The 102,709-nt window shown below is 41.2% G+C and carries 84 protein-coding genes; 38 read left to right on the forward strand and 46 right to left on the reverse strand.

The annotated features are described in order from the left end of the window. The first annotated feature begins 214 nt into the window (after positions 1–214). Positions 215–2,035 (forward strand): DUF885 domain-containing protein, encoded by a 1,821-nt coding sequence (locus tag ABWV72_RS16405; protein ID WP_353371784.1) that lies wholly within the window; start codon positions 215–217, stop codon positions 2,033–2,035. Positions 2,036–2,229: 194 nt separating this feature from the next. Next, the gene (locus ABWV72_RS16410; RefSeq protein WP_342806760.1) at positions 2,230–3,633 is read left to right on the forward strand and encodes a GntP family permease; all 1,404 of its coding nucleotides are present in this window, start codon (positions 2,230–2,232) and stop codon (positions 3,631–3,633) included. Positions 3,634–3,652: 19 nt separating this feature from the next. Here ABWV72_RS16410 and ABWV72_RS16415 read toward each other — a convergent pair whose 3' ends face one another. Beyond that, positions 3,653–4,216, reverse strand: a complete 564-nt coding sequence (locus tag ABWV72_RS16415) for a GNAT family N-acetyltransferase (protein WP_353371786.1) — start codon at positions 4,214–4,216, stop codon at positions 3,653–3,655. A 201-nt stretch (positions 4,217–4,417) separates the two neighbouring features. Here ABWV72_RS16415 and ABWV72_RS16420 point away from each other — a divergent pair, with 201 nt between their 5' ends. Beyond that, on the forward strand, positions 4,418–6,172 hold the full coding sequence (locus ABWV72_RS16420) for a hypothetical protein (protein WP_353371788.1): 1,755 nt from the start codon (positions 4,418–4,420) through the stop codon (positions 6,170–6,172). Position 6,173: 1 nt separating this feature from the next. Here the strand turns inward: ABWV72_RS16420 and ABWV72_RS16425 are convergent, their stop codons facing one another. The 3 genes from ABWV72_RS16425 to typA all read right to left on the reverse strand — a co-directional run bounded on the left by ABWV72_RS16425 (position 6,174) and on the right by typA (position 9,018). Next, positions 6,174–6,785, reverse strand: coding sequence for a DUF2441 domain-containing protein (locus tag ABWV72_RS16425; RefSeq protein ID WP_353371790.1), 612 nt, complete (start codon positions 6,783–6,785; stop codon positions 6,174–6,176). Positions 6,786–6,787: 2 nt separating this feature from the next. Further along, positions 6,788–7,039 (reverse strand): hypothetical protein, encoded by a 252-nt coding sequence (locus tag ABWV72_RS16430; protein ID WP_353371792.1) that lies wholly within the window; start codon positions 7,037–7,039, stop codon positions 6,788–6,790. Between the two features lie 152 nt (positions 7,040–7,191). Next, positions 7,192–9,018, reverse strand: coding sequence for a translational GTPase TypA (gene typA / locus ABWV72_RS16435; RefSeq protein WP_216049672.1), 1,827 nt, complete (start codon positions 9,016–9,018; stop codon positions 7,192–7,194). Positions 9,019–9,561: 543 nt separating this feature from the next. Here typA and ABWV72_RS16440 point away from each other — a divergent pair. From ABWV72_RS16440 to glnG, 16 genes are all read left to right on the forward strand, one after another. Continuing rightward, complete coding sequence (locus ABWV72_RS16440) at positions 9,562–11,028, forward strand: NarK family nitrate/nitrite MFS transporter (RefSeq protein WP_353371794.1); 1,467 nt, start codon at positions 9,562–9,564, stop codon at positions 11,026–11,028. 34 nt (positions 11,029–11,062) lie between these two features. After that, the gene (locus ABWV72_RS16445) at positions 11,063–12,790 is read left to right on the forward strand and encodes a bifunctional protein-serine/threonine kinase/phosphatase (RefSeq protein WP_342806764.1); all 1,728 of its coding nucleotides are present in this window, start codon (positions 11,063–11,065) and stop codon (positions 12,788–12,790) included. Positions 12,791–13,104: 314 nt separating this feature from the next. Continuing rightward, complete coding sequence (gene nirB, locus ABWV72_RS16450; protein ID WP_353371796.1) at positions 13,105–15,705, forward strand: nitrite reductase large subunit NirB; 2,601 nt, start codon at positions 13,105–13,107, stop codon at positions 15,703–15,705. 6 nt (positions 15,706–15,711) lie between these two features. Then, positions 15,712–16,059, forward strand: a complete 348-nt coding sequence (gene nirD / locus ABWV72_RS16455; protein WP_353371798.1) for a nitrite reductase small subunit NirD — start codon at positions 15,712–15,714, stop codon at positions 16,057–16,059. Then, complete coding sequence (locus tag ABWV72_RS16460; protein WP_353371800.1) at positions 16,060–18,882, forward strand: nitrate reductase; 2,823 nt, start codon at positions 16,060–16,062, stop codon at positions 18,880–18,882. Positions 18,883–18,962: 80 nt separating this feature from the next. After that, entirely contained in the window at positions 18,963–20,012 is a 1,050-nt protein-coding gene (locus ABWV72_RS16465; RefSeq protein WP_353371802.1) for a glycosyl transferase family protein, read from the forward strand. A 172-nt stretch (positions 20,013–20,184) separates the two neighbouring features. Continuing rightward, positions 20,185–20,799 carry an ANTAR domain-containing response regulator gene (locus ABWV72_RS16470; RefSeq protein WP_303501211.1) on the forward strand — a complete coding sequence of 205 codons (615 nt, stop codon included), beginning with the start codon at positions 20,185–20,187 and terminating at the stop codon, positions 20,797–20,799. An 8-nt stretch (positions 20,800–20,807) separates the two neighbouring features. Next, complete coding sequence (locus tag ABWV72_RS16475) at positions 20,808–21,896, forward strand: CmpA/NrtA family ABC transporter substrate-binding protein (protein WP_353371805.1); 1,089 nt, start codon at positions 20,808–20,810, stop codon at positions 21,894–21,896. Between the two features lie 390 nt (positions 21,897–22,286). Then, positions 22,287–23,630 (forward strand): CmpA/NrtA family ABC transporter substrate-binding protein, encoded by a 1,344-nt coding sequence (locus ABWV72_RS16480; RefSeq protein ID WP_353371871.1) that lies wholly within the window; start codon positions 22,287–22,289, stop codon positions 23,628–23,630. A 120-nt stretch (positions 23,631–23,750) separates the two neighbouring features. Continuing rightward, positions 23,751–24,653, forward strand: a complete 903-nt coding sequence (locus ABWV72_RS16485; protein WP_436792308.1) for an ABC transporter permease — start codon at positions 23,751–23,753, stop codon at positions 24,651–24,653. Between the two features lie 13 nt (positions 24,654–24,666). Continuing rightward, positions 24,667–25,533: an ABC transporter ATP-binding protein gene (locus tag ABWV72_RS16490; protein WP_216049682.1), complete on the forward strand. Its 867-nt coding sequence runs from the start codon at positions 24,667–24,669 to the stop codon at positions 25,531–25,533. Positions 25,534–25,619: 86 nt separating this feature from the next. Continuing rightward, complete coding sequence (locus ABWV72_RS16495) at positions 25,620–26,858, forward strand: alginate export family protein (protein WP_252729344.1); 1,239 nt, start codon at positions 25,620–25,622, stop codon at positions 26,856–26,858. 306 nt (positions 26,859–27,164) lie between these two features. Continuing rightward, positions 27,165–28,574, forward strand: a complete 1,410-nt coding sequence (glnA, locus tag ABWV72_RS16500) for a glutamate--ammonia ligase (RefSeq protein WP_342806774.1) — start codon at positions 27,165–27,167, stop codon at positions 28,572–28,574. A gap of 80 nt (positions 28,575–28,654) precedes the next feature. Next, positions 28,655–29,170, forward strand: coding sequence for a DUF4124 domain-containing protein (locus ABWV72_RS16505; RefSeq protein ID WP_216049684.1), 516 nt, complete (start codon positions 28,655–28,657; stop codon positions 29,168–29,170). 100 nt (positions 29,171–29,270) lie between these two features. Then, positions 29,271–30,341 carry a nitrogen regulation protein NR(II) gene (gene glnL, locus ABWV72_RS16510; protein WP_216049685.1) on the forward strand — a complete coding sequence of 357 codons (1,071 nt, stop codon included), beginning with the start codon at positions 29,271–29,273 and terminating at the stop codon, positions 30,339–30,341. After that, on the forward strand, positions 30,338–31,744 hold the full coding sequence (gene glnG, locus ABWV72_RS16515) for a nitrogen regulation protein NR(I) (RefSeq protein WP_216049686.1): 1,407 nt from the start codon (positions 30,338–30,340) through the stop codon (positions 31,742–31,744). Before glnL ends, glnG begins: the two co-directional genes overlap by 4 nt. Positions 31,745–31,822: 78 nt before the next feature. Here the strand turns inward: glnG and folE are convergent, their stop codons facing one another. From folE to ABWV72_RS16540, 5 genes are all read right to left on the reverse strand, one after another. Next, on the reverse strand, positions 31,823–32,377 hold the full coding sequence (gene folE, locus ABWV72_RS16520; RefSeq protein WP_216049687.1) for a GTP cyclohydrolase I FolE: 555 nt from the start codon (positions 32,375–32,377) through the stop codon (positions 31,823–31,825). Positions 32,378–32,556: 179 nt separating this feature from the next. Then, positions 32,557–34,590 carry an alpha/beta hydrolase family protein gene (locus ABWV72_RS16525; protein ID WP_353371811.1) on the reverse strand — a complete coding sequence of 678 codons (2,034 nt, stop codon included), beginning with the start codon at positions 34,588–34,590 and terminating at the stop codon, positions 32,557–32,559. A 221-nt stretch (positions 34,591–34,811) separates the two neighbouring features. Next, positions 34,812–34,994, reverse strand: a complete 183-nt coding sequence (locus tag ABWV72_RS16530; RefSeq protein ID WP_216049689.1) for a hypothetical protein — start codon at positions 34,992–34,994, stop codon at positions 34,812–34,814. 97 nt (positions 34,995–35,091) lie between these two features. Continuing rightward, complete coding sequence (locus ABWV72_RS16535) at positions 35,092–35,520, reverse strand: CopD family protein (protein ID WP_216049690.1); 429 nt, start codon at positions 35,518–35,520, stop codon at positions 35,092–35,094. A 20-nt stretch (positions 35,521–35,540) separates the two neighbouring features. Continuing rightward, positions 35,541–37,217, reverse strand: coding sequence for a chloride channel protein (locus ABWV72_RS16540; RefSeq protein ID WP_353371814.1), 1,677 nt, complete (start codon positions 37,215–37,217; stop codon positions 35,541–35,543). Positions 37,218–37,350: 133 nt separating this feature from the next. On the opposite strand from ABWV72_RS16540, the gene ABWV72_RS16545 reads away from it, so the two are divergent. The 4 genes from ABWV72_RS16545 (at position 37,351) to ABWV72_RS16560 (ending at position 42,924) form a co-directional block, all read left to right on the forward strand. Further along, positions 37,351–38,067, forward strand: a complete 717-nt coding sequence (locus ABWV72_RS16545; protein WP_353371816.1) for a DUF6776 family protein — start codon at positions 37,351–37,353, stop codon at positions 38,065–38,067. 78 nt (positions 38,068–38,145) lie between these two features. After that, positions 38,146–38,490, forward strand: a complete 345-nt coding sequence (gene erpA, locus ABWV72_RS16550) for an iron-sulfur cluster insertion protein ErpA (protein ID WP_216049693.1) — start codon at positions 38,146–38,148, stop codon at positions 38,488–38,490. Between the two features lie 220 nt (positions 38,491–38,710). Next, positions 38,711–39,796 (forward strand): efflux RND transporter periplasmic adaptor subunit, encoded by a 1,086-nt coding sequence (locus ABWV72_RS16555; RefSeq protein WP_353371818.1) that lies wholly within the window; start codon positions 38,711–38,713, stop codon positions 39,794–39,796. A gap of 14 nt (positions 39,797–39,810) precedes the next feature. Then, complete coding sequence (locus tag ABWV72_RS16560; protein ID WP_353371820.1) at positions 39,811–42,924, forward strand: efflux RND transporter permease subunit; 3,114 nt, start codon at positions 39,811–39,813, stop codon at positions 42,922–42,924. A gap of 92 nt (positions 42,925–43,016) precedes the next feature. Here ABWV72_RS16560 and ABWV72_RS16565 read toward each other — a convergent pair whose 3' ends face one another. The 4 genes from ABWV72_RS16565 to ABWV72_RS16580 all read right to left on the reverse strand — a co-directional run bounded on the left by ABWV72_RS16565 (position 43,017) and on the right by ABWV72_RS16580 (position 46,180). Next, entirely contained in the window at positions 43,017–43,397 is a 381-nt protein-coding gene (locus tag ABWV72_RS16565) for a DUF2750 domain-containing protein (RefSeq protein ID WP_216049696.1), read from the reverse strand. A gap of 324 nt (positions 43,398–43,721) precedes the next feature. Further along, positions 43,722–43,934: a hypothetical protein gene (locus tag ABWV72_RS16570; protein WP_353371822.1), complete on the reverse strand. Its 213-nt coding sequence runs from the start codon at positions 43,932–43,934 to the stop codon at positions 43,722–43,724. Positions 43,935–44,087: 153 nt separating this feature from the next. Continuing rightward, positions 44,088–45,074, reverse strand: coding sequence for a GGDEF domain-containing protein (locus ABWV72_RS16575; protein ID WP_353371824.1), 987 nt, complete (start codon positions 45,072–45,074; stop codon positions 44,088–44,090). A 170-nt stretch (positions 45,075–45,244) separates the two neighbouring features. Further along, complete coding sequence (locus tag ABWV72_RS16580) at positions 45,245–46,180, reverse strand: D-2-hydroxyacid dehydrogenase (protein WP_353371826.1); 936 nt, start codon at positions 46,178–46,180, stop codon at positions 45,245–45,247. Between the two features lie 153 nt (positions 46,181–46,333). Here ABWV72_RS16580 and ABWV72_RS16585 point away from each other — a divergent pair, with 153 nt between their 5' ends. Beyond that, a complete protein-coding gene (locus ABWV72_RS16585; protein ID WP_353371828.1) occupies positions 46,334–48,124 on the forward strand; it encodes a trans-sulfuration enzyme family protein in 1,791 nt (596 codons plus the stop codon). A 73-nt stretch (positions 48,125–48,197) separates the two neighbouring features. Here the strand turns inward: ABWV72_RS16585 and ABWV72_RS16590 are convergent, their stop codons facing one another. Genes ABWV72_RS16590 through ABWV72_RS16600 form a run of 3 tightly spaced genes read right to left on the reverse strand, consistent with a single transcriptional unit; the run spans position 48,198 to position 51,143 of the window. Beyond that, the gene (locus tag ABWV72_RS16590; protein ID WP_353371830.1) at positions 48,198–48,674 is read right to left on the reverse strand and encodes an Lrp/AsnC family transcriptional regulator; all 477 of its coding nucleotides are present in this window, start codon (positions 48,672–48,674) and stop codon (positions 48,198–48,200) included. Positions 48,675–48,721: 47 nt separating this feature from the next. Then, a complete protein-coding gene (locus ABWV72_RS16595; RefSeq protein WP_353371832.1) occupies positions 48,722–49,834 on the reverse strand; it encodes an anhydro-N-acetylmuramic acid kinase in 1,113 nt (370 codons plus the stop codon). Between the two features lie 13 nt (positions 49,835–49,847). Then, positions 49,848–51,143, reverse strand: a complete 1,296-nt coding sequence (locus ABWV72_RS16600) for a peptidoglycan DD-metalloendopeptidase family protein (RefSeq protein WP_353371834.1) — start codon at positions 51,141–51,143, stop codon at positions 49,848–49,850. Positions 51,144–51,355: 212 nt separating this feature from the next. Between ABWV72_RS16600 and tyrS the strand changes: the two genes are divergently transcribed. Beyond that, on the forward strand, positions 51,356–52,555 hold the full coding sequence (gene tyrS / locus ABWV72_RS16605) for a tyrosine--tRNA ligase (protein WP_353371836.1): 1,200 nt from the start codon (positions 51,356–51,358) through the stop codon (positions 52,553–52,555). 155 nt (positions 52,556–52,710) lie between these two features. Here the strand turns inward: tyrS and ABWV72_RS16610 are convergent, their stop codons facing one another. From ABWV72_RS16610 to ABWV72_RS16645, 8 genes are all read right to left on the reverse strand, one after another. Then, a complete protein-coding gene (locus ABWV72_RS16610) occupies positions 52,711–54,042 on the reverse strand; it encodes an NAD(P)/FAD-dependent oxidoreductase (protein ID WP_353371838.1) in 1,332 nt (443 codons plus the stop codon). A gap of 128 nt (positions 54,043–54,170) precedes the next feature. Beyond that, positions 54,171–54,740 carry a GNAT family N-acetyltransferase gene (locus tag ABWV72_RS16615; RefSeq protein WP_216049705.1) on the reverse strand — a complete coding sequence of 190 codons (570 nt, stop codon included), beginning with the start codon at positions 54,738–54,740 and terminating at the stop codon, positions 54,171–54,173. Beyond that, complete coding sequence (locus ABWV72_RS16620) at positions 54,733–55,173, reverse strand: hypothetical protein (protein WP_216049706.1); 441 nt, start codon at positions 55,171–55,173, stop codon at positions 54,733–54,735. The genes ABWV72_RS16615 and ABWV72_RS16620 overlap by 8 nt, the downstream gene beginning before the upstream one ends. 174 nt (positions 55,174–55,347) lie before the next feature. Then, on the reverse strand, positions 55,348–56,739 hold the full coding sequence (ahcY, locus tag ABWV72_RS16625) for an adenosylhomocysteinase (protein WP_353371841.1): 1,392 nt from the start codon (positions 56,737–56,739) through the stop codon (positions 55,348–55,350). Between the two features lie 151 nt (positions 56,740–56,890). Further along, positions 56,891–57,850 (reverse strand): cobalamin biosynthesis protein CobD/CbiB, encoded by a 960-nt coding sequence (locus ABWV72_RS16630; RefSeq protein WP_303501228.1) that lies wholly within the window; start codon positions 57,848–57,850, stop codon positions 56,891–56,893. A 6-nt stretch (positions 57,851–57,856) separates the two neighbouring features. Next, a complete protein-coding gene (locus ABWV72_RS16635; protein ID WP_216049709.1) occupies positions 57,857–58,564 on the reverse strand; it encodes a 5'-methylthioadenosine/adenosylhomocysteine nucleosidase in 708 nt (235 codons plus the stop codon). 171 nt (positions 58,565–58,735) lie between these two features. After that, a complete protein-coding gene (locus ABWV72_RS16640) occupies positions 58,736–59,329 on the reverse strand; it encodes a DUF2726 domain-containing protein (RefSeq protein WP_216049710.1) in 594 nt (197 codons plus the stop codon). A gap of 186 nt (positions 59,330–59,515) precedes the next feature. Next, positions 59,516–59,869 (reverse strand): hypothetical protein, encoded by a 354-nt coding sequence (locus ABWV72_RS16645; RefSeq protein WP_353371844.1) that lies wholly within the window; start codon positions 59,867–59,869, stop codon positions 59,516–59,518. 139 nt (positions 59,870–60,008) lie between these two features. Between ABWV72_RS16645 and ABWV72_RS16650 the strand changes: the two genes are divergently transcribed. From ABWV72_RS16650 to ABWV72_RS16660, 3 genes are all read left to right on the forward strand, one after another. Continuing rightward, positions 60,009–60,545 carry a DUF2937 family protein gene (locus ABWV72_RS16650; RefSeq protein WP_353371846.1) on the forward strand — a complete coding sequence of 179 codons (537 nt, stop codon included), beginning with the start codon at positions 60,009–60,011 and terminating at the stop codon, positions 60,543–60,545. A 47-nt stretch (positions 60,546–60,592) separates the two neighbouring features. Then, on the forward strand, positions 60,593–61,228 hold the full coding sequence (locus tag ABWV72_RS16655; protein ID WP_353371873.1) for a DsbA family oxidoreductase: 636 nt from the start codon (positions 60,593–60,595) through the stop codon (positions 61,226–61,228). 136 nt (positions 61,229–61,364) lie between these two features. Next, a complete protein-coding gene (locus tag ABWV72_RS16660) occupies positions 61,365–65,006 on the forward strand; it encodes an FG-GAP repeat domain-containing protein (RefSeq protein ID WP_353371848.1) in 3,642 nt (1,213 codons plus the stop codon). A gap of 79 nt (positions 65,007–65,085) precedes the next feature. Here ABWV72_RS16660 and ABWV72_RS16665 read toward each other — a convergent pair whose 3' ends face one another. Then, positions 65,086–66,501: a glutamate synthase small subunit GltD family protein gene (locus tag ABWV72_RS16665; RefSeq protein ID WP_216049714.1), complete on the reverse strand. Its 1,416-nt coding sequence runs from the start codon at positions 66,499–66,501 to the stop codon at positions 65,086–65,088. Positions 66,502–66,516: 15 nt separating this feature from the next. Next, positions 66,517–70,983, reverse strand: coding sequence for a glutamate synthase large subunit (gene gltB / locus ABWV72_RS16670; protein ID WP_353371850.1), 4,467 nt, complete (start codon positions 70,981–70,983; stop codon positions 66,517–66,519). 775 nt (positions 70,984–71,758) lie between these two features. Here gltB and arcB point away from each other — a divergent pair. Beyond that, entirely contained in the window at positions 71,759–74,104 is a 2,346-nt protein-coding gene (arcB, locus tag ABWV72_RS16675; protein ID WP_216049716.1) for an aerobic respiration two-component sensor histidine kinase ArcB, read from the forward strand. 133 nt (positions 74,105–74,237) lie between these two features. On the opposite strand, the gene ABWV72_RS16680 is transcribed toward arcB, so the two are convergent. The 13 genes from ABWV72_RS16680 to ABWV72_RS16740 form a co-directional block, all read right to left on the reverse strand. Beyond that, positions 74,238–75,056 (reverse strand): DMT family transporter, encoded by an 819-nt coding sequence (locus ABWV72_RS16680; RefSeq protein WP_252729345.1) that lies wholly within the window; start codon positions 75,054–75,056, stop codon positions 74,238–74,240. A 59-nt stretch (positions 75,057–75,115) separates the two neighbouring features. Beyond that, positions 75,116–76,474: a magnesium transporter gene (gene mgtE, locus ABWV72_RS16685; protein ID WP_353371853.1), complete on the reverse strand. Its 1,359-nt coding sequence runs from the start codon at positions 76,472–76,474 to the stop codon at positions 75,116–75,118. An 88-nt stretch (positions 76,475–76,562) separates the two neighbouring features. Further along, positions 76,563–76,838 (reverse strand): HPr family phosphocarrier protein, encoded by a 276-nt coding sequence (locus ABWV72_RS16690; RefSeq protein ID WP_216049718.1) that lies wholly within the window; start codon positions 76,836–76,838, stop codon positions 76,563–76,565. Further along, positions 76,835–77,680 carry an RNase adapter RapZ gene (gene rapZ / locus ABWV72_RS16695; RefSeq protein WP_216049719.1) on the reverse strand — a complete coding sequence of 282 codons (846 nt, stop codon included), beginning with the start codon at positions 77,678–77,680 and terminating at the stop codon, positions 76,835–76,837. Before rapZ ends, ABWV72_RS16690 begins: the two co-directional genes overlap by 4 nt. Further along, the gene (gene ptsN, locus ABWV72_RS16700; protein ID WP_216049720.1) at positions 77,677–78,123 is read right to left on the reverse strand and encodes a PTS IIA-like nitrogen regulatory protein PtsN; all 447 of its coding nucleotides are present in this window, start codon (positions 78,121–78,123) and stop codon (positions 77,677–77,679) included. The genes rapZ and ptsN overlap by 4 nt, the downstream gene beginning before the upstream one ends. An 18-nt stretch (positions 78,124–78,141) precedes the next feature. Continuing rightward, positions 78,142–78,429, reverse strand: coding sequence for a ribosome hibernation promoting factor (gene hpf / locus ABWV72_RS16705; protein WP_216049721.1), 288 nt, complete (start codon positions 78,427–78,429; stop codon positions 78,142–78,144). Positions 78,430–78,456: 27 nt separating this feature from the next. Next, positions 78,457–79,935 carry an RNA polymerase factor sigma-54 gene (locus ABWV72_RS16710; RefSeq protein WP_216049722.1) on the reverse strand — a complete coding sequence of 493 codons (1,479 nt, stop codon included), beginning with the start codon at positions 79,933–79,935 and terminating at the stop codon, positions 78,457–78,459. A 61-nt stretch (positions 79,936–79,996) separates the two neighbouring features. After that, the gene (lptB, locus tag ABWV72_RS16715; protein ID WP_216049723.1) at positions 79,997–80,722 is read right to left on the reverse strand and encodes an LPS export ABC transporter ATP-binding protein; all 726 of its coding nucleotides are present in this window, start codon (positions 80,720–80,722) and stop codon (positions 79,997–79,999) included. Beyond that, on the reverse strand, positions 80,722–81,279 hold the full coding sequence (gene lptA, locus ABWV72_RS16720; RefSeq protein ID WP_216049748.1) for a lipopolysaccharide transport periplasmic protein LptA: 558 nt from the start codon (positions 81,277–81,279) through the stop codon (positions 80,722–80,724). The genes lptB and lptA overlap by 1 nt, the downstream gene beginning before the upstream one ends. Continuing rightward, the gene (lptC, locus tag ABWV72_RS16725; RefSeq protein WP_216049724.1) at positions 81,266–81,826 is read right to left on the reverse strand and encodes an LPS export ABC transporter periplasmic protein LptC; all 561 of its coding nucleotides are present in this window, start codon (positions 81,824–81,826) and stop codon (positions 81,266–81,268) included. The genes lptA and lptC overlap by 14 nt, the downstream gene beginning before the upstream one ends. Continuing rightward, positions 81,823–82,377, reverse strand: coding sequence for a 3-deoxy-manno-octulosonate-8-phosphatase KdsC (gene kdsC / locus ABWV72_RS16730; RefSeq protein WP_216049725.1), 555 nt, complete (start codon positions 82,375–82,377; stop codon positions 81,823–81,825). Before kdsC ends, lptC begins: the two co-directional genes overlap by 4 nt. Continuing rightward, positions 82,377–83,345, reverse strand: a complete 969-nt coding sequence (locus ABWV72_RS16735; protein WP_342806802.1) for a KpsF/GutQ family sugar-phosphate isomerase — start codon at positions 83,343–83,345, stop codon at positions 82,377–82,379. The genes kdsC and ABWV72_RS16735 overlap by 1 nt, the downstream gene beginning before the upstream one ends. Before the next feature lie 16 nt (positions 83,346–83,361). Continuing rightward, positions 83,362–84,318 carry a calcium/sodium antiporter gene (locus ABWV72_RS16740; protein ID WP_353371858.1) on the reverse strand — a complete coding sequence of 319 codons (957 nt, stop codon included), beginning with the start codon at positions 84,316–84,318 and terminating at the stop codon, positions 83,362–83,364. A gap of 453 nt (positions 84,319–84,771) precedes the next feature. Here ABWV72_RS16740 and ABWV72_RS16745 point away from each other — a divergent pair, with 453 nt between their 5' ends. From ABWV72_RS16745 to murA, 7 genes are read left to right on the forward strand one after another with little or no spacing between them, the layout of a single operon-like run. After that, the gene (locus tag ABWV72_RS16745; protein ID WP_216049728.1) at positions 84,772–85,569 is read left to right on the forward strand and encodes an ATP-binding cassette domain-containing protein; all 798 of its coding nucleotides are present in this window, start codon (positions 84,772–84,774) and stop codon (positions 85,567–85,569) included. After that, positions 85,569–86,345 (forward strand): lipid asymmetry maintenance ABC transporter permease subunit MlaE, encoded by a 777-nt coding sequence (gene mlaE / locus ABWV72_RS16750; RefSeq protein WP_216049729.1) that lies wholly within the window; start codon positions 85,569–85,571, stop codon positions 86,343–86,345. The genes ABWV72_RS16745 and mlaE overlap by 1 nt, the downstream gene beginning before the upstream one ends. Positions 86,346–86,355: 10 nt before the next feature. After that, positions 86,356–86,823 (forward strand): outer membrane lipid asymmetry maintenance protein MlaD, encoded by a 468-nt coding sequence (mlaD, locus tag ABWV72_RS16755; protein WP_216049730.1) that lies wholly within the window; start codon positions 86,356–86,358, stop codon positions 86,821–86,823. A gap of 25 nt (positions 86,824–86,848) precedes the next feature. Next, the gene (locus ABWV72_RS16760; RefSeq protein WP_216049731.1) at positions 86,849–87,496 is read left to right on the forward strand and encodes an ABC transporter substrate-binding protein; all 648 of its coding nucleotides are present in this window, start codon (positions 86,849–86,851) and stop codon (positions 87,494–87,496) included. Then, entirely contained in the window at positions 87,497–87,820 is a 324-nt protein-coding gene (locus ABWV72_RS16765; RefSeq protein WP_303501243.1) for an STAS domain-containing protein, read from the forward strand. It begins immediately after the preceding gene. A gap of 28 nt (positions 87,821–87,848) precedes the next feature. Next, the gene (locus tag ABWV72_RS16770) at positions 87,849–88,106 is read left to right on the forward strand and encodes a BolA family protein (protein WP_216049733.1); all 258 of its coding nucleotides are present in this window, start codon (positions 87,849–87,851) and stop codon (positions 88,104–88,106) included. A gap of 11 nt (positions 88,107–88,117) precedes the next feature. Further along, entirely contained in the window at positions 88,118–89,377 is a 1,260-nt protein-coding gene (gene murA, locus ABWV72_RS16775; protein ID WP_216049734.1) for a UDP-N-acetylglucosamine 1-carboxyvinyltransferase, read from the forward strand. Positions 89,378–89,382: 5 nt separating this feature from the next. On the opposite strand, the gene ABWV72_RS16780 is transcribed toward murA, so the two are convergent. The 4 genes from ABWV72_RS16780 to ABWV72_RS16795 form a co-directional block, all read right to left on the reverse strand. Then, positions 89,383–89,838, reverse strand: a complete 456-nt coding sequence (locus tag ABWV72_RS16780; RefSeq protein ID WP_353371862.1) for a hypothetical protein — start codon at positions 89,836–89,838, stop codon at positions 89,383–89,385. Between the two features lie 41 nt (positions 89,839–89,879). After that, positions 89,880–90,926: a trypsin-like peptidase domain-containing protein gene (locus tag ABWV72_RS16785; RefSeq protein ID WP_303501252.1), complete on the reverse strand. Its 1,047-nt coding sequence runs from the start codon at positions 90,924–90,926 to the stop codon at positions 89,880–89,882. A gap of 136 nt (positions 90,927–91,062) precedes the next feature. Continuing rightward, the gene (locus ABWV72_RS16790) at positions 91,063–92,427 is read right to left on the reverse strand and encodes a DegQ family serine endoprotease (protein WP_216049736.1); all 1,365 of its coding nucleotides are present in this window, start codon (positions 92,425–92,427) and stop codon (positions 91,063–91,065) included. A gap of 316 nt (positions 92,428–92,743) precedes the next feature. After that, positions 92,744–93,178 (reverse strand): ZapG family protein, encoded by a 435-nt coding sequence (locus ABWV72_RS16795; protein WP_353371864.1) that lies wholly within the window; start codon positions 93,176–93,178, stop codon positions 92,744–92,746. 110 nt (positions 93,179–93,288) lie between these two features. On the opposite strand from ABWV72_RS16795, the gene zapE reads away from it, so the two are divergent. Both zapE and ABWV72_RS16805 read left to right on the forward strand, forming a co-directional pair. Further along, entirely contained in the window at positions 93,289–94,395 is a 1,107-nt protein-coding gene (zapE, locus tag ABWV72_RS16800; protein ID WP_353371866.1) for a cell division protein ZapE, read from the forward strand. Between the two features lie 66 nt (positions 94,396–94,461). Then, positions 94,462–95,187 carry a YebC/PmpR family DNA-binding transcriptional regulator gene (locus ABWV72_RS16805; protein WP_216049739.1) on the forward strand — a complete coding sequence of 242 codons (726 nt, stop codon included), beginning with the start codon at positions 94,462–94,464 and terminating at the stop codon, positions 95,185–95,187. A gap of 372 nt (positions 95,188–95,559) precedes the next feature. Here ABWV72_RS16805 and ABWV72_RS16810 read toward each other — a convergent pair whose 3' ends face one another. From ABWV72_RS16810 to ABWV72_RS21230, 3 genes are all read right to left on the reverse strand, one after another. Beyond that, the gene (locus ABWV72_RS16810; protein ID WP_353371869.1) at positions 95,560–99,342 is read right to left on the reverse strand and encodes a VCBS domain-containing protein; all 3,783 of its coding nucleotides are present in this window, start codon (positions 99,340–99,342) and stop codon (positions 95,560–95,562) included. Positions 99,343–99,437: 95 nt separating this feature from the next. After that, positions 99,438–102,290 carry a TonB-dependent receptor gene (locus ABWV72_RS16815; protein ID WP_502902149.1) on the reverse strand — a complete coding sequence of 951 codons (2,853 nt, stop codon included), beginning with the start codon at positions 102,288–102,290 and terminating at the stop codon, positions 99,438–99,440. A gap of 24 nt (positions 102,291–102,314) precedes the next feature. After that, positions 102,315–102,473, reverse strand: coding sequence for a hypothetical protein (locus ABWV72_RS21230; protein WP_502902148.1), 159 nt, complete (start codon positions 102,471–102,473; stop codon positions 102,315–102,317). Positions 102,474–102,709 lie beyond the last annotated feature (236 nt).

The raw sequence follows: 102,709 nt of genomic DNA on the forward strand, positions 1-102,709 counted from the left end.
TCCCGTAGCACGGGCTTCAGCCCGTGGCATCTTGATATGAAATCTGGGTTCTTTTAAACCCAAATAACTGCTTCTATCTTGCTCAAAACTTATGACAATGGTTGTTACACTTTTCATGGGGGCATTTGTCACCTGAAGTGAAATTTTGTTTCCATAAAAATAATTACTTTGTCATAGTTGGAGTGGGAAATAAAAAATAACAAATGGAAAAATAATGAAAAAGTTTTTTAAATGGACTGGTCTGCTGCTTCTGACTGTTACTTTGTTTGGAGGTGCGTTAGGAGCCCATGAGTGGTATGCGAAAAAGCCTTTGTTCTTTCGCGTTTTTTTAGATCGTACTTTAATTAAGTTTGCCTTAGATAACCCAGAAATATTAACCAGTATTGGTGTTCTAGATGGTATGGGCTTTAAAGGTCACAATGCTGAATTAAATGATGACAGCTTGGAAAAGGCTGATGAAATGTTCGTACTTATGAAAGAGGTACGTGAAGGTTTGTTAGCTTATTCAGATAATTCTTTGGATGAATCACAACGATTATCAAAAGAAATTGCTCTTTACCTGATAGATGGGCAGATAGAGTCTGAACCATATCGTTTTCACAATTATCCTGTAAACCAATTGTTTGGGCTACAAAGTCAGTTTCCAAGCTTCATGGATTCAACACATCAAGTAAACGAGCTTGAAGATGCTCAAAATTATATATCTAGACTAAAAAAGGCAGACGTTAAATTTGCGCAAAATATGGAGGGTTTAATTGTTCGAGAGCAAAATAATATTATACCGCCTAGTTTTGTGATCGACCGAGTGCTCTCTGAAATGCAAGCTTTTGTGGATTCACCCGCTGAAGAAAACATATTATATACTTCCTTACAGGGCAAAATTGATAAAGCTGCAAATTTTTCCGATGCAGATAAATCACAAGTACTAAAAGATGCGGCAGAAGCTATTAACCAACATGTCTATCCCGCCTATCAATCATATATCGATTATTTTGAAAAGCTAAAAAACAAAGCTGGTACAGACGATGGTTTATGGCGTTTAGAAGGCGGTGATATTGCATACAAACAAGCTTTAGAGTTTTTTACCACTACTAACTATAGTGCTGACTACATACATGAGACCGGTTTGTCTGAGGTGGAACGCATTCAGCAACAAATACTAACGATCTTAGGATCAGAAGGGTTTGACGTTACCGATGGTTTCACTACTGCAATTGAATCATTAAAAAATGATGAACGTTTCTACTATCCTGATACTGATGAAGGTCGTGCTCAGATACTAGCCGACTACCAGACTATCCTTGATGAAATTAACCAGTCAATGGGAGAAGTATTCAATGTTCTGCCTAAAGCTGGCATGGAAGTTAAGCGCATACCAGAATTTAAAGAAAAAACCGCACCAGGTGCATATTACCAACGGCCATCTATGGATGGGTCTAGACCGGGCGTCTTCTACGCTAATTTGTATGATATTAAAGCTACGCCTAAATACGGTATGCGCACTTTAGCTTATCATGAAGGTATTCCAGGCCATCACTTTCAGGTAAGTATTTCTATGGAGCTAGAGGGGTTACCTATTTTCAGAACCTTATCGCCATTTACCGCTTATGCTGAAGGTTGGGCATTATATGCCGAGCGTCTAGCTTGGGAATTAGGATTTGAAGATGACCCGTACGATAATATTGGTCGTTTACAAGCTGAGTTATTTAGAGCTGTTCGTTTAGTGGTAGATACCGGAATTCATGCTAAAAGATGGACGCGAGAAGAAGCGATAGAGTATATGGCGAACAATACTGGGATCGCACAAAGTGATGTTGTCTCAGAAATAGAAAGATATATAGTCATGCCAGGTCAGGCAACCTCTTATAAAGTGGGCATGATGAAAATCCTAGAGTTACGAGAAAAGGCTAAATTGGAGTTAGGTGATAAGTTTAATTTAGCGGATTATCATGACGTCGTACTTAAAAATGGCGCAGTTCCATTGGATATATTAGAACGTCTAGTTAACGACTATATCCAAAGTAAAGAGAACTAATTTACATCGAACTACATAGCTAGATAGAAAATACTTTGTGAAGAAGTAAAGCAGCACCTAAACAAAGTGTTTTCTAATTCAAAGTCAGTGTCGGACTTAATGTTTTTATTATTCTGAGATCTTTTTGCAGTCTAATAAATTGAAAATCGAAAGCGAAACTTGAAATAAACCTGTTTATTGTGACAAGGTAGCGCATGACACAATGGTTGGTTTTTTGGTATATGGATATATTAGCGCCCGCTCAATCCTCAGTTTATTTGCTAACAGTCGCAGTCCTTTCAGTTCTAACGCTATTAATTCTCATTGTTAAATTTCGAATTCACGCTTTCATAGCGTTGATTCTAGTAAGCATAGTTACCGCAATCGCCGCCGGTATACCATCTGAAAAACTACTTTCAACACTAACCCAAGGTTTTGGTGGGACATTAGCGTCTATCGCGTTATTGGTTGGTTTGGGGGCCATGATTGGGAAAATCCTTGAGCATAGTGGTGGTGCAACGATTTTGGCGGACACATTAATAACTCGGTTCGGCGAGAAAAGAGCGCCTTTAGCTTTAGGTATTGCATCTCTTTTGTTTGGTTTTCCGATCTTTTTTGATGCCGGTCTAATAGTGTTAATGCCGATTATCTTTAGTGTGGCAAAACGTTTCTCTGGATCTCTATTAGTCTACGCGCTGCCCTGCGCTGGCGCATTTGCAGTAATGCATGCTTTTGTACCGCCTCATCCAGGACCTGTAGCTGCATCCGGATTTTTAGGAGCTGATATTGGGCTTCTTCTCATTGTAGGTTTAGCAATTGCGATACCAACCTGGTATTTAGGCGCATATCTGTTTGCTTTGTATTGTGGAAAAAAGTTTCATATTCCTATTGATAACGACTTATTTGGACAAAACACGCCAGCAGACAATAGTTCATACCCTAGATTTAGCACAGTACTGTTCATATTATTGTTGCCGGTTGTTTTAATTTCGTTTAATACCGTTTTAAGTACTTTAATAGTCGCAGGCTTAATAAATAGTGAGCACCAACTTTCTCATGTGTTTATCATTATAGGGCAGACACCTATTGCTTTACTTATCACCCTGCTTAGTTGCTTAATTATATTTTCAAAGCAGTACGGTGCAGAAAAATTAGAGCAATTATGCGCAGAGTCATTAGCACCTATATGCGCAATAATCTTAGTAACAGGTGCAGGAGGAATGTTTGGTGGTGTGCTAAGAGCCAGTGGGATTGGAGATTCACTCGCCTCCATATTAGCTGATACGGGTATGCCATTAATAGTCGCTGCTTTTTTAATTGCAGCCAGTTTGAGAGTGGCCCAAGGATCGGCAACTGTCGCCCTAACTACCACCGCTGCATTAGTTGCGCCTATTGTCACTGTAGCCCCTGATTTAAGCTCCTTAGATTTATGCTTTATTGTTATTTCAATCGCCGGTGGTTCAACAGTGCTTTCGCATTTTAATGACTCAGGTTTTTGGCTAGTGAGTCGTCTTTTAAACATGGATGTGAAAACAACACTTAAAACCTGGACCGTGATGGAAACGCTGCTAGGGACTATCGCATTTCTTTTCGCTTGGATATTGAGTTTGATTTTTTAGCCCAAGAATTATCATGGCTTTAATTATCAGGGCGATCTTCACGCAATAGACCGTACATATTCATATCGTGGAAATCGTCGTTCCAATAACATTTTCCGCGCAATGTACCCTCTAATTTAAACCCTAGTTTGGTTAGCAATGAGCCTGAAGGAATGTTTGAGGGCAAAGCCAAAGCTTCAATTCGATGCACGTAGAAATGGAAATCAGGGGAAAATACAAAGTCAACAACTCGTTTTACGGCTTCACTAGCAAACCCTTTTCCCCAATTTCTCTGACTAATTTCGTATCCGATAACGGCACTATGGTCATACTTATTCCAATGGGTAAAACCACATGAACCTATGTAGCTACCCGTTTGCTTGTCGCGAATAGCCCAGCGAATGCCATTATCACTAGTAAATCTAGAATCAAAATACTCTACTAACCTATCAGCTTCGTGAATGTTTTTAAACAATTCAACGTCATAATGTTCCACAACTTTTGGGTCTGAGAAGACCTCAAAAATAGATTGTCTGTCCAATTTAGATAATCGATCTAATCTAAGTCGTTGTGTTTCAAATACTGGGAATGTTCTATTTTGCATTCATTATGTCTAAGTGGTTAGAAAATCTGCTAGTTATTATTAACTATATACAGGAATATGCAACGTAGTCGGCCTTGTACTTAAAACGATGATACAAAAAAGCCGGCATAATCAGCAAGGCAGTTACTTAATTTGTGCTTTAGGTAAAAAATAGTCTATCATAAGCCCTACACTGTATGGATTTACAGGTGGGGCTTTAAATTGGAACAACAAAAAAAATTTTACGCAAGAGTATCTGAGACTGTACCGCAGGAATTCAAAGGGCTTCAGGCCAATGGCTGCAAAAATCCCAACTGCGCAAACTTCTGCCAAGACCCACACGACTACGATCTATCCACTCTCGATATTCGAAAAGGTTCTAATCCTTATTACAAAATATCTGGAACAGGAAGAAATGCGCCCCACCTTCAGTGTAGAGTCTGCAATGAGATAACACCCATCAAGTCAAACGAAGGTATTGTTGAAGAAGAAATACACCTTTCTTCATATCTGCAAATGCCGGAATTTTCATGCACAAATCCAAATTGCAGCAATAACCTTATCTCTGTTGCACAAGACCCTAAGCTATATAAAAGGCATGGTCAAACCAATGGCAACAGTAGATACCAGTGTAAATTATGCAAAAAAACATTTTCGACTAGCTCTAAGCGAAGAAAGCACCGTCGCTCTGAAATTAATAAATCTTTTTTTAAATTATTGGTAAACAAGACTGTTATGCGGAGGACTTGTGAAATTCTAGAAATTTCATCAAAAACCTACTTTGATAAACTTGATTGGCTATACGGACAAGCAAGAAGTTTTCTAAGAAATCGAGAAAGTCGATTAATAAGAGGTGTTGGCCTTAGTAAAGTTGGCATCTGCACCGACAGGCAAGTTCACATTAGTAATTGGAGTGATCGCACCGATAAACGAAATGTTGAAATATGGGCGACAGGAAGTGCAGATAATATTACTGGGTATGTTTTTGGAGTTCACTTTAACTATGACCCTCACATAGATAGACGTAGCGCTGAGATAGCTGCTAGTCAAGTAAATCCAGCTGTAACACCGGCGCATTTACTTCCTCACGCGAGATTATGGCTTAAGAGAGACTTTGATCATGAACTCACAGTAGAAAACCACATCCCCGTACAAGGCTTGAGCAACTTAGAAAACACTACCTTTGAACAATCAGAAATACTGGATGGAACAACACAGTTGCCAAAATCCGGTGCGTTGGTCCACAGTGAATATTCCATGTACGCTCATTTTCTATTGCTATCTAAACTACTCGGCAAAGTAGATACAGTTCATTACTCTCTTGATCGTGAAGCAGGCATCAGAAACGCCTTTATGACAGCAAATCAAGCTCGCATAAAAAGCGGTGAAGTTCACGGCTTCTATGTTAAAAATACAACAGGCATGACGGTAGATGAGAAGGAAGATTTAGTAAAAGTTTTTTATAAGGAATTCAGAATTGTTGCAGGTAAAACGTACAGAAAATCTACCGCGAAGGAACGTCATGACACGGTAATAAGAATGATACTTGGAAGGATGTCTAACTTACAGGAGATCCCAAACAGTAAAGAGTCTTGGTTACTACATCCTCACTCATCCATGCCTGAACCTCAAAAACTTGTCGCGGCTCTTACTCCTATTTCACATTTAGCATTAAACTCCCAAGCTGAACTATACAAAACCGCTTCGCTAGCTGCGATTGATAGGTTTTTTATGTTCGCTAGACGAAGAATAAGCCTCTTGGAAAGAAGTAAGTCAGTAGCGGCTAATGATAGACGAAAATGGCATGGGTACAGCGCATATAATCCATATTCTTATATCAAGGTAATGGAAATCGCTCGGCTTTATTTTAACTATTGTTTAAAAGCTAAAGACGGCACTACCGCTGCGATGAGGTTAGGTCTAGCGAAAAGCCCGATAAAGCCCGAAGGAGTCGTATATCACGAAAGAGAAGATTAATTTACTCTATCAAAGCAAGAGTTCCTTCGACTAGATATTCCCAAATTACACCTGAGTCACCCTTCCCTACAAGAGGACTCTCGATAGACATAGGGCCACGACTATTCCAATAGTGCTCCCAAACCTTATTCTCTTCTTCAGGGGACAGACAGCTTAAGTAGCTTTGCCCTCGTAATAATGAAATCACTTCCATATTTACTTTATGAACCTTATTCAGAGGATTTGGCTCTAATTTAAAGTGCTTGACTGTGGCTAAGTCCCAACCATATTTTTTAGAGACCTTGATACAATCCTGATAATCTTTGAAGGCATAAATACAAGAAAACCTCGAAGGCATATGAGGCAAAAACTGTTTTCGGTAAACTTCAGCGTTATATTCTATTTTGTACAAATCTATCGCTGAAAGCTGGAACAATGACGGTTGCGCCACATCACACTGTGTATTAATCTCAAAGGGAATATAGTCTAGAGTTCCATTTATATACTTTTGAAGGTAACTTTGCTCTGTGAGAGCATTGAGTACTCCTGCTGAAATTATTTTATTTCCGCGAGTTTCGTAGTTTGTTCTAGCGATAGGATTGTTAAGGTTTAAAAAAACAAAAAATTGATCCATTCTCAACTAACCCCCGAAAATATCTTATAAAGCTCTACGGACAAGGAAATTGCCGCAATGATAACAGCAGCAAGAGTTAATCGATTCAAGCTTTTTGCCAAACTAGAAGATGATTGATTTGCCTTTTCAAGCTCATCGGCCAGTTTTTTCAACGAGGACGCTGTTTTGTTATGTGCTGAGAAAAAGGTATTCTTCGATAAAACATCGTAAAGCCTTTTTTCCCATTCGCTGTAGTTTTTACTGTTTTCGCTCATTGTTAGTTACCTTTGAAACAATCTATGCTCAATAGCCTACATCTGGTAACTAAATACGTAAAATAAAAAAGCGAGGCTTATGCCTCGCTTTTAGCACAAATTAAGTAACCGCCTTGCATAATCAGCCGGCTTTTTTAAGTATTAACTAACTACTATGATTCTTTACTGCGACCAGCGCGTTTTCTTTCATTTTCAGTTAGTAATTTTTTACGGATACGGATGCTAACAGGAGTCACTTCTACCAATTCATCGTTATCGATAAACTCAAGAGCTTGCTCTAGAGACATTTTAATTGGCGGAACTAGTGTTTGTGCTTCATCAGTACCAGATGCACGAACGTTAGTTAATTGCTTACCTTTAAGTGCGTTTACCGTAAGGTCGTTATCACGACTGTGAATACCGATAACCATACCTTCATAAACTTCTACACCGTGACCGATAAATAAACGACCACGTTCTTGAAGGTTAAATAAAGCATTGGTTAATGCTTTACCTGTTGCATTGGCAATCAATACGCCATTCTTACGTTGACCAATTGAGCCACCTTTATGCGGTCCGTAATGATCGAATGTGTGATAAATCAAACCTGAGCCTGAAGTCATCGTCATAAAGTCAGTTTGGAATCCAATTAATCCGCGGCTAGGGATCATAAAGTCCATACGAATACGTCCTTTTCCATCAGGAGACATATTAGTAAGTTCACCTTTACGAAGTCCAATTTGTTCCATCACTGAACCTTGATGCTCTTCTTCAGCATCAATAGTTAATGTTTCAAATGGTTCGTGAATTTCGCCATCAATTTCTCTCAAAATTACTTCAGGGCGAGAAACCGCTAATTCGTAACCTTCACGACGCATATTTTCAATCAATATACCCAAATGTAGCTCACCACGTCCTGAAACACGGAATTTATCCGGATCTTCAGTTTCTTCTACTTTTAACGCTACGTTATGAATTAATTCATTTTGTAAACGCTCAAGAATATTACGAGAAGTAACGTACTTACCTTCTTTACCCGCAAATGGAGAAGTATTCACTTGGAAAGTCATGGTTACTGTAGGTTCATCTACAGATAACTGCGGTAAAGCTTCTACAGCATTTGGATCACAAATGGTGTCAGAGATTTTTAACTCGCCTAAACCGGTAATTGCAATGATGTCACCAGCTTGTGCTGAATCAACTTCATGTCTTTGTAAACCAAGGTAACCTTGTACCTGACCTACTTTACCGTTGCGCTTAGTGCCATCAGCCATAACAATAGTGACTTGCTGATTTGGTTTAACTGCACCGCGAGTTACGCGACCAACCCCGATAACACCTACATATGAGTTGTAATCAAGTTGAGAAATCTGCATTTGGAACGGGCCTTCAGGATCTGCATCAGGCGCTTCTACTACATCAACGATTGTTTGGAACAAATCCGTCATGTCTTCAGCTTGCTTGTCTGCTTCTCTTGTTGCCCAACCATTAAGTGCTGATGCATAAACTACTTGGAAGTCTAACTGATCATCAGTTGCGCCAAGGTTATCGAACAAGTCAAATACTTGATCCATTACCCAATCAGGACGAGCACCTGGTTTGTCAATTTTATTGATTACTACGATTGGCTTCAAACCTTGAGCGAAAGCTTTTTGTGTCACAAAACGAGTTTGCGGCATTGGACCTTCTTGGGCATCTACTAATAGAAGTACAGAATCAGCCATCGACATAACACGCTCTACTTCACCACCGAAGTCGGCGTGTCCAGGAGTGTCAACGATATTAATACGGTAATCATTCCAGTTAATTGCTGTGTTTTTTGCAAGTATGGTAATTCCACGTTCTTTTTCAATATCGTTAGAATCCATAACGCGCTCTTCAGCTTCGCCTCGGCTTTCCAAGGTGCCTGACTGTTGCAACAACTTGTCAACCAAGGTTGTTTTTCCGTGGTCAACGTGTGCAATAATTGCAATGTTTCTTAATTTACTAATATCTTTCATTTTGTTCGGTAAGCCTGTACTTTTAAATATGCTCTCGGATTGCCATTAATACCCAATTCTATTCACTGGGATTGCCGAGGGTTACGTTTGGGCGCGGATTATACAGGTAAATAATGAGCAGCGCCCTATTTATTTGTGATATTGAGCAAGTAACTGCCCCTTCCCCCTACTTATCTTAGGTATTTGTAAATTCGCTGTGGCTTAATCTTAGAAATCCACCTGTCGATACAAGCATTTAAAATCACCTAAACCGTGCGCTGTTGCACCAAAACGAATAGTAACCTCTCTTTTGATATTACTTGTTTTACTATTAAGTATTTGAATTTATGGGATTAAATTTGTTTTTCATTGTTGGATTGATTATTGCTTGGTTAACTAAAACGCAAAAATACAGATCTATTGCGAAACCAACAAATTAACGTCATCTACAAAGTTGTCTGATGAACGTTAGGCAATGAAGCCCGCACAATTTTCCGATAATTGGAAAATTGAGTGGGTTTTTTTTTGTTCAATGAAAGGTTAAACCTGTTAGGCGAAATAAAAATGAATGCGGAAAAATTTAATCTAGTGTCTTTTACCGGCAAAATGAAAACCTTGCATCTATCTTGGATGGCTTTTTTTATCACCTTTGTAGTTTGGTTTAACATGGCGCCACTCAAAGAAGCTATCGTCGACGGCGTAGGATTAACATTAAGTGAATGGAAAACACTGTTAATCATCAACGTTGCCTTAACCATACCTGCTAGAGTGTTAATTGGTTCATTAACCGACAAGTTTGGCCCAAGGCTGGTGTATTCTGCATTGCTGGCTATTTGTGCTATCCCCTGTTTTGCGTTTGCCCTAGCCAATAGCTTCGAACAATTGTTAATTGCCCGGTTTGCCATGGGATGTATTGGTGCTGGTTTCGTTGTTGGTATTCGCATGGTAAGTGAGTGGTTTCCTCCGAAAGAGTTGGGTACCGCAGAAGGCGTATATGGTGGTTGGGGGAACTTCGGTTCAGCCGCAGCGGCTTTTTCATTACCCACCATTGCATTGCTGTTCGGAGGCGAGGATGGATGGCGTTATGCCATTGGTATTACCGGTGTTTTGAGTTTGATTTTTAGTGTTATTTATTACAAAAACACCACAGACACACCCAAAGGTTCAACTTATTTTCGTCCCAAAAACCTTGGCGGATTAGAAGTCACTAGTGTCAAAGATTTCTATTTTTTATTAGTTATGAAAACGCCAATGTATTTGGCCTTAGCTTTACTTAACTGGAAGCTTTCACCAAGTGGCGTTTCTTTATTAAGCCACGACGTGGTAACCCTGTTGTATTTGAGTCTTGTCGCACTCTATATATTTGACGTATATAAAACCTATCAAGTAAATAAAGATATTTTTGTTACTCCTGTACCTGATATTCACAAGTATGAATTTAAACAAGTTGCGGTGCTGAATATATTGTACTTTGCCACTTTTGGTTCTGAATTAGCTGTGGTTTCGATGTTACCGGCATTTTTTGCCGATACATTCACATTAAATATGGCGACTGCCGGACTATTAGCAGGTATGTATGCATTTATGAATTTAATGTCTCGGCCTGGTGGTGGGTTAATTTCTGACAAATTTGGTCGTAAACCAACATTGTTGATTCTTACCGCAGGCTTAGCTCTGGGATATTTTGCAATGAGTTTTATTGATGCTACTTGGCCAATCTGGTTAGCTGTTGCGGTCGTCATGGCATGTTCCTTCTTTGTGCAATCTGGTGAAGGCGCGGTTTTTGCTGTGGTTCCTCTGATTAAACGTCGCCTAACTGGACAAATTGCGGGTATGACAGGGGCCTATGGTAACGTTGGTGCCGTTGTATATTTAACGGTTTACTCTCTTGTCGACACGTCAACCTTCTTCATTGTGATTGCTTCTACGGCTGTGTTGGGCTTCGTAGCATTACTGTTTATGAAAGAGCCTAGCGGTACAATTACTGAAGTCAGAGAAGATGGTAGTGTCGAACTGATAAACGTCACATAATATGAATCGTTCTATTTAATTCAGGTATTTTAGCTTGGAAAAACTTCACCTTGAATTTGGTGGTTATTCAACGGCTGGTGTGAAAACGGAAAATCAGGATGCGTTTGCAGCCTGGTTGCCAGTGGGTGCTGAATTAACGAGCAAAGGAGCTGTCGCAACCATCGCTGACGGTGTTAGCTCGTGCAGCAGGGCAAAAGAAGCCGCTATAACCTGCGCTACTAATTTCATACAGGATTACCGTCAAACCCCAGAAACGTGGACGGTAAAAAGGGCCGCTACGCAAGTTTTACAAGGTTTGAATCGTTGGTGCGCAGGCCAACATGAGTATGCTTTAGGTGACCATAGTCAAATGGTCACTACTTTTAGCGCATTAATCTTCAAGTCTACCACTGGTTTCCTATTTCATGCTGGCGATAGTCGAATTTGTCGACTGCAGCAGGGGGATTTTGAGCGACTTTCTACCGATCATCATGCTCGGTTTGGCAACAAAAAAGTATTAAGTCGTGCCATTGGTATTGAAGCTAATCTCGATGTGGATTTTCGTACCTTTGAGCTCAACAAAGATGACCTTTTTATCTTGTCAACCGACGGTGTGCATGAGTTTATTAGTTCAAAACAAATACAGCTGCTACTCAATCAATGGTTGGCAGAACCAAAAATTGATTTAGAAGACCTCGCCAGAAGCATCGTTGAATTAGCGATTGAAGCCGGTAGTGACGACAATCTAAGTTGTTTGTTGGTTAAAGTTGCTGAACTGCCTCATGCCGACATCAACGAATATCATCGTCAACTTACTCGATTAGCGATGCCGCCTGCGCTAAAAGAGGGGATGAAGCTTGAGGGATATCGGGTACTGGAACAGGTTTTCAATGGCACACGAAGTAGCTTGTATAAAGTTATTAAGGAAGACACGCAAGAACTGTTTTGTTTAAAAACCCCTTCTCAATATTTTGTTGATGATCCCAACTATTTAAGCGGTTTTTTACGAGAAGAGTGGATAGGTCAAAAACTCCAACACGTAAATATTATGCGCATAAACCCGCGTCCAGATAACGCTAAATTTATGTATCACATTTGTGAGTTTATTGAAGGGCAAACTTTGCGCCAATGGCTGCTAGATAATCCGTCTGCATCCATTGTTGAAGTCAGAAGTATAATGAAGCAGCTAATAGCAGCACTTCGCATTTTTCAACGACAAGATATGGTTCATCGTGATATTAAACCGGAAAATGTGATGATTACCAAAACGGGCGAGGTTAAGTTAATCGATTTCGGTACGGTTTATGTTGGTGCAATGGCGGAAACTCAAGCTTTGCAAGAAGAGAGTGTACCTGTGGGGTCGGTGAACTATATCGCTCCAGAATATCTACTCAATAATCAATTCGATTTTCGCTCTGACTTATTTTCTGTGGCTGTCGTGTGTTTCGAAATGTTGACCGGACATTTGCCCTTTAAAGCATTTACCCCTCAATCAACAACAAAGTTAAGTGTTGATAATTGGCAGTATATTTCATTAAGGAAGTTTAGACCTGACTTGCCACAATGGTTAGATATCGCATTGGCAAAAGGTTTGGCAATTAATCCAGAGCAGCGTTATCAGGCGTTTTCGGAATTTTTTACGGATTTGTCCAAACCAAATACCACTATGCTGAGTCAAATTCAGCATCAGCCGCTAATTCAACGAAACCCACTGCGTTTATTTAAATTTATTGCCTTGGTTGAGTTCATTATCATTCTGCTCTTACTAAGTTATTTTACCTAAAAATAATATAAATTCCTTTGATGGTTATGCCCTATTTTAGTTAAAAGTTGCACCAAGAAACGGCACTAGCTGACATTAATCTGGGCTTTAAATAAACTATATTATTGATAATTATAGAATTAATTTTTTGGCCTAATAAATGCTTATCTATGTTCAGAGGTAGATTGCTGCATTTTGATTCGCTCAATCTATTACACAAAATTCAATAGCTAGCCATGGCGGTTAGTTATACCCGGCAACGAAGCCCGCAGTATCTGTTTAGCAGATACTGCGGGCTTTTTTCGTTTCTGGGGTTAATAAATTAGAGGCATATTATGACCACAAATGAACATTTAACTCGCATTGTCGTAGTCGGAAACGGAATGGTAGGACACCATTTTGTTGAGCAGCTTATTCAACAAAGTGAAGAGGTATACGGCAAAAATCGTTTTCATATTACGGTGTTATCTGCTGAACCTCGATTGGCATACGACCGTGTTCATTTATCAGAGTATTTTTCTGGCAAAACAGCGGATGAACTCTCTTTAACGAGTGCAGAACATTATCAGCAACTTGGAGTTAATTTTCAGGTTAACGCACGAGTTAATAACATCGACAAACAAGCCAAAACAGTGACTACTGAAAACGCTGAAGTCTTAACTTATGACAAGTTGATTTTAGCCACTGGCTCTTTTCCATTTGTGCCGCCAATTCCTGGCAATGATCAACCTCATTGCCTTGTTTACAGAACCATTGAAGACTTGGAAGCCATTAGTGCTTCTGCTCAAGTAAGCAAAGTTGGTGTAGTTGTTGGTGGCGGTTTGTTGGGGTTAGAAGCGGCTAATGCCCTTAAACAAGCTGGATTGAAAACCCATGTTGTGGAGTTTGCCCCACAATTAATGGCTGTCCAAGTAGACACTGGCGGTGGCCGTGTACTGAAGGACAAAATTGAAGATCTAGGGGTTGAAGTACATACTCAAAAAGCTACGCAAAGTATTGAAGCTGGCGATAGCTGTCGCTACAAAATGGTATTCGCAGACGGTGAAATCCTCGAAACCGATATGATCCTATTTTCTGCCGGAATTCGTCCCCAAGACAAGTTAGCTCGAGAATTTGGCATCGAGATCGGTGAGCGCGGCGGAATTGTAGTTAACGATCACTGTTTGACCAGCGACCCGGATATTTATGCCATTGGCGAATGTGCCCTTTGGAACAATTTTATTTTTGGTTTAGTCGCACCCGGTTACACCATGGCCAGAGCCGCAGCCAGTAATATTGTTGGTGGGGATGTGTTATTTGAAGGTGCTGACATGAGCACTAAATTAAAACTGATGGGGGTCGAAGTTGGCTCTATCGGTGATGCTCACGCCAGAGAGCATGGCGCATTAACCTACACTTATGAAGATCAAGTTACAGGCGTTTACAAAAAAATCGTTGTCAATGCTGACACCAACAAGTTAACTGGTTCTGTATTAGTAGGTGATACCAGTGATTACGATACTTTATTGCAATATGCGTTAAATGAAATTGATTTACCTGAATTCCCAGAAAGCTTAATTTTACCCTCATTCGGTGAAGGCGCTCCCACTTTAGGAGCTGATGCGCTTCCTGATACGGCAACAATTTGTTCATGTCACAACGTTACTAAAGGTGACATTGTCGCCAGCCTTGATGCTGGGGCTTGCGATTTAGCCGCTGTTAAAAGCTGCACTAAAGCCAGTACCGGATGCGGCGGTTGTGCAGCATTGCTTAAGTCGGTTACAGACAATGAGCTTGAAAAACGAGGCGTGGAAGTTAAGAAGGATATTTGTGAGCATTTTGCTTATTCACGTCAAGAGTTGTTCCATATGGTTCAAGTGGGCCAAATCAAAACCTTCGATGAATTATTGGAAAAACACGGTACCGGCTTAGGTTGTGAAATTTGTAAACCAGCAGCCGCTTCTATTTTGGCGTCTATCTGGAATGACTTTATTCTGGAAACGCCCCATGTCACTTTGCAAGATACCAACGACACTTATTTGGCCAACATGCAAAAGAACGGCACTTATTCGGTGGTTCCGCGTATCGCTGGTGGAGAAATAACCCCTGATAAACTCATTGTGCTTGGCCAAGTAGCGAAAAAATATAATTTGTACACTAAGGTGACCGGCGGACAACGAATTGACTTATTCGGTGCCAGAGTTGAACAACTTCCTCTTATTTGGGAAGAACTAATTGATGCAGGTTTTGAAACCGGTCACGCTTACGCCAAATCTCTTCGAACCGTTAAGTCATGTGTTGGCAGCACTTGGTGTCGCTACGGAGTACAAGATTCAGTTGGTCAGGCTATTGATATCGAAAACCGCTACAAAGGCCTACGCTCACCCCATAAATTGAAAATCGGCGTATCTGGCTGTACCCGCGAATGTGCCGAAGCGCAAAGTAAAGATATCGGTATTATCGCCACAGAAAACGGTTGGAATCTATATGTTTGCGGTAATGGTGGAATGAAACCACGACACGCCGACCTATTCGCTACTGATTTGGATACCGAAACGTTAATTAAATACATCGACAGGGTCTTGATGTTTTATGTGCGCACTGCAGACAGATTGCAGCGAACCTCTGTATGGATGGAAAATATGGAAGGTGGGCTTGATTATCTTAAAGAGGTAGTGATTAACGACTCACTGGGACTCGGTGCTGAACTCGAACAGCAAATGCAACACGTCGTCGATAGTTATCAATGTGAATGGAAGACGGCCATAACAGCAGAAAACTCTCGCAAACGCTTCCGTCAATTTGTGAATAGCGAAAAAACTGATAGCAACATTATCTTTGTGGAAGAGCGTGAGCAGATTCGTCCAGCAACAGAAACTGAAGTTGATAAAATTTTAGGCACAGTGAAGCCGGTTGTTGAAACTGCTTCATCTATCAATATCGTAGAAGTGGAGTAAGGAATTATGAGCATGAGTGATAATTGGATTAACGTGTGTGAACCTAACGACTTGGTTGATAATTCCGGTGTATGTGCCCTAGTCAACGACGTACAAGTGGCAATATTCAAAATTTGTCAGGGCGATAAACTAAGTCTTTATGCCGTGAGTAATTGGGATCCTATCGGTAAAGCTAATGTCATGTACCGAGGTTTAGTGGGCTCTGTATCCAATGAACCTTTTGTCGCGTCACCATTGTATAAGCAGCGTTTTAAACTTATCTCTGGAGAGTGTGTAGATGACGAAAGCGTAAAAATTGCGGTTTATCCAGCACGTATTGTTGATCAACAAGTCCAGCTTCAATTAGTGAATTAAATGAGTGCTCATATTCCGCGTAGTTCAATAGTTGCGACCGAAAACGATCGAGCTTTTGATTGTCAACCATCGCCAACACTGGCAAAAACCACATGTCCTTATTGTGGTGTCGGTTGTGGTGTCGACGTTCAGGTCGAGAAACCTGCCGACGGCGGGGAGTATCGATTAAACCAAGTGAATGGCTCCTCTGATCATCCGGCTAATTTTGGACGGTTATGTGTTAAAGGCAGTAAACTTCTAGAAACTAATGGCCTTGAAGGACGTTTATTGAGTCCTAAAATCCAAGGTCAAGATGTCGATTGGCAACAAGCTACACAGCATGTCGCTAACAAATTTAGTCAAATTATTGCTGAGCACGGACCCGGTGCTGTTGCCTTCTACGTCTCAGGTCAATTATTGACAGAAGATTACTATGTCGCCAACAAATTAATGAAAGGCTACATTGGTACCGCAAATATCGATACCAATTCACGTTTGTGCATGTCATCAGCCGTATCTGCATATAAGCGTGCGTTTGGCGCAGATGCAGTACCGTGCAATTATGAAGATTTAGAGCTTGCTGATCTTATTGTTTTTATTGGCTCTAATGCTGCTTGGACGCACCCCGTTCTATTTCAACGAATAGAACGTGCCAAAAAGCTAAATCCAGCAATGAAGATTGTCACTATTGATCCTCGCCAAACTGGCACTGGCGAGATTGCAGATCTCCACTTGGCAATAAAATCAGGTACAGACACCGCGTTATTTAATGGTTTATTACATTACTTAAAGCAGCATAACAAGCTAGATCAAAATTATATCGATGCTAATACAGAAGGTTTTGATGCAGCTTTAGACTGTGCAAAACAATGGACATTAGAAAAGGTCGCGCAAGTTTGTGATATCCCTTTAATCGACGTTGCCAAGTTTTATGCTTTATTCGCAGATTCAGATAAAGCTGTATCGGCCTATACTATGGGAGTAAATCAGTCCAGCTCTGGCACCGATAAAGCTAACAGCATCATTAATTGTCATCTAGCCAGTGGCAAGTTGGGACGAGAAGGTTGTGGTCCGTTTTCCCTCACAGGACAGCCAAACGCAATGGGCGGCAGGGAAGTGGGCGGCTTGGCCAATATGCTCGCCGCGCATATGGACATCGATAATCCGCAGCATCAACAAATCGTACAATCTTATTGGCAATCGCCAGCTATTCCAAAAACTATTGGCATGAAAGCTGTAGATATGTTCGACGAGGTGCATAAAGGCAATATTAAGGCGATTTGGATCATGGCAACAAATCCCATGGTGAGCATGCCAAATCGAGGAAAAATAGCTAGCGCTTTGCAAAAATGTGAGTTTGTAGTGGTGTCTGATTGTGTGGCAAAAAATGACACACTAGCGATGGCCGATGTCGTGCTACCTGCTACAGGTTGGTCAGAAAAAAATGGCACAGTCACCAATTCAGAGCGGCGTATTTCTCGACAGCGGGGCATTTTATCTGCGCCAGGACTTGCCAAGCATGATTGGCAGATTATTTGTGACGTTGCTAAAGCTATGGGATTCGAACAAGGTTTTAACTATCTCAACCCATCCGAAATATTTCGTGAACACGCAGGTTTAACCGCTTATAAAAATCATGGACTCAGGGCCCTCGACTTGTCGGCTTTGCAGCACATAAGTGAAAAAGAATATGACAGATTAAAGCCGGTTCAATGGCCGATTAATGCAAACAATCGCTCTGGCACTCAACGACTATTTACCGATGGGCAGTTCTATACTGCGTCTAAAAAGGCACAATTTATTGCACTGCAACCTAAAGCCCCCGAAGTAGCTACCAGTGCGGACTTTCCATTTGTTTTAAATAGTGGTCGTATTAGAGATCAATGGCATACCATGACTCGTACTGGAAAAACAGCCGAATTGACTGGCCACATTGACCGCGCTTTTGTGCATATGCACCCCCTTGATGCCAAACAAAATGGAATATGTGATGGAGATTTCCTAGAAATAACCTCTGCCATTTCGCAAAAGCACGCACAAACTGAGCAACATAAAAAAGTCATAATGCCGGTTAAACTGCAGCCACAACAACGAACAGGGGAGTTGTTTGCGCCTATTCATTGGAGTGGCACTAATTCATCCTCTTCCGCTATCGCAGCTCTCTACTCTGATGCTTCAGATGCGGTTTCTGGCCAGCCCGAATTAAAACATTCTGCGGTGAATGTGAAGTTGTGTAACTATCCACTGCATGGTCAACTATTTACTCGAAAAAAGCTAGACCATAGGTTGTTGAATCAAGTCGCCGAATATTGGAGCGAAATTGCTATCGATCAGGGGTATTTAGTTTATTTTGCTTCAGATAATGCTGAAATGGTCTCTGAATTGCAGGTTAACTTACCATTATGCACAGAGTGGTTTTCTTCCCGGCAAAAAACGGAGCTGGGCGACAAAAGAAATATTTTCGCACTCCGCGATGGTGGTTTAGATTTAGCTCTATTTTGGGACTCCAATGCCCCGCAAATGGATGTTAATTGGATAAATAGTTTGTTGCAGCAAACGGCGTTACTAGATGAACAGAAATCGGCGTTATTGAGGGCTACACCAGATCCAGCGTTCGCTCAAGGTCGATTGATATGTAGCTGCTTCAAAGTCGGAGAAAACACCATTGTAGAGGCAATAAAGCAGGGCTGTAATTCGGTAGATAAATTAGGTGATGAACTAAAATGTGGTACTAACTGTGGTTCCTGTAAAACAGAGCTTAAGCAATTAGTTAAAAGCCATACTTATGAGGGAAATATAACTATTCTCGATGCTGAACTTAAACCTTTGCAAACCGGAACATAAAATGTATTTTATGCATCTAAATTTTAGCTCCTTGCTATCCCAGCTCGCAACGCAATAGTCGACTAAGGTACATTACTCGAATGAACGAAAATCAGGAATTTAAACATTTTATCCGGATCATTGGCAGAGGCCAGAGAGCAGGGCGTACCTTAACTCAACAAGAAGCATTTGATGCTATGACGATGGTAATCGAAGAACGTGTGACGCCTGAACAAAAAGGGGCTTTTCTTATGTTGCTGCGAGTGAGAGAGGAGACGCCAGAGGAGTTAGCTGGTTTTACCCAAGCATTTCGACAACATACTATTGCTGGCTTAGATTCACTACATGTAGATTTAGACATGGGTTGTTACGCTGGGAAAAGACGACAGTTACCTTGGTTTTTATTGGCGGTTTTAGTATTGGCTCAACAAGGGAAACGAATTTTTCTACACGGCACTAATGAGCCGGACTCTAAACGATTATATTTGAATGAAGTGATGCCACATTTAGGTTTCAGTGTCGCAACTTCAACTCAAATGGTTGCCGAACAACTTGCCACCCTTGGATTTAGTTATATGGAATTGGAACAAGTGAATCCGCAGTTGGATAAAATAATTCAGCTACGGGCTCAATTCGGACTTCGTTCCTGCGCTAACACCTTAGCGAGAATTCTTAATCCGTCGAAAGCTAACTTTAGTTTACAAGGGGTGTTTCATCGTCAAGTAGATGAAAAACATCGTCTAACCGCGGCGTTATTAGAAGATCCAAATATGTTGTGTTTTAGAGGCGAAGGAGGCGAAATTGAATTTAATCCCGAGCGCGACGTTGCCCTACATATTTGCCGAAATACCGAACATAAAGTGATTAACGTTGAGGCATTTAACGAAAGCAGAATGACGAAACCACGACAACTCATTGCTAGTGAATTAATTGAGTTCTGGGAAGGTAAAGAAAATACTTATGCCCATGATGCAGTGATTGGAACGCTCAGTATTATGCTGGTGCTTATGGAAGACCTTGATTGGTCAGAGGCCTTGAATCAAGCGAAAGCTTTGTGGTCAATGCGCAATAAAGTATGGCCAGCAACGAGCCTGCAAAAAACAGTTGAAAATCCGTTATTTGATACAACCGGTAAACACTACGCTCATTAGTTTTGCACTCAGTTGGTGCGGTTGCACGGTTATTACATAAGTTTATGTGATTTAATTAGATGAATAATTGTAAGTAATTGAATATCTTGGTTATATATTTATGGTGTGGAGATTGCTCTTCCTTCGCTTACCGATAGTAACCTCTTCAATTCAGAGCTGGAAATGAGTTTTGGTGAGTAATAAAGACAAAAAAAATGTAGCTCACAGCGCGAAGAACTTACGGATTCTGCTAATCGACGAAAATACACATCGAGCAGACTTGGTAACCGCAGCGCTGGGAAATTCTCGCTATGAAATTAGTCATTTAGCTAGTCCATCCGGCACTTTATTAAAGCAAGTAGACCAGTTGCAGCCGGATATTATCGTTATTGATATTGAGTCACCTAGTCGTGATATTCTGGAAAGCCTGCACACTATTAAAAATATTGATCCCAAACCTGTTGTGATGTTTTCTAGTGAAGAAGACACAGACACCATCAACCAGAGCATTGAATCTGGTGTTAGTGCATATGTGGTGGGGGATCTCGAACCCCATCGAGTGAAACCTATCTTAGATGCCGCTGTGGCTAGATTTCGAGAATTCCAAAAATTAAAAACCGAATTAATCGACACCAAACAGCAACTTACCTCTCGAAAGAATATTGACCAGGCTAAACGTATACTAATGAAAAATAAAAATATCAGTGAAGATCAAGCGTTCCATACCATGCGAAAAACGGCTATGGATACCGGTCAAAAGCTAGATGATGTGGCCAAGACCATCATTTCGATGTTTAACTCGTTGTAAAGCAAATCATGATTAAACCTGAAAAAACAAAATTAACCCTCGGATTTAGCCCCCTTACCGATTGCGCTCCTTTTGTAGTGGCAAAAAATCTCGGTTACTTCGAAAATTGGGGATTAGACGTTACTCTGCAAAAACAAAATTCTTGGGCGACGTTACGGGATAAATTACATGCAGGGATCTTGGATGCGGCACAAATGCTCGCCCCAATGCCCATTGCCAGCACTTTAGGTTTGGGAGTCTCACCCATTCATGTGGTGACACCCATGGTGTTAAGTCAAAATGGGAATGGCATTACATTGTCTGAAGCCTTGATTGAAGAAGTATTGGCGGTTAACAAAATCTTTCAATTGGCATTTCCCCTGGACGCTAAATTACTAAAAAACGTGATTGATTATCGCGTTCAAGAAAACAAAGACAAACTGTCTTTTGCGACTGTGTTTCCGTATAGCTGTCATCATTATCAACTTAAAGACTGGTTGCTCAGTGGCGGGATCAGCTTTGACGATGTGAACATCAGCGTGGTCCCACCAATTAATATGGTCGATTCCATGTTAAATGGCGACATCGATGGTTTTTGTGTTGGCGGCCCATGGAACGCAAAAGCTGTGCGTGGTAATTGCGGGGTGACAGTAGTTACTTCATCCGATATATGGCAAGACTCTCCAGAAAAAGTCCTCGGATTTCTGTCTTCTTTTGTCGAAAGCAAACCGAATACTGTTCTTGCAACTTGTGCAGCCCTAAAACAAGCCTGCAATTGGTTAGACTCTGTACCTAATCGTTTTGAAACCGCGGTGATGATGAGTCAAGAAGGATTCTTAGGGGAACCTTTGGAGATAATTACCCCATCTCTTTTAGGTAGTTGTTTAACCCAAGCTAAGCTTTCTCCACGCTCAGTGCCTTCTTATAATCAATTTTCAACTACAGTCGATGGGAATGATGTGAACAACCCTGATGTTGAGTATGGACAATGGTTATTGCAGAAAATGAAAAGTAGCGGTCAAATTGCTGACAATATAAACACTAAAGGGTGTATTGAAGGTATTTATCGTAGTGATATTTATCGCCAAATCGCGCCTCTTTTAAATGCTCTTGGTTAGTGCCAATACTAAAAAAGTGCGAGGAAAGCACTTTTATGAGGCAATTTCATAGTGCAATTTGCACTACTATGGCTTTTGAGCAGTGATACACAAACCATAGTATTTCATAAGTTATTGATAAATATAAAAAATTAAAGTTGGCATCAGTAATGCTTAGTAACGCTCGTGACAATAGCTTAAAGCAATAATAATAACCTAAGCGTTGTCCATCTAACATAATGTCACCTGACTGCAGAGTTGCAGTTATTTGATACGGCAAAGTAGCCCACGTGAACTTCAAGTTTTTGGAGTTGACGTGGGTTTTTTTTTGGAAAAAATTCGGAGTAGATTATGTCTTTAACAAAATGGTCGGGTGCAGTTATCAAGTTGGTATCATCGATTCGAAAAACCATGATTTTGGCCCCTATCGCCGTGGTGATTGGCAGCACAAGTTTGCATGCTCAGGAAGTGGGTTACCCAGAAAAAGAAGAACTGAAATTTGGATTCATTAAGTTAACTGATATGGCGCCGCTCGCCATAGCCTACGAAAAGCGATTTTTCGAGGATGAAGGGTTATATGTCACTTTAGAAGCGCAAGCAAATTGGAAAGTTTTGCTCGACAGAGTCATTGATGGGCAATTGGACGGCGCGCATATGTTAGCGGGTCAGCCATTAGGGGCGACTATCGGCTTTGGTACTCAAGCCGATATTATTACTGCTTTCAGTATGGATTTAAATGGCAACGCCATTACTGTTTCCAATGACATTTGGAAACAAATGAAACCCCATATTCCCCATGAAAATGGTAAACCTGTGCATCCGATTAAAGCCGATGCTTTGAAGCCGGTAATTGATGGTTTTAAAAATGCCGGTAAACCTTTCAACATGGGGATGGTATTCCCCGTATCCACGCACAACTATGAGCTTCGTTATTGGTTAGCTGCCGGTAATATTCACCCTGGTTATTATGCGCCCCATAAAGGCGACACCAGTGGGCAGATTAACGCAGACGCTTTACTTTCGGTAACGCCTCCACCACAAATGCCTGCCACAATGGAAGCTGGAACAATTGAAGGATATTGCGTTGGCGAACCTTGGAATCAACAGGCTGTTTTTAAAGGTATTGGTGTTCCGGTAGTAACTGATTATGAGATTTGGAAAAACAATCCAGAGAAAGTCTTTGGTGTAAGTAAAAAATGGGCTGAGGAAAATCCGAATACTCATATCCGCGTGGTTAAAGCGATGATTCGCGCAGCCATATGGTTAGATGAAAACAATAATGCGAACCGCCCTGAAGCTGTCAAAATTCTAGCCAAGAGTGCTTATGTTGGTGCTGACGCTGAAGTAATTGCAAACAGTATGGTAGGTACTTTTGAATATGAAAAAGGCGACAAGCGAGAGGTGCCTGATTTCAATGTTTTCTTCCGTTACAACGCGACTTATCCATTCTACAGTGACGCCATATGGTACTTAACTCAAATGCGTCGTTGGGGCCAAATTAGCGAGCAAAAATCTGACTCTTGGTACAAAGATATTGCTAAGCAAGTGTATCGCCCAGACATTTACGCGCAAGCTGCAAAAGCCCTAATCGCTGAAGGCAAAGCATCAGCGAAAGACTTCCCTGAGTTTGCCACTGAAACAGGCTACAAACCGGCTCAGAAACACTTTATCGACAATATTGTGTATGACGGAACTCAGCCAAATGCTTATTTGGATAAATTCAACATTGGATTAAAAGGCAGCACTAAGCTCTAGGGCTTAAGTGATTTGACCTGACGGAGAAAGAAAATGTCGAAACAAGCAGCTATTCCTATGCTAACTGAGAAGCAAACTAGCGTTGATTTAGCAAAGCTAACAGGGTTATTAAAAACGATTATGTTGCCATTAATCGGATTGGTGTTGTTTATTGGCTTATGGAACGCTATGGCGAAAAATATTGATACCTCACTGGGGCAGTTTCCTGGCACCGCAGCTGTTTGGGAGCAAGCTACTGTGTTAGTCGATGAGCATTATGCGCAGAAAAATAAAGCCACTGAATTTTATGAACGACAACAAAAACGCAATGCTGAACGGGTAGCGAAGGATCCCACCTATCAACCAAAAATCCGTGCTTTTACTGGCGCTCCAACGTTCTTTCAACAAATTTGGACTAGCCTTTATACGGTCATGGTTGGCTTTATTATGGCGTCGTTAATTGCGGTTCCATTAGGCATACTGTGCGGTTTAAGCAAATCTTCTTATGCGGCAATAAACCCTTTAATACAGCTATTCAAGCCGATTTCCCCCCTTGCGTGGCTGCCGCTAGTTACTATGGTGGTAAGTGCCGCATATGTGTCGGATGACCCTATGTTCTCAAAGTCTTTTATTACCTCTGCTGCAACAGTGGCGCTGTGTTGTTTATGGCCGACCTTGATTAATACTGCAGTAGGCGTGTCGAGTATTGATAAGGACTTAATCAATGTAAGTAAAGTACTGAGATTAAATCCCATACAGCATGTCTTGAAAATTGTTATGCCTTCCTCTATCCCTGCTATTTTTACTGGCTTGCGTCTTTCTCTGGGAATTGGCTGGATGGTTTTGATTGCCGCAGAGATGTTGGCGCAAAATCCGGGACTTGGAAAGTTTGTTTGGGATGAATTTCAAAATGGTAGTTCTGAATCTTTGGCTCGTATTATGGTTGCGGTACTCACTATTGGAATCATAGGTTTCATACTCGATCGATTAATGTTGCAGCTTCAGAAATGGGTAAGTTGGGACAAGTCAGCGACCTTACGCTAAAGAGGAAATTAACATGACGTTTAAACATCAACTTGAATTAACGCAAGTAGCTATAGATTTTCCTACTCCCAAAGGGCCTTTTACTGCTTTGCAAGATGTCAATCTTAAAATTCAGAAAGGTGAGTTTATATCCTTGATTGGTCATTCGGGATGCGGCAAATCGACAGTACTGAACCTCATTGCCGGACTGTATCAAGCCACAACTGGTGGAGTGATACTTGAAGGTCAGGAAGTGAATGAACCTGGTCCTGAACGGGCCGTTGTATTTCAAAATCATTCTCTTCTACCTTGGTTGTCTGCTTATAAAAATGTTGAGTTAGCGGTTAAACAAACGCGTTCTGGGCGCTCTAAAAAAGAGATTAAGGAATGGGTAGAGCACAATCTTGAATTAGTTCACATGAGTCACGCCGTTGACAAATTACCTTCTGAGATATCTGGCGGTATGAAACAGCGTGTGGGGATTGCTCGAGCTTTGGCTATGCAACCAAAAGTATTGTTAATGGATGAGCCTTTCGGAGCACTCGATGCGTTAACCCGTGCTCACCTGCAAGACTCAGTGATGGAAATTCACAACAAACTGGGAAATACCGTGATCATGATTACTCATGATGTGGACGAAGCGGTTTTACTCTCCGATCGCATCGTGATGATGACTAATGGTCCAGCTGCAACTATTGGTGAAATTTTGCAGGTTGAATTAGAGCGACCGCGAAATCGAATTGAGTTGGCTGATAATCCTCAGTACAACCACTATCGACATGAAGTACTCAAATTTTTGTATGAAAAGCAGCGAAAAGTGGAATCGGTGGACTCTCATCGAAAAAACAAAGTTAGCAGTGAACGCACTGAAAATTTGAAAACGGGTTCTGACAAAATTTAATCACATTAACCTTTAAATACCATGTAAACCAAGACCTCGATTTTAGCCATTAAATTTAATAGCGAGTCGAAGGTCTCGGCGAAGTCATGTCTGGAATAAGAGAGAAGATGATGAAAACTATGACTAAAAAAACACTTAACGTTGCTGTAGCAGTCGCTTTATTGAGCGTTTCTAGTGCTTCTGTAAATGCTGAAGAATCTATCGCTAAAGCCATGACAAGCGGCACCGCTGGGGTTAATTTTAACCTGCGTTATGAATCGGTTGATCAAGACAATGCAGTTGAAGATGCAAGTGCGTTAACCTTACGCACATTATTAAGCTACAAATCGGCTAGCTATAAGAATTTTTCCGCAATGATTGAAGTGGAAGATACTCGCATTGTGTTGGGGCAAGGGGACTATACTGTTGGACCAACAGGTTACAACTCCGGTATGTATTCTGTGATTGCAGACCCTGAGCACACAGAATTGGATCAAGGATATATTCAGTACTCCAAAGACAATTTCACAGCCAAACTCGGTCGCCAAGTTATTACCATGGATAATCACCGATTTATCGGACACGTAGGTTGGCGTCAGGATCGCCAAACCTTTGATGGTATTAGCGTGAACTATAGCCCAGCAAAAGCGGTCTCTTTAAAATATGCTTATCTAACCCAGCGAAATAGAATTTTTGCTGAGGCGGCTGATTTTGATGCTAAAGATCACCTACTAAATGCCTCATATAATTCTTCTTTGGGGAAAATAACGGCCTATGGATATTTATTAGAGATAGATAATAATGTGGAAAATTCTCTAGATACTTTTGGTATTCGCTTTTCCGGCGACAGTTCAGTTGCCGATACCAAGATTATTTATACAGCTGAATACGCCACACAAAGCAGTGATTCAGCCACCACTAGTTTTGATGCAGATTATTTGATGTTAGAAGTCGGTGGTGTATTTTCAGGAGTGACTGCAAAAGTTGGTTATGAAGTGTTAGGCTCTGATGACGGCAATTACGGATTTTCTACACCTCTTGCGACCCTTCATAAGTTTAACGGTTGGGCTGATGTTTTTTTAGGCACACCAGCAGAGGGATTAGTGGATTTATCCGTGACTTTATCTGGTCAAGTGGCTGGTGGAAGCTTGACCGCGACTTATCACGACTTTGAGGCCGATGATGCTAGTGAGTCTGTTGATGACCTTGGAAGTGAAATTGATCTACAGTATGCCTATAAAATATCAGCCAACTATTCTATGGGAATTAAGTACGCAGCCTACTCTGGTGAGAGCGGCCGGGTTGATACCGATAAACTTTGGCTGTGGCTTGGTGCGAAATTTTAATAAAGGTGCACAATTTTGATAATTAGTTAGTAATAGCAAATATCAAAATAATACATCTATCTAATTGTTATTAGGTTAATCTGAGCATACTAGTTGTTGTAGGTAATAACTAATGCACCACATTGGACGGAGATGCTTCATGGTGGTGCAGAAAGTGGTGGGTTATGAGTCTATAATTCACCATTTCAACGATAGAATAGGCATTTTAAGGTCATCATGCATATGGCATGAAAATCGCTTAGTTCAGCAACTAGTATTGCAAGTTTGAAAAACACCATAATCTTTGATTATATTCAGGAGGACACAATGTCAGTAGAAAAGGCTTTAGACCTTATCAAAGAAACCGAAGCGAAATTTGTTGACCTACGCTTTACCGACACTAAAGGTAAAGAGCAACACGTTTCTATCCCAACTCATCAAGTAACTGAAGACTTCTTTGAAGAAGGTAAGATGTTTGATGGTTCTTCTATCGCTGGATGGAAAGGCATTAATGAATCTGACATGGTGCTTATGCCTGATCCAGAATCTGCTGTCCTAGACCCTTTTGCAGAAGAAACTCAAATTAACATTCGTTGTGACATACTTGAGCCTTCAACTATGCAAGGTTACGACCGAGATCCTCGTTCTGTAGCTCGTCGTGCGGAAGAATATTTAAAATCTACTGGAATTGGTGACGAAGTTTATTTCGGCCCAGAGCCAGAGTTTTTCTTGTTTGACGATGTGAAATATCACACTGATATGTCAGGTTCGTTCTTCAAAATTGATGCTGAAGAAGCTTCTTGGAACTCAGGTGCTGATTTCGAAGGTGGCAACATGGGTCACCGTCCAGGCATTAAAGGCGGATACTTCCCAGTTCCTCCAGTTGATTCCTCAAATGACACACGTGCAGCAATGTGCTTGGTTATGGAAGAAATGGGTTTAACTGTTGAAGCGCATCACCATGAAGTTGCTACTGCCGGTCAAAACGAAATCGCTTGTTTATTTAACACACTAGTTAAAAAAGCAGATGAAATTCAAATATATAAGTATGTAGTACATAACGTGGCACATGCTTATGGTCAAACAGCGACCTTTATGCCTAAGCCTCTAGTAGGTGATAACGGTTCAGGTATGCACTGTCACCAATCAATTAGTAAAGACGGTAAAAACGTTTTTGCTGGTGATAAATATGCAGGTATGTCTGAAGAAGCGTTGTTCTATATTGGTGGTATCATCAAGCACGCTCGCGCGATTAATGCATTCGCTAATGCATCTACTAACTCGTACAAGCGTTTGGTACCTCACTTCGAAGCTCCGGTAATGTTGGCATATTCAGCATGTAACCGTTCTGCTTCTATCCGTATTCCTCATGTGACTAGCGAACGCGCTCGTCGTATCGAAGTACGTTTCCCTGACCCAACAGCTAACCCATATTTAGCATTCTCTGCAATGTTAATGGCCGGCCTTGATGGAATCAAAAACAAGATTCACCCTGGCGATGCAATGGATAAAGATCTTTATGACCTTCCTCCAGAAGAAGCGGCAGATATCCCTACAGTTGCAAGTTCTTTAGAGCAAGCCCTTGAAGCTTTGGATAGTGATCGTGAATTCCTAACTGCTGGTGGCGTTATGACTGACGACATGATTGATGCGTATATTACGCTTAAGACTGAAGAAGTTCAGTTACTTAATTCATCAACTCACCCAGTTGAATTTGGCATGTACTACAGCTGTTAATTGCTTTAGTTATTGTTTTTTATACGAGCCCGCATTATTGCGGGCTTTTTTTTGTTCTAGAAAAGGCTACACTCTAGGGTATGAAAAAGACCATTGTTGTTTCTCTGTTATTGTTTGCTGTCACCGCCAATGGTGAGAAGCTATACAAAGTGATTAATGCGGACGGCTCAGTTACTTATACTGACACTCCGCAAAGTGGTGCTGTGCAACTCGATCTAGAGGATGCTAATAGTGCTGTTATGCCTTCTTTGCTAAACGGTGTAGCCAATAAGCAGGTTAAAAAAAGTCGTTTAGAATTTCCTGATTATCAACTTGAGATAATATCTCCTGCTGAGGAAGAAACAATTCGTCACAATTCAGGTAAGGTTCTAGTCTCAGCAAGGCTCGAACCTGTGGGCAATGGTAAGTTCGAAATTTATTTAGATAGTGAGTTAGTACAGACAAGTCCAGCCCCTTCTTTTCAGCTACAGAATGTAGTGCGGGGAGAACATTCAATTCAAGTAAAATTTATTCACCATACAGGCAAGATCCTTGCATTGTCTAAGCCTAGAGTGTTTTACATGCATCAGGCCTCGACGTTGATCAATCCAAATTAAACGTTTTAGAAGCCTGTAGCATGCTTCTTAATTGACATTGACTTTAACAAGTTAATGTTGTGCACTGATGTGGTGCAACAATGTTATTGGATGAAATTCTTTGAGTGAACAATTTAAATACCTTTTGGAAAGCTTAGCCACCGCTGTATTGGTGTTGGATGAGAACCTCTCAATCCGCTACGTCAATTTGGCTGCGCAGTCGATACTTGAGTTTGGCGAAAATCAATTACTTGGTTTTCCATTGACTCAGTTTGTGTCTCATTCCAGCGTGACCTTTGCGCGGTTAGAGGATGCAATGGACCGAGATCAAGGATTTTCTGATGGCGAAGTTTTATTTGCTTTTTCCGACGGTCGACATGTATTAACAGATGTAACTGTTACGACATTTGAGTTTGAACAAAAACCAGCACTTCTGCTGGAAATGAAAGTGATAGATCAGCAGAAGAGAATCAGTCAAGAGAGTCAACAATGGGCTCAACTTCAAGCTGCTAGAGAGTTAATTCGCGGCTTAGCCCATGAAATCAAAAATCCACTTGGTGGTGTACGTGGGGCTGCTCAATTGCTCGAAAAAGAATTACATAGCCCTGAGTTAAAAGAGTTTACTCAAGTTATTATTGGCCAATCAGATAGATTGCGAAATTTGGTCGATAGATTGTTAGGTCCTAATTCTTTGCCCAATTTTGCATGGGTGAACATACATAAAGTACTAGAGAAAATTCGCACCTTAGTGAAGCTGGATGCCACTCATAATATCGTTATTGAACGGGATTATGACCCCAGTATCCCTGACTTGTTTTTAGACCAAGATATGTTGCAGCAAGCGGTGTTAAATATTGTCACTAATAGTATTCAGGCTTTAGACGGAAGCAATGATGAGCCTGAAATTATTATTCGTAGCAGAATTAAACGCCGATTTACCATACACGGCGTGAAATACCCGTTAGTTGCACAAATCAAGATTATCGACAATGGTCCCGGGATCCCAGTAGAGCTTAAAGACACCTTGTTTTATCCAATGGTAACAGGGAAATCAAACGGAACAGGCTTAGGTCTGTCCATCGCACAATCTTTGGTGGATCATCATAAAGGCAAGATCGATGTTGAAAGTTGGCCAGGTCACACCGCATTTAAAATTTATTTACCGATAGAGAAAAAGGACGTAAATCAATGAACGCTGAACCAGTATGGGTCGTAGATGACGATAGCTCGATTCGTTGGGTGTTACAAAAAGCGTTGCAGTCGGCGCAAATTCCCTGTTTTAGTTTTGAGAATCCAGAAGATTTACTTTTGCAGTTACACTCAGGACAACAACCAGAAGTAATCGTTTCTGACATTAAAATGCCACAAATGGATGGCATGACGTTATTGCAAGAAGTGCATCGTCACTTTCCTGATATTCCAGTCATTATTATGACCGCGCATTCAGATCTAGACAGCGCTGTTAATGCTTATCAAAGTGGGGCGTTTGAATATTTACCAAAGCCATTTGATATCGATGAAGCGGTGAATTTAGTCCAGCGCGCATTGGCTCATTCGCGAGAACAAAACTCACAACGTCAAGTAGAACCAGAAGTTAAAGACACCGAAATTATTGGTGAAGCGCCAGCAATGCAAGAGGTCTTTCGTGCCATTGGAAGGCTATCAAGATCTAGTATTAGTGTTTTGATCAACGGTCAATCAGGAACAGGTAAAGAACTAGTTGCTCAAGCATTGCATCGCCACAGCCCTCGAAAAGCCAACACCTTTATCGCGTTGAATATGGCTGCTATTCCCGCAGATCTAATCGAATCTGAATTGTTTGGCCATGAAAAAGGGGCTTTTACAGGCGCGCAATCTGCACGCCAAGGAAGGTTTGAGCAAGCGGATGGTGGGACTCTATTTTTAGATGAAATTGGTGATATGCCGTTGGATGTGCAAACCCGATTATTGCGCGTATTGGCCGATGGTCAATTTTACCGAGTAGGCGGGCATAATCCAGTTAGCGTTAATGTAAGAATCATTGCCGCTACTCATCAAAATCTTGAACAACGTGTTGTAGATGGAAAGTTTCGCGAAGACCTCTACCACCGTCTTAACGTGATTAAAATTCATATTCCGACCTTGGCTCAACGTCGAGAAGATATACCTTTGTTAGCAAGGCATTTCCTGAGTCGTGCAGCGAAAGAGTTAGAAGTGGATGCGAAGTCGCTTAGTAAAGAAGCCGCCAATGTACTTTCACAGTTATCATGGCCGGGAAATGTGCGCCAATTGGAGAACATGTGCCGTTGGTTAACGGTAATGGCCAGTGGTCAAGAAATCTTAATTAATGACTTACCGCCAGAAATTAGCACTCAACCTGCCAGTACGCAATCTGCTAATCAGGAAGGAGATTGGAAAACGCTACTGGCTAGCTGGGCTGATAAACAACTTCACTCTGGTCGTCAGAATATTTTAGATGAAGCCACCCATGACTTTGAAAAAATCATGTTGGAAAGAGCTTTACAATATACTAACGGTCATAAACAAGATGCAGCTAAAAAGCTTGGTTGGGGCAGAAATACGTTAACCCGTAAACTAAAAGAACTCGATATGTAAATCAAAGCAATTGGCAAAGCACTAAAAAGGCGCTTAAAAAAGCGCCTTAATTTTAGCTCAAGTAATGCTGGTTACTTGTTATTTGCCGATTAAGCGTAAAAATTCATTTCGAGTTGCTTGAGAAGTTCTAAATGAACCAAGCATCACCGAGGTGATCATTGACGAATTTTGTTTTTGCACTCCACGCATCATCATACACATATGTTTACCTTCCATGACAACGCCAACGCCTTTAGCACCAGTGACTTCCAAAACCGCATCAGCAATTTGCTTGGTCAGTCCTTCTTGTATCTGCAATCTGCGAGCAAACATGTCGACTATTCGTGCGAATTTAGACAAGCCAAGCACTTTACCATCTGGTAAGTATGCAATATGGCAACGTCCAATGAAGGGCAGCACATGATGTTCGCACAAAGAGTAATACTCGATATCTTGGATGATAACCATTTCGTCTGTATCAGCTTCGAAAATGGCTCCGTTCACAACGCCTTGAATGTCTTTTTCATACCCATCCGTTAAGAACTGCATTGCTTTCGCTGCTCTTTTTGGAGTATCAACCAAACCTTCTCTAGTGGTATCTTCTCCTAAAAGTTGGAGAATGCTTGCATAATGATCTTGTAGTTCTTGTGACATTTATTAGTGGTCTCGTTTGCATTATTCTGATTTTTCAGAATGCCAAATTTCGTTAAGTAGCCCAACATCATAACATTATGTGGAAGTTAGAAAAACCAAATACACCAAGTAAACTTAACTGGTGTATCTGGCTTAGGCTATTCATACGCTAAATTGATGAAAATGGATCTTTATGTGGCTCACTCGCTTTGGAGTTCTGGTTCCGGCAGATCAGGGTGAGGGAGTTGTTGATTGGGTTTCGACTTATTTTGTTGAATTACAAAATGATCCATCCAGCGCATCAAACGCATACTGTAATCTAGTTTTGCTGGCGCTAACGCCAAGCCATGGGCTTCATTCGGGTACAGTATTAACCTAACTGGCGCATCTGCATTGGATTTAAAATAGCGATAAAGCTCTTTAGATTGGTTAGCAGATACTCGGGTATCACGGCTTCCGTGTAACAACAAAAGTGGCGTTGTGGCATTTTGAGTGTGATAAATTGGGCTTCGTTCTAAATACCAAGTCCAGTCTTGCCAAGGTGCTATTAAGGCATGCTGTTTGAGCATTTCTGATGGAATATCAGTTGTCCCAAATTTGGAAATTTGATTGGATACACCCATACCTGCCACACTCGCAGCAAAATAATTATGTTGTTTGGTTGCTGCCCATGCAGCAGCATAGCCGCCGTATGATGTACCTGTAATACCTACTCTTTGCGGATCCACACCGTAATTTTCGATTAAAAAGGTGCGGGCATCTAACAGATCATTAAACTCAGCACCGGCATAATCTTTTTGACCCAACTTTGAAAAGGCGACACCTTTGCCAGTTGATCCTCTGTAGTTTGGTAAGAAACTATAAAAACCTTTGCTAGCAGCATATGCAACGGGATACGAGTAACGGTTATTCCAACCCAGAGAAAAATGGTCTTCTGGACCTCCATGTACAAAAATAATCGCTGATGAAGTGGGGGCTGAATCGTCAATTGGTTCAACCAAAATCCCATCGATTACAGTCCCATCTCTGGCAGTATAAGAAACCTCAATTTGTTTAGGTAAAATTCTATCTTTCAGCCAAACATTGGAGTTGGTCATTCTTTTATTACTGTGTTTAGTTTTTAAAAACAGCTCGGCAGGATGCTCAGGGGAATCGGCGATGTATGCAATGTTGTAACCTTTGCTATCAACACTCAGTGCACTAATCTTTCCATCATGTTTGACTCGAACTCGATATGAACCGGCTAGATCTTCTATGTCCTTATTGCCAATGAAAGTAGTCAGGTTTTGAGCGCCAATAAAACCAACAGTTGAAGAATTAAACCAATTAACAGCGCTAACATGTCCATCAAAGTCAGGCAATATATCAATAGAGGTTTCAGATACTACTTGGCTCAGATAAAGTCTACCTTCAGCGGGATCAGACTGATCTTCTCCACCGATGAAAGCGTAATGACTTCCGTCAGGAGAAACACTCATTTCTCCGACCTTTCCCCGATGAGAATTGGTTATCAGCATTTGCCCATTTGGCTTTAATACCGATATTGAACTTTCCATTACCACATTATCGGTAAGTGAAGAAGGTGAGTGATGTAGCAATATTTGTTCTGAGCGCGGAATCCATTTGGCACTCAACACGTGGCTATCATTGTAAAGTAGGCGTGCCTTCTTACTCGGGTTCTCTAAACTTAGCCGCCATAAAGACGCGTTTCTAGCAGACTCATCAAATACGGTTGCGTTGAATCCAACATCATTTAATAACTGTTGTTGATGATCAGGAGTTGAGTAACCCCAAATGATCACAGCATCATTTTGTTCATTAACATCAAAGCCCTTGATATCAGTATCAGCGCTGTAAATTTTTATGGGGTCAGTGTCTCCAATTTCGATATGGTAAAGGGAAACTGTTTGGTCATCTTGCATTTTGGCTAAAAAATATAGCGCGTCGCTCTGGGGGCTCCATCTTACATGTCCCATTGGTCTTCCGCCGGAAATCACAGGCGATATTTTTCCTCTCTTGGAAACCACGTACAGCTCTCTCAAACTCACTAAATCGATACCATCATAGCTATCATCCGGTAAATTCAGGGTGACAGCCGTCAGCCTTCCATCCGGTGAAAATGTGACTGTTTTAACTTTTCGAATTTGGTTTAAATCTTCTAACGACAATGGCGTTTTTGCGAAAACAGATAGTGCGCAAGACCAAATTACGAATAAAATAACTAACCGTTTCAAATCGACTCCAATTATTATTTCAAGCTTAGAACCTAAAATTATATGTAAACAATGTTAACATTATATTAACTTGGTTAACATTGTAGGAGTTGATAGTGGATTTTGTAAATTAAAAATGCATAGTATTTTGTTATAGGTATATATTCGTATGCAGCATGACAGGCAGAGAGAGATGAAATGCGGTGGTATGTTCGATGGTGTGCTCGAATCTATCTACGAGCCTAAAAATCTTTGTACTTTTTTTTCAGTGAGTCGCGGATATTGTCTAGATAGCAGTCCAGCTCTTGCTTCGCTTCTTCGTAAGCGTTGCTATATTCAACTGAACTTGGGTTATCACGAAGTAGTTTGAATGTGGAATCCGTTTTATCTAAAAGTAAGGCGAGTTGCCGATTGCTGACATCCATATTGTCTTATTCCCGATTAAAAAATTTCCCTACCTATATATTGGCTAATGATACAACTGAAAGCAAATCTAATCTTAAATTTAAACTTATTTAATGGTTAAAACGCCTTCAACACGGCTAGAGCAACGATTGCAAAAAGCACTATAACAGGGGCTTCATTTAAGAAACGATAAAAGCGCGAAGAATGAGGAATGATATCCTTGGCGAATTTTTTCATCTGCAAATAAAGATAACCGTGATAAGCGTAAACTAAGATTACTAAGCTTAATTTAACGTGCAGCCACATTGATACTGCAAACCATTCCCTACCGTGCATATAAATTAAGATAACGCCAAAAATTAGGGTAAGGAGCGCAAATGGGGTCACGAAAAACCATAGTTTTCGTTCCATTACTTTAAACTGATCCCGTACGTCTTGGTTGTTTGTTTGCGCGTGATAAACAAATAATCTAGGTAAATAGAAAATGCCTGCCATCCAAGCAATCATAAAAAATATGTGGAGCGCTTTTATCCAAAAAAACAACATTGTTTACCTTCTTAAATTGATTAGAACTTTTCTTGATGTAAATAATTACGTAACGTATTCCACGTAATCACGCCGACAATACTTGAGGGGGTTGTCTCGTATACGTAGACAGCGCCATCTCTATTCACTTGCAATATTTCGTATACCTCCGCCAACGTAGATTGGCTAGGCACACCTTCCATATCGAAATATGCCAATGGTGCACTATTGTGATTTAAACTTAATTCGTACTGTACCAGTGAATACTGCACGTCAATTTCAAAAGAAGACCGCAGCACAACAGGATGATTCGGTGATGTGTCTAAAAATTCCATTATGTGTTTATCTGGCGCATCAATAAATAGTTTGTATTCGGTATCCATGACCGCCAACACACCGGTTTTCTGTAATGCTTCACGAATTGGAGATATCGTGAAAGACAGTTTTTGATATTCCAGCTGACGGATAAATATAGAACGATTTCCGAATAGCTGTGTAGATGTGACATAAGCGGGCACTATGACCAGCATAGCGGGTAAAATTACGTCGGCGTTGTAAGACAATTCCATAATTGAAGATAAGGCCGCAAGTGGTGCATGTAATACTGCGGTGAGCATGCCTGCGATACCCAGTAAAGCAAAACTATTATTGTAATCAATACTTTCAGATAAAACGAAACCCAAAGGAATAGCTAACACCGCGCCAGCCAGCATACCAATAACATATACCGGACCAATAAGCCCGCCGGGAACACCTAAGCCTATTGCCACCAAAGCTAATATAAATTTGGCAACTAATATGGCGATTAACATACCTGTAGTCTCACCACTTACGAACGAGTGTGTGGTATCTAAACTTGCACTTAGAGATTCAGGTAAAAAATAGCCGAATATTGCAGTTATCAGTGCAGCTATTAAAATTCGCCAAATCATTTTTACCGGTCTAAATAGGCGAATGACATTCATTAATTGATTATTGAATAGGGTGGCAAGGCAGCCTAAAGAAATGCCTAAAATGACTAAATACGGATAATGCCAATGGTTGATATATTGAAATGATAAAAAGGATAATTCGTGGACTTGGCCAAACACCACCCTCGTCATTAATGAACCGCAAGCCGCGGCTAACATCACTGGAATAAATAAATGTATACGGTATTCTCGAAGTACCACTTCCATAACAAAAATAACGGCTGCAAAAGGGGTGTTGAAGGATGCAGATATCCCCGCAGCGATTCCGCAACCGGATAAAATACGAATGCTGTTATAGGGTAATTTTAAACCGTGTCCAATGAAACTGCTGCCAGCCGCTCCTAAATGCACAGAAGGACCTTCTCGACCAACAACAAATCCACTGGCCAACGCTATCATGCCACCAAAAAATTGATTAATTGTGGTGCGAAAAGGAATATGTCCGTATCGTTGTTTAAGTCTGTGAATAACGAATGGAATCCCCATTCGATAGTGTTTAAAACCAGTTAGAAAGGCAAACAAGATAATCAGCAGGGCGCCAGCTATAGGCAATGCAAAACGTGCGATTGGCGTTAAGTCAGAATAGCGGTTTAATTCTTCTAAAAAAGATAACTGTATCCACTCAACACAGAGTCGAAATACAATAATTAAAGATGCAGCACTCATCCCACCCACTATGCCTAATATACATAGTTGAATTGATGTGCGAGGATTCGCTAATTCCTGTCTGAAAGATTTTAATGTCATTATCTGTTGGGCTTATACTTTCAATGGGTAATAATGGTGTTCTGTATTGATTTTCCGTTGCACCCTTAGGCCAAATTTAGCTTACCACAAGTGCTTGTAAACAATGATAAAATTATTTTAGGAAAAATACGTAGTGATACCTGATGAAATTCGTAAAACGTGGAGTGCATTTAAATTTTATACAGTTTTGCTGATTTTGTTTATTTGCACGGCATATTTTGCATTTATGTACGGCAATTCGCACTTTGAAAGCCAAAATGCAAAAATCAGCACCCTTGAACATACAATGGAAAACCTATCACTTGATAATCAACGTTTAACTAAACAGTTAAATATTCTTGGCGTAGAGTTGGAAGTACAAAGATTGGCGGTTAAAAAATCCCAGCAGATGCTTGAGCAAGGGTTAGCTAATGAAGCTAAACTTAAAGAAGAAATCCAATTTTATCAAAGAGTCATGGCCCCTGAATTGGAGCAAGATGGTTTTGTGATTGAGGCATTCGAAATTAAAAAGTCCCTCAGTGACCGAGCATATTGGTTTGAACTGGTGTTAATGCAGCAAGACAAAATTAAAAATGTCGTAAAAGGTTCAATCGAGGTAAGTATAATTGGCAGTGAAGCGGGTAAACCTAAACAATATAGTTTATCCGAACTTGTCACCCAAGAATCATCTGAATTAAGCTTTAGTTTCAAGTACTTCCAAACTATTCAAGGGGAAATGATCTTGCCAGAAAACTTTTCACCTGAGAAAATATTGGTGAAAACTAAAATTTTTCAATTCAAGCGTAAACGCGGCGAATTGGAAAGAACCTTTGATTGGAATATAGAAACTTTACAAACCAGCACAGAATAGTTGATTAGATTACTCAGGTATTAGATAATTAGCATATAAATAGGGTATTTCCCCTGTTAGCAAAGGTAGAGGTAATATATGTCGGTAGAAATGGCGGTGCCAATTGAATTTTCTGAAGCCGCCTCCGCAAAGGTTCGTACGTTAATAGAAGAGGAAGAGAATCCAAATCTGAAACTACGGGTCTATGTCACTGGAGGAGGTTGCTCTGGGTTTCAATACGGTTTTACGTTCGATGAAAAAGTAAATGAAGGCGATATGACTATCGATAAAAACGAAGTCACCTTGGTCGTTGATCCTATGAGCCTACAGTATTTGGTTGGTGGGACTGTGGATTACGTTGAAGGGCTGGAAGGGTCTCGATTTTTAGTCAACAACCCTAACGCCACAACTACCTGCGGCTGTGGTTCTTCTTTTAGCGTTTAATCAAGCAACTAATAACTACAATAAGCCGGCGTTCAAGCTGGCTTTTTTGTGTCTGTTCAAAAACTTTTGTTGCTTATTTAACGTATTCATAGGTGATTTTATTCGTTCATAAACTGAGTATTAGAATGTCACTCCTAGTCGTTCACATTTCGATACGATTTAAAGTTGGCAGTATCAGTTTAGCAGTAGTAACGTTGGTTCTATCGGACTAGGAGATAAAATGTCAAATGTTCTAACTAAAATTCGACGCCAACCGGCTTGGATAGCGCTGTTTATTTTCATACTTTTATCTTTATGGGTTGCCTCTGGACATCTTCTAAATGAGCAAGTCGAAAGCAAACAAGAGTCAGCCGAAGAATCATTGACCAAAGTTAAGGTCGACACATTCTATGCCCAGCAAGTCAGTCGCGAAGTGAGCGTCTACGGTCGCACTGAACCGGACCGAATTGCTACTTTGCGCTCGGAAATTAAGGGCCAAGTCATTGACATTTTTGTGCAGGAAGGAGAGGCGGTAAAGCAGGGGCAGAAGATTCTGAGCATTGATGGAAATGATCTTAATGCACTCTTGCGCTCGGCGGAATCGATTTTAAAACAGCGAGAAATTGAACTGGATGCCGCGCAGTCTTTGGGTAAAAAAGGATTCCAATCGCAATCTGCTTTGGCTCAAGCTGACGCCAATGTAGAGCTGGCAAAAGCAGAAATAGAGCGCCTAGAATTGGCGATAACTAAAACCACTATTGTTGCGCCTTTCGATGGAATACTGAATACCCGTGAAGTGGAAATTGGCGATTTACTCAGAGATGGCGATACCATTGCTACTGTGGTTGATTTAGATCCTTTGGTTATTTCCGCAGATGTGACTGAAAACTGGATTCAAAAAATTCACCTTGGTCAGCAGGCAAGTGGCAGACTTACTACAGGGCAGACTGCTTCAGGGAAAATTCGTTATATCTCCAGTATTTCAAATACCGGTACCAATACATTTAACTTAGAAGTTGAAGTGGCTAATCCAACCGGTGCATTGTTGGCAGGAATGAGCACAGAATTAAAAATACCACTGCAACAAGATTGGGCAATTAAGATTACGCCAGCGGTGATGGCTTTGGACGAACAAGGTAATTTAGGTGTTAAAACCGTTGAAGGTGACATTGTTAAGTTTGTGCCAATCGATATTGTTAAGAGTGACAGTGAAGGTGTCTGGCTATCAGGATTAGGTGAAAAAGCGCGCATTATTACCCGAGGGCAAGGATTTGTTCGTGATGGCGATAAAGTAGAAATTGTTGACGACTCAATGTCTGAAAAATAGCAGTATTATTTCCTATGAAAAATATTATATCCGCTTCCATCGACCACACGCGCACAGTATTAATGATTTTTGTACTCTTGCTGGTCTCTGGTGCAGTAACCTATTTAAATATTCCCAAAGAATCAAATCCTGATGTACCTATTCCCTTCATCTATGTTTCGATTGTCCATGATGGCATTGCGCCGGAAGACGCTGAGCGAATGCTCGTCAAACCAATGGAAAGGGAATTACGCTCCATTGACGGCTTAAAAGAAATGAAAGCAACAGCAGGCGAGGGCTTCGCCAGTATTACTATGGAATTTGTTGCTGGTTTTGATTCCAAAGAAGCGTTAGCAGATGTGCGCGATAAAGTTACAGTGGCTCGCGCGAAACTCCCAGAAGAGACAGAAGAGCCAACGATTCACGAAATTACAATGGCGGGGCAGCAGGCCGTTTTGACGGTGGTGCTGTCTGGCCCTGTTTCTGAAAGAGCACTGATAACCACCGCCCGAGAACTACAAAATGGACTTGAAGGACTGTCTGAAGTGCTTGAGGTGGACATTGGTGGTGACCGTGAAGACTTAGTGGAAATTATTGTCGATCCCTTGTTGTTGGAGTCTTACAGGCTTGATCAAAGTGAAATTTTAACCCTCTTATCTCGCAACAACCGATTGGTACCTGCGGGTACTATGGATACCGGAGTTGGTAGCTTCGCGGTTAAAGTTCCGTCGGTTTTTGAAACGGTTAAAGACGTATTGGAACAGCCAATAAAAGTTGATGGTGACAGAGTGATCACCTTTGAAGATGTAGCTCAGGTGCGCCGTTCTTATAAAGATCCGGCAGGCTTTGCTCGTTTAGATTCTCATCCCTCAGTGTCGCTTGAAATAAAAAAACGTCCGGGTGAGAACTTGCTGATTACCGTGGAAAAAGTAAAAGCCTTTGTGGAGCAAGCCAAAGGGTCTTCAATTTGGCCGAATAGTGTGAATGTTACATACACAGGCGACCAGTCAATAAACATAAATACGATGCTCGGTGACCTACAGAATAATGTCACCAGTGCAGTAGTCTTAGTGGCTATAGTAATAGTTGCTATATTAGGCGTGCGCACCGCGTTTTTGGTGGGCGTGTCTATACCAGGTTCTTTTCTAACCGGTATTTTGGTTATTTCCTTGTTTGGCTATACCTTGAACATGGTGGTTTTGTTTTCTCTAATTATGGCTGTTGGTATGTTGGTCGATGGTGCCATAGTGGTGACAGAATATGCCGATAGGTGCATGAGCGAAGGTCAAGACAAGAAAAGTGCTTACAAAAACGCAGCTCTGCGCATGGCATGGCCAATAATCGCCTCTACCGCTACGACGTTAGCCGCGTTTGCTCCGTTAATGTTCTGGCCGGGTATTATGGGTGAGTTCATGAAGTACTTACCTTTTACCCTGATAGCAGTATTAACCGCATCACTGTTAATGGCATTGGTATTTGTACCAACTTTAGGAGCCGCTTTTGGTAAACCTCGATATATCAGTGAGAAAACCAGACAACAACTTGAACAAGCTGAACACGGCGATCTGCTTGCACTTGATGGATACACCGGTGGTTACATTCGATTTTTATCAAAGGCCATTGCTCACCCTTTAAAAAGTTTATCAATTGCTGTTGTTTTTGGTCTAGTGATTTTTACTTTATATATTTCATCAGGCTTAGGCGTGGAGTTTTTTCCAAAGGCCGATAGTCAAGGCGTGAACATCACAGTGAGATCTACCGGTGATTATTCGGTTTACGAAAAAGACAATATCATCAAAGAAGTGGAAGCAAAGTTAATTGATATGCCTGAAATTGATACTTTGTATTCTCGTTCTGGTGGTCAAGATCAAATTGGGACGCTGCGGTTGAACCTTCTCGACTGGCATTTACGAGCCCACTCAGATGAGGTTTTAATTGACGTAGAAAAACGAATTGGAGATATGCCTGGGCTCGACATAGAAGTCGCACCTGACCAAGAAGGGCCTCAGTCTGGTAAAGATTTACAAATTGAAATATCTTCTCGATACCCCGAATTATTGAATGATGCGGCATTAAAAATTCGTAAGGCGTTAGATGCGAACTCGAAATTTACGTCTATCGGTGACACTGCGTCAAAGCCCGGTATTGAGTGGCAGTTGAAAGTTAATAGAAGTGATGCTGCAAGGTTTGGCGCTGATGCTACCTTAGTGGGTAACACGGTACAATTTGTGACGACAGGCTTACGAATCGGGGAATATCGACCAGATGACGTGGATGATGAATTAGATATTCGGGTTAGATTTCCGCGCACTGACAGGTACATTGGTAAGCTTGATGAATTGAGACTAAAAACAGCAAATGGTCTGGTACCCATAAGTAATTTTGTAGAACGCACTGCCCAATTGAAAACCGATTTAATTCGTCATGTGGATAGCAAACGTGTGTTGCAAGTTGAAGCGAATATGGTACCTGGCGAGTTATTAAGCATTGCTCTGCCTGAGCTACGGGAGCAGCTACCTAAGTTGAATATAGATCCCAGAGTAGAGATCACAATTAAAGGCCAAAATGAGCAACAAGAAGAGTCCCAAGCATTCTTGCTCAATGCATTTTTGATAGCTTTGTTTGTTATGGCTATTATTTTAGTGACGCAGTTTAATAGTTTCTACCAAGCTTTCTTAATTCTGAGTGCGGTCATGTTTTCTATTGTAGGTGTTGTACTTGGTCTGCTTATTTTCCAGAAGCCCTTCGGCATAGTCATGTCTGGAGTAGGTGTAATCGCCCTAGCCGGTATTGTGGTGAATAATAATATTGTGTTGATTGATACCTATAACATATTAAAAGGTGAAGGGTTGACAACAACCGAAGCAATATTGCGCACAGGTGCACAACGTTTAAGACCCGTAATGATGACTACGGTGACGACCATTCTTGGGTTATTACCTATGGTAATAGGCGTTAATATCGACTTCATAGGACGCAATGTTGATATTGGTGGTCCATCTACTGAATATTGGTCTCAGTTAGCTACGGCAGTGGCTGGTGGATTAGCTTTTGCGACAGTGTTAACACTCGTACTAACACCATGTATGTTGGCGTTTAAAGATAATCTAAGAGCATATTTACCCAAACTACACACTGCAACTGAATAATCATTATTTGGGAATCGCGAATTTGCTGAGATAGTTTATTGAGAGTGAGGCCTTACGCCTCACCCTTATGCTAGGTTTTGTCAAAGCTAACGTTAGTTTAATTTAGACTGGCTTCTTTGTTTTAATTCGGAATCAAAAACATCTGGAAAAACAACAATACCCTCTTCATCTGGGTTTGGAAAAACCGCAATATTTACCCCGTCTTCCTCTAGACCGCCAGTCCAGCGCTCGAACCAATCTTGCAATGGAATCGCTTTAGGTGTGCATTGTGCCCAATCACCCGTTGCCCAATATTCAGCAAATTCTTCAGAAGGCCAAACTGGTACGCAGTCCTCATCTTCACTATTAAGCATAACGCAACCATGCTCGTCAGTGAGGATCCAAATTTTTTGGTTAATTGTTACTTGAGTTAACAAGTAGGCATGCCGTTTTTCTGGGGACATTTGAATAACATCGTTAAGTTGCGAAGGCATAAATGTTTCCTTATAAGAAGCAGAAGTTAGGTACAAGATAAATCCAATATTGATGTTAAAAAATCGAAACACCTAGTTGAGAAACTATGGATTAAATAGCGCATATGAATACGCACAGACTTATATCACTAAAACCCATGGAGATACTAGTATTTAGCAACGGAATTCTGAGTTTGCATTATTGATAGTCTAGAACAAAGTGGCGATTATTTTCATTGTCATTCTGGAGTGTACAAATTTTAGCGCAATTGATATTTCGTCAATGCTTAAATAATATGAATGCATATGGGTAGTAAGTACTAACTAAAAAGTTGCTGATGCGGCTTATTTTCTTTTGTGTTTTTGACCAGCACCCCAGCCAATGATGCCGGCACCAAAAATTGCGCCTATCCAAGCAAATGGCAGTATTTGTGGATTGAGTTCTTTAGCAAATACTATGGTCAACATTGAGGATGCACACAATAACCAGCCAAATAATTCCATCTTATTTAGATACTTTGTGATGAAGTTGGGTTTACTTTCCGGTGGAGGAGCCATGAAATTATCTTTATTAATCGTAAATGAGAAGATGTGACATTTTGATCTTATTGAGTGCCATGTGCAATAACTAACGGTTAATTAGATGAGGTAAACGAGTGGAAGAAAAATCTATTTTAAACTATCCCACAAACTAATCCCAATCGATTGTTTTTATGCGACGCAGCAATTATTTCGGCCCAAATCCTTTGCTTGGTACATCGCTCGATCGGCACGACCTAACCATTCAAAAGCCGTTTCGTGAGGTTCGTATTTGGCTGTGCCTACTGAAATTGTAATATTGTGTTTAGCTAACCAACCTTCATTTTCAATTGCAAAGCGAAACTGTTCGGCAAGTTTCATCGCATCTTTGAGAGGGGTGTTTTCGGCAATAATCACGAACTCTTCTCCACCGAACCGATACAATTTATCAGTAGAGCGAATGCGCTTTTTTATGGTTTCCACAAATACCTTTAAAATATCATCGCCTTTAGCATGACCATAAGCATCATTGACCTTTTTGAAGTTATCCAAATCCATCAATATAAGGGAAACAGGCAAGCTCTGTTCTCTTCTTTGAAAGGCAATCACATCTAATAATTTTTGTTCCATTGCTCGTCGATTGCCGGCTCCGGTTAACGGATCGCTAGTGGCCAGCTCGGTCAATTGTTGTTGCTGTTTGCGCATGCGATCTGCAAATGCATAACTAAAGAGTAAAGTCGCTATTGCGGTTACGTAGAATTCTAAAGCCAAAAATACAGTGAGTTGTTCGCGCAGTACATATCCGATAGAGAGTAAAATCACCAAGCTGTATATCGCAGCCATGTTTGCAGGTAATAAGAAAAATATGGCGGTCAATGCTGGAAAAATCCACATCAATTGACTGATACCTTTGAGCAATATTGTTACAAACACAACAAACATGGCAACAAAAGCAAGTATGCGACCAGGTATCAAGGTCTGATGAGTTCGGTAAACATAAACAAAAAGCGAACCTATTGCGAATACCGCAAATAGATCTAAGCAAGCGACAGCCCAATCTTGTTCCATGATTCGATAGATAGCAAAAGGCAGTACGCCGATCGTACTTGCGCCGCTGAGAGTAAGGATAATGCTTTCTTCAGCACTACGCTTTTTTATGGGGGCAGAATGAGTAATCATAATTTCTGCATCCTCCGTGATGCTTAAAGCACTTAATAATTCTCTGTATATGATTAATACAGCATATCAAAGTATAAGGAGGCCACTTATGATTATTTACACTAATATAGTCATCTTTAATAACCACCGGAAATTGTAATTTTACCGGAAACAACTGAACAATTGAGTGATTAGTAGCCTTTTTGCCAATCGATTAAATTTATTAGTTTTTCGTTTCGATTAAATAAGCGCAAATTTTGCAAAAAGATTTTAGCTATTTCGTCAGGTTTAGAAATCGCTGCAGTATGCTGGGTGATATAGAGGTTGTCTAAACCCCAAAACGGATGATCTTCAGCTAAAGGTTCGTTAATAAAAACGTCTAAAACCGCGGCCTGTAATTGATTATGAGAAAGCGCATGAAGTAGCGCATTTTCATCAATAACTTGGCCTCGACCTGCGTTTATTAATATGCATTGGTGGTTTAATAATGACAGAAACCCTTTGTCTATTAAGTTTTCAGTTTTATCCGTATGCGGTAACAGTACAACGAGGTAGTTTAATGAATGGGCAAATTCTTGAAGCTGCTCAAGTTGATAAAATTTATCTACAAAATCCGATTGTCGAGTGTTTAGTGCAATACCGATGACGTGCATACCGAAATGTTTAGCAGTTTTCGCTATTTCTGTACCGATTGAACCCATACCCAGAATACCAATGGTTTTCCCCTGTAATGGAGCACAAAGGGGTTGGGACCAATTTCGATTTGTCTGCAAGTCTTTAAAAGTTTGAATTTTTCTTGCGAAATGCAGCAAATAGCTGAACACATATTCACGCATTTGCGGCCCAAAAATATCTTTTACACCAGTCAATTTAAAATCGTGGGGAGCAGAATCAAAAAACGGTTTAATGCCTGCCCAAGTCGATTGAACCCACTTCACGTTTGGGCAATGGGGTAAAACATCAACACACAGATTAGGCTCGCCTAGCACTACATCAATAGTGTGAGCATCGGAAATTAAGGCTGGATCTTTGGGGCAAATTTGAATACTGAGATCAGCTATTTTAGCTCGTTCAATAAGCTCTACATAGTCAATTGCATCTTTGCTACTGATCAATAAATTAATCATTTAGTTGTCGCATAGTAAACTTAACTTTCCTATTTTTTTCGAATCTATCGAAATTATATTCGTAATATTGTTTAAAATTTCTTATTTAATTGCTTAATATTGATTTCAGCAAAATATTATACATTTTTGTAACAACTGAATGCAGGTCATCTTATGGAAAATGAGCAACAAGTAAACCAAGCTAAATTACTTTCTCCAAGACGTAATACTACAGAGGCTGTTAGTATTGATGAACTTGCACAAGAGCAGTTGGCACATTTTGGAATTGAGCCTCACTCTGAGTATGGTAAAGCATTGTTTGCTACAGCCAAACATCTTTACTTAGCCCAACTTGATGTTAATAGGCTTTGGACGATAACCAATGAGACTTTGGATGGTTTAAGCAAAGAAAACAAGTTGGCTTATTTTAATGCGAAGAAGTTTCTTTCATTTCAAATTGCGAAAATACTCGATACGCTGCAGAACCCTTTTAGGGCAACTTATCAGAGCATGACGCAACAATCTGGTTCACAGGTGTCTAAAAGTCACTACCCATTGTTTGACAATATTCCAGCATTATTTTCTGCTACACCTGTGATTGTGCGGACTGCAACTTACGTTTACGCGTGCACTGAATGGGTCGATGATGCTTTTCATGGTAAAGAATTTACTCACCAAATATACTCAAGACTACTCAATCCTACCAACATCTCTTTAGCTAATGCGATTGTTGATTTAGAAGCAGGACCTTATTCAGCTGATTACTTGGCATGGAATTTCAACTCCGGCATGGCTGCGATTGACGCTTTACTTTCAAACGTACTTTCCCACTCGGACATATTAATTGTTTCACGCAATGTATATGGCGGTGTTTACCAGCTTTTACACGACTATTTTGCCCGTGAAAATAGAATGAATATTCACTTAGAGTGGTTTGATGGTTACAGTGCAGAAGAGTTTTCCGATTTTATTAAGCAGGTTAAAAGCAAACATAAAACTAGCTTAAAAACACAAAACCTACATGTGTATTTGGAATCACCATGTAACCCTCATGGTTACGTACTGGATGTGGCAGGCATCTGCGAAATTGCCCATAGGGAAAATCATTTAGTAATGCTAGATGCAACCTTGGCTACGCCCATTTTACATCAGCCATTGCAGCAAAAAGATAAATCTAAAAGACCAGATTATGTCGTACACAGTTATACCAAGGACATATGTGGAACCGGAGCAACTACAGCTGGTGTGGTAATAGGTGAGGGGTTTCGAATGTTTCAACCCAAGGGAAGCGGTGTTAATGGGTTTGATTGGTCGCGCACAATGTTTTGGGATGTATATTACATTAAAGGGGCTTTTCTTGATTCGGAAAAAGCGTTTGATGTCTTAAGTGGCATGAAAACACTAGAGCAGCGAATTATGAATAAGGTAATAAATACTCAAGTATTTAGTCGTTTTTTAGAGGCCCATCCTTTATTTAATGTAAATAGTCACGCATTACCTAATCACCCCAATGCTGCATTACGAAAGAACCAAATGCGACATGGTTGGCCCTGTGCATTATTCACCATCGATCTTGAAAAGGCGGGGTTAACCCGAGAGGCATTTGTTCGCTTCTTTGACGCATTGGAACCAGCGTTTAGTCATCAGGTAAGTATTGGACAAAATAATACGATTATTTTATGTCCAGCTTTAACCTCACACTCAGAGCTATCAACTGCAGAACAACAAAAAGCTGGGATTCATCCTACTACCATGCGTATTGCAATGGGAACCGATAACGTTAAACAGTTAATGGCTCATTTAATCAATAGTGCAAAATTGCATATTGATCCCTGTATTGCGAATTTTAGTCAGCAATTTATGAGCCTAGAAGAAATTGATAATTTGCATATGGAAATATGTATGCAAGTTTGTCGGCAACATTATGGTTCAGGACCTAAAATGCATGGGTTAGTACATCAATAAATGCCCAAATATGCATACACTAAGGTTGTTTTTAATGCGCAAATCGTAACGCTTTAAACGGTGTTTCTTTTCGCTATTTGAAGTTAGGAAGGGTGTGGCTTATTTGATGCTCGTATACCAGCGCAGTTTCCACATGGCTAACTTCTTTGCGGGCGGTAATTGCATTGAACACGAAGTCTCTGAGATGAATAGAGTCAGTTACTGCCACATGTACAAAAAAGTCATTTTCACCGCCCATATGAAATATATTTAACACTTCGGCCATTGGTAACAGTGATGTTTGAAAGTTGTCTACTGTTGCACGATTGTGATCCTTTAAGCGTACTGAAATCATTGCTTGAATATGCCCTCCTAGGGCGTTCAAGTTAACTTGCATACTCAAGTTTTCGATAATGCCATCGGACTGTAATTTTTTAACTCTTTCCAGGCTTGAAGAGGGGGCTAGCTTAACTTTCGCGGCGATGTCCTTATTAGTTAAACTGGGATCTGCATACATGGTTGCTAAGATCTCTAAGTCTATTTTATCTAGCGCTCGTTGTGGATTTTTCACGTTATATTTTCAATTTAGTTAAGGGGTGTTTATGCATTTTTACTAACCTAATGAGCGGGAAAATAAGCGCCTAATACCGCTGGGCGACTAGCACCGGTTACTGAAGGTAAATTCCCTGGCATGTCTAGATTAAATGCATAGGCTAACCAAGCAAACGCAATCGCTTCAACGCTGTCGGGGGAAACTCCAAGGTCATCTGTTGTCCGCAGGTCGCACTCAACAAGTTCGTTTTCTAAACATTCCATCAAAAAATCATTGCTCGCACCACCCCCACAGACAAAGACTTCTTCAACATCCTCGAGTTGGTTGATTTGTTGCGCTATTGAGCAAGCGGTCAACATGGCAAGTGTGGTTTGCACGCTTTCTTTGGAAACGCTTTTGGGATAATCCGCAAGGTGTTGCTCTAACCAAGCTAAATGGAATAATTCCCTGCCAGTGCTTTTGGGTGCCGGTAAAGTGAAAAAAGGCTCATTAAGTAGCTTCTTTAAAAGTTGCGCGTCGTGACTTCCTTTGGCCGCCCAAGCACCATTAGCATCGTAAGGTAGGCTGAGATGTTTTTGACACCAAGCATCCATTAGCGTGTTTCCTGGACCAGTATCAAAACCTAAGACTGATTGTTGAGCATCACTAGGAATATGAGTGATATTAGCAATACCACCAATATTTAGGATCACTCTTGAATGATGTGAGTGACGGAATATCGCTTGGTGAAAAACTGGTGTTAATGGCGCTCCTTGGCCGCCTAAAGCGATGTCTTTACGCCTAAAATCTGCAATTACATCAATACCCGTTAATACTGCTATGGTATTCGGATCACCAATTTGTAGGGTAAAGCCATTGTTACCACATGGGTGGTGTCGAATTGTTTGTCCGTGGGAACCAATTGCGGCGACTTTGGATGCTGATATTTCATTCTTCAATAGAATGTCATTAACAGCGTGGGCGAAGACTTCTGCAACTTCGCGATCAGCATGTCCCATAGCCACTAGCTCATTGCCCGAGGAGGCGCACAAGGAATTCAATGTGCGCACTAAAGCAGGAGGGTAGTCATAGGTTTTACAATCTATGATAGAGGGTTTAATTTTGGAAAAATCTACAATCGCCACATCAACACCATCCATACTGGTGCCAGACATCAAGCCTACATAAAGGTTTGACATAATGCTCCTAATGCTAACGGTTCATTGCAAGCATAATTCGTTTTGTATTGTTAAGTTGATTCACTCGTTGTTCTGCAATTTTTGCAAATAGAGGCGCTTCAGATTTTGCTATCGGCTGAGCTTTAGGCAACGTCACTGTTCGTGGATTTCTATGGACTCCATCGACTAGAAATTCATAATGCAAGTGCGGACCTGAGGCTAATCCTGTTGAACCTACATAACCAATAACCTGTCCTTGTTTAACAGTTTGGCCACTTTTCACAGCTCGCTTAGAAAAATGTAAGTATTTAGTTACATATTTTTCACCGTGCTGGATAAACACATGATTACCGTTGTATTTATCATAGGTTGAACGAATAACTTTACCATCACCCGCTGCAATGACTGGCGTTCCCGTATTAGCTGCGTAATCAACCCCTCTATGAGCTTTCCAGCGTTTTTGAACCGGATGAAAACGTCTTTTCTTAAAACTTGAACTGATGTATTTGAAGTTCACTGGAGCACGCAAAAAGCTTTTGCGCATGCTGCGTCCTTCCGGTGTGTAATAATTGCCGTCATCATATAGTATTGCGGTAAATGACTGACCTTGGTTGATAAACTCAGTTGCAACTATTTTACCACTTTCAACAAATTCACCGTCGATAAAGTGTTCTTCAAATACCACATTAAAACTATCACCTTCACGTAATCCCAATGCGAAGTCGATATCCCAACCGAAAATACCCGCTAAGCTCATAATGTGCTTTTCTGATAAATTAGCTTTTACGGCAGCATTCCAGAAATTATTTTCTATTTCGCCTTGGGCATAGTTAAAACGGGTATCCAACTGTTTAGTTTCGATATTACTAGCAAAACTATTCTGTTCCCGACGTTTGATATGTAAGGTTTGAGTTGAAGATAGCTCATAACTTAACGATTCTAATTTTCCTTGGTCATCAATTAATAATTGTATACTTTGACCAGGTCGAATTTTGAGTAATTTTTTTGCGTCATCGCCGGCATTACTAACATAGTAGGTTTCCTGCGGAGTAAGCTTGGCGCGCTTAAATATCTTGGCCAAGTTATCACCTTTAGCAACAGTGAAAGATTGCCACTGTAAAGGTTCTTCATCCAACGCTTCTGTTAATTGTTGTTGAGAGTTGATGGTAAGTGGTACTTCGTACCTTTTACCAACTTCTAATATTTGACTGTTTTTAGATGCTTTAGCGGATTCAGTCGGGATGAACAACAAGAGTAAGAAAAATAACGCAAAGCCAGATAATAAGGCTTTGTGTTTGGTTGGTAAGCGTTTTAAAGTTCTTTGTACCACTGTAACGAAAATCTCTGAATTAGTTAGCAAAGTTTAGAATATAACGATTTTAGTTAATTTTCTAGTTTTAGGTTAAATAATAACCAGTTAAGTGAGCATGTTACAGGATACATGATTATATAAAAATATACAGAATTCCTTTCACAATCGACTCTGCATGGGTAAAATGCGCGGCTGATAAAAAACTAATGTGTGAAAATTGAGGTAGCAAAATGACAAATTGGCAGGACGCAATTCGTGAGATTAAGCGCGGCGCGGACGAAATTTTGATCGAAGAAGAACTCATTGCCAAGTTAAAAGAAGGTAAACCTTTAAAAATCAAAGCTGGCTTTGATCCCACTGCACCGGATTTGCACCTAGGGCACACCGTATTAATTAATAAACTGCGCACTTTTCAGTCTCTTGGGCACGAAATCATATTTTTGATTGGTGACTTTACAGGCATGATTGGAGACCCTACGGGAAAAAATGTAACCAGGAAGCCGTTGAGCCGTGAAGATATTATTGCGAACGCCGAAACCTATAAAGAGCAAGTGTTTAAAATTCTTGATCCTGAAAAGACCACGGTTCGTTTTAATTCAGAGTGGATGGATAATCTTGGCGCAGCAGGTTTGATCAAACTGGCCGCTAGACAAACCGTAGCTCGTATGTTGGAAAGAGACGATTTTAAAAAGCGTTATAATAATGGCCAAGCTATCGCAATTCATGAATTTCTATATCCATTGGTTCAAGGTTGGGACTCAGTGGCGCTGGAAGCGGATGTGGAATTAGGTGGTACTGATCAACGATTTAATTTGTTGATGGGTCGGGAACTACAAAAAGCCGAAGGCCAGTCACAACAAACTGTACTAATGATGCCGCTTTTAGAAGGTCTAGATGCCGTTCAGAAAATGTCTAAGTCTTTGGGTAATTATATTGGTATAACCGATGCACCGAATGAAATGTTCGGTAAGATAATGTCTATTTCTGATGAACTGATGTGGCGCTATTTTGACTTACTTAGCTTCAGACCGATTGAGGAAATAACCCAACTTAAACAAACTGTGGAAAATGGCGCAAATCCTCGAGATATTAAAATTGAATTAGCAAAAGAAATCATTGCGCGTTTTCACTCAGAGCAGGCCGCTGAAGGTGCTCATCAGGATTTCATCCAACGTTTTCAAAAAAATGCGATTCCCGATGATATTCCTGAAATAGAAGTCGCTCAAGAAGGTGAAGGAATGCCTATTGCTAACCTATTAAAAGAAGCAAACTTGGTTGGCTCAACTTCAGAAGCAATGCGCATGATAAAACAAGGCGCAGTAAAAATAGACGGTGAAAAGGTCGAAGATACACGTTTGCTAATCGCCAATAGTAGCGAAGCGGTTTATCAAGTTGGTAAACGTAAATTTGCGAAAATAAAACTGGGCTAATCCTTAGCAAGTTTAACAACTATGCTGGATTTCGAATAATGCGCATACAACCATGTTTGCGCATTATTTTTTTAGAGACTACAGCATGTTTGAAAGGCGAGGATTGCCTTGCAATAAGTTGCTGCAGTGACAAGGCGAGCGCCTTATCACTAGGGTTAATCACGTAGCGAAGCTAACGCGTAATAAGCGCTAAGTCCGACACGGCGAAATTGTGATAATGGAAACTTGGGTAACTGCGACTGCCAAAATGGCAAGTTTGGTAGGCTTTCAGGCGCACAGATGTTTTGCGCTAGACGTTTGCCTGCCAGTGTAGAAAAAGCCAATCCCGAACCGCAGTATCCCATCGAGTAATGGATGCTCTTGTCCTCACTGTGATTAATTCTAGGGTAATTGTCGTAACTCGCACTGACCCAGCCACTCCAAAAATGATCGATATCTATATTTTCTAACACCGGGAAAGTATTTTTAAGACCTTGGGCGAGGCGCTTTTTATTGATTGAGTTGTTTGCTTTTTTGCCATTTATCGCGCCTCTTCCGCCGAATAAGATTCGATTATCCGGTAGCAATCGATAATAGTATTTCATGCGGCGTGTATCCATTGCCATTAAACCCGCCTTGAGCTGGATGGTCGCCAATTCGGAAATTTTCAGAGGCCTTGTCACAATGATGCTAGAGAGCACTGGGAAGTGACGGTTTTCGATTATCGGATGCATCTTTGAGCCCGTATAACCATTAGTGGCAATAATAACTTTTTCCGCGGTTACTCGGCCGTTTTGAGTATATAGGCAATGATGATTGGTTTTTTGCTGCCAATTAATCACAGGCGAGTTGGAAAAAACCTTAACACCAGCTTCTGTTGCCATTTGATAATAGCCGAGCACCAATTTCATTGGATTGACTGCAAAACTCTTATCAAAATAGATACCACCGAACATATTGGCACTTTTTAAAAACGCGTTATTTACTTCCTGACTGCAAACGAACTTGACTGATTCACCGTAGCGCTCACTTAATTTTTCAGCTTGCTTTCTTAACCCTTCTACTTTTGCGCGTTTATGGGCAAGTTTAAGGTAACCGCCAGGAGTTTTATCACAATCAATATTACCTTGCTCGATAAAGTCGTTAACAGTGTCAATCGACTCCATATATTCTTGGAAAACACTTTGAGCTGTCTCTCTGCCCCATTTTTGTTCCATATCAAGCAGTGATAATCGGCCAGTTCCTGGCAGCACGAAACCGGCATTACGCCCGCTGCAACCCCAACCAGGATCGTTGGCTTCAATTACGACCACAGACTTGCCATACTTTTTAGCTAGATGGTAAGCAGAGGAAAGGCCTGTATATCCGGCGCCTATGATGGCGATATCAGCTTGTATATCATTAACTAATGACGTTGTTTCTGGAAATTTTTCGATACTTTTAGCCCAATATGAATCGGGATATTGTTGATGAGATTTTGGATATGGCTCAACGATAGGATCATACATATTCTATTAAGTGCCTATTGTATATGTCGTTTATAAAGATTGAGTTTCATTTTAGTTAGGGAGCTCGTGCATTCTAAGACCGATAAATTTAATTGCCTTTATGCGTTAGAAACTTCAAGGGATAAATATTAGAACTTCAAAAGCATTTCAGCGGCGACGCATTCACAGAGGTCTTTGCAAACGGGACAAACATAGTCGTCTTCAATACTGGAAGATTGCCATTTCCCTGGATGCTGCTTTACCAGCTTTCCTCCGCATTTGGAAAAATACCGAAATGCGCTATTCCCAGGGCTTGCTAGCCAGATATGTGCCAGACCAGCCAATGCACCTTGTTGTTGTGCTTTTTTAATCGACAATGAAAGTAATTTAGAGCCGATACCTGCTCCGCGGTACTTGTCGTTAACGGTATTACACTTAAAATAACAAACTTGCTCTACAGGCACTCCCCATCGCTCTGGCGTACACCATTTATCTGGAATCCAGTTGTTGGCCGCTATTGTCAGTCTAAAACCGATTAATTCGTCTCCAATTAGTGACACAAAGCTCGCATTTATATTATTTGCGAAAGACTGCTTGTATAAAGTTTCTATCGCGTTTTGATTAAGATAATTAGCTCCATGAACATGATTGGCCAAATTTAGAACGCGCTCGAAATGTGAAGGGTCTAAAGGACAAAATTGAATTTGTTGATTATGCATTAGGTTCAATGGAGGACTCTATTTGTTGTAAAACTGAGTGCACAAAACTGACGCATTGTTGGTAATTTTCATAAACCCTTTCATCTAATGATGCTGGATTTTTCGCCGCGCTGCGAATGCGACGAAGCTGCTCGGTAGATAATGCTGTGCCTACGCAGTAGGCGTCAACCACGCAGCCTGCTTGTTCAGTCTTTTGATGAGTTATATGAACGACGCTCGTTGCATCGTCGGTATATGCTTGACAAGCTGAGAAATCACCGACATATCCAAAGTATTTATCTGGGATAGTTTGTAATATTTTAGTCAAATCTCGATCGTACTGAGTGGCCAATTGGAATCCTATTGGTCCGGTAACTACACCCGTAAGAATTTTGTCACTATAAGACAATGTGTAACTGGCAAACCTATCTCTTCCTGAGTATTCAGTCATCATTTCTCTTCTGGTTCAAAGTTCAGATTATACTAGGTTAATAATAGCACTTAGCGCGAATTTTCAAACAGAGTATCTATGCAATTAGACTAAAGTAGGTTAATAACCGACCATTATTTGGTGTCGCAAATGACAGTCAGTTATCTAGGAACCGATAAAAATCGTATTTAATAAGGTTTAATAGCGATAGGCATCGGTTTTGAAAGGACCATGCAGAGGTACATTGATATAATCTGCTTGTTGCTGGGTTAATTTGGTGATCACGCCACCGAAACCTTCCACCATATAACGAGCAACTTCTTCATCAAGATGTTTTGGCAGCACTTCTACTCGCAGCACTTCGGCCTTTTTTGCATCATCAAGATTGGCATAACCTTGCTCAAACAACAGGATTTGGGCTAAAACTTGGTTCGCAAAAGAGCCGTCCATAATACGTGATGGATGCCCAGTCGCATTACCTAAATTGACTAATCTGCCTTCGGATAGTAATAACAAATGATCTTGTTCATCATCACTTCTAAAGACTTTATGAACCTGAGGTTTAATTTCGTCCCAGCGCCAATTTTTACGCATAAAAGCGGTATCGATTTCATTGTCAAAATGACCAATATTACATACCACAGCGCCGGATTTTAAAGATTTAAGAATATTTGAATCACATACGTTGACGTTGCCAGTGGTAGTTACCACTAAATCTACATTACTCAATAAGGCTGTGTTGATGTCTTCGATCTTGCCACTATTGTTGCCATCAATATAGGGTGAGACTAACTCAAAACCGTCCATGCAGGCTTGCATTGCACAAATCGGGTCAATTTCCGCAACGCGCACTATCATACCCTCTTGACGGAGTGACTGGGCAGAGCCTTTTCCAACGTCACCATAGCCGATTACCAGTGCTTTTTTACCGGCCATCAAATGGTCGATTGCACGTTTTATGGCATCATTGAGACTATGACGACAGCCGTATTTATTATCATTTTTGGATTTGGTTACTGAATCATTTACGTTTATAGCAGGCACTTTGAGCGTGCCAGCTTCTAACATTTCTAATAGACGGTGCACACCTGTAGTGGTTTCTTCAGTGATGCCGTGCACATTGTTTAGCACCTGAGGGTATTTGTCATGCAGCATTTGTGTGAGATCGCCGCCGTCATCTAAAACCATATTAGAATCCCATGGCTGACCATCTTTTAATATGGTTTGCTCAAGACACCATTCGTATTCTTCTTCGGTTTCACCTTTCCAAGCATAAACTGGCACTCCAGCAGCTACAATTGCTGCGGCAGCTTGATCTTGAGTAGAAAATATATTGCATGAAGACCAACGGACATTCGCGCCTAAATCTACTAAGGTTTCGATTAATACACCGGTTTGAATCGTCATGTGAATACAACCTAGAATATTGGCTCCTTTCAACGGTTGTGAAGCACGATACTTTTCACGAATCTTCATCAGTGCAGGCATTTCACTTTCTGCAATAGTGAGTTCTTTACGTCCCCAATCAGCTAGATTGATGTCGGCGACTTTATAATCGCCGGTGACCATGACATGATTTTCTTGATTCATATAAACTTCCGATTTTACAAAGGTGAAAGATATATCGTTTCTAGAATACGATAACTACAGTGTATGCTTTTTTGTTAACTGTTCAATTAAACTACAACTTATTAATTTGTGCTAGTTAACATTATAGAAAAGGAAGTATAGAAAAGATCACTTAAAATAATTTATAAGTGACTGCCAAGACTAACGCTATTAATGTTAAAAATATAAATAACGTCTGATACATGGATTGCCAACTTCGTTGCAAATCGGCATAGCGAACTTCTCGGCTGGCGCCTACGCGTTGTGAACGTATTTTGATATTTTGATAAATTGCAGGACCCCCTAGTTGAACCCCCAAACCACCACCAATGATGGCTTTAATATAACTATTAAAAAATTGTTTTTGCGACACACCCTTAAACCCTTTGTAAGCGCCTACAAAGCCAGTGCCAATCGAAAAAATCAAAGCAAAAATAACTTGTGGTACAAACAACAATAATTGGGTTAACAAAGCGATGGGCAAACCAAACTGGCGGTTTTTAACAAGTTTCATGTTCCAAATTTGGTTTAACTCATACAACATGCGAATGACCAACGCTGCTAATCCTCCTGCCAATAAATACCAAAAGATAATAGCGAATTGTTGGTAGATGAATCGTTGATTTAGGGATTCAATTGCCGCTTTAGCAATACCCATTGGTGTTAGTGTGTTGGTTTCTCGAAGCACAAGCCCATTTAAATGGTGCCTTGCGAGATTTTTCTTTTCCGATTTCAACGCTTTTTGCACGCCTTTAAAATGGCGTCGTACAGGTTGAAATTGAATCGCCACAATTAACATTAGGGTATCGAAAAATAATGGGTATTCGGCAAGAAATAACGGGATAGAAATGATCACTAATATCGGAGCTAACAGCACTATGATCGCCAGACTCCCAGAAATACGTTGCTGGGCAGCACTTCTTGGGGCATTGGGGTTCACTCTTGCGGCCAGGTTTAGTGCCATTAGCCGCAATAGTGTCAAAGGATGAGCTTTTTCGGGCCAGGGTATGAGCCACTCCAGTATCAATGCGGTTATTATTACCAATAAAGGTAAAAAACCGGATTGCTGTAGGGCTTCATAAATAGCCATCATAATGGGTTATATCTGCTGTTGAGCCATTTCTGCAATCATACTCATTACCAGTTCTGCAGAATTCTTAGCTGCTTGGTCAATATATGATTTAAACGAAACGGAGGACGTCTGTCCCGCGATGTCTGATAGCGAGCGTATCACTACAAAAGGCGTATCTAGCATATAGCACGTCTGGCCTATCGCAGCTCCTTCCATTTCAACTGCACGCATGTCAGGAAATAAACCTCGAAGTCGCGTCGCTGCGTCATCACAACCAATGAAGGAGTCACCGGTACAAATTAACCCGCGCTTACTTTTAACATGCACCACGTCTTTAGCCGCATGTTCTGCTGCTTCGATTAAACGTTGGTCACAGGGGAAGATGGCTGGCATACCGTATACTTGCCCACGTTCATAACCAAAGTGAGTGAGATCTACATCGTGATGCTGAACACTAGTACCTATTACTAGATCACCAATACTAAGATCTGTGTCAAAACCGCCTGCAGAACCGGTATTTACCACAAAGTCAGGAGCGAACCTATCAATTAATATTGTCGTGGCTACGGATGCAGCGACTTTACCAATTCCGCATTTTACGACTACTACATCGACGCCGTGTAACTTACCTGCATAAAAATTAAGGTGAGCGTATTCAGATACTTCTACGTTTTCAAGCGTCTCTTTTAGTAACGCTACTTCTTGATCCATAGCGCCTAAGATTGCTATTTTCATGATATTTTTAGTTGGATGAATTTGCGCGGATTTTAATATTTACGGGCTCAAATTGCGAGGTTTGCGGCAACATTATGTGAAAAGATGATGATTTTTTGCTTAGAAAAAAGCCCTTTGTCGATTTTTCAAACAAAGGGCGTTTAAATTAACTGTTCAGCGCGTTGATATTCACTAGGCCGCCACTGGACGAGTGGAACGCATTGGTCTTTTCGGTTTATCTGCACGGGGATTATCTGGATTGTTAGTTCCAGGCATTACAGGCTTTGGTGTTTTCCGTTGCAGTGGGGCAAGTTTTGCATCGATACATTCTTTTATTTCTGCCTTGCTGTAACCTGCTTTTACTTTAATGCGTAAGTGAGGAATTCGGGCGGCATCCAAAGCACTAGTGACATACCAATCACGCTGGGTTTTGTAGCCATCTTTGCCACCGTCACGCACTAAGTCAATTGCCATGACGGGACTCATGTCGGATTTGTTACAAAGTACAAAATCTAATTGACGACTGGATGCTTTGAGCAGTGCGTTTTTGGCTGCTCGTTTGTCAGTATTTTGACGCAACGAAACAATTTCAGACAACCTTGTTCTACACAGCACCCGATATCGCTGACCCATGGCACTTTCAATTAAATCTAAAAAACTGAGTTCAGTTTGCGTGAGTAAAGATGTTTTTCGTTTAAACGGAAATGATAAACCACCGTCACTCAATTTAAGCGCAGCTATTGCTACAATGATCAACATCATCATTAAAATAATGGCTAGTTCCATAAGACCTTTCCTCAAAAAAGAGACAAAAATTTGACGCTTTCGTCGAATAATCATCAAACCTGTAGATTTCAATTGGAAATAGCAAAGACAGTGCCACAAGGTAGCGTGCGGGTGTATAAATTATCTAGAAAACCAATATGTTGACGTGCAAGTGGACGAATTGTGGTTGTGGATAAGTGCCGGGTACTAGGATTTCACTAGCACATCGACTTGTGTTCCGGCTCCATCTTTGGAAAGGATTATGATTTTTTTGGCGCTATCATACTGCATTAGAATGCGGCCTTTGAGTGTTTTAACTTGTTCAGCTTTTCCCAATTTTTGAATATAAAAGTTTTGTGCACTTTGTTGATCCGTTGCGGCATGATAGGTCAGACTAGCGGGGAGTTCAGGTGCGAACACTTGACACATTTTTGGGTTTGGAAATAAGGGCAATGAGTAAAATTCTTGCGGACAAGATTGTGATGTCATTTCTGCCGTTGCATTGTCCTGAGCTTGACTCTCTATTGAAAATAACGCCAGAGCAGAGAAAACTGCAATCATTGGGAGCCTTTTTAAGGTTAAACTAAACTTCACTGCTTTTTACCTGTCATATACAAACATCTTGTCACACTATAGAAGTTGGCGGGGGTGGGAGCAAGACGATTGACTTTTTTTAACGTATACAATTGAGTAAGTCAGTATGATCAGGTGGTTAGTACGACAATTTGCAGATTACCTACGGCTCTTTCTGTTCGCTAGTGGTGTGCTGCTCGGTGTTCAAGCTCCCGGTTTTATGCAGCAATATCAACAGCGCGTTGAAGCCCATTTACTCGAAGCTAAACAAAACCTTGCGGGCTTTCAATTCACTGCTGATAGGTATTTTAGTGGCAACATAAAAAAACTCATCGCCTATTATAAAGAAAGTAACGATCCTGTATTTAAGCAAGATGCTATTAGTATCAGCTCTATTTACCAGCGCGTTGAACTGTTAGAGGCTGAGTATACCGCTATGTCTCAACATCCCCTTAAACAGGCATGGCATCTAGTGCAAGATGCAGACGAACAGCTCAGGCTAGAAGCTTTCCAAAGCTTCAATTTTACTGTACCGCTAAGCCCATTAGCGATTATTTGGGGATTAGGCTTTGCCGTTATTTTGTTGTTAACCATTGATACGACGGCCTTCACCTGCCGCAAATGTGCAGCCAAACTTCGTGGTCACCATCATAGTCATTCCTAAATTCCACCCAGCTATTTATTTTATTAAGGATCAAAAATTTGAAAAATATGCAGATAGACATAGTCTCAGACGTATCGTGCCCTTGGTGCATTATAGGGTATAAAGCACTCTCCCAAGCGATTGAAAATTTAGCGACAGAGATAACCGTTAATATTGATTGGCAGCCATTTGAACTTAATCCGCAAATGCCGCCAGAAGGCCAGGAAATTGGTGAGCATATTACCCAAAAATATGGCATCAGTATGAAGCAGGCAGAGCAAAATCGAGAAGCCATTAAACAACGAGGTCTCGATGTGGGTTATGAGTTCGGTAATCGGGGAGGGGGACGTATCTTCAATACTTTTGACGCTCATCGTTTACTCCATTGGGCGCAAGAGTACGGAAAACAAACAGAATTAAAACTAGCGCTGTTCGATCTGTACTTCAAACAATCAGGTAATCCAAGTGACCATCAACAATTGTTAGAGGTGGTTGAAGAAGTAGGTTTAGATGGTGAAAAAGCATCGGCAATTTTAAATAGCGATAAGTTCGAACAAGATGTTAGAACGGCTCAAGCCCACTACCAGCAAGCCGGTATACATTCGGTGCCCGCCGTCATCGTTAATAATAAACACCTTATTAGTGGCGGCCAACCAGTGGATGTGTTTGAACAAGCACTGAGACAAATTGCTAAGGAAGAATAGGCTTAACTAATAATCACTAGTGTTAATATTATTATTGATTTACTATTTTGATGGATTTTAATCAGCGTAAATGTAAGGGAATGCGTGCTGCATCTTCACCGTTTAATGCTGTGTGAAGTGTTTTTAAGGAAAAATTATGCTGCTATCGTGTCGCTCGTCGTTTTTGTTGATTAGCTTTTTAGCTCTGTCCGCCTGTGGTGGTGGCGGAGGTGGAGATGGGGGCAATTCTTCCAACTCTGGAGGAGGAGGTGGACCCACTAATAATACGCCCACACCTACCCAAGTTATTGCTAATGCGACAGATTATTCAGCAACTGAATTAAAAAGTGCGGCTACCGAATTAATGGACTCTCGATATACCGGCCGAACAAGCGTTGCAAGTATCGACCTTGACGTTGCTCAACGGGCATTTAAGTACTTATTTGATGATGATGCCACTGAAACTCCGTTCATTGCTGATGATAATTTCACGGACCAAATGGATGGCAACGGCAATATTGATATTACATTTGCCTGTGATTACCAAGGTACAGCTAAGTATAAAGGAAAATTGAATAGTGCTTATCAAGGGAACTTAGCCGTTACTTACACTAATTGTAATGACGTTGATAATGGTTTTCCAATTACCGGTAGTATTGCTTTAAGTATTCAAACATTGACCGAAACAGAGGTCGATATAACCTATTACTTCGATAATTTAGGTTGGACTTTTGATGAGCAATCTATCAAGTTAACCGGGTATTCAGATTTTTACTCTTCGCAATATGATAATGACCAAAATTACAGCCTAGAAAATCATCAACATGTCCTGTTTATTATCGATGACCAGCAATTATTACTGGATGCTCAATTAGAAGTTGTCACTGTCGACTACCAAGATTCATTTGATTTAACCGGGGAGCTATTCATAGGTGAAGAAGGTAAAATAGCATTTAGTTTGGAAGACGCTGTCGGCACCCCACCTTTTCTTAGTTCTGGCAGCGTATTGCTAGAAGCCGACAAGTTGGTTGCCTTCGACTTTGGTTCAGACCTGAGCAGCAATTTTATTCGTTATTTGGAAGATACTGATTCTGACGGTACTTACGATATTGGTACTTATTTTAGTAATGTCAGCGAATTGTTGTACGGGTCAGTCACTGCTAAAACATTAGTCTCAGTGGAGATGATGTCAATTCCTCCCACTGTAGATAGACCTTATCTGAATAATTACGACGAAATAACCACGACTACTGCAATTAACCTTTCTCCGGGATTTTACAATGATCCAGACAATAGCAGCGAGGATTTAACGCTTAGTTACCGTTGGTACATCAATAACATTCTCGTCAGTGAGCAAACCGCTGACACCTTCCCTCCATATCTAGCTGTTTATGGTGATATCGTTAAAGCTGCGATGGTTGTCTCGGACGGAGTCAATAGCATCGAAGGCGTGGGAATAGAAATTTACATTCAAGATGCTCCAGCTGAATTGCGCGTAAGTGACGTGCCGGAAAATATTCGAGCAGGTGATGTGGTGAAATTTAACGTTACCGCATATGACCCTGATCTAGGTGTTGATGAAGCTGCGGCTAACCTACTTGTTGGTCCTGAAGGTGCGGTTATTGATACCGCTGGACAGGTCACTTGGCATGTCCCTAGCGATTTCTCATTCTCACAACAATTTTATGATTTTACTTTCTCACTGCCGAATGATGACGAGACAATGCCCGAAGGGATAGTTGTGCCAATTGAAGTGTCGGCCGAGGTAGATATGCCGTTAGCTCGTTCAGGCATAACCGTCCCCACTAATAGTAAATCCATACAAATAGCCGACTTTGATGGCGACAACAAAAATGAAATTCTATCAACTGATAATCTTTATAGCCTTTTCTTGCTTGAATTTAATGAACAAAAATATCAACAAAAATGGGTATACCCCTATAAGTTGCCTACTGATGGACGAATTGTCCAGGTGCTTAAAGCAAATTTGGATGATGATGCCCAACAAGAAATTGTTGTTATTACTGAACAAGGGGTGAGCGTAATTAATGGGCTCGATCAGCAGGCTAGCATTTTGTTTGAAACAACTGACTACCTGCATTTTGCGTCGGTAATTGATATCGATGGTGACGGAACGCTAGAAATCGCATTTCTTAGTGCACAAAGTACTTATTCAGATACAGTTCAATTGCATGTGGTGTCGTTAAATAATCCTGATGTCACACTTTTCACTACTAATTTGGACTCTGCAAAACAAATTGAATTTGCCAACGTCGACGCTGACAGTAATTTGGAGTTAGTGACAAATAACGGCCGTGTTTATGATGCAATTACTTGGCAAAATCAGTGGCTAAACAGCACTCAATTCGGAGATAGTCATCTTACCACCGGTGATTTTGACGGCGATGGTATTGCTGAAATTGCTGGCGCGGATAACTGGGGGAATATAAGTCTGTATTCGGCGGTAGATAAAACTCAGTTGTATAGCTTTGACAACTTTAATACCTGCACTTTATTAAGTGAAGATTTAAACAATGATGGGATAGATGAGCTTGTTGTTGGTGATTGCCAATGGGGCAATATTACGGTTTACAATTTGATCGATAATGACCTCTCTAAATTGTGGGAAGTTGATTCCCAAGATCATGACTCTAGCTCTCTTGTCAGTGGTGATTCTGACAACGATGGACAGCTAGAACTGCACTGGGGAACAGGTATTACCCACTCAGGACAGAACATCTTTGTAGTAGCGGATATTGATGGAGACAGCCTTACCGTTAAAGACACTTCAGGTGCAGTGCAGTTGGATTACTTTAGCAGTGCTGGCTGGTCGAATATTGAAGATAATGATGAAAAAGCGGTGTTTTTCGTACCATCAACGTCGAATGGTTATGGTGGAGGACGTGTTTTGTCTTTGCATGAAAGCGGCGAGTTTTTGTTGAGTGACGAGATTTCTTCCAATTGGAGTAATAATCGTTATGCGGTTACTACTGACTTTAATAACGATGGTTTTGGTGACATATTTTTACCAAGCACCGAGTTATACGATGGCGCACTCTCTGTTATTCAACTTTCTGATTACAGCACTATCTGGCAGATAGCCGGTGATTACAATTCTGATATTGGTATCATTCGCGCTAAAGATCTAAATGACGATGGGTTTGACGATGCTGTGTATGTCGATGGGCAAGCTTTGAAAGCGGTAGATGTGCAAAATCAATCGATAATAGCGAATTATACATTTGATCATTCTATTCGGGACTTCGTTGCTACTAGCATTAATGATACAGGGGTAGTCCTAGTTTCATTTGGTGACAAGATGTCGTTTCTAACAACCAATGGTAGCTTCTTTTCAGAGCAGTCTTTCATTGACGAATCTTGTATGAGAATAGAATTGTTCAATTTTGATAGTGATGCAGAATTGGAACTGGCATGTTTGCAAGCAGAACAATATTCATCCTATTCTCAAACTTTAGTGGTGTATGAGTTAAACGATAATAGGTTTACAGAAGTTGCCCGTAATAAAGTCGATAGTGAAGTTTATGATCTTGCGATAGACCCAACCTCAGAGACAAACCAGGATATATTTGTCACAACATCTAAACGAATAAATAATAATATTTTTCCAGAGGAATATCTGTATCAGATTAAAAAGCTATCGTCACAAGGAAAAATTCGGTGGAGTAGTCCTGGGTTAATCGGACAACCTAGTTCACATGGTTTAAAGGTGCGCTTAGGCACAGATCAGAAACTAGAGTTTATGCTGTCCACTTCGCAAATGATGTATTGGATAAAATAAACGCTATTTCTAAAATCAATAAAAAAGGGCCTTTTGGCCCTTTTTTGTTTTGCTTCATTTAGATGTTAATTAAAACAAATTACACACCTAGATAATCCATGATGCCATCGGCTGCTTTACGGCCTTCATCAATGGCGGTAACCACCAAATCAGAACCACGTACCATATCACCACCAGAGAATATTTTTGGATTTGATGTTTGGAACGGGTAGCGACCTTTAGCGGGCGCACGAACACGGCCTTTTTCATCCAATATTATGCCGTAATCGGCAAACCAATTGGCAGGACTAGGTTGGAAACCAAAGGCAATAATAACCGCATCGGCTTCTAATACGTGTTCAGAACCTTCAACCACAACAGGACGTCTACGCCCTTGTGCGTCGGGTTCACCCATTTCTGTTTTCACCAGCTTCACACCACAGGCTTTGCCTGATTCGTCTACTGCGATATCCAAAGGTTGTAGATTGAACTGGAACTGCACGCCTTCTTCTTTGGCGTTAACCACTTCACGGCGAGAGCCTGGCATACTTTCTTCATCACGGCGATATGCACAAGTAACAGAGCTAGCGCCTTGACGAATAGATGTGCGTACGCAGTCCATGGTGGTGTCTCCACCCCCTAACACTACAACCTTCTTACCTTTCATGTCGATGAAGTCTGATGCTTGTTTTTCAATCCCCATCACTCGATTAATATTGGCAATTAGGAACGGAAGAGCTTCGTACACACCCGCAACACCTTCGTTCTCAAATCCACCTTTCATGGAGTTATAAGTTCCCATTCCTAGAAATACCGCGTCGTAGTCGTCCATTAACTGTTGAAATTCAATATCTTTGCCAATTTCAGTGTTTAAAATGAATTCAACACCCATATTGGTAAATATTTCACGACGTAATTTAATCACGTCTTTTTCCAGCTTGAATGAAGGAATTCCGAAGGTTAATAGTCCACCGATTTCTTCATATTTGTCATAAACAACCGGTGTTACACCGTTACGAACAAGTACGTCTGCACAGGCAAGTCCGGCGGGGCCGGCACCGACTATGGCAACTTTTTTGTCAGTTTTAATCACACCTGACATATCTGGTCGCCAACCCATTTTAAACGCAGTGTCGGTGATATATTTTTCAATACTTCCGATAGTTACCGCGCCAAAATCGTCGTTTAACGTACATGCACCCTCACAAAGTCTGTCTTGTGGACAAACTCGACCACAGACTTCCGGTAAACTGTTAGTCTGATGAGAAAGCTCTGCTGCTTCTAAAATTTTTCCTTCGTTGGCTAGTTTTAGCCATTGAGGGATATAGTTATGAACTGGACATTTCCATTCACAATAAGGGTTACCGCAGTCCAAGCATCTATCTGCTTGTCCTTCAGTTTGAGATTGAGAAAGTGGTTGATAGATTTCACCGAAGTCCTCTTTGCGCATAATAATGGGCTTCTTCGGAGGATCAATTCTTTCTACATCTACAAATTGGTATACATTTTTAGCCATTTTTTAACCCTACCTCTACTGAGCCTGAATACGTAATTCTGCTGTTGACCGACTTATGTGGCCTAGCAGATTTTTCACGTCGCTAGTCTTAGGTTTTACTAATCTAAATTTCTGCAATTGCTCGGCAAAATTAGTTAATAACATAAGCGCATGCTCGCTACCCGTTTCTTCGTAGTGTTGGTTAATTAAACCACGTAAATGCTCAGATAATATGCCCTTTTCTTCAATTGACATTATATCTACAAGTTCACCATTAACGCGGTGTTCGATGTCGTTGAATTCATCGTATAAATACGCGAAACCACCGGTCATACCTGCGCCAAAGTTCACGCCTACACTTCCTAGAACCGCTACTATGCCGCCGGTCATATATTCACAACCGTTGTCACCCGCGCCTTCTATTACTGCAATGGCACCCGAGTTACGCACACCAAAACGCTCACCGGCTTTACCTGCTGCAAACAACTTGCCGCCTGTGGCGCCGTATAGACAGGTGTTGCCCATGATAGTGCTGACATGAGGGTCAAAAGTAATGTTGCGAGGTGGGAAAATAACCAATTTACCACCCGTCATGCCTTTACCCACATAATCGTTAGCGTCACCGCAAAGAGTCATTTCTAAGCCGCCTGCGTTCCACACTCCGAAACTTTGGCCAGCGGTACCCGTGAGGTGCACTTTGATTGGGTCATCATGCATCCCTTGGTTTCCATGCTGTTTAGCAATCTCACCAGAGACAAGTGCGCCCACTGAACGATCTGTGTTGCGAATTGAAAACGACAAGTTCGCGCCAGACATCTTGCTAATCGCAGTTTGTGATGCGGCTAAAATTTGTTTGTTTAATAAACCTTCATCCAAGGGGGCATTAGCGTCCTCTGAACAAAACAGCTTAGTATGTGAGCCTTCTTTGGGCTTCACTAATAATGGACTCAAATCGAGTTTTCTTTGCCGTGCAGTAATACCATCAATCACTTTTAATAGCTCTGTGCGGCCAACTAAATCTTCGAACTTAGTCACTCCCATAGAGGCCATGATTTCACGTACTTCTTGCGCAATAAACTTGAAGTAGTTCATCACCATTTCAGGCAAACCAATAAAGTAGTTATCCCGCAGTTTTTCATCTTGAGTTGCAACACCTGTTGCACAATTATTCAGATGACAAATACGTAAATATTTACAGCCTAAAGCAACCATAGGACCCGTTCCGAAACCGAAACTTTCGGCACCTAAAATACCCGCTTTAACTACATCTAATCCGGTTTTAAGACCGCCATCAGTTTGTACTCGAACTTTATGACGCAAACCATTTTCTACTAATGCTTGCTGAGTTTCTGCAAGACCAAGTTCAAATGGGCTACCTGCATATTTTACTGAGGTTAACGGACTCGCACCTGTACCGCCGTCGTAACCTGATACTGTAATTAAATCGGCATAAGCTTTAGCAACACCCGTTGCAATAGTTCCAACCCCTGGCTCGGAAACTAATTTCACAGAGATAAGCGCTTTAGGATTAACTTGTTTTAAGTCAAATATAAGCTGCGCTAAATCTTCAATTGAATAGATATCGTGGTGCGGAGGTGGTGATATTAGTGTTACACCTGGTACTGAGAATCTCAGCTCTGCAATGTAATTATTTACTTTATCACCAGGAAGCTGACCACCTTCACCGGGCTTAGCACCTTGTGCAACTTTGATTTGGATAACATTAGCGTTGACCAAATAATGTGGTGTTACACCAAAGCGACCTGAAGCCACTTGTTTGATTTTCGAATTTTTCTCGGTGTTAAAACGCGCCGGATCTTCGCCACCCTCACCAGAGTTGGACTGTCCGCCTAGACGGTTCATGGCGATAGCCAGTGCTTCATGTGCTTCAGGGCTAAGTGCACCAATCGACATCGCTGCCGTATCGAAACGCGGGAATAACTTATCCTCCGACTCCACTTCACTGATGTCAATAGGATCCGTATCTGGATTCAGTTCAAGTAAGTCACGAAAATGTGACGGTGAACGTCCATTTACTAACGCAGAATAAGCTTGGTAATCTTCATAACGGCCTGACTTAACCGCTACCTGCAAAGTGGTAACTACATCGGGGTTATAGGCATGGTATTCGCCACCGTGTACGTATTTTAATAGTCCACCGTGAGACATTGGCTTGCGCTTCAACCAAGCAATTCGATTCAAATTAATTTGATCTTGTTCAAAGTCTTCAAATCCAGTGCCCTGTATTCGGCTTGGGATTCCTTTGAAACATAGCTCAGTGACTTCTTTGTTAATACCGATAGCTTCAAATAATTTTGAGCTACGGTAACTAGCGATAGTACTGATACCCATTTTAGACATGATTTTATACAGACCTTTATTGATACCCTTACGGTAATTCAATGTGGCTTGCATTGCGGTCAGTTCAATTTCACCTTCTTCTACCATTTGTTCAATGGTTTCATAGGCTAAGAATGGGTAAACAGCCGTTGCGCCAAGACCAATCAACACTGCGAAGTGGTGAGGGTCACGAGCTGAAGCGGTTTCTACTATTATGTTGGCATCACAACGAAGTGATTTTTCAATCAAACGGCGCTGCACTGCTCCAACAGCCATAGCTGCAGGGATAGGCAATCTGTTTTGCTTAATATTACGGTCTGATAATATTACAAACGCAGCACGTTTCTGTTTAACTAGGTATTCGACTTCATTACAAATGCGCTCAATTGCCTTTTTGAGTCCTTCTTCAGGAAGGTAATTCAAATCGATAATCTCGGAATAATAATATTCAGAATCGTATTCGCGCAGCTGTTTCAGATCGGTATACATTAATACCGGTGAGTTAAATAATACTCGATTCGCATATCCCGATGTTTCACTAAAGACGTTCTGTTCACGACCGACACAGGTCGCCAACGACATTACGTGATTTTCCCGTAATGAATCAATTGGTGGATTAGTTACTTGAGCAAATTGCTGACGGAAGTAGTCATATACAGTGCGCTGTTTCGATGACATAACAGCCATAGGCGTATCGTCACCCATAGAGCCAACCGCTTCTTGTCCATCATTGGCAAGCACTTTAATGATTTGCTGATTTTCTTCATAGCTGTAATTGAACAGCTTGTGATAGGTGCTCATCATGTCGTCATCAAAGGCACGTTTACCAATTTGGCTGGCGTCACACTCTTCAATCGGCTTGAGGTGTTTGATGTGTTGATCAATCCACTCTTTATAAGGATGGCGAGTTTTTAATTCTTCATCAATTTCGTTGGAGCGCCAAATCTTACCTGTGTATGTGTCAACAGCAAGCATTTCGCCCGGTCCAACACGACCTTTTTCAACCACATCTTCAGGCTTGTAATCCCAAATGCCAATTTCTGAGGCAAGGGTAATAAAGCCGTCTTTGGTTAATACATAGCGGGCAGGACGTAAACCATTTCTATCGAGGTTACAGGCCACATGGCGACCATTGGTCATAACGATACCAGCAGGGCCGTCCCAAGGTTCCATGTGCATTGAGTTAAACTCATAGAACGCACGAAGATCGTCGTCCATGGTACTGTTATTTTGATATGCTGGTGGAACGAGCAAACGCATGGCTCTAAACAAATCCATACCACCGGCTAAAAACAATTCCAGCATATTGTCTAACGAAGATGAGTCTGACCCTTCAGTGTTTACAAAAGGAGCTGCATCTTGGAGATCAGGCAATAACGGTGTTACAAACTTTTTCGAACGAGCTTGTGCCCAGTCTCTATTACCACGAATGGTATTGATTTCACCGTTATGTGCTAAAAATCTGAAAGGTTGCGCTAACGGCCATTTAGGTAATGTATTCGTAGAAAAACGTTGATGGAATACACAAATGGCGGACTTTAAGCGTTCATCGGCAAGATCCAAATAAAAGTTTGGCAAATCTTTCGGCATTACCAAGCCTTTATATATAGTTACTAGTGCAGATAAACAGGCAATGTAAAAATCGCTGTCTTCGACTAATCTTTTTTCAACCCGTCTTCGAACCATGAATAAGCGGCGTTCTAAATCTCTTTTACGCCATCCTGGAGGAGCATTGACGAATACTTGCTCCATTTTTGGTACACCTTGGGCTGCAAGGTCACCTAAAACCGAATGGTCAACTGGCACTTCTCGCCAACCTACCACTGCTAAGGTTTCTTTGGACAATTCTTCTTCTATTGTTTGGCGAGCAATCTGTGCTTTTTCTGTATTTTGGTTTAGGAAGATCATTCCTACGCCATACTTTTTGCCTAATTTCCAACCATTTTCTGCTGCAATCAGATTGAAAAATTCATCTGGTTTTTGCAACAACAATCCACAACCATCTCCGGTTTTACCATCCGCAGCAATACCACCACGATGCTGCATGCGATCGAGGCCTTCAATTGCGGTAGTAACCAGTCTATGACTAGCTTCACCTTCAGTGTGGGCGATTAATCCAAAACCACAGTTGTCTTTTGAATCATTTGGGTTATACAAACTCATTAACGTAACTCCTTCAACCTTTGGCTGAGAAAGGTTGTACATGCCAACTAGAATGTTGGTATTTAGCTGCACTGAGCCTGACTTCTGTGGTCAGTTTTGCTCGTTGCTGGTTTATGTTGTTTTCTTGTCGTTTGTTTGAGGGTACCAGCCGGTTATCGAATTTTTATGAATTTTTAGCCAAGCGGCCTGACAAAATACCGACATTAAAGGGAGAAATCAATCCGCGCAACGAGCGAATCATTCAATTTTTCCATTGTTTAACAATTCATGATAATAAAATCAATCCAAATCAAATGCTTACAAAATTCATTTTGATCAAGTAAATCACTTCAAAAAGGCTGAAAATAGATGAGCATTTGTTAACAATACGTTTATTATTTGGTGGTTTTTGTAACAACCCACTTTATTGGTCCTTTCTAACCGCATAATTATTTAATTAAACTGCATAACTGTAAAGAACTAGCTAAGAATAATTTATATCATATTGTTTCGATTGGTAATTCAGTTGCAGTATAAATATTAAACACATTGATGTTTCTGGATAATTTAGAATTCACTCAATCATGGCTGTGTAAACCAATTCAAGGGCCTAGGAATGTCAAACTTACTCGTTTGCTTGGGTACAGATTAGTTTGCTTAAAACCCAGTTAATAAGTCTTTTGACATCTGCGCGGGTTACAAATTCAGTTTATTTAACATTAATTTAATTGAAACATTCACCTACGGTAGTGTTTCTTGATAGCATTGGTCTTCTACTCACACAGAGATTTTAGAAATGCATTCAAAAGCTCCAATTGAATCTTGGGCCATCGGCGTAGCGCGATTCGTTATCCGTTTCGGTACACTCAAAATAAGCATATTTTTTGTTTTACTAACATTGGCTTTCACCATTTGCGGTTCATATGTAATACGCATAATTATGAGTGGTGAAGTGGAAATAAAGGATTTCATTAGTGCGATCATCTTGACCATGTTAAGTGCGCCTTGGGTACTAATTGTTTTTACTGAGTTGGTAAAACAATTGGAGCAATCAAGAGATAGTTTGTCAGAAGCCGTGCAACAACTTGAATTAATGCGCGAAGAAGATGTGCTGCGAAATCATGAATTGCAGTTATCGGTACAAAAACTTAATTACGAAATTGAACAACGTAAAAATGCGCAATTGGAACGAGAGATTGTATTTCACGATTTAGAAAGAGAAATTAATAAAAAATCTGAGCAAGAAGACCAGGCTAAACGTCTGTCTACATTACTTCGTTCTATAATCGATGCCTCTCCCGATTTAATTTATTATCGTAATGAAGAAGGTCGATTTGCTGGCTGTAACCGGGTCGCAGAACAAATGACCGGAAAGACCGAAGAAGAGCTAATTGGTCTAACTCCCCATCAAGTGTATGACGAAGATCTTGCTCGTCAAGTAGTGGCTAGTGACCATGAAGTTTTAGAAACCAATGCCAGTATTACCGAAGAAGTGTGGTTAAGATTTGCAGATGGTCGTCGTCGTTATTATGAAATGCGTAAGGTTCCTTTTTACGATAAAGAAGGTAAGCGTCTGGGTTTACTTGCTTTCGGCCGCGATATTACGGAACGTAAACAAGCCGAAAACGTTGTTACTAAAGCGAACAAAGATAAAACGGCCTTCATTGCCACTATTAGCCATGAATTGCGTACTCCCTTAAATGGTATTGTCGGTCTTAGCCGAATGCTGCGTGACACAAACTTATCGGATGAGCAGTTTGCTTGGGTAAGTACTATTTATGCTAGCGGTATCACCTTAGGGAATATCTTCAATGATATAGTTGATCTAGACAAACTTGATCGCGATAGGTTAGAGCTATCCCTTAAAACGGTTTCATTGAAAGAGTTTACCAACGAATTAGGTAGCATCATTCAATTGCTAGCGGCTGATAAAGGTTTGCGTTTTGAAACGCAAATTATTGAGCCTCTGCCTTTCCAAGTGGAAGCAGACGGTACGCGCTTACGTCAGGTTTTGTGGAATTTACTATTTAACGCGGTTAAGTTTACGCAAAAAGGTAAGGTCAACTTAACGGTTGAAGCGACAGAAGAAAAACCGGGTATCAGTTCGGTCAAATTTACGATTAAAGATACTGGTGTTGGTATTCCAAAAACAGAATTAGATAAGATTTTCGCTATGTATTATCAGGTTAATCATCCTGATCATCAATCGGCAACGGGAACCGGTATTGGTTTGGCCATCTGTAAAGAAATGGTCAGTCTGATGAAAGGCCAAATTAAAGTGAATAGTGTAGTAGGGGAGGGTACCTGCTTTACAGTCGAGTTGCCCCTTACTATTAATAATAAACCTTTGCAGTTACAAGAGCTTTTGGTTCATGGCTTGCAGATTCTGTTGGTAGAAGATATCGAACTCAATGTTATGGTGGCTAAAGCTTTATTAGAGAAGCTAGGGCAAACTGTGGAAGTTGCTATGAACGGCCAAGACGCATTAAAAATGGCCCGTGAAAAGCAATACGATTTAATATTGTTAGATATTCAACTACCTGATATGACGGGATTTAATGTTGCATCAATATTACATGAAGAAGGTTTAGTGGAACAAACTCCAATAGTGGCATTGACCGCAAATGTGATTAAAACCCGTCAAGAATATTTAAATAACGGCATGGATGATGTTATTGCCAAACCGATTAAAAAGAGTCGGGTAATTGAAGTTTTTAACAACTTGTTTGTTGATCAAAAAGATATCCCGCAGTTCTCCGTAGAAGAAGCAAAACCCAGTGAATTAGAATCTATTCTAGATTTAGATTTGTTACAAATGCTGGTGGATACTATCGGTCATGAAATGGTGCGCACAAGTGTTGGAGTGTTCCAAGAAAACATGCCTGACTACATGGAAATACTCAATATAAACTTGAGTGCAAATGACAAAGAAGAAGTGTGTTCTCAAGCTCACAAAATTAAAGGTGCAGCCGGTTCTGTTGGCCTTGCTCGAGTGCAAAAAATTGCAAATCGTATTCAGCAAGGTGATCATCCAACCTGGTGGGAAAACGTGCATGATTGGGTAGAAGAGCTCGAAATGGCAGAAAAGCAGGACACTGCGAAGTTAAACGATTGGCTAAGCTCACAAAATATAGATGATTAACTTATTGGGTAAATCATCTATAGTCAATTGCGGCTGTTAACTTACTAAGCTGCGCTTTGTTAGGCATAAAGCGCAGGATTATATTGCGAAAACATAAAAGATTAGATTAATTGAGCCTTGTTTGAATGACTAATTAGCTTGTTTGCTGTTGTTTGCCGTAAATCACCAGCGCTATACCACCGAGTATAGCGCCACTTGAAATTAACATTTTCATCGTGAGTAGCTCTTCTAATAACAACAATCCACCTAGGGCTGCTATTGCGGGTACGCTGAGTTGTAACACCGCAGCCACACTGGAGCGAATGTGTGGGAGCACTTTGTACCAGATGGCATAACCAACTCCTGATGTGATCATGCCTGATGCTAAGGCGTAAACCACGCCCATTGTTTGTAATTGATTTGATTCAATAAATAACACTGGAGTTAGCACTAAACTAATAACCGATGCTCTTATAAAGTTAGAGCTTGTGTCTATTAATGGCGTTGCAGAGCGACTACCAATAATTGAATAACATCCCCAAGCTATGCCTGCCAATGCCATTAGTGTAACGCCAAAAATCGAAGGAGAGTTTGCTCCAGGCGAAACAAGATAAATAAAACCGGCAAATGCGACTAACACACCCAAGGATTCAACTAAGGTTAATCGCGCACCATAATACCAACTGATGACCAACATGGTTATTTGCACACAAGCGAATAAAATTAACGCCCCTACCCCCGTATCAAGCTCAATGTATGCGTAGGAAAACCCTGCCGCATATATAAAAAGCGCTAAGCTAGCCGGCCAACTGCCTTTATTGTTAATTTGATTGACGTTTCCTTTTATCAGCAAAATTAAGATAAGCATAATTGCGCCAGATATTAAGCGGATTAAGGTAAAAGAAGTGGCATCTATACTTGAGTCTGCTAACGCCAAACGACATAGAATTGAATTCCCCGCAAAAGCAAGCAAGGCTATGCCAATGTATACGACGAGCTGTGCAATCGATTTAATCGTTTTATTTCCTAAAACTAAACAAGCAACAAAGTGGCTGTACCTAAAAAGGCAAAAATACCTACGACGTCAGTAATGGTGGTTAAAATTACACTTCCTGCTAGGGCAGGATCTATTTTCAACTTTTTCATTACCAATGGTAAGGTTGCTCCGGCTAAACCAGCGGCAACCATATTGATCATCATGGCAAAGGCAATGACTCCTCCTAACATCCAATCTTGTTTCCAAATGGCAATGACCGATGCAATTAACAGCGCCCAAATCGCACCATTAAAAAATCCAATGGCTAATTCTTTGCTCACCAACCATCTTGAGTTATCAGCACTTACGTGGCCTAGCGCCATACCACGAATAACCAAGGTTAGTGTTTGATTGCCTGCTACTCCGCCCATACTTGGGACAATTGTATTGAGAATAGCTAACACTGCCATTTGGCTTAGTGTTGCTTCAAAAAGATCACTTACGGCTGCGGCAAGAAGTGCCGTTACTAGATTTACGGCCAACCATACTGAACGCCGCTGCGTACTTTGCAATACCGGGGCGAAGGTATCTTCTTCATCATCCAAACCGGCCATACTCATCATAGAGTGTTCGGCGTCTTCGCGAATAATATCCACTACATCATCTATGGTGATACGACCCAATAGTTGTCGGCTAGAATCGACTACCGGTGCTGACAGCCAGTTATAGCGTTCGAATAATTTTGCCACTTCTGTTTCTGGCATATCAACGGGGATGGCTTCAGCTTCCTCATCCATAATATCTTCAATACTGGAGTCTGGCAGAGCCGTTAGAAGCTTAGTGACTGGTACAGTTCCAATTAAGGTGTCATTTCGACTCACAACATAAAATGTGTCAGTGCTTTCTGGAATTTCACCTTTGAGTCGCAAGTAACGCAGAATCACATCAATGTTTACATCGCTGCGTAGGGTTATGGTGTCGGTATTCATAATGAACCCGGCGGTATCCTCACCATAAGAAAGGGCTTTTTCTGCGCGCTGACGGTCTTGCTCATCCATCGATTTCAGCACGTCTTTTGAGACCGATTGCGGTAAACTGCTTAACGTTTCCGCTAAGTTATCAATCTCCATGTCTTCTAGGGCATCAACAACTTTGTCTGGAAGCATTTGTCCGATGATGCCATTACGTACATCTTCGGACAGTTCTTCTAATACATCGCCATAAAAATCGGAGTCCAACATTTCCCACAGTTCAGTTCTTGATTTGCTTGGGGAAGACTCTAGAAGAAGGGCGATGTCGCAAGCTGGCATGTCGTGAATTGTTTTGCGGACATGCATAAAGCGACCACTGGCCAAGGCTTGATTGATAGCCTTCAGTTGTCGTTGGGCGTGTTTAACCTCTAATGCTTCTGCCATGAATATGCAGCTCAATGAAAAAACTACTAATACTAATAGTTTAGAGGACTAAGGGCAGCAGGTCAGCAATTATTTGCACATTGCTTAACTATTCGTTTTCGTGAAATTTCTCAACTATGAGTTTTTCAATCGCGGCAAGGGCGTGTTCAGCATCGACTCCTTCGCTAATGACGTTAACTTCTTTGCCTTGGGAGCTTTCTAACATCATCAAGCCCAATACACTATTTGCGGAAGCCGATTTCTCCCCTTGAACTAGGGTAACAACGGCATCAAATTGATTGGCTACTTTGACTAATTCAGTAGCCGCTCTTGCGTGTAATCCAAGTTTGTTAACGATGACTATTTGCTTTTCAAATCGATTCATCGATTTAACTCTCGGTGCCTTATTTGAACATCTGGGTGAGACGCTGAAAATGTTTTAGCGAGTGACTCAGCCACATAAACTGAGCGATGTTGGCCTCCAGTACAACCGATTGCTACTGTCACGTAACTACGATTGTTTCTTTCTAGATGAGGAAGCCAAGTTGAAATGAGATTTTGAATTTGCCAGATAAATTTCGTCACTATTGGCTGTGAGCCTAAAAATATCTCGACCGGAGAGTCTAATCCACTGAGGTGCTTTAAGTCTGGCTCCCAATGTGGGTTAGGTAAAAATCGCGCATCGAATACATAATCGGCGTCTTTAGGAATGCCGTATTTAAAACCGAAGGATTCAAATACCAAAACTAGCCTAGAGCTTTTCTTGCCTAGAATTCGCTCTCGAACCAATTCAGCTAATTGATGCACCGAAAGTTTGTCTGTATCTAGATATAAGTCGGCGCGTTCCGCAATAGGGGCTAACAGTTGACCCTCTGCCTGAATCGCATCCGAAAGAGATTTGTTTTGACGAGATAACGGATGCAGTCGACGAGTTTCGCTGAAGCGTTTTATCAGCATGTCATCACTGGCATCTAAATAGACTATGGTCATGTCCCAAGTGGCAGGCAAATAATCAAGAATTTCGACTAATTCACCAGGTACCTTGGGAAGGTTTCTAACATCGATACTCACGGCCACTTGGTCATATTCATCCATAACCGTATGGGTTAGAGTCGGTAATAGGTTAACTGGGATATTGTCGACACAATAGTAACCTAAGTCTTCTAAAGACCTCAGTGCAATAGACTTTCCTGAACCAGAGCGGCCACTAATAATTATCAGTTTCATGCAACGATTGCCTCGTATAACTGAGCATTATCTTCTGCACGACGAATACGTTTCAGAATTTCCTTATCACTTAATTTTGTCGCGATGGTTGCTAAGGTTTGCAGGTGTCCGGCGGCTTTATCTTCAGGTACTAAAATTGCGAAAAATATGTCCACAGGACAATTATCCACAGCGTCAAAGTTGATAGAAGGATCACTGGTGATTAGAACTGCGACCACATCCTTTAAACCCGACAGTCTACCGTGTGGCAATGCAATACCATTCCCGATTCCTGTGCTGCCCATCTTTTCGCGGCTAACCAGACTATTTAAAATCGTTGTCTGATCAATGTCATCGATTTTTTCTGCCGCTATCAGGCTGATAGTTTCAAGAATTCGTTTTTTACTTGTCCCCTGGACTGCACAACTTGTGCAGTCAGGGGAAAGGATGTCTTTAATTTCCATTAATTAATCTAATATATGTTAATGACGCTTAATTTTTTCCTTGTGCTTGATTACCTGTCGATCAAGCTTATCTATCAATCCGTCAATTGCTGCGTACATATCGTTGTGCTCTGAGGTTGCAAATACTTCGCCTCCGCTAAGATGAACTGTCGCTTCAGCTTTTTGATTAAGCTTCTCGACATTAAGAATGACATGGACATTGTTGATATGATCAAAATGCCTTTCTAGCTTTGTAAATTTATTGTCTACATAATCTCGCAAAGAATCTGTAATTTCTACATGATGGCCAGTAAGGTTAATTTGCATATTAGCGTATTCCTTCTGTTGTTGAGCCTACAGCAGGCTCTTGCGTTGGTTAGACGGTGGGATCGATAAAGACTCCCGGTATTTTGCTATTGTCCTACGGGCGACCTGAATACCTTGGTCTGCCAGTAGATCAGCAATCTTACTGTCGCTAAGAGGCTTGGTAGGAAGCTCTGCTGCGACGAGTTTTTTAATTAATGCGCGAATTGCCGTTGAGGAACACTCTCCTCCAGAATCAGTTGCTACATGGCTGGAGAAAAAGTATTTAAGTTCATAAATTCCTCTAGGTGTATGCATATATTTCTGTGTGGTAACACGGGAAATAGTTGATTCATGCATATCTACCATTTCTGCGACATCATTTAACACCATTGGTTTCATCATTTCAGGTCCATGCTCAAAAAAACCAACCTGCTGCTGAACAATGCAGTTTGCGACTTTGAGTAAAGTGTCATTACGACTCTCTAGACTTTTTATAAACCACTTGGCTTCTTGCATATGCGACCGAATAAATTGACTATCACTGGTGTTTTTAGCGTTCCGGCTCATTGCCGCATATTGCTGATTTACATTCAGCTTAGGCAAACTATCGGGATTTAGCTCAACTTGCCAACGACCATTTTTCTTCATCACTGAAACATCTGGAATGACGTATTCAGATTCACCGATTAACAATGAACTACCAGGGCGTGGATTGAGTGTTTGCAATAACCGCATAGCTTCTCGTAATTCGTCTTCTTTTAGACGAGTTTTACGCATTAAAGTTCGGTAATCTTTACTGCCTAATAAGTCAGCATATTCGCTGATTAATAACTTAGCTTCATTTAACCAAGGGGTGTCAGGTGCAAATTGATTCATTTGTACCATTAAACATTCTTGCGGATTTCTTGAGCCTGAACCAATAGGGTCGAACATTTGAATACGTTTTAAAACGCATTCCACCTCATCAAGTTCAACCTCTTCATGGTCGAGACTAGCAAGAACATCTTCGGTGCTGATAGTGAGGTAACCAGACTCATCAATAGAGTCGATAATTGCGATTGCTATGGCAGTATCAACTTCAGAAAAAGGCGTTAAGCGCATCTGCCACAATAGGTGATCTTGAATATTTTCGGTTGTTTCACCTTGGAAAATTTGGTCGTCATCGCCGCCACTACCACCGCTTATTGAGGCGGGGGCTGAGGAGGCACTGATATATTCGTCCCATGTGCTATCTATGGGTAATTCGTCTGGGATATCTGCTTTTTCTAATGCCTCGTTTGTATCCATGGAATCAGAACTTGCGGATACCGTCTCCTCTGAGAACTTGTCATTACTGTCTGCTAAAGCGGAATCCCCAGTAGGGATATCTGAACCGTCTTCTACTTCTAAAAGTGGATTCGATTCTAACGCTTCCTGTATTTCCTGTTGTAAATCCAGCGTTGATAATTGCAATAGACGTATAGCCTGTTGCAATTGAGGCGTCATTGTTAGTTGCTGGCTGAATTTTAATTGTAACGAGGGTTTCATTTAGTTTTTTTATTCTTACTTGTTTAGCCACAAAGCTTTGGTTAAAAACAACATACCTCTACTATAGCTTGAATTGCTCGCCAAGGTATACATCTCTGACTTGTTGATTATTTAAAACTTCTTCTGCGGTTCCAGAAGCTATCAATTCACCATGACTCACAATATACGCTTTTTCACACACGTCTAGCGTTTCACGCACATTATGATCAGTTATTAATACACCAATACCTCTATCGCGTAGGTGTTGAATTATTTTTTTTATATCGTTTACTGAAATCGGGTCAACACCAGCAAAGGGTTCATCCAATAGAATAAACTCAGGGGCGGCCGCTAATGCACGAGCGATCTCGACTCTTCTGCGCTCCCCGCCTGATAAACTCATGCCAAGGCTGTTACGAATATGGTTAATATTGAATTCATCCAATAATGCATCCGCTTGCTCTTCTCGCTGATCAGAACTTAATTCTTTTCGGGTTTGCAAAATTGCCATGATATTTTGGTAAACGGTTAACTTACGAAATATAGATGATTCTTGAGGAAGATAACCAATTCCTTTTCGTGCACGGATGTGCATGGGTTGTAAGGTTAACTCGGTCTGATCAATATAAATCTCGCCTTTATCGAGTGGCACTAACCCAACAATCATATAGAAGGTCGTCGTTTTACCAGCACCATTGGGACCTAACAGGCCAACAATCTGTCCAGTAGAAACTTCAATGCTTACATCTCGCACCACTTGCCGAGATTTATAAGACTTCGCTAAATTGGTCGCTTTTAACGTTGCCATTAAGGTTTTTCATCCTGCAACTTGTCTTGCTCTTCTTCAGTTTTTTTAGTGTCGTCAGTTTGCCGATTGCGAATGCTTTCGGGTTGGAAAATGGCAGTGACACCGCCTTCTGCGTTGCCGTCACTTTCTGCTATCAATTGCTCTAATTCCATATTAAATTGAATCGATTCACCTTTAACAAGGCTACTATCCTGATTTAATTCGGCTGCACCATTGAGTGTCAGAGTACGATTCGATACTTCATATTTAATTTCATTGGCCGCGGCGCTAATATTACTGCCATCATCGAGGGTTTGGCTGTATTTTGCTGGTTTACCTCGGGCAATAAAAACTTCTTTACCTTCCCCTAAACCCGCAATAACCTCGACTTCGTCAGCCAAAATTTCAAGGCTACCTTGGGTGATTTTGACGTCTTTTCTAAATATCGACGTTTTGGTTTTGCCATCAAAAAAATTCGACTTTGAGTCAACTTTGATTGGCAAGCTAAAATCGTTCTCACCGGCAATAATAGCGGCGCTGAACATTAAGCTAATAAATAAAGCGCTAACGCGGCGCATATTGAGTTTGCACATGATTTTTAAGTTCATATTCCTGTGTAGTTAAATTTGCTACAAAACCGTTACTTTTAACAATGAAATCTTTCCCGTTTATCTCAACCGGTTCGTCAGACATCATTGTTTTATCGACTAAATTAATTTCTAAAAACTGGGTTCTGATTGTTTGCACAAATCCCGATTCATCGAGGCTTCTAATCTCTACATCAGTTTCTAATTGAATTCGATTATCCTCATACAGCGTGCCTTCCTCAGCTTCTACATGCCAAGGCGTTTGCTCATCGGAAACATAGATGGTGTATTTAGGTTGGCTGAATAAAGTGAAGCCTAGGATTTGATAATGTTCCATTTTAAGCGCGAATACCTGATGATTCACTTCGCCGTTTTCATTGTAAAGAGTGCTGCGCATATTCCTCGCCTGATAATTAGGCTGCCAGGAATCTTCATTACTAGAATCTGTCTGTTCTGGATCTGAACCCATCCACCCTGGCACATATACCATCAAGACTAGCACAAACAAGATGCCAATGCTTAGGGTGATACGATTCATACACTACTACCGTAAATACGATTTAATTTGTTGTTGGCAAACAAAATTAGATCACAGATTTCTCTCACTGCGCCAGCACCACCAGTTGTTTTAGTGACATATTCTGCCACTGATTTCACATATGGATGGCCATTAGGAACACTGATAGACACACTGCTTTGTTCAAACATACCTACATCAGGCATATCATCACCCATTGAAGCGATATTCTCTTTTTTTAGGTTTAATCCCGTTTTGAGTTTATGTACTGCGGTCTTTTTGTCTTCGACACCTTGAATGATCAGAGACACGCCTAGGGCTGACATTCTATTTTCCACAATGGCGGACTGGCGACCAGTGACTATTGCCACATCAATGCCAATTTCCAACATTGACTTTACGCCATAGCCATCAAGTGTATGAAACGCTTTAAGTTCTTCACCATTGTTTCCCATAAAAATGCTGCCATCAGAGAAGATGCCATCTACGTCACACACCAGTAATTTAATTTTACTAAGCTTATTAATGAAATGGTTATTAACTGGACCATAAAGGGTTTCAATAATTGACACTAAACAACTCCGGCTTTTAGTAACATATGCATATTTAATGCGCCAACTGGCTTATTTTCATGATCTACTGCAAACATTGAATTGATACTGTATTTCTCCATCAAATTAAGTCCTTCAACTGCTAACATTTCCGGTCGACCCGTTTTGCTGTTAGCTGTCATTACCTCAGAAACTGGGGTTGAGTGTATATCAATCCTATCATCAAGGATGCGGCGCAAGTCACCATCTGTAAAAATCCCAACCAACTTGCCAGTCTCGTCTATTATTCCTGTCATTCCTAGCCCTTTTCGAGAAATTTCGAACAAAGCATTGCGCACGGTTTGATCTAATTTCACTAAGGGTAACTCATCACCTGTATGCATGATATCTGCAATTGTTAATAACAGCCTACGACCTAAGCTTCCACCTGGATGAGATAGCGCAAAATCGGCGGAGGTAAACCCACTGGCGTTTAATAATGCTACAGCTAATGCATCACCCATTGCCAAAGTTGCAGTCGTACTGGCGGTTGGTGCTAACCCTAACGAACAGGCTTCTTGTTCTACCTTAATACACAGTACTTCATCAGAGTGTTTACCTAACGAGCTGGTAGTACTGTTTGTCATTGAAATGATCGGGACTTCCATTCGTTTAACCACGGGGATTAAATTCAGTAACTCCGCCGTTTCACCAGAGTTAGAAATAGCCAACAATACATCCTGGTTGGTTATCATCCCTAAATCACCATGGTTAGCTTCCCCAGGATGCATGAAAAAGGCGGGGGTGCCAGTGCTGGCTAGCGTGGCGGCAATTTTATGGCCGATATGACCTGATTTTCCCATGCCACAAACAACCACTTTTCCTTTACAGTTTTGAATGATTTGACAACTTCTTTCAAAACTTTCATCAATATATTCTTGCAACTGTAGAATCGCTTTAGACTCTATTTCTAATACCTTAAGTGCCGATGCGATATAATCTGAAGACATAGTTAATTCGCTTTATTTAAATAAACAAGAATGCGCAATAGGCTAGATAACAAACGACGAAGGCTACACCTTCCCAACGGTTTATTTGCCTTGTGCCTCGGATATTAAAACTAAATAAAATAAGTAAGACGGTCACGAATAACATGGCGTACATATCTCGATTGGCGACATTTTCGTCTATTATTCCTGGGGATATAAGTCCTGGCATAGCCAATACGGCAAGAATATTGAAAATGTTTGAACCAATGATATTGCCTAATACGAGATCGTCTTCGCCTTTCAATACTCCGGCTATACAGGCTGCCAATTCCGGTAAACTAGTACCGAGCGCTATAATGGTTAACCCAATAAGTAATTCACTCATTCCCAAGTATCTTGCGATATGAACAGCAGAGTCAACCATGAAGTGCGCGCTCAAGGGGAGGAAGATAAGCCCTAAAACAACCCAAAAAATAGCTTTTGATGGCGGTACATCGCGGGGAATTTCATCGGCGGTTTCTGTGTGCAATGGATCATTTTTTTCAGCACTTAGAGATATCCAGGTTAACCCCCCAATCGTAAACACAAATAAAGCGATTAACACTAAACCTTCAATAAAGCTTAAATGACCATCTGCTAAAAAGTAAACGGCCAACAAAGTCACAGATAACAGAACAGGAAGTTCGCGCTTAATCGTACTACTTGAAACCATCAATGGCTTTAATATCGCGGTTATACCCAGTACCAAGGCAATATTAGTAATATTAGAACCAATGGCATTTCCGACAGCGGTATCAGGGTTACTATTTAAAGATGCTGTCGCTGAGACAACTATTTCAGGCGCAGATGAGCCCATGGCAACTATTGTTAATCCAATAACCATGGGCGAAACGCCAATGTTGGTGGCAAGTGCTGAGGCACCATAAACAAATTTGTCGGCGCTCCAGCTAAGAACAGCTAGACCGGCTATAAAAATAAGGATTTCTAATATCACTTGACTATTTCTTTAAAAAACAATGATATGATTATCGCAAAATACATATGTAATTCCTAATGACTTTACAATAATAATTTATCGTCTCAGATAAGCCATAATTTTACTTATCTAAACGGACCTTTACTTTGTATTTACAATCTTTGATCAAGATATTGTGACCTATCAATTTATATCAAGGCTGAATAGGTGTTATCTAAAATATTATAGCCACAACAACAGATACAATTCGTTTTGCGTTACGCTTTGTTACAAATCGAAGCAGTTAGTCAATAACGCCCCATAATCTATACTGTTATCATTCATTTAAATAGCGTGATTAATTTTGGTCATTTTGCGTGGAATAATTGTTTATTAACCTTGAAAAACGATAAAATGGCCTCAAATCGTCGCATCGGTTGAAACATTTTAGGTGTTTGTCGTGTCTACTCATCCAGGCCACTCGGAGTTTCGGTGAAAAATTTAATAGAAATAGATAGTTTGACCTTTAAACGTGGTAACCGTGTAATTTACGACAATATTTCGTTACACATACCAGAAGGGAAAACCACGGCAATAATGGGTCCTAGTGGGATCGGTAAAACAACGCTTTTAAAACTGATTGGTGGGCAGTTGCGCCCCAACAGTGGTGATATTCAATTTCGTGGTGAATCCATTCCAGGAATGAGCCGTAAACGATTATTTCATGTTCGCCGTCAGATGAGTATGTTGTTCCAAAGTGGTGCTTTATTTACAGATATCAGTGTTTTCGACAACATTGCATATCCTTTGCGTGAACACAGTAACTTGTCTGAGGATTTAATTAAAACCATTGTTTTATTAAAACTTCAAGCGGTAGGGCTGCGCGGTGCAGTCAATTTAATGCCCAGTGAATTATCTGGCGGAATGGCGCGTCGAGCAGCGCTTGCTCGGGCTATTGCATTAGATCCTGAGTTGATTTTGTACGATGAACCCTTTGCCGGACAAGATCCGATATCTATGGGTGTACTGGTTAAACTGATTAAAGAATTAAATAACGCGTTGAATTTGACCAGTGTGGTGGTAACCCACGATGTAAAAGAAGTGATGAGTATCGCCGATCATGTTTACATTCTGGCTGAAAAGAAAATTATTGGCTCAGGGACTCCTGAGGAAATTAAGCAAAGCGACTCAGCGTTAGTGCAACAATTTTTACGTGGTGAAGCAGATGGACCTGTGCCATTCCACTACCCAGCGAAATCGCTGGAGCAAGAATTTTTAGGAGTGAGTTAGTGGATTGGTTAGCAAAACTTGGACAATCAACACTTGATCGATTTGCAGCCATTGGGCGAGCGACCGGTATGCTTATGGGAGCAGTGTTAGCTGCCCCTCAAATTAAAAATATCTCATTGACGATAAAACAAGTTTACGTGGTTGGTGTGCAGTCACTTTCCATTATTATCGTTTCTGGTTTGTTTATTGGCATGGTTATGGCGCTGCAAGGCTATACTATTTTAGTTGATTATGGTGCTGAAGGTAGCTTAGGTCCTATGGTTGCCTTGTCTATTTTACGAGAGCTAGGACCTGTTGTTACAGCATTGCTGTTTGCTGGCCGCGCTGGTTCGGCGTTAACCGCTGAAATCGGTTTGATGAAAGCCACAGAACAACTGAGTAGTTTAGAAATGATGGCCGTTGATCCGCTACGTCGAGTAGTCGCTCCTAGGCTCTGGGCTGGTTTAATATCAATGCCGATGTTGACTATGATTTTTAGTGCGGTAGGTATTTTAGGTGGACACTTAGTTGGTGTTGAATGGCTTGGTGTTGACGTGGGAAGTTACTGGTCAATCATGCAGTCTACCGTTGAATGGAACGAAGACGTGATGAATGGTGTCATTAAAAGTGTTTTCTTTGCGTTTGTGATCACCTGGATCGCTATCTTCAAAGGATACGACTCAGTGCCTACTTCGGAAGGAATAAGTGCAGCGACAACACAAACCGTGGTGTATTCATCATTGGCTGTACTTGGATTAGATTTCGTTTTAACCGCAATTATGTTTGGAATAGAGTGAGGAATTGAGCATGACATCAAGGAAAGTTGAAGTATTAGTTGGATTGTTTGTTGCAATGGCGATTGCAGCCTCACTAATGTTAGCACTAAACGTAGCCAGTCGAGGTTCTGTGGGGCAGGGAGATACTTATACCCTGTATGCCAAGTTTGACAACATTGGTGGTTTAAAAGAGCGTTCTTCGGTAAAAGTGGGCGGCGTTGTGATTGGTCGAGTCGAGAAAATTAAATTGGATCCAAAAGACTTTACACCCGTAGTTACCTTGAGTATTTCTACTACCTATAACCAATTTCCAGAAACCAGTTCAGCATCGATTTTAACTTCTGGTTTATTGGGCGAGCAGTATGTGGGATTTCAACCGGGTTTCACTATCGATGATATCGAAAATCTAGCTGATGGTGACTATATTGCCGACACCAAATCAGCGCTCGTTTTAGAAGATCTAATAGGTCAATTTTTATTTAGTAAAGGCAGTGACTAAGCTGCCAATCTCGTTGGGAAAAATTATGAGAAACAGGTTTTTAATAAAGATAGCGTCAATCGCATTGTTGACGATTGGTTTAAATGCTCACGGGCAAACCATTGATGAGACTAACCCATACAGCATGGTAAAAGATGTTGCGTCTCAGACTTTTGACCGCATCAAACGTGAAAAGCAAAAAATTTCTGAAGATCCGGAAGTATTGCGGGTGATCATGAAAGAAGAATTGTTACCCCATGTTGACTATAAGTTTTCTGCGTTCAAGGTATTAGGTAAATACGTTACTAAAGCTGAAAAGGCGCAACTACAAGAATTCGTTGCTGTTTTTAGAGAATACCTGGTCACCACTTATGCAGTGGCTATGGGCTATTACGACGACCAAACTGTAGAGTTCGAGCCTGAGTCTGATTTTGAAGATGAGCGCAGCGTGACAGTTCGAGCCATAGTAAAAGACGGAAAACGTCCAGACATTAAGATTGCGTTTAAAGTTAGAAAAGACAGAAAAACCAACGAATGGAAAGCTTACGATATGGTTGCTGAGGGAATCAGTATGTTGTCTTCGAAACAAAGTGAATTCGAAAGCATTTTACGTCAACAAGGCATCGACAAAGTCATTGAGTTAATGCGTGAGAAAATAGAACAACCTATTTCGCTTGAAAAGAAAGAGGCTTAAGTGGCTGAGCAATCAAACGCGATTGAAGTTACAACAAGTAATAGCGGCGCCTTTTATTTAAAAGGTGATTTAAATCGCGATACGGTAATGAAGTGTTGGCCGCAACAACAAAGTGACATTCAAACCTGTAAGACAAACGCATCAACACTACAGGTCGATTTTGCCGGAGTGAATCAGGTTGATACAGCTGGATTGGCCTGGGTTATGCGGCTATCGAAAAACTGTAAATCGGAAAATGTGCCTCTAGAATTGCTTAACTTGCCTGAAGGATTAATAAAACTTGCCAATTTAAGCAACGTTAGCACTATTTTGTCGATACAATAGCCGAAATTTATCAATCGAAAGAGTACAAATGGATAATCAACAAATAGCAGATCTGCTAAAAGAGCAGTTGGAATTAGCCGAAGTTCATGTAACTAGTGAAGGCTCCCATTTTCAAATTATTGCTGTAAGCGATAAATTTGAAAGCATGAGTCGAGTTAAAAAGCAGCAATTTATTTATGGCCCGTTAAAAGAGCAAATTGCCGATGGCACTATGCACGCTATTTCCATAAAAACCTTTTCCGAAAAGCAATGGCAACGTGAACGTATGTTCAATGTGCCCCAATAACTTCGCGCATCATGGATAAACTTAGTATAAATACCAGCCCTGCGTTGCATGGGGATGTGGTGATATCCGGTGCGAAAAACGCCGCGCTACCAATATTAATGTCGTGTATTTTGGCGGACTCTTCTTGTTTTTTTGACAATGTTCCGCACCTTAGGGACATCAACACTAGCATCAAATTGCTGGGTGGTTTGGGCGTAAAAGCGCAACGTCATGATAACCAAGAGTTAGAATTGGACCCGAGTAAGATTAACAATATGACCGCCTCTTATGAGTTGGTAAAAACCATGCGCGCATCAATTCTTGTGCTTGGCCCTTTGTTAGCCAAGTATGGTAAAGCCAACGTGTCTTTACCTGGTGGTTGCGCCATAGGTGCTCGTCCTGTGAATTTGCATCTTGAAGGCTTAAAACAGATGGGCGCTAAGATCAGCGTCGATGCGGGATATGTGCGTGCTGAAGTCGATGGGCGTCTCAAAGGAGCGCATATCTTCATGGATATTGTCAGCGTTGGCGCGACTGAAAATTTGATGATGGCGGCGACATTGGCTGATGGTCAAACCGTGTTGGAAAATGCCGCACGAGAACCTGAGATTGTAGATTTAGCCAATTGTTTAAATCGCATGGGAGCGAAAATCACAGGAGCGGGTACCGACAGTATTAAAATTGTCGGCGTTAAACGTCTTCAAGGCTGTCACTATCGGGTTTTACCAGACCGAATAGAGACTGGGACCTTTTTAGTTGCTGCGGCAGTAACAGGGGGAAATATCCGCTGTACCAATGCTGCACCACATACCCTAGACGCTGTGCTGACTAAATTAACTCAGGCCGGAGCTGATATTGAAACTGGTGAAGACTGGGTGTCATTGAATATGCATGGTAAACGCCCTAAAAGTGTCAATATTAAAACCGCTCCTCATCCTGGATTTCCAACGGATATGCAAGCGCAATTTATGGCGTTAAATTGTGTGGCCGACGGTACTGGTGTAGTGACTGAAACTATATTTGAAAACCGATTCATGCATGTACCAGAGTTACAGCGGATGGGCGCTAAAATATCCCTAGAAACCAATAACGCGGTTTGTGAAGGAGTAGAGCAGCTTACTGGGGCACAAGTAATGGCAACTGATTTGCGGGCTTCTGCCAGCTTGATTATTGCCGGCTTAGTCGCTAAAGGCGAAACCATAGTCGATCGAATTTATCATTTAGATCGTGGTTACGAGCATATCGAGACTAAATTGACCAAATTGGGCGCCAACATACAACGTATCAGTTAACCACGTTAGGCGCTGAACATTTCAAACGCGAAAATCACCGGTATGACCAATACCATTAACAGTATTAGTGCAGTAACAGTAATAACCAAAACTCGCCAATTGGATTGAAATCTAAACAAATCACTTTCGATTATTTGTTGTTTACTGCACTGGTGTTTTTCAGCTATCTGACGGGCAACAATACAATAGACAATAGGAATAACTGTATTTGGGAAGTTCTCAGGAATAATCGGCAATAAGCAGATAAAAACCAAGCACAAAGATAACCCCCATCGTAGGGTTTGTTGAGCTTTATCGAACTGATTCAAAGCAGAAAAATTCTGATATAAAAAGTATACTGCGGCCAGAGGACCACCGATAAAAGCGCCTAAGGTTATCTGATTCGGTGAAAACATTGAGGTGCTGTCAGTGGATAACGATTGGCCCATGTCGCTTTTCGGTGCGCTATAGGGATTTTCCATAATTTAAAACTTCCTTACTAACTTCAATAACTGAATTTCTGTTAAGTGCTAGCTTCGCCAACCGTCACTTTAATATTGATAACTTTACCATTGCGAGATATCGACAAATCTAATTGTTCACCAGGGCGGCTTTTCGCAATCATGTCGAAAGTTTGATCCAATGTTTCTAACTCAACTTGATTCATCGATAAAATGATATCGTATTGTTGTAAACCTGCCAATTCAGCAGGGCCTCCAGGGGCAACGTTGGTAACAACTATGCCGGCTAGATTAGGATCGATACCACCAGTAAAACCAAGTTGTCCATGAGTTGCCTTACCATTTTCGATGATTTCATCCATGACTCGACGAGCCAATGTGTAAGGTACCGCGAAAAAGATGCCGTTCACATCAATCACTCTGCGTTGACTATCCAAAGTTTTGAAGTTGGCGTTATTAATACCAATTAAAACGCCGTTGCTATCGACCAAAGCGCCGCCAGAGTTACCTTCATGCATTACCGCATCGGTTTGAATAAACTCTCTGAAATTTTGGGTAATGGTGTGGCCCGAACGACTAATGATGCCTTGGGTAATGGTCTGGCCAATATTCAATGGGTTACCTATGGCTAAAACCACATCACCGACGCGAATTTGCGGATCTTCAATTTGCGGAATAACTTGTAAATTATCGGCTGTAATTTTTAACACTGCTAGGTCGGTAAGTTCATCATATCCCGCAAGTTCAGCAGTAACACGGCGTCCGTCTGGAAGTCCTACAATAGTGCTTTCAGCATTTTGGATAACATGCCAGCAGGTGAGGATGTAGCCGCTTTGGGTCATTATCACACCTGAGCCTAGACTAGTGCGATTTACTTGCCGACGTCGAACAATATCAATACTACTGCTGTATATATTAACCACTGCGGGGGCTGAGCGACTTATTGCGTCGTAATAACTTTGTTTTTCAGGCTCTGCTTCGCTGCGATTAAACACATCAAAGCTCAAGCCACTGCCACGTCTTAGTTCTGGCACTAATGCTAATATAAGCGCTGAGATAATTAATCCCAAAGCGACGGATTTTGTTAAAAACTGGAGCCAGACTGGTATTTTCACGTGGTAGATCAAGTTAAACGACTGATTATTAAGAGTAACACTGAATAATCATTGATGGTAGGTATCTAAGGTGGATAAAAGCATAACAGCCGCAGATTTGTTGGCTGTTATGCTTAAAACGGTTAATAAACTATCGAATTACTAAATACAACGAGGTCTTACCACGTTGAACATTTAATGCTATTACACCCTGTGCTTCGTCCATTTGTCTGCGTAAGTCAGCTACTGTAGTTACTCTGGCTCTATTAACACCGACTATCACATCGCCATCTTGCAAACCAATACTGGCTGCAGGTGAGCGGTTTTGTATTTCGGAGATAACCACACCATCGTTACCGCGCACGGTTTTACCATTAGTTAAGGTTGCTCCTTCCAAAGCCGGGTGGATTTCTCGGGCAGCAACCACTGCGCCAGTAGCATCACCAAGAGTGACGTCAATGTTACGAGATTTGCCTTTACGCATAATCGTTAATTCAACTTCAGAACCAGCACCCATAGTGCCTATTTTGGCGCGTAATTCCTGGAAGCTGCTAACCGCCAAACCGTTGATATGAGTGATAATATCGCCTGATTCTATGCCACCTTTTTCGGCTGCTGAATCTGGGCTAACTTCACTCACGAAGGCACCTTTATTGACGTCAAGGTTCATCGCATCTGCCAATCCAGCATCTACATCTTGACCAATCACACCCAGTAAGCCACGACGAACCTCACCAAACTCAATAATTTGATCTACTAGGCTTTTCATCATGTTGCTCGGAATCGCAAAACCGATACCTACGTTGCCACCATTTGGTCCGAAAATAGCGGTATTGATACCAATTAACTCACCACGAAGGTTAACTAATGCACCACCAGAATTACCTCGGTTAATGGCCGCATCAGTTTGAATGAAGTCCTCGTAACCACCAATATTTAAACCAGAACGCCCTAATGCACTGACGATACCTGAGGTCACTGTTTGATTTAGACCAAAAGGGTTACCAATGGCTACAACAAAATCGCCAACTCGCAATTTATCAGAGTTTGCCAATGGAACGGCTTGTAAATCTTCAGCTTCAATTTGAAGCAAGGCGATATCACTTTGCTCATCAGCACCGAGTTTTTTGGCCTTTAACTCTCTACCATCTGTTAGTTTGACAGTAATTTCGTTGGCGTTGTCGACTACATGATTATTAGTCACTACGTAGCCTTTTTTGGCATCAATGATGACCCCTGAGCCTAATCCTTTAAAAGGTCGTTCTTGAACTTGTTCATCTGAACCACCAAAAAAATGACGAAACATTTCAGGCACACGTTGCCTTGAAACTTGCGTGCCTTCTACTGCGATACTGACGATAGCTGGAGTAGTTTCCTCTAGCATCGGAGCCAAGGTCGGCACTTCATTTTTGTCGGAAGAAAAAAATGGCAAAGCGGCGTTGGCCGACATAGCGATGGACGCTGCTCCAACAACAATAGCGGTGGTAAGTATGAAACGATTAACAACTTTTTTCATCGTAGATTTGTCTCCAAAGTATTCTACTAAAAATCAAATTAATGTAGTTAACCTAAACTCGGGATAAGAAGCGTCAATCAATCACACATTGTGCTTAACAATCTGCGCTATCGCTTAATAACTCGAAAAGTGGATATGCGCTCGATGATGAATTTGATGTATAAAGCGAAGTCAGTTTTCTTGGTTAATAGTGAACTATTACTGGAAGACATAACGACGCTTGACACAAAATACCATTATCAAGTTACCCTGCTTATCCCTAGTTCAGGTTCTTGAATCAAATGACCGTACAATGGTGCGCAAAGTTCAGATTTAATTACTTCTCGTCGACGACTTGCTTATTTTTTGCGTCAGTAAACAGTCCAGTCCTTTCACCTGAAAAGTCTTTGGGTTGAAATTCAGTATTTTCAGATTTGCGTTTATGCTTAGATTGTTGATGACCGATATATACCGATGCCTGTTCACCAAAGTAAGTTAACTTTTCACCATCATCTGCCTGTGTTCTCTCAACCGCACTTTCAAATGCATCAAGTTGTTCTGATAAACTCTCACACTGATTTTGTAAAGCCGTTACGATATCGCGAGTTTGACCAATGTGATCAGTGGCGTTTTGCGCCATCACTTCCCTAACTGTATTTTCGTTTTGTTTCGAATTTTGATCCGCTAATTTTCGATCAGCAAAGAATTTTGAGATAAAAAATCCTAAAATCATGCCTACAACCAATAGCAATAACCCTACTATCCAGTCCATAATGTCTCCAAATTGTATAAATGCTTTACTTAATCATACTCGCTTAGCAAACTATGCGGACAATTTTTTTTTGTTCAAGATGATTTAGTAACAATTTTTAATATTAGCGGATGTATATGAAAACGCCTTGGGAAAAATACCAACAGGACCTTAAAGAGCCTGAATTTCATTTCGATGCCGCTCAAGAGAACGCGGTAAAAGAATTACAACGACTATTTGATGAGCTAACACAGCCCCAAAAGAAACGCACTTGGAGAGTAAAGCTTGCCAGTAAATTTGGTAAAGGGATGCATAGGCCGAGTATCCAAGGGCTATATTTCTGGGGTGGTGTAGGGCGCGGCAAAACATACTTAGTGGACACGTTTTACGATTGTTTACCGTTCAAAAATAAAATGCGTATTCACTTTCATCGATTTATGCATCGTGTACACGAAGAACTAAAATCCCTTGGTGGAGAAAGCGACCCGTTAAAGATTGTTGCGAATATTTTTGCAAAAGAAACCAAAGTCATCTGTTTTGATGAATTTTTTGTGTCAGATATCACTGATGCGATGATTTTAGGTACTTTGATGCAAGAACTCTTTGCTCGCGGAATTTGTTTAGTGGCCACTTCCAATATCATTCCAGATGAGCTTTATCGTAATGGCTTACAACGGGCTAGATTCTTACCTGCGATTGAATTGATAAACCAAAATTGTCGAATTGTGAATGTAGACTCCGGTGTGGATTATCGAATGCGCACCTTGGAACAGGCCGAGATATTTCACTATCCATTAGATAAAGCTGCTAATCAAAACTTAGATAAGTACTTCGCACAACTAGCACCTGAAATAGGGGGTATTAAACGGGATATTGAAATTGAAGGACGCAAAATCCCTTCGATTAAAGACGCGGATGGAATAGTGATGTTTGAATTTCGCGCCCTATGTGACGGTCCCCGTAGCCAAAATGATTACATGGAATTAAGTCAATGTTACCACACAGTGCTGTTGGCTAATGTTGAACAAATGGGCAAGGAAATTGATGACGTTGCGCGACGATTCATTGCAATGGTTGATGAATTTTACGAACGAAATGTTAAGTTAATTATTTCTGCAGCTGTTCCAATGGAGCAATTATACAGTCAGGGACAATTAAATTTTGAGTTTAAACGCTGTTTAAGTCGGCTTAAAGAAATGCAGTCTCATGACTATTTAGCGACACAACATTTGCCCTAGACCCTCGATTTTAGGTAGAATTCGTTTAAATAGAAATTAAATCGATACAAGAAGAGCTGAATTACAATGGGAAGAAAGTTCGAAGTTCGTAAAGTCGCTATGGCGAAAACAGCCGGAGCAAAAACTAAAGTTTATTCTAAATACGGTAAAGAAATTTATGTGGTAGCTAAAAACGGTGGGACCGATCCACAGGCCAATTTATCGCTACGTAGATTAATTGATAAAGCTAAAAAAGACCAAGTTCCTAGTCATGTAATTGATAAAGCAATTGATAAAGCCGCCGGTGGTGCAGGTGAAGATTACGTGCCTGCAAGATATGAAGGTTTTGGTCCTGGTGGCTGCATGGTGATAGTTGATTGTCTAACCGATAATCATAATCGCACGATCACCGATGTACGTAATTGTTTTACTAAAACAGGTTCAAAATTGGGAGTTGAAGGAACAGTCGGCCACATGTTTGATCATCAAGCTGTGTTTGCGTTTCCAGGCGACGATGAAGATGCCGTTTTAGAAGTGTTAATGGAAGCAGATGTGGATGTAACAGAAGTTGAGTGTGAAGATGGTATTATTACTGTTTACGCTCCCCATACTGAATTCAACAGTACTCGCACAGCATTGACCGAAGACAATCCTGAAATTCAATTCGAGGCTGAAGAAATTACCTTTATCCCGCAAACAGAATCAACCGTCAGTGGTGAGGATGTTGCTGTGTTTGATAAATTTATGGATATGCTAGAAGACTGCGACGATGTTCAACATGTTTATCACAATGCGGTTGTTGAACGTGAATGATGTTCATAGTAAATAAGGTGTGTAAGGGAATTAGATAAGGCCATTACACTGAAATTTTACGATTAAAAGTGCCCTCGAAATATGAGGGCATTTTTGTTTGCAATCTAACATTTTTCTTCACTTATTCACTCCAATGTAGCCGTTAAATCGAATAAATTTTTAGTGTGCGAGACAACCCGCCAAGATGCTTTGACGCCTTAGGGCGAAATCCCCTAACAGCTATGAATAACTGACCATGAATAACCCCGTGCCATGGGTTGGTATCCGTAAGAAGGGAGATTGACTCGCTACACAAATAAAAAAGACCGACGGTTTGCGCCGTCGGTCTCTTAAATGATTAAAGTTTGGGTGGAGGTTATCCACCCTTATAACTTATCTTTCTCCCACTACCACTTCAAATGAGTTGCTATCATAGGGTGTATTGGCTTCAACGATTGCACCTGCGATTGGTGCAGTGTCAGCAGTATCTGCATTAGGATCCAATGAATTACCTACTGTATAGGTTTCAAAACTATCGCTAAACACTTCAACTTCCGAACCTGAGTCTGATGAATACACTTTGAAATCATCAACCATCAAACCAAAAGCGGTTACATCACTGGTGCCGCCGATTCTAAAGAAGATTGTTTCAACCCCGCCTTGCACGCTACCTAAATCAGCGCTGGGTGAAGAGAACTCACCTTCAAAGGCGACTTGACCGTCAATGGTTACGGTAACCAATGGGGCAACTGTATCGCTTGCAGCTGAAGCATCCCAAGAGATTTCGAAATCAATATCTTGACCTTCTTGGAAACCAGCAGTAGAACCGCCACCACTAGAAGAACCATCAGCGCGTAGGTCGTAATCATCACCACTAATATCTAACGAGATATATGCCATAGCATTACTGGTACTGGTACTAGAGCCAAATATCGCTATTTGTGCGTCTTCAGATGGGTCTTCAGCCTTAGCGCCGGCTTCTCTTTGTACCGTCGCGGTGAATCTGCCTTTTACAATGGCATCATCAGGCTTAAATCTTAACTCACCTGCATCTTCAGACGAGGAGTCAGTAATAATTGCAAACTGACTATTTTCCTCTGTACTACCCGTTTCCACCACAAAAGCTTCAAATGAGTTGCTATCGTATGGCGTACTGGCTTCAACGATTGCATCTGCGATTGGTGCAGTGTCAGCAGTATCTGCATTAGGATCTAACGAGTTACCAACTGTATAGCTTTCAAAATCGTCAGTAAATACTTCAACTTCTGAACCTGAGTCTGATGAGTAAACCGTAAAGTCATCAACAAGCAAACCAAAAGCGGTTACATCACTGGTGCCGCCGATTCTAAAGAAGATAGTTTCAACTCCGCCTTGCACGCTACCTAGATCTGCGCTGGGTGAAGAGAACTCACCTTCAAAGGCGACTTGACCGTCAATGGTAACAGTAACCAGTGGCGCAACAGTGTCACTTGCCGATGTTGCATCCCAAGAGATTTCGAAATCAATATCTTGACCTTCTTGGAAACCAGCAGTAGAACCGCCACCACTAGAAGAACCATCAGCGCGTAGGTCGTAATCATCACCACTAATATCTAGTGAGATATATGCCATTGCGTTACTAGTACTGGTACTAGAGCCAAATATCGCTATTTGTGCATCTTCAGATGGGTCTTCAGCCTTAGCGCCCGCTTCTCTTTGTATCGTTGCGGTCATTCTACCTTTCAAAATAGCTTCATCAGGCTTATAGCGTAGTTCGCCCGCATCTTCAGTTGAAGAGTCGGTGATTCTAACAGCCTTGTCTGAGCCGGTGTCGACCACTATGGTACCGTTTATAGTGATGACTAGTTCCGCGGTAGTGCCATCGACAGATTCAATGGTAATGGTATCGGTTTCACGTTGGCCTACTTCAAGGGCTGCGATTGTTGGATCGGCAGTATCAAGGGTATAAGTCCATGAACCATCTTCTAGTATTGTCAGCACGCCGTAAGTGCCTGTAATCGTGGATTCAATGATAAAGGCTTCACCTGCATCTGGATCGATCACGCTCACAGTACCTGTTAAGGGCACAGTGGTATCGCTTGCAACAGTAGCTGTCAAATCGAAGAAAGCTGCAGGAGTAGGCTCTGCAGAGCCATCGCCTACATCAAATACTACAACTTCAGAGTAGATAGCTAAACCGTAAAGGCTGCTGTCACCATTTAATGTATCGCCTTCATCATAATTTTCAAAATCATCTTCAAATACACTTACAGTGCCATCTGTGTCGGAATACACTTCAATGTTATCAACATAGAAAGAACCAAAAGGAATCGTTCTGCTGTTATCACCAAATCTGAATTGGATAACTTGCACACCATCTGCAAACCATTGGTCTAAATCTGTGAAATCTGAATCAACAACGGCCGCTGTTGAGAAAGAACCACCACCGATAACTTCACCGTCGATAGTGACTGTTAATTGTTCAGCAGCGTCCAAATCCCAAGCAATTTCAACATTATAAAACTGCTCTTCCACGAATGGGGCAGTAATCATGATGCCGGGGTAATCGTCACTATCGGTGTTACGCACTAAGAAGCGTGGGTCGATAGGATTGCCGTCAGCGTCAGTTTGGCTTCCTTGAATACGTAAATCAATGAGCGACTCACTAGAACTTCCAGATGAGCCATAAAGTGAGATATACGCATCTTTATTATTGCCATCGCTACCAAGTGCCGCTTCTTTAGAGAACGAAGCGCTAAGCTTACCTTGACGTAAATTATTCACGCCAAATCTAATCTCACCTGTGTCATCACCGGTATCGGAAATTTTAACCACTTGAGTAAGCGCTGCAATACGAACGTCGATATCGGCAGTGGTACCATCAATGGTTGATATAGTGATGATATCGTTGACTGAGCTGCCTACTTCAAGGCTAGCCACTGTGTCATTTGTGGTATCAACTGTATAAGACCATTCACCATCTTCGGTAATACTGAAAGTTCCATAATCAAGTACGACGTCTGTTTGCGCAATGAAAGCGTCTTCTTCAAAATTGGGATCTGTGACTGTTGCCGACGCTGTATAAGTGTCAGTTTCAGTATTTTGTACAGTAGCACTCAATACACCACCGATGATTGCTACAACAGGATCGTTATTGTAACCAACTGCTGCACCGATTGCGTCTAGTAGACTTACGTCAACATCACTCGCAACTTCGGAGGTAGTTTGCAGGTTGGTTTGCGCCATTTCAAATGCATCTAAGGTAGCTTCGGAATAGGTACCGTCAGCGATGTCAGCAACAAGGTCAGCTAAAATCGCAGCCAAATCTTTATCGGCATCGTCAGCATCTAACTGTGACAAAAGGGCTAATACTGAACCATATCTGTCGGCATTATCTGCTCCATCTGCACCAAGGGCATCGACCCCCACTGTTGTAGGCGCAACTTCTGTTACATCAAAACGAATGCCAAAACGGGCATTAATCGCATCAATCACAGTAGCAAAACTATTTAAATCAGCGCCTGCTGATTGCACCGCCATTTCAGTCAAAGGAGAGACAACATAGGTAGGTGGTGGCTGTACCACGCCATTCTCATCAATTATATTTTCAACAACATCCACCACAGCTCTTAGCATTGGTGCATCTAAAATTTCACCTGTTGATTCGTCGGTATAAGTACCACCAGTACAGGAAACAAGACCGTAGCCTTCAAAATGAACGTCGCTAAAGGTTACTTCACCTGTATCTGCTGTCGTTGCGGTGGCTTGTGCAGGGGAGACTGCCGCACCATCATCATCTATTGCAAATATGTCGCAGCTTGCGCCACTTACAGGGCCCTTCACTACGTTAGCAGTGACATTTAAAGTCGGGTTTATCATCGGAGTGGATGCACCCACGCCTTCAGTGAAACCTGCGTTGTCGGTATAATTAGCAGACACAGAGACAACCGTACCTTCGTCTGCTTCGGTAATAGTATAAGTATCGCCAGTTACGCCTGTAGACCAGGCATAAGTGATCTCGCCATCAATTCCATCTGCATCAGTCACCGTTGCTGATAGTGTGGCACCGGCAAAAAAATCACTACCGGAGATTGCGACACTTCCGCGAGTATTGCCATCCAACTCAGCCTTATCATCACCGGTACAACCAACCAAGGCTGTGGCGACAACAAGGGGTATAAGTTTTTTCTTAAACATGCTTTCTACTCCTGAAAATTATTCTTTTATATTGCATAGTTAGGTAACAAAATTGATTAATTGTTAGGTATGTCCTAACTATGCATTGTGCGTGATTAATATTTAAAGCTAATACCTGCGAATAAGCGCGGACCGTAGTCGTTCACTTCACCTGTGTTGCCTATCGTGAAGAAGTCCTGAGACTTAGGTTCACTGAACAAGTTAATTGCAGAAACTTTTACACGGAAATGTTTATTGATTTTGTATGACGCGCGGGCTTCCCAAACTCCAGCTTCATCAACGAAACGAAGTCTAGTGCCGTTACTTGTGTACGGCTGGAAGTACTCGCTACGATACTTGTAGATTAGCGCGGTATCGAAGTCTCCGATTTGGTAATACACTTGACCACTGAATACATGCTCAGAGAATCCAGGTACGTTTCCTGGCTCAACGATACCTTCTGTAAGCTGAGTCGTTACTCCATCTAGATCTGTGACGAAGGTGTCTCCATATAGACCATCTTCAAACTCATAATCTGAGTCTGCGTAGTTATAGCCAATCTTCACACCAAAGCCGTTATCCCAACGGTAAGCTAACGACATCTCTATACCAAACAGGTCACTACTTTCATCTGTTGTGACAGAGTTAGTGATCGGTAATCCAACTTCTACACCGTCAATTACGAAGTTTTCTAATACGGTTTGTTGTTGGAAACCACCGTTAAATTGTTTGTAATAGAAACCGAACGCGAAAATTGAATCGTCGTTAGGATACCACTCTACCGCCACATCATAGTTCCATGACATTAGAGGTTTAGTGCTTGGGTTACCAGAGCCATCCACGCCCGTTAGCAATTCTTCTCGTGTTGCTGCTTCAGCTTCATCATCGGTTTCAATCGTGCGATCGTAACTCAGATCTGCTGGGTCTACGCGAGACATACCACGATATACGCCGGCTCTGAATAGAATGTCTTCGCTGTAATCAATCACTAAGTTGAAGCTAGGTAATACTTCGGTGTAATCACTTTCTGCAACAGTACGGGTAATATCTCCCGCTTCTGAAGAGCTCCACAAATCTGTTAGTGGGTCTTGTGTGAAGACGTAACCTTGTCTAAAACCAACGGAACTGACTTCTGTTTTGACTACACGCACACCGAAGTTACCACGAATGAATTTACCCATCATTTCAGTGTCGTAGTTAGCCATCATGTAGGCCGCAGTGGTTTTTTCAGTTACATCGATAGTGCCCTGATTTTCGTACTCTACATCAGGGTATCCAAATTCTACACCGCCAGCGGAGGTGAGTGCTTGTGAGAAACATACGTTGTCATATGTTGCCCATGAATTGCCCGTGCCACTGCTAATAACATTACCGTCACTATCTACATTGGTAACAATATCACCGTCAGAAACTCCCGATAAGAAGCCGGACTCTGGAAAGTTAATTTGGCAGCTTTCGAGGACGTCGATTGCGTTAGCAGCGGTTTCATCTAATTCAACCTCAGTTCTTGAACCGTTTCCATTGCTACCACCGTATTGGATAAAAGACAGTTCAGAAACACGCAAACCACCTTGTATGCTAGTGAAGGCACCATCATTTAATGCATAATCGAAATCAACACGGGCAGAGGTGATTTCATTTTCGCGCACGTTTTCACGGTCAAGACGAGTACGTAGACTGTCAGTAAAGTTTGAAATATCGGTCACGTCAAAATCGGAGAGAGTAAAGTTAGGAATTTGCTCACCCATGTCCCAAGAAAAAGACTGGTATGCAGCGGTTCTACCTCGGTTAGATATTTGTAATTCTTCACGTTTTGTTTGCGAGTAAGAAATATCGCCACGAATGGTTAATTGATCATTCACATAATGTTCAACGTTTAAACCGTAGCCACGATAGTTTTCTTCACGAGAGAATTGCTCACCAGCAGATTCAATACGATCTTCACCTTCCCAATGTAAAATACTACCTACACTGTTAGTAATTAGGTTTTCACCGGTTACTCCAGGGGTAACACGTTTTTGTAGGAAGATTAGATCGTGACGCGCTTCGGCTTGGTTACGATCTGAAATTTGCGCGTCAAAGTTGATGTCCCACGCTTCTGTTGGTTGAAATTGTACTGCAAAAAATAACGCATCTCTTTCATCTGAGGTTTCATTTTGACGGAAGCTACGGCTGGACCCAGTCCAAGCATAAGGCGTATCGGCATCGATTGCTCGGCCAGTTTCTGGATCAATTTCTGTGTTATAACCTTGGTTACTGCTTCCGCTAACTTGGTCTTCACAATCACCAGCGGTACCACGGAAAAAACCTTCGTTCATGTTCGTTGGATCATTTAAACACGCCCACAAAGAGGTACCTGAAGGGCTTGAGCTACGGTACTCTGCTTCTGGCTGACTGATGTCTTGACGTTGCCAACCCACTGATATACCTACGGCTGCGCCGTTATCAAAATCAAACTGGTCAACATAACTGATTGTTCCACGGTAGCCTAAGTCGCCTTGTAGAGAATTTTCGATGTCTGCTTCGTCAGGGTTGTAGTTAAGTTTAGCTTCTGCCTGAAAACTTTGTTTTCCGTAATCTAGCGGTTTCAGAGTTTCTAATGTAATGACACCAGCAACACCACCTTCAATCATAGAGGCGTCTTGGGTTTTATATATCGCTACTTTCTTCATTAATTCTGACGGGAACTGAGAGAAGTTAACTGAACGGTCACCACTACCGTTTGTTGCTTCACGACCATTAATATGGGTCGCACTTAAGAAGGGGCCTAATCCGCGAATCGTGATTTCAGTCGCTCCGCCGTTTTCACGGTGAGATGCAGCACCGGTAATTGATTCCAATGCCTCACCAATTGAAAGTGCAGGTAAGTCACCTATGTCTTCAGCAGATAAACCGTCAACAACAGTCGTTGCCTCACGTTTGATGGCGATTTGGTCTTGAATTGTTTTTCGAGTACCAACGACATTAATAACTTCGACGTCGTCTGCATTATTTTAATTTTCAGTAGGTGCATTTTGTGCTGTTGCTGAAAACGCAAATGAGCCAGCTACAGAAGCAAAAACTGCAGCTTTTACCCATTTTGCAATAGGTGTAAGTGTAAAAAGCTCTTTTTGATAAATTAATTTTGTGTTGTGCCCTGATATCAACGACATATCGAGTTCTCCGATGGTTTTTGTGAGGTCATATGGTTGCGGATCGCTTGTTATAATGATGTTGCCTTATTGTTACAAAGCAATATACTCAATGAAAACCAATATATCAACCAATTGTTAACAATTATATTACCAAACGCGCAAGTGATTGTATTACCAATTCAATTACCAATTTATCGGAGATGTTATAAAGAATATAAAATGGACATCCAGAATATAAAATGGAATATAAAATG

The sequence above is a fragment of the Aliiglaciecola sp. NS0011-25 genome, from assembly GCF_040370605.1.
In the GTDB taxonomy this organism is placed as follows: Bacteria; Pseudomonadota; Gammaproteobacteria; order Enterobacterales; family Alteromonadaceae; genus Aliiglaciecola; species Aliiglaciecola lipolytica_A.

Excerpts from the sequence above, each read along its gene's own strand:
- ABWV72_RS16405 (WP_353371784.1), top strand. The coding sequence starts at position 215 with ATGAAAAAGTTTTTTAAATGGACTGGTCTGCTGCTTCTGACTGTTACT.
- ABWV72_RS16410 (WP_342806760.1), top strand. The coding sequence starts at position 2,230 with ATGACACAATGGTTGGTTTTTTGGTATATGGATATATTAGCGCCCGCT.
- ABWV72_RS16415 (WP_353371786.1), bottom strand. The coding sequence starts at position 4,216 with ATGCAAAATAGAACATTCCCAGTATTTGAAACACAACGACTTAGATTA.
- ABWV72_RS16425 (WP_353371790.1), bottom strand. The coding sequence starts at position 6,785 with ATGGATCAATTTTTTGTTTTTTTAAACCTTAACAATCCTATCGCTAGA.
- ABWV72_RS16430 (WP_353371792.1), bottom strand. The coding sequence starts at position 7,039 with ATGAGCGAAAACAGTAAAAACTACAGCGAATGGGAAAAAAGGCTTTAC.
- typA (WP_216049672.1), bottom strand. The coding sequence starts at position 9,018 with ATGAAAGATATTAGTAAATTAAGAAACATTGCAATTATTGCACACGTT.
- ABWV72_RS16440 (WP_353371794.1), top strand. The coding sequence starts at position 9,562 with ATGAATGCGGAAAAATTTAATCTAGTGTCTTTTACCGGCAAAATGAAA.
- nirB (WP_353371796.1), top strand. The coding sequence starts at position 13,105 with ATGACCACAAATGAACATTTAACTCGCATTGTCGTAGTCGGAAACGGA.
- nirD (WP_353371798.1), top strand. The coding sequence starts at position 15,712 with ATGAGCATGAGTGATAATTGGATTAACGTGTGTGAACCTAACGACTTG.
- ABWV72_RS16460 (WP_353371800.1), top strand. The coding sequence starts at position 16,060 with ATGAGTGCTCATATTCCGCGTAGTTCAATAGTTGCGACCGAAAACGAT.
- ABWV72_RS16465 (WP_353371802.1), top strand. The coding sequence starts at position 18,963 with ATGAACGAAAATCAGGAATTTAAACATTTTATCCGGATCATTGGCAGA.
- ABWV72_RS16475 (WP_353371805.1), top strand. The coding sequence starts at position 20,808 with ATGATTAAACCTGAAAAAACAAAATTAACCCTCGGATTTAGCCCCCTT.
- ABWV72_RS16480 (WP_353371871.1), top strand. The coding sequence starts at position 22,287 with ATGATTTTGGCCCCTATCGCCGTGGTGATTGGCAGCACAAGTTTGCAT.
- ABWV72_RS16485 (WP_436792308.1), top strand. The coding sequence starts at position 23,751 with ATGTTGCCATTAATCGGATTGGTGTTGTTTATTGGCTTATGGAACGCT.
- ABWV72_RS16490 (WP_216049682.1), top strand. The coding sequence starts at position 24,667 with ATGACGTTTAAACATCAACTTGAATTAACGCAAGTAGCTATAGATTTT.
- ABWV72_RS16495 (WP_252729344.1), top strand. The coding sequence starts at position 25,620 with ATGTCTGGAATAAGAGAGAAGATGATGAAAACTATGACTAAAAAAACA.
- glnA (WP_342806774.1), top strand. The coding sequence starts at position 27,165 with ATGTCAGTAGAAAAGGCTTTAGACCTTATCAAAGAAACCGAAGCGAAA.
- ABWV72_RS16505 (WP_216049684.1), top strand. The coding sequence starts at position 28,655 with ATGAAAAAGACCATTGTTGTTTCTCTGTTATTGTTTGCTGTCACCGCC.
- glnG (WP_216049686.1), top strand. The coding sequence starts at position 30,338 with ATGAACGCTGAACCAGTATGGGTCGTAGATGACGATAGCTCGATTCGT.
- folE (WP_216049687.1), bottom strand. The coding sequence starts at position 32,377 with ATGTCACAAGAACTACAAGATCATTATGCAAGCATTCTCCAACTTTTA.
- ABWV72_RS16530 (WP_216049689.1), bottom strand. The coding sequence starts at position 34,994 with ATGGATGTCAGCAATCGGCAACTCGCCTTACTTTTAGATAAAACGGAT.
- ABWV72_RS16535 (WP_216049690.1), bottom strand. The coding sequence starts at position 35,520 with ATGTTGTTTTTTTGGATAAAAGCGCTCCACATATTTTTTATGATTGCT.
- ABWV72_RS16540 (WP_353371814.1), bottom strand. The coding sequence starts at position 37,217 with ATGACATTAAAATCTTTCAGACAGGAATTAGCGAATCCTCGCACATCA.
- erpA (WP_216049693.1), top strand. The coding sequence starts at position 38,146 with ATGTCGGTAGAAATGGCGGTGCCAATTGAATTTTCTGAAGCCGCCTCC.
- ABWV72_RS16555 (WP_353371818.1), top strand. The coding sequence starts at position 38,711 with ATGTCAAATGTTCTAACTAAAATTCGACGCCAACCGGCTTGGATAGCG.
- ABWV72_RS16560 (WP_353371820.1), top strand. The coding sequence starts at position 39,811 with ATGAAAAATATTATATCCGCTTCCATCGACCACACGCGCACAGTATTA.
- ABWV72_RS16565 (WP_216049696.1), bottom strand. The coding sequence starts at position 43,397 with ATGCCTTCGCAACTTAACGATGTTATTCAAATGTCCCCAGAAAAACGG.
- ABWV72_RS16570 (WP_353371822.1), bottom strand. The coding sequence starts at position 43,934 with ATGGCTCCTCCACCGGAAAGTAAACCCAACTTCATCACAAAGTATCTA.
- ABWV72_RS16575 (WP_353371824.1), bottom strand. The coding sequence starts at position 45,074 with ATGATTACTCATTCTGCCCCCATAAAAAAGCGTAGTGCTGAAGAAAGC.
- ABWV72_RS16580 (WP_353371826.1), bottom strand. The coding sequence starts at position 46,180 with ATGATTAATTTATTGATCAGTAGCAAAGATGCAATTGACTATGTAGAG.
- ABWV72_RS16585 (WP_353371828.1), top strand. The coding sequence starts at position 46,334 with ATGGAAAATGAGCAACAAGTAAACCAAGCTAAATTACTTTCTCCAAGA.
- ABWV72_RS16595 (WP_353371832.1), bottom strand. The coding sequence starts at position 49,834 with ATGTCAAACCTTTATGTAGGCTTGATGTCTGGCACCAGTATGGATGGT.
- tyrS (WP_353371836.1), top strand. The coding sequence starts at position 51,356 with ATGACAAATTGGCAGGACGCAATTCGTGAGATTAAGCGCGGCGCGGAC.
- ABWV72_RS16610 (WP_353371838.1), bottom strand. The coding sequence starts at position 54,042 with ATGTATGATCCTATCGTTGAGCCATATCCAAAATCTCATCAACAATAT.
- ABWV72_RS16615 (WP_216049705.1), bottom strand. The coding sequence starts at position 54,740 with ATGCATAATCAACAAATTCAATTTTGTCCTTTAGACCCTTCACATTTC.
- ABWV72_RS16620 (WP_216049706.1), bottom strand. The coding sequence starts at position 55,173 with ATGATGACTGAATACTCAGGAAGAGATAGGTTTGCCAGTTACACATTG.
- ahcY (WP_353371841.1), bottom strand. The coding sequence starts at position 56,739 with ATGAATCAAGAAAATCATGTCATGGTCACCGGCGATTATAAAGTCGCC.
- ABWV72_RS16630 (WP_303501228.1), bottom strand. The coding sequence starts at position 57,850 with ATGATGGCTATTTATGAAGCCCTACAGCAATCCGGTTTTTTACCTTTA.
- ABWV72_RS16635 (WP_216049709.1), bottom strand. The coding sequence starts at position 58,564 with ATGAAAATAGCAATCTTAGGCGCTATGGATCAAGAAGTAGCGTTACTA.
- ABWV72_RS16640 (WP_216049710.1), bottom strand. The coding sequence starts at position 59,329 with ATGGAACTAGCCATTATTTTAATGATGATGTTGATCATTGTAGCAATA.
- ABWV72_RS16645 (WP_353371844.1), bottom strand. The coding sequence starts at position 59,869 with ATGATTGCAGTTTTCTCTGCTCTGGCGTTATTTTCAATAGAGAGTCAA.
- ABWV72_RS16650 (WP_353371846.1), top strand. The coding sequence starts at position 60,009 with ATGATCAGGTGGTTAGTACGACAATTTGCAGATTACCTACGGCTCTTT.
- ABWV72_RS16655 (WP_353371873.1), top strand. The coding sequence starts at position 60,593 with ATGCAGATAGACATAGTCTCAGACGTATCGTGCCCTTGGTGCATTATA.
- ABWV72_RS16660 (WP_353371848.1), top strand. The coding sequence starts at position 61,365 with ATGCTGCTATCGTGTCGCTCGTCGTTTTTGTTGATTAGCTTTTTAGCT.
- ABWV72_RS16665 (WP_216049714.1), bottom strand. The coding sequence starts at position 66,501 with ATGGCTAAAAATGTATACCAATTTGTAGATGTAGAAAGAATTGATCCT.
- gltB (WP_353371850.1), bottom strand. The coding sequence starts at position 70,983 with ATGAGTTTGTATAACCCAAATGATTCAAAAGACAACTGTGGTTTTGGA.
- arcB (WP_216049716.1), top strand. The coding sequence starts at position 71,759 with ATGCATTCAAAAGCTCCAATTGAATCTTGGGCCATCGGCGTAGCGCGA.
- mgtE (WP_353371853.1), bottom strand. The coding sequence starts at position 76,474 with ATGGCAGAAGCATTAGAGGTTAAACACGCCCAACGACAACTGAAGGCT.
- ABWV72_RS16690 (WP_216049718.1), bottom strand. The coding sequence starts at position 76,838 with ATGAATCGATTTGAAAAGCAAATAGTCATCGTTAACAAACTTGGATTA.
- rapZ (WP_216049719.1), bottom strand. The coding sequence starts at position 77,680 with ATGAAACTGATAATTATTAGTGGCCGCTCTGGTTCAGGAAAGTCTATT.
- ptsN (WP_216049720.1), bottom strand. The coding sequence starts at position 78,123 with ATGGAAATTAAAGACATCCTTTCCCCTGACTGCACAAGTTGTGCAGTC.
- hpf (WP_216049721.1), bottom strand. The coding sequence starts at position 78,429 with ATGCAAATTAACCTTACTGGCCATCATGTAGAAATTACAGATTCTTTG.
- ABWV72_RS16710 (WP_216049722.1), bottom strand. The coding sequence starts at position 79,935 with ATGAAACCCTCGTTACAATTAAAATTCAGCCAGCAACTAACAATGACG.
- lptB (WP_216049723.1), bottom strand. The coding sequence starts at position 80,722 with ATGGCAACGTTAAAAGCGACCAATTTAGCGAAGTCTTATAAATCTCGG.
- lptA (WP_216049748.1), bottom strand. The coding sequence starts at position 81,279 with ATGCGCCGCGTTAGCGCTTTATTTATTAGCTTAATGTTCAGCGCCGCT.
- lptC (WP_216049724.1), bottom strand. The coding sequence starts at position 81,826 with ATGAATCGTATCACCCTAAGCATTGGCATCTTGTTTGTGCTAGTCTTG.
- ABWV72_RS16735 (WP_342806802.1), bottom strand. The coding sequence starts at position 83,345 with ATGTCTTCAGATTATATCGCATCGGCACTTAAGGTATTAGAAATAGAG.
- mlaD (WP_216049730.1), top strand. The coding sequence starts at position 86,356 with ATGACATCAAGGAAAGTTGAAGTATTAGTTGGATTGTTTGTTGCAATG.
- ABWV72_RS16760 (WP_216049731.1), top strand. The coding sequence starts at position 86,849 with ATGAGAAACAGGTTTTTAATAAAGATAGCGTCAATCGCATTGTTGACG.
- ABWV72_RS16770 (WP_216049733.1), top strand. The coding sequence starts at position 87,849 with ATGGATAATCAACAAATAGCAGATCTGCTAAAAGAGCAGTTGGAATTA.
- murA (WP_216049734.1), top strand. The coding sequence starts at position 88,118 with ATGGATAAACTTAGTATAAATACCAGCCCTGCGTTGCATGGGGATGTG.
- ABWV72_RS16780 (WP_353371862.1), bottom strand. The coding sequence starts at position 89,838 with ATGGAAAATCCCTATAGCGCACCGAAAAGCGACATGGGCCAATCGTTA.
- ABWV72_RS16790 (WP_216049736.1), bottom strand. The coding sequence starts at position 92,427 with ATGAAAAAAGTTGTTAATCGTTTCATACTTACCACCGCTATTGTTGTT.
- ABWV72_RS16795 (WP_353371864.1), bottom strand. The coding sequence starts at position 93,178 with ATGGACTGGATAGTAGGGTTATTGCTATTGGTTGTAGGCATGATTTTA.
- zapE (WP_353371866.1), top strand. The coding sequence starts at position 93,289 with ATGTATATGAAAACGCCTTGGGAAAAATACCAACAGGACCTTAAAGAG.
- ABWV72_RS16805 (WP_216049739.1), top strand. The coding sequence starts at position 94,462 with ATGGGAAGAAAGTTCGAAGTTCGTAAAGTCGCTATGGCGAAAACAGCC.
- ABWV72_RS16810 (WP_353371869.1), bottom strand. The coding sequence starts at position 99,342 with ATGTTTAAGAAAAAACTTATACCCCTTGTTGTCGCCACAGCCTTGGTT.
- ABWV72_RS21230 (WP_502902148.1), bottom strand. The coding sequence starts at position 102,473 with ATGTCGTTGATATCAGGGCACAACACAAAATTAATTTATCAAAAAGAG.